A 112818-nucleotide genomic window follows, 5' to 3' on the forward strand; every position below is an offset into this window, starting at 1 on the left:
GGGGTCGCTCTCGCTCAGCCTGGGCACCGGGTGGGCGAAGTCGCTGGCGTTCACCACCGGCCAGTGCCCGGTGATGAAGTACCACCGCGGGCTGATGCAGGCGATCCTCCACGACCGCGTGCAGATCGCGAAGAACGTCAACGCGAAGGCGATCACGCTCGACCAGGCCCCGCAGGGCTACGCCGAGTTCGACGCCGGCGCCGCGACGAAGTACGTCATCAACGCCAACGGCTACCTCGACGGCAAGTGACCTGTCAGGACCAGAGCCATGTCTCCAGGGCTCTGGTCCTGACAGCTCGTCGGTCAGGCGCCGTCGTGCTCCCGGAGGAACCCGTCGACCAGCGGGAGGACCTGGTCGGGGAGCTGCCACAGGACGCCGTGGCCGCCGCCCGGGACCAGCTCGACGCGGGAGTCCCGCACCAGCCTCGTGACGCGGCGGCCCGCGGCGACCGGGTCGCCGAGCCTCGTGTCCGCGCCGAAGAACGCCAGGGTGGGGGCGGTGATCGCGCGGAGCCGGTCGTCGGGCAGGGGGCTCGGCCACGGCGTCCGACGGCGGTAGCGCATCGCCGCGCGGGCGAGGGCGCGGTCCTCGTCGGCGAGCGTCACGCCCGGCGTCAGCCACGCGTCGAGGCGCTCGAGGTTGCGCGCCGTCGGGAGGGCCGCCGCGCGGACCATGCGCGAGACCACCTTCCGGTCGGGCTTCACCAGCGCGGTGATGCCCTCCCCGAGGACGAGCGCCCCCACCTGTCGGGTGGCACCCGCCGTCCCGGACGCCAGCAGCGCGGCGAACCACGCGCCCTCGGAGTAGCCGAGGACGTGCGCGCGTTCCAGGCCGAGGCCCTCGAGGAGCTGGGCGCCCCACGCGGCGTAGTCGTCGGGCGAGGTCAGCGGCGCGGTCTGCTCGCTGCGCCCGGCGGTGCCGACGATGTCGGGCGCGTAGACGACGCGGTCCGCGGCGAGGGTGCGCACGACGCCGTGCCAGCTGAGGCCCGTGCCGTTCAGCCCGTGCAGCAGCACGAGGGGAGTGCGGGTCCCGCTGCCCGAGCGGCGCACGTGCGTGGGGCCGTAGGCCGTGTCGACCCGGAGGTCCTCCGACGGCAGCGGCCAGCGGGCCTCGAGGTCGCGGTACGCCGCCTCGTACGCGGTGCGCGCGGCCTCGCTGGTGAATCGGCCTGTCGTCGGCATCGGACCTCCTGGGGCGCAGTTGATGGTATGACCGTACCATCAACGTGGTACGGACGTATCATCACCACCGACGCCCACGACAGCACCGACGAGAGGAGGGCCCGTGCCGCGACGGGTGGACCACGAGGAACGCCGCCGCCAGATCACCGACGCGTGCCGCCGCGTCGTCGCGCGCGACGGGCTCGAGGCGGCCACGTTCCAGCGGGTCGCCGCCGACGCGGGGGTCTCCGTGCGGCTCGTGCAGTACTACTTCGGGAACAAGCACGGGCTCCTGGTCGCGACCCACCGCGCGGTGATCGAGGGCTCGGCCCGCCGGTTCGGCGGCGACGCGCCCGGCGTGGTCTCGGAGTCCGAGCCGCCCCCGCTGCGCGCCGTCCTGCGCGCCGTGCTCGCCGCGCTGCTGCCGCTCGACGACGCGCGCCGCGCGGACGCCGTCGTCCTCGCGGCGTTCCACGCCGCCGCCCTGACGAACGAGGCGGTCACCCCGGAGGAGCTGCGCGGCGCCCCGCGGGCGCTCGCCGACCTCGTCGCGGCGCAGCTGCGCCGGGCACGGGACGACGATGCGGGTCCAGGGGAGGGCCCAGCGCCGGACGAGGCGGCCCGGCTCGACGCCGAGGTGGTGCTGGCGTCGGCCGCTGGCCTCACCCAGGGGGTCCTCGCCGGGCACGTCACGGGTGAGACGGCGCTCGCCGTCGTGGACCGGCTGCTCGACCACCTTGTCGGCGCCGATGCAGGCGGGAGGGTCAGCGGGACTTCGTGAGCTCCGGCTTCTTGACCATCCCGGACAGCCCGTTCCACGCCAGGTTGGTCAGGTGCGCGGCGACCTCGGCCTTGTCGGGGCTGCGGGCGTCGAGCCAGTACTGCCCGGTGAGGGCGACCATGCCCACGAGCATCTGCGCGTAGAGCGGCGCGGCCTTGCGGTCGAGGCCGTTCGCCTTGAACTGGTCGCCGAGGATGTGCTCCACCAGGGTGGCGACGTCGCCGATGAGGCTCGAGAACGTACCGGTGGCCTGCGCGACGGGGGAGTCGCGCACCAGGATGCGGAAGCCGTCCTCCGACGCCTCGATGTACCCGAGCAGGGCCAGCGCCGTGCGCTCCACGAGCACCTTGGGGTGGCCGCCCTCCTCGAGCGCGCCCGTCAGCGCCGACGTCAGCGCACGCACCTCGCGGTCGACGACGACGGCGTAGATGCCCTCCTTGCCGCCGAAGTGCTCGTAGACCACCGGCTTGGACACCTCGGCGCGTGCGGCGATCTCCTCGACGCTGGTGCCGTCGAAGCCCTTCTCGGCGAACAGGCCGCGGCTGACCTCGAGCAGCTGCTCGCGCCGCTGGCTCGCTGTCATCCGGGCGCGCGGCGGACGCTTGGACGCACGAGAGTCGGTGGGCATGGGGTCATTGTGCCTGGGGGCGACGGCGCGACGCGAGGACGGTGCGCACCCACGGCACCGACGGCACCGCCCACGCACGGGCGGCCGAGGGGAGCGACAGGACGGCGGCGGCCAGCACGACCATCACCGGGTACTGCCACACCAGCAGGTCGGCGAGCCAGTACGACGCGAGGACGACGACGGACGCGGCCGCCGCCGGGACGGCGGCGACGCCGAGCACCAGCGCGACGCCGAGCGCCGTCTCGAGCAGCGGCACCGCCACGCCGAACAGCCCGGGTGCGGCGCCCAGCACCGACTCCGTGAACGCCTGGAAGAACCCGGGAACGCGCGGGTTGCTCGCCGCGCCGTCGACGACGAGACCGATGTCGGCGGCGCCGAACCCGGCCCGGTACTTGACGATCCCCTCGTGCAGCCACAGCACGCCGAGGGCCACGCGGGCCGCCCCGACGAGGGCCGGGGCGACGCGCGCGGTGACGGCGGCCGGCGTGCGGGTCACGACTGTCCGCATCACATGAGGGTCGCCGCGCCGAACACGGCCTTGGCCTTGTCGCAGTGCACGACGACGTCGGTGTAGCCCTCGACGTCGACACCCTCGAGCGAGAACGTCTGCGACGCCTCGTCGAACGCGACGTCACCGATCTCGGTGCCCGCCTCGACGGCCGCCTCGTCGGTGCCCTTCGCGAGGTAGAGGTGCAGGTCGGGACCCTCGTCGGAGGAGAAGCCCTCGAGGGTGAGGGTGTCGCCGTCGATGGTCACCGTGCCCGCGACGGTCTTGTCGTTCAGCCCGGCGAACGTGCCGTGCTGCGCCATGGGCTCGGCGGCCATGTCGTCGGCGCCGTCGCTCTGCATGTCGTCGCTCTGCATGGACTGCTCGGCCGTGGGCGTCATGTCGTCGCCGGAGCCCGCGCCGTCGTCGGCGCTGCACGCGGTGAGGGTGAGGGCCAGGGCGACGAGCCCGGTGGTGGCGAGTGCCTTCGCACGCATGAGGATGTCCTGTTCGTCTCGGGGTTGGAACACCCCGAGGCAAGCACCGCGACGCCGGCCGCGGGTGGGTTCTTTCAGAGGTGTAAGGACCGCCTGCGTGGGCCGCGGGCGTGCGTAGGGTCGGTGCATGGGCAGCGGCAGGGCGCGGGTGATGGTCGTGGAGGACGACGCGGCGGTGCGCACCGTCGTCGGCGACTACCTGCGGGCCGGCGGGTACGACGTCGCGCTGTACAGCGAGGGCGTCAGCGCGCGCGAGGCGCTGCGCGCCGACCTGCCGGACGTGCTGGTCGTGGACCGCATGCTGCCCGGGGTCACGGGCGACGACCTGTGCCGCGAGGTGCGCCGCACCTCCGACCTGCCGGTCATCATGCTCACCGCCCTCGGCGCCGTCGAGCAGCGGATCGCCGGCCTGGAGCGCGGGGCCGACGACTACGTCACCAAGCCGTTCGCGCTCAAGGAGCTGCGGCTGCGGGTGGACGCCCAGCTGCGCCGCCGGGCGCCGGCCGCCCCCGCGGACGCGTTCACCGTCGGCGACTTCCGCATCGACCCCGGCCATCGGCGGGCGTGGCGCGCCGGCGAGGAGATCGCGCTCACCACCCGCGAGTACGAGCTGCTGCTGTACTGCGTGCAGCGCCCCGACCAGGTGCTCGCGCGCGACGACATCCTGGGCGAGGTGTGGGGGTGGAGCTTCGGCGACGCCTCCACGGTGACCGTCCACGTGCGCCGGCTGCGGGAGAAGATCGAGCCCGAGCCCCGCTACCCGGTCTACCTGCGCACCGAGTGGGGCGTCGGCTACCGGTTCACGCCGCGAGGAGACGCCCGGTGACCGTCACGACGACCGCCGCACACGGGGAGCGCTGATGTTCGACGGCATGCTCGGGCTCGCCGACGTCGGGCTGATCGTCCTCACCACCGCGGTGTGCACGGCCCTGGTGACCGCCCTCGCGCTGGTCGTGCTGCGCTGGAACCGGCGCGGGCCGGTCGCGTCCCAGATGGCCGTCGTCGTGGGCGCGGCGGTCGCCTCGATCGTCGCGTCGGTCGTGGCGGTCATGGTGGAGATGTTCATCTCGAGCCACGACCTGGTGGTGCTCAGCACCGTGGTCGTGGTCGCCACCGTGCTGAGCCTGGCCGCCGCATGGCTGACCACGAGCCGCGCCGTGCGCCGGTCGGTGGGGACGCTCACGCGGTCGGCGCAGCGCATCGCGGACGGCGGCGTCGTCGAGCCCGCGGCCGCCGGCTGGCGCGAGTTCGACGACCTGCACGCCCAGCTCGTCGACACCTCCGAGCGGCTGGCGCAGGCCCGCGCCGAGATCGACAAGCTCGACGCCGCCCGCCGCCAGTTCTTCGCCTGGATCTCCCACGACCTGCGCACCCCGCTCGCCGGGATCCGCGCCATGACCGAGGCGCTCGACGACGACGTCGCGCCCGACCGGGACGCGTACGTGCGGGCCATCCGCGGCAAGGTCGACACCGTGACCGCGATGGTCGACGACCTCTTCGAGCTGTCCACCCTGCAGAGCGGCACGCTGCGGCTGCAGCGCGAGCTCGTCGTCCTGCTCGACCTCGTCTCCGACGCCGTCGTCGACGTCCAGGACGCTGCCGCCCGCCGCGGCGTCCGGATCGTCCAGTCCGGCGTCGAGGGGCACCTGCTGTGGGCGGACCCGCGCGAGCTGACGCGGGCGATCGGCAACCTGCTCGCCAACGCCGTGCGGCACGCGCCCGCCGGCAGCGAGATCCTCGTCTCCGCGCACACGCGCGACGACGACCACCTCGTGGTCAGCGTGCTCGACCACGGCAGCGGCGTGGACGCCGCCGACCTGGGCCACCTGTTCGACGTCGGCTGGCGGGCGAACGGCGCTCGCACCACGGGCCTCGACGCGGACGACGGGCTCGCCCCGGGGCACGGCGCCGGGCTCGGCCTCGCGATCGTGCGCGGCATCGTCGAGGCGCACGGCGGGTCGGTCGCCGCGGCGCACGTGCCGGACGGCTTCGAGCTCGCCGTGACGCTGCCGCGCGGCGAGGCGCCCGCGGGCGCCCGCGCCTGACGGCCCAGGGCGCGGGGTGTGGCGCGTGCCACGGCGCCGACGGCCGCCGAGGGGCGGGACGCGTGCCGGGGCGGTGGTGCGGACCTGGCAGACTGAGGACGGACGCCCGACGGTGCCGCGCCTGCTGGGGCGTGAACCCGGCCCGGGGGCCCGATCCGCCTTGGTGTAATCGGCAGCACAGAGGTTTTTGGTGCCTTTGGTCCAGGTTCGAGTCCTGGGGGCGGAGCTCGGCACCATCGACAGAGCACACCCGAGAAGAGACGGAGCACTCGTGGTCTCGACAGGACCGGACGCCGCAGGACACGGTCAGGACGACGTTCAGGACGGCACGGCAGCGAGGCCGGCGGCCGTCGTCGTCCTCGCCGCGGGGCAGGGGACGCGGATGAAGTCCGCGACGCCGAAGGTGCTCCACGCCCTGGGTGGGAGGACCATGCTCGGGCACGCGATGGCGGCGGCGCGCGAGCTCGACCCGCAGCAGGTGGCGGTCGTCGTCCGCCACGAGCGCGACCTCGTGGCGGCCGCGGCGGCGCAGATCGACGCCGCGGCCCTCGTCGTCGACCAGGACGAGATCCCCGGCACCGGCCGCGCCGTGCAGTGCGCGCTCGACGCGCTGGACGCCCGCGCCCACGCCGGGCGGGCCGCGCAGCTGGTGCACGACGACGCCGTCGACGACGAGCTGCACGCCGACCACGCCAACGGCGGCGACCACCCGCTGGGCGACGGCCTCGCCGGCGCCGTCGTCGTCCTCGCCGGCGACATCCCGCTGCTGGACGGCGCCACGCTGAGCCAGCTGCTCGCCGCGCACCACGCGGACGGCAACGCCGTCACGATCCTCACGACCGAGGTCGCGGACGCCACCGGCTACGGCCGCATCGTGCGCGAGCCCGGCACGGGCGACGTGCTGGCGATCGTGGAGCACAAGGACGCGACGCCGCAGCAGCGCGAGATCCGCGAGATCAACAGCTCCGTCTACGTCTTCGACGCCGCGGTGCTGCGCCGCGGGCTCGGCGGCCTGGACCGCGACAACGCGCAGGGCGAGGTCTACCTCACCGACGTCGTCGCCTCCGCGCGGGCCGAGGGGGGCGCCGTGCGCGCCGTGCTCAGCGACGACCCGATGCTCGTCGAGGGCGTCAACGACCGCGTCGCGCTCGCGACCCTGGGCGCCGAGCTCAACCGGCGCGTGCTCACGGAGTGGATGCAGGCCGGCGTCACCGTCGTCGACCCGGCGACCACCTGGGTGGACGTCGACGTCGAGCTCGCCCCCGACGTCACCCTCCTGCCCGGCACGCAGCTGCACGGCGCCACGAAGGTGGAGTCGGGCGCGACGATCGGCCCGGACACCACGCTCACCGACGTCGAGGTGGGACCGGGCGCGACGATCGTGCGCACGCACGGCTCGCTGTCCGTCATCGGCGAGAACGCGACCGTGGGCCCGTTCGCCTACCTGCGCCCGGGCACCGAGCTGGGCACGAAGGGCAAGATCGGCACCTTCGTCGAGACGAAGAACTCGCAGATCGGCGAGGGCTCCAAGGTGCCGCACCTGTCGTACATCGGCGACACGACGATCGGCGAGCACACCAACGTCGGGGCCGCCGCCGTCACCGTGAACTACGACGGCCAGAAGAAGCACCGCACCGTGATCGGCTCGTACGCGAAGACGGGCGCCGACACGATGTTCGTCGCGCCGGTGACCGTGGGCGACGGCGCCTACACGGCCGCCGGCTCGGTGATCGTCAAGGACGTGCCCGCCGGCGCGCTCGGCGTCGCGCGCGCCCAGCAGCGCAACGTCGAGGGCTGGGTGGAGCGCCGCTGGCCCGGCACGCCGGCGGCCGAGGCGGCCGCCCGCGCCCGCACCGAGGGCACGGGCGGGCAGCTCGGTGCCCAGGCGCAGGAGCAGCTCGCCGCGCACAATGCCCTCACCGGCGCCATCCCGGTGGTGCCGCCCGCCGACAGTTCCGACCCGACCTCCGACCCGACCGCCGACCCGACCGAAGGAAGCACGCAGCGATGAACAACTTCATCCCCGGCACCGGTGAGCGCACGCTCGTCCTCGCCACGGGACGGGCGCACCCGGAGCTCGCGGAGGCCGTGGCGAAGGAGCTCGGCATCGAGCTGCTGCCCGTCTCGGCGTACGACTTCGCGAACAGCGAGACGTACGTGCGCTTCAGCGAGTCGGTGCGCGGCTCGGACATCTTCCTGCTCCAGAGCCACACCGCCCCGGTGAACCAGTGGCTCATGGAGCAGCTGCTCATGGTCGACGCGGCCAAGCGCGGCTCCGCGCGCTCCATCACCGCGGTGGCGCCGTTCTACGCGTACGCCCGCCAGGACAAGAAGAGCCGCGGCCGCGAGCCCATCTCGGCCCGCCTCGTCGCCGACATGCTCAGGACGGCGGGCGCCGACCGCATCCTCAGCATCGACCTGCACACCCCGCAGATCCAGGGCTTCTTCGACGGCCCCGTGGACCACCTGTGGGCCATGCCCGTGCTGGTCGACTACGTGCGCACCCGCGTGGACCTGACCAACGCGGCGGTCGTCTCGCCCGACGCCGGCCGCATCCGCGTCGCCGAGCAGTGGGCCGCCAAGCTGGGCGGCTGCCCGCTGGCCTTCGTGCACAAGACGCGCGACGTCACGCGCCCCAACCAGGCCGTCGCCAACCGCGTCGTCGGCGAGGTCGAGGGCCGCGACTGCGTGCTCGTCGACGACCTCATCGACACCGGCGGCACCATCGCCGAGGCCGTCAAGGTGGTCATGGACGCCGGCGCCCGGTCCGTCACGGTCGCCGCCACGCACGGCGTGCTGTCCGACCCGGCCGCGCAGCGCCTGCAGGAGTGCGGCGCCACCGAGGTCGTCGTCACCGACACGCTGCCGATCACGGCCGACAAGCGGTTCGACAAGCTCACCGTGCTGTCCATCGCCCCGCTCGTCGCCCGCGCCATCCGCGAGGTCTTCGACGACGGTTCCGTGACGAGCCTGTTCGACGGCAACGCCTGAGCGACGCCGGGGGCCCGGGGCGTGCGTCGTCCCGGGCCGCGGCGTCCCCCGAGGGGAGGCACGGTGACATGACGGTGGACGTGACGGTCGTGGTCCCCACGTACAACGAGGGGCCCAACGTCGCCGAGCTGGTCCGTCGTCTCGCCGCCGTGCTCGGCCCCGACGGCGAGGGCCACCGCGTCGCGCCCGGCGGCGTCGAGGTGCTGTTCGTCGACGACTCGACGGACGACACCCCCGCCGTCGTCGAACGGGTCGCCGCGACGTCCACCATCCCGGTGCGCATGATCCACCGCGACGTGCCCGACGGCGGGCTCTCGGGCGCCGTCGTCGCCGGCCTGCGCGCCGCGGCCGGCGAGCGCGTCGTCGTCATGGACGGCGACCTGCAGCACCCGCCCGAGATGGTGCCCGTGCTCGTCGCCACCGCGCGCGAGACCGGCGCCGACGTCGTCGTCGCCTCCCGGTACACGGGGAAGGGCGACGCCGGCGGCCTCGACGGCCGCTACCGGCGCTGGGTCTCCAAGGCGTCGGGGCTGCTGGCCCGGTCGATGTTCCCCGTCAAGCTGCGCGACGTCTCCGACCCGATGACCGGGTTCTTCGTCGTCCGCCCCGGCGCCGTCGACCTGGCCGGGCTGCGCCCGCGAGGTTTCAAGATCCTGCTCGAGATCCTCGCGCGGCAGCGGCTCGTCGTCGTCGAGGAGCCGTTCGTCTTCGGCGAGCGGTTCGCGGGCCGGTCCAAGGCCACCGTCGCGAACGGGCTGCGGTACGTGCAGCAGCTCACGCTGCTCCGGTTCGGCCGCCTGTCCCCGTTCGCGCTGATCGGCGCGCTCGGCGCCGTGCTCAACCTCGCCATCCTCGCGGGACTCCAGGGGCTGGGGGTGCACTACCTGCCCGCGGTGATCTGGGCCAACGTGGTGACGATCGTCATCAACTTCCTGCTGCAGGAGCGGTTCGTCTTCGCCGACCTGCGCGACGGCGCGCACGGCTTCTGGGGCCGGTTCGTGCGGTCCTTCGCCTTCAACGGCACCGAGGCCGCCGTCCGCACGCTGCTGCTGTGGTGGATCGTCGAACGCGCCGTGCCGCACCCCGAGCTGGTGCAGGCGGTGCTCATCCTCGTCGCCTTCATCGTGCGGTTCGTCTTCCAGGCGCAGGTCGTCTACCGGCCGCGCGGATCGGCGGGCGACCGGGCGGTCGCGGGCGAGCACGCGCGCCACTGACGGCCCCTCGCCCGCCTGACACGCCCCGCCCCGAGGGGGCTATACTCGTCCGGTTGCCTCGGCGAGGGACGTCTGACGGGCGCCGGTCACCCAGGTCGTACAGGTCCAGCACCTGCGACCCGGCCGCCACCCTCAGCGCAGGATCCGTCGGATTTCCGTGATCGACTGGGCGGCTGTCGGTGCACCGCGCTCTGCGGGTGCCCCCACGGCGCGCTCTCGATCGCGTCCGTCACGTGTCCCACGCCGACGCAACCGCAGTTCGCGGGGACCACCCCCTCGTGGACAGCCGACGGCTCCCTCTGGCCGTCGGCACGCACAGACATCCCAGGAGTGATCCACGTGTCCGACATCAAGCTCGCCGCCGAGGCCCGCACCGAGTTCGGCAAGGGCGCCGCCCGCCGCATCCGTCGCGAGAACAAGATCCCCGCCGTCCTGTACGGGCACGGCACCGACCCGCTGCACATCACGCTGCCGGGCCACGAGACGATGCTCGCCGTGCGCCACTCCAACGCGCTCTTCACCATCGAGCTCGACGCCAAGTCCGAGATGGCCGTCGTCAAGGACATCCAGCGCGACGCCGTCCGCGGCACCATCGAGCACATCGACCTGCTGCTCGTGAAGCGTGGCGAGAAGATCGCCGTCGACGTCACCGTGAACGTCGTGGGCGAGTCGGCCCCCGGCACCATCCACTTCGTCGAGGCCCAGACCCTGTCGGTCGAGGCCGAGGCCACCCACCTGCCCGAGTCGGTCGACGTCTCCATCGACGGCCTCGAGGCCGGCCAGCACGTCACCGCCGGCCAGGTCGAGCTGCCGAAGGGCTCCACGCTGCTCACCGACCCGGAGGCCACGGTCGTCCAGATCGCCGAGCCGCGCGCCGAGGCCGCCGCCGACGACGAGGAGGCCGCCGAGGGCGAGGCCGCCGAGGAGTCCGCCGAGGGCGCCGAGTCCACCGAGGGCTGACACCACCCCACGCCCAGGGCGCCCGGTACCGTTCGGTGCCGGGCGCCCTTCGCGCGTCCGCCCCGGACCAGCGCCCCGGCCGCCGAACCTGGAGAGAGAACGCAGATGACCGACACCCCGTGGCTCGTCGTCGGGCTGGGCAACCCCGGCCCGAAGTACGCGGGCAACCGGCACAACGTCGGGCAGATGGTGCTCGACCTGCTCGCCGAGCGCACCGGCGCGCGGTTCTCCCGGCACGCCCGCGCCCAGGCCGTCGTCGCCGAGACCCGCCTCGGCGTCCTGCCCGGCGGCCGCCCCGGCCCCCGCGTGGTGCTGGCCAAGCCCACCACGTACATGAACACGTCCGGCGGCCCCGTCGCCGGGCTCGCGAAGTACTACGGCGTCGACCCCGCGCAGGTCGTCGTCGTGCACGACGAGGTCGACATCCCGTTCGACACGATCAAGCTCAAGTCCGGCGGCGGCGAGGGCGGGCACAACGGCCTGCGCGACATCACCAAGGCCCTCGGCACCAAGGACTACGTGCGCGTCCGCGTCGGCGTCGGCCGCCCCCCGGGCCGCATGGACACCGCCGACCACGTGCTCAAGGACTTCTCCGCCACCGAGCGCAAGGACCTGCCCATCCTCGTCGACGACGCCGCCGACGCCGTGGAGATGGTGCTCGTCGACGGGCTCCTCGCCGCGCAGGGGAAGTTCCACACCAAGGTGTGATCGGGCCCTGACCGGGCTCTTCACCCGGGTGGAAAGCCGGTCTCGGGGTCCTTTCCGTGCCCCGGTCTCCTTACGCTCGACGGGCGGTCTCGACCGTCCGCACGAGGAGGAACCATGGGCCCGACGGTGGCACTGGCGCACGACTACCTGACGCAGCGCGGCGGCGCCGAGCGGGTGGCGCTGACGATGGCCCGGGCCTTCCCGTCGGCGCCGCTCTACACGACGCTGTACCACCCCGGTGGGACGTTCCCCGAGTTCGCGGACGTCGACGTGCGGCCCTCCCGCCTGGACCGGGTCGGCACCCTGCGGCGCCACCACCGCCTGGCGCTGCCGCTGCTCCGCGGCGCGGTCGAGAGCCAGCCCGTCGACGCCGACGTGCTCCTCGCCAGCTCCAGCGGATGGGCCCACCGCTACCGCGGCGCGCGGCGCACGGTCGTCTACTGCTACGCGCCCGCCCGCTGGCTCTACCAGCGCGACCGGTACCTCTCCGGGGCCTCCGGCCGGACCTGGAAGGACCGCTGGCGCACCGGCGTCGCGGGCGCCACCCTCGACCTCCTGGGACCTGGGCTCCGGGCGTCCGACGCGGCGGCCGCCGCCCGCGCCGACGTGTACCTGGCCGTCTCGACCGTCGCGCGGCGCGCCGTCCGTGAGGCCTACGGCATCGACGCCGAGGTGGTGGCACCCCCGCCCGCGATGGAGCCGGAGGGCCCCGTGACCCCGATGCCGGGGATCGACCCCGGCTACCTGCTCTGCGTGGCCCGGCTGCTGCCGTACAAGAACGTCGACGTCGTTGTCGCGGCCGCGCGGCGGCTCCGCCTGCCCCTCGTCGTGGTCGGGGACGGCCCGGACCGCGAGCGGCTCGAGCGTCTCGCGGACGAGCGGGTGCATCTCGTCGGCAAGGTCGACGACGCGCAGCTGCGCTGGCTGTACGGCCACGCGTCGCTGCTGGTGGCCACGTCGTACGAGGACTACGGGCTCACGCCGCTGGAGGCCGCGGCGTTCGGCGTCCCGGCGGTGACGCTCGGCACGGGCGGCTACCTGGACACCGTCGTCGACGGCGTGACCGGGCTGTACGTGGACCGCCCGGACGCCGACCTGGTCGCCGAGGGGATCGAGGCCGCGCTCGCCCGCTCCTGGGACCCCGAGGCCATCGGCGTGCACGTCAAGGGGTTCTCCCGGGAGGCGTTCGTCGCCCGGCTGCAAGAGGTGGTGGCGCGGGAGGTCGCGACCGTCCGGCCGTCGGCGACGTACGAAGAGGTGGGGGGCCGATGACCGTCCGGGAGTTCCTGCGGGTGATGTGGGAGGGCAAGTACCTCCTGATCGGGTCCGTCGTGCTCGCCCTGGCAGCGGCCTGGGTGTACGCGGACCGCAAGCCCGAGGTGTTCGAGGCGACCGCGACCGTCCAGATCAACGCCGTCGAGCTGGGCGACAGCACGTCGCCGGCGGCCACCACCACGAGCGTCGACACCGACCCTGGGCTGGTCGAGGCGCCAGGTGTGCTCCAGGTGGTCGCCGAGGGCGTGGCCGCGGGAACGGACCCGAAGGCGCTCGCCGCCCAGGTCTCGGGAGCGTTCGACGCCTCCACCCAGGTCATGGCGGTCACCACCACGGCGGGCGCCCCGGGCGACGCGGTCGGGCTGGCGAACGCGGTGGCGTCCGCCTACGTCGACAGCCTGCCCGGAGTCATCGATGACCAGATCGCCGAGATCGATGCCCGCCGCGACGCACTGCGCGGCCAGCTCGACGCGGTCGACGAGCAGGTGAAGGACAAGCCCAAGGACCCCCTGGCGGGCGCGGAGCGCTCCACCATCATCGACCAGTACCAGACCCTGTCGGCCAGCAGGAGCACGCTCGAGTCGATCGTGACGCCCGCCCAGATCCTCACACCCGCCACCGGGTCGTCCGCCGTGGTGGTGGGGCTGCCGCGGGCCAGCATCGTCCTCCTCGGCGCGCTCGCCGGGCTCGCGATCGGGGTCGGTCTCGCCCTTGCCCGACGGGCCCTCGACTCCCGGCTGCGTGGCCGTGCCGACGCCGCGGCCGCGGCCGGCGTACCGGTCCTCGCAGAGCTCTACGGGGTGACCCGGGCCGCCAAGTCCTACCGCCGCACCCCGGTGCTGCCGATCTCGAGCCGGGTCGCCTCCCCGTTCACCGAGTCGATCCGGGAGCTGCGCACCGCGCTGCACGTGGCGATGCAGGACCGCGAGCACGCCGTGGTCGTCGTGACGGCCACCGACCCGCACGCGCCGCGGCCGTTCATCGCCGCCAACCTCGCGGCGTCGTGGGCCATGAGCGGCCGAGCCACCGTCGCGGTGTCGGGCGACCTGCGCCGTCCGGACCTGGAGGACCTGCTGCCTCGGCCGAACGGTCACGGCACCGATCCGGACGGGCTGCGTCCCACCCAGGTGCCCAACCTCCGCTTCCTCGCCCTCCACGACCCGACGATGGACCCCGCGGACTACCTGGCGACGGACCGGGTGCGCACGACCGTCGAGGCGGCACGGGACGCCGGCGAGGTGCTCGTCATCGACGCGCCGCCCGTGCTGGCGGCGGCGGACGCCACGATCCTCGGCGCCTACGCGGACTGCGTCGTCCTCGTCGCGACAGCCGGCCGGACCGCGCGGAGCGTCCTCGCCGAGGCGGCCGAGCGGCTGCGCATCAACGGCGTACCGCTCACCGGAGTCGCGCTGGCCGGTGTGAAGGGCGACAGCCGGATGGTCTACGCGTCGACCTACGGGGAGCCTGCCGAGTCGGACCCGTCCGCGGTGCCCGATCCGGTCGACGACGCGGCGGGGACCTCCGGGGAGAGGCCGGGCACCCCGGGCGGTGGCGCACGCCCCAGCGCGGAGGACGACGCGTCGCGGGGCGCGCCGGCGCGCGACGAGGCGGGCCCTGCCCAGGCCGACACGCCGCCGAAGCCCGCCCGCCCCCCGGCGTTCCCGCCCACGGGGGTCCGGGTCGCGACCGTGGCCGCACCGCCGTCCGCGGCGCAGGAGCCGCCGACGCCCGCGCAGGTCGCGCCCACGATCGGCCGGCTCCTGCGGACCGCGCGCTCGTCGTGACCGTGCCTCGGGGCGGCGCCGGGCGGCCGCTGCGCGTCGTGGTCGTCGACCACACCGCTGCGCTGGGCGGCGGGGAGCTGGCGCTGCTGCGGCTCGCGGCGGAGGTCGACCCTCAGCGCGTCGAGCTCCGCGCGGTGGTGCTGGACGACGGTCCGTTCGTGGACCGGCTCCGGGCGGCGGGCGTGCGGACGGCGGTGCTGCCGGCCGGCTCGCGCACGCGCGGCATGGATCGGCACGCGCTCACGGGCTCCTGGCGGGGGGTGCTCGCCGTGGCCGAGACCGTCAGGCTGGTGGTCCGGTTGACCGCCCTGCTCGGTCGTGCCGACGCCGACGTGGTGCACACCAATTCGCTGCGCGCCGACGTCGTGGGGCTCCTCGCGGCCGGGTGGCGCCGGGTCCCGGTGGTGTGGCACGTGCACGACCGGATCGCCGCCGACTACCTCCCGGGGACGGCCGTCCGGCTGCTGCGCGCGCTGGCCCGCCGGGGGCCGCGCGCCGTCGTCGCGAACTCCCGGGCCACCGCGCGGACGCTGCCGGGCGTGCGCGACCTCACCGTCGTCCACCCCGGCTACGCGCCGGACCAGGCGGTGCCGGCCTACGACGACCGGGTGCCGCCCGTCCGCCCGGTGGTGGGGCTGGTGGGCCGGCTGAGCCCGACCAAGGGACAGCTGGAGCTCGTGCGGGCCGCGCGGACGGTGCTCGATCGCCGCCCCGACGTGCGGTTCCGGCTGGTCGGGGGAGCGCTGTTCGGCGCGGACGCCTACGCGGACGCCGTCGATGCGGAGATCGACCGGCTCGGGCTGCGCGACGCGGTCGACGTGGTCGGGTTCAGCGACGACCCGGCCGGGGAGCTCGACCGGCTGTCGGTGTGCGTGCACGCCTCGCCCGTCCCGGAGCCGTTCGGGCAGGTGGTCGTGGAGGCGATGGTGCGCGGCGTCCCCGTTGTCGCGACCGACGCGGGCGGCGTCCCGGAGATCGTCCGGCCCGCGGGCGAGGACCTCGGCGTGCTCGTGCCGCCGGCCGACGCCGGCGCGCTCGCCACGGGGCTCCTTGCCGTGCTCGACGACCCGAGCGGCGCCGAGCGGCGCGCCCGCGCGGCGTACGACGACGCGACCCGGCGGTTCCCCGCCCGCGCGACCGCGGAGGCCGTCACCGAGGTGTGGGAGCGGGTCGCCGCACCGCGTCGACGACGTCGGCCATGAGCGCCACCTGACGCACCCAGGTGGGGATCGGCTCGGCGTCGGGCTCCGGGCCGAGGCCGGCGCCCGGCTCCAGGGTCGGCCCGCGGGTCGACTCCACGAGGGCGTCCCGGACGGCCGCGGCGAACCCGTCCGCAGGGGCGACCGCGACGCGGGGGTCGGTGGTGTCGCGGAAGCCGGCCACGGGCGTCGAGACGACCGGCCGCCCCACGGCCCGGTACTCGTAGAGCTTGAGCGGGTCGAGGCTGTCCGTGAACTCGTCGACGACGTGCGGGACGACGAGTGCGTCGGCGTGCTGCAGGTACCCGGGCACCTCGTGGAACGGGCGCGCGCCGAGCACCGCGACCCCCGCACGCCGGAGCCGGTCGATGTCGTCGCGGTCCAGCGCGACCGGGCCCACCAGCACCAGCGTGCCGATGCCGTCCAGGGCGCGGGCCGTCTCCTCGCACAGCCCGACGTCGAGCCGGTCGGCGTGCAGCGTGCCGACATAGACGGCGGTCGGCCCCGCCGGCAGGTCCGCCGGGCGGGGCGCCGGGCGCCGGTAGCGCTCGACGTCCACGCCGTTGGTGACCAGCACGACCGAGCGGGCGTCGGCCTTGCGGGCGGCGAGGGCGGGCGAGCACACGGTGACGGCCGCGGCGTTCTCCACCAGGTACCGGTCCGAGTCGGCGACGCGGCGGGACTCGGCGGGGCCGCGTGCGGCCGCCGTCCAGTCGTCGGTGACGTCGTACAGGGTGGGCCAGCCGCTGACACGGGCGAGCGTGGCGCCGTACGGGTCGTTGACCCACAGCACCGGCCGCGCGAGCCCGAGGCGTCGGGCGGCCCCCACGACGACGGCCGCGCGTCGCTCGTCGCCGTGCGGCGCGACCCGCCGCGGCAGCATCTTGGTCGGTTCGAGCAGCCAGAGGCGGCGCGGTCCGACGCCCTCGACCTCCGGGGCGGGCCGCAACCCGCGACCGGGCCGCGGCCGGGCGCCACGGGTCACGGCGTGCACAGGGTCGCTGACCGGCTCGACGAAGAGCACCCGGGCCGACGCCCGCTCGCGCAGGAGACCGGCGACGAGGTACTGGTTGCGCCGCCAGACGTCGTCCCACGGCTCGAGCGACATCACGACGAGGTCGGGGCCGGTGGTCTCGCGGTCCGGTGTCACGACAGCACCTGCCGGTACACGCTCTCGGTAGCGGCCGCCTGTCGTGCGACGGAGAACTCGGCCTGCTGCCGAGCCTGCAGGTCGGCGCCGTAGCGGTCGCGCCGGCGGGGGTCGTCCGCGAGGGCGCGCAGCCGCCGCCCCGCGTCGTCGACGTCCCCTGTGGCGTACAGGCCCGGCTCCCCGGCGGCGCCGAGGGACTCGACGTGCCCGCCGGAGCCGTCGGCCACGACCGGGACGCCGCTCGCCATGGCCTCGAGCACGCTCAGGCCGAAGCCGTCGCCGGGGGTCGGGGCGAGGAAGAGCCCCGCGTCGGCCAGGAGCGCTGGCACGTCGTCGCGGTGGCCGAGGAGATCGACGGCCCCCTCGAGCCCGAGCTCGCTCACGAGCTCCTTGGTCGCCACCTCGAGCGAGCCCGACCCGGCGACCCGCAGGCGCCAGCCGCGGTCGGCCAGCCCCGACGCCGCGAACGCCCGGACGCCGGAGTCGACCCGCTTCTCCGGCTCGAGCCGGGACGCGATCAGCACCACGGGCGACCGGAGCGCGGCGCCGCGCGGGTGCGGCCGCTCCTCGAGGCCTGCGACCACCACCCTGCTCGGACCGTCGATGCGGTCCTGCACGAAGGTGCTGATCGCGATCTGGGCGGCGACGGTGCGACGGATCACAGGCGCGGCGACGCGGCCGGCGGCGCTGCGCCCGCGCACCAGGGCGAAGTGCCGCGTCACGACCAGCGGCACGCGACGCAGGAGCACCCGGGGGACGAGGCACGCCGCGATCTCGCCCGCCGTCATGTGCGCGTGGACGACGTCCGGCCGCGGCCCCCGCACGAGCGAGCGGCGCGCCCGGGCGACCGTCGACCCCGGCCTGAGCTCGACGTCGTCGCCGACGACGGCGCGCATCGGCTCCTCCGCACCGCCCACCACCGCGACGTCGTGGCCCGCCCGCGCCTGCGCTCGGGCGAGGCGCGCGACGTGGGCCTCGACCCCGGCGTACGCGTCCGTCACGACGACGTGGGTGATCCTCATGACCGGCCACCGGGAAGCAGGAGCTCCTCGCGCTGCGCCGGGACCGGCGGCTCCACCGGGTCGAGGGCGGCTCGCGCCGCGCGCCGACGGACGCGGGCCGGCCGGTCGTCGAGGAGGGGCGCTCCGGGCGCCTTCGCGAACCCTTCGGCACCCAGGCAGACCCCCACCAGCAGGAAGGGCAGGGACACGATGATCGCGACCCAGAACTGGTCGAACTGGCTCGCCACGAGGCGCGACGCGAGCAGGGCGACGGCGAGAGTCCCGAAACGGCGGTCCATCCGCCACGCGACCATCAGCGTGCCCAGCATGAGGACCGCGAACCCGGCGAGGCCGACGATCCCGACCGAGGACAGCACCTCCGCGACCGCGTTGGGCGGTTGGAACCCGAGCTCCGGACCCACGGTCCACCAGCGCAGCCCGGCGCCGAACCACAGGTGCTCCCGCCAGACGTCGAACCCACCCTCGATGCCCACGGCGCGGAACGCCGTGGAGTTGAACGGGTCGTCGCCGGAGAGGTCGTCCTGCACCCGGCTCGCGACGAAGATCGCGGCGGGGGCCATGGTGAGCAGCATGAGGATCGGGGTCTGCCGGCGTCCGCGGCCGGCACGCAGCGCGAGGACGATGAGGCCGACGCCCAGGCCGACGATCGCCTGGCGCGACTGCACGGCCATGAGCGCGAGCACGAGCAGGTAGAAGGCCGGGACCCGGAACCAGGCCGGCCACCGCAGCCACGGCTGGCGCACGAAGACGAGCAGCGCGACCGAGGCGAAGATCGGGCCCGCGAGGTTCTTGTGCAGCTCGAACGGCCAGCTCGGGTAGACCGGCGACACGTCGCCCTGCGCGAGCTGCACGGCCGCGGTCGCACAGGCGTCGAGCGCGATCGCGAGCACGAACACGGTCAGGAGCGCCAGCCCGAGCGTCGCGTGCCCGGACCGGCCCACCGCCCAGCCCACCACCAGGGCCCCACCCACCAGCAGCCACGCGTGGAACCACTCGATCGAGTTCTGGGCGAAGGGAGTGGCGACGACGGCGAAGAGCGTCGCGAGCTGGTACACCGCCGACAGCCAGAGCATGGACCGCAGCGCGGGCGTGAACGGGCGCGGCGAGAAGAGGAGGGCGACCCAGAACGTCGCGAACAGGGTCACGTCGCCCAGCGACATGTTCAGGGCGTCCCCGCCCACCCGCTCGGCCACGACGAACGTGGGCATCGCGACCACGGGGACCAGGGAGGGGTCGTAGAGCATCACGCAGGCCAGCACCGCCACGGACGTCATGGCCACCCCGAGGGTGAGATCGTGGGCGAGCACGTAGGTCGCCGCGAGGACGACGACACCGAGGACCGCCGCCCACGTCGCGACGCGCGTCGTGGACCGCAGGCTCGACGCGATGCCGGCACTCACGACGGCACCGTTTCGCGGTCCTCCAGCGACGTCGGCCCGCCGAGGTACGCGCGCAGACGCCGCTGGGCGTGCTCCCGGCGGGGCCCGCGCAGCGCGGCGGAGCGCAGCACCGCGCCCGCGACGAGACCGGCACGGGCGGCGGCCCAGCCGGCCGCACCGTAGTGCTTGCGCAGGTAGCGCTCCTGCGACGCATGGAAGTGCAGCTCGCGCGCCCGGACATCACCTCCCGTCCCCGCGCCCTCGTGCACGACCTCGGTGGTGGGCACGAGGGCGTGCCGCCAGCCCTGCCGGTCGGCCCGGTACGCCCAGTCGGTCTCCTCGGCGTACAGGAAGAACCGCTCGTCGAGCCCGCCGACGTCCCGCAGCGCCGCCGCGCGGATCAGCAGCGCGGAGCCGATGACGAAGGTGCGCTCGCGCGGCAGCCGGAGCCGGCCGAGGCCGGCGGCTTCCAGCCATGCCCGCGCCGGAGACGGGAACGGCCAGACGACGCGTCCCGGCCGGCCCGCGCCGTCCACCTGCGCGGGGCCGACGCTCGCCAGCCCGGGGTCCGCGTGCAGGGCCTCGTGGAGCGTGGCGACGGTCTCAGGCCCGACGACGGCGTCGGGGTTGAGGAGGAACACGTCCGCCCCGGGGTCCTGCCGGTGCGCGAGCGCCACGTTGACGGCCGCCGCGAACCCGAGGTTGCGCCCGGGGTCGTGGTAGGCGGCGCCGAAGACCTGGGCGAGCGCGCGGTGCCGCGGGTCGGACGAGTTGTCGACCACGGTGATCGGAAAGGCTCCCGCCAGAGGCTCGAGCGCGGAGCGCAGCAGGTCGGGGTGGCCGTAGGCGACGACCACCACCTCGACGCGGGGGGACGGCCGATCCGGCGTGCCTTCGCGCGCGGCCGGACCGTGGTCGCGTGCCGGCGCCCCGAGGGCCGCCTCGTAGACCGCGCGGTACCGGCGGGCGACCTCGGGCCACGAGCACTCGCGTGCACGGTCGAGCCCGGCCAGGCGCAGCGTGCGCGCGGTGCGCGGGTGGGTCGCCTGCCGGATCCCGTCCAGCAGGGCCTCGGGTTCGTCCGGCGCGACGAGGACACCGGCGCCGGCGACGAGGTCCGGCACGGAGCCGACACGGGTCGCCACGACCGGGGTGCCGCACGCCATCGCCTCGACCACCACGCGGCCGAACTGCTCGGCCAGGCCCGGGGCGTGCCGCGACGGAACGACCAGGACGTCCAGCCCGCGGTAGAAGGCGGGGAGGTCGTCGGTGTCGAGCGGGCCGAGGAAGTCGACGCGGTCACCCAGCGGGGTGGCGGCGCGCCGCAGCCGTGCCTCCTCCGGACCGGCGCCCGCCACCACCAGGTCCAGCGCCTCGTCCCGGCCGACGGCCGCGAGGAGCACGTCCACCCCCTTCTGGGCGGTGAGGCGCCCGGCGTACCCGACACGCACCCGTCCCGGCGTGCGTGGCCCGGCCGGTTGCTTCCCGAGCTCTGCGTCGTCGACGGGAGAGAACGTGGTCGTGTCGAGCCCGAGCGGGATCCGCTCGACCAGCCCGCGGGCGCCCTTGTAGCGCACGATACGGGCGGCGTCGTGGTTGCAGGTCACGACGGCGGCGGCGCCGCGCAGCGCGGCCGCCTCGAGCGCCCGGAACGGCCACGGGTACCGCTTGAGGAGGTTCTGCGCGGAGTAGAGGAGATACGGCGCGGGGCGGGAGCGGCGCCCGCGCGCCGCGTCGACGAGCCGTCGCGCGGCGCGGACGCCCAGGATCTCGGCGGTCGCGAGCGCGACGGGCTCCTCGTGGATGTCGAGGACGTCCCACCGCTCGCCGAGCACTCGCCACAGGGCCCGCGGGTCGTAGAGGAACAGGGCCGGGTGCCGGCCGATCGTGCGTGCGGTCTCGAGCTCCTCGTCCGGCGCGGGCGAGGGGCGCACGTCGCGGCCGCCCTCGTCCCAGACGGCGGCCGTCAGGACGCGGACATGGTCGCCGCGCCGGCGCAGCTCGGTCTCGCGGCCGCGCCATGCGTCGACCACGGCGCTGTGGGAGATGCGCAGGACCCTCATGGCTCCCGATCCTCGCCGCCGGGGTGCGGGCGGGGAACGTCGCAGGCGCGGAATCACCCGGGTGACGAGGCTTTTCACCCCGGGCAACCCTCACGGTGGGAGGCGGCCGGTGGTTAGCGTCGAGGCGGCTGCGAAGCCACCGGCCGCGGGCTCCCCAGCCCGTCCGGCCGGCCGGACGACGACGGGGGACGGACCATGCGAGTGCTCGTCGATGGTGACCGCGGGTACGTGGGTGCGGTGCTGGTGCCGTTCCTGCAGGCGGCCGGCCACGAGGTGGTGGGCCTGGACGCCGGCTGGTACGACGGCTGCGACTTCGGGCCGCCGGTGACCCGGTACGAGCAGCGCACCGGCGACGTCCGGGACGCGCGGCCCGAGGACCTCGCCGGCTTCGACGCCGTGATCCACCTCGCGGCCATCTCCAACGACCCGCTGGGCCACCTCAACCCGCAGGCCACCTACTCGGTGAACACCGATGGCGCCGTGCGCATGGCGCGCGCGGCGAAGGCGGCCGGGGTGACCCGCTTCCTGTTCTCGTCGTCGTGCTCCCTGTACGGCGCGGCGGGCGACGCGCCCGTCGACGAGGGCGCGGAGTTCCACCCCGTCACCCCGTACGGGGAGTCGAAGATCCAGGCCGAGCGCGGCCTCTCCGCGCTCGCCGACGACGACTTCTCGCCCACGTTCCTGCGCAACGCCACCGCGTACGGCTCCTCGCCGCGGCTGCGCGCCGACATCGTGGTCAACAACCTCACCGGCACCGCGTACACGCGCGGCGAGGTGCGGCTGCAGTCGGACGGCTCGCCGTGGCGGCCCCTCGTGCACGTCGAGGACATCGCGCGGGCCTTCCTCGCCGCGCTCGAGGCGCCCCGCGAGGTGGTGCACGACCGGGCGTTCAACGTGGGCCGGGACGAGGACGTCGTCCAGATCCGCACCGTCGCCGAGCAGGTCAGCGACGTCACCGGCGCCCCGGTGACCTTCGCCGCGGGGGCGGGGGCCGACACCCGCAACTACCGGGTCGACTTCACGCGCATCCGCACCGAGCTCCCCGCCGCCGCCCCGCGGTGGACGGTACGGGACGGGATCCGGCAGATCTGGCAGGACGTGCACCGCTTCGGCCTCACCGCCGACGACTTCGAGGGCCCGCGGTTCGTCCGCCTGCACCGGGTGAGCGAGCTCGCCGCCAGCGGCGTGCTCGACCTCGAGAACCTGCGCACCACGGCGGTGCCGGCATGACCGCCGTGTCGGCGGCGCGGCACGCGGCCACGCCCGAGGGATCCGCCGCGCCCGACGGGTCCGCCGTCCCCGCGCCGTCGTGCCGGCTGTGCGGCGCACCCCTGACCCGCACCTTCGTCGACCTCGGGATGTCGCCGCCGTGCGAGACCTACCCCACCGCCGGGCAGGTCGACGGCCCGGAGGTCTTCTACCCGCTGCACGTGCGCGTGTGCGAGCAGTGCCTGCTGGTGCAGCTGCCCGCGTACGTGCCGGCGGAGGACATCTTCGACGACTACGCCTACTTCTCGTCCTACTCCGCGTCGTGGGTGGAGCACGCCCGGCGCTACGTCGACGGCGCCGTGGAGCGGCTCGGCCTCACCCCCGAGCGGTCGTTCGTCGTCGAGGTGGCGAGCAACGACGGCTACCTGCTGCAGCACGTCGTCGACCGGGGGATCCGCTGCCTCGGCATCGAGCCGTCGGGCAACGTGGCCGCGGCCGCCGTCGAGCGGGGGGTGCCGACGGTGGTCGAGTTCCTGGGCGAGGAGACCGGGCGGCGCGTGCGGGAGGAGCACGGGCCGGCCGACCTCGTCGTCGCCAACAACGTCTTCGCGCACGTGCCGGACATCGTCGACTTCTCGCGCGGGCTGCGGCAGCTCGTCGCCGACGACGGGCGCGTGTCCATCGAGATCCCACACCTGCTGCGCCTCGTCGAGGGCAACGAGTACGACACGATCTACCACGAGCACTACAGCTACCTGTCGCTGCTCACGACGCAGCGCGTGCTGGCCGCCGCCGGGCTCACCGTGGTGGACGTGGACGAGCTGCCCAGCCACGGCGGCTCGCTGCGGACGTGGTCCGTGCCGACGCCCGACGGCGCACCGGCCGGCTCCGCGCCGGAGCCTTCCGCCGCCGTCGCGCGCGTGCTCGCCGCCGAGGCTGCCGCGGGCCTGCACACCGTGGAGGGCCATGCGGGCTTCGCGGAGCAGGTGGCCGCCGTGCGCGACGACGTGCTGCGCTTCCTGCTCACCGCGCGCCGCGAGGGCAAGCGGGTGGTGGCGTACGGGGCACCCGGCAAGGGGAACACGCTGCTCAACCACTGCGGCGTGCGCCCCGACCTCATCGAGTTCGCCGTGGACCGTAACCCGTACAAGCACGGCCGGTTCACGCCCGGCATGCACCTGCCCATCCACGCGCCCGAGGCGCTCGACGCGGCCCGGCCGGACTACGTCGTCGTCATGCCGTGGAACCTGCGGCGGGAGATCTCCGCCCAGCTCGCGCACGTCGCCGACTGGGGCGGCCGGCTGGTGACGTTCCTGCCGCGCCTCGAGGTCTTCGAGCCGGGCACGTGAACGCCGTCGTGCCGGGGTGGCGGTGCCGGTGGTGCCGGTCGGACCGCGCCACCGTGGTGCTCGACCTGGGCTCCCAGCCTGCCGCGGACCTGTTCCCCGAGCCGGAGGCGCCGACGCCCGACCCGGTGCACCCGTTGCGCCTGGTGATGTGCGACCGGTGCCACCTGGCACAGCTCGAGGAGGACCCGACCGGGCCTGAGGAGCCGCGCGGCGTGGAGCCCGCGGCCCTCGTGGCGCAGGCGCGGGCGGGGGTGGCCGACCTCGTCGGGGGCGGGCTGCTGGGACCCGGCACGTGGGTGGAGGAGATGCGCAGCCCGCACGGCGGCTCGTGGCTGGAGCGCGTGCTGGAGCTCGTGCCCGACGCCGTCCTGCTGGACGGTCCCGGCACCGTGCCCGGCCTGGCTGCCGACCTCGTCGTCGACTCCCTCGGCCTCATGCACGAGCCCGACCAGCGCGCGGCCTGGGACCTGCGGATCGACTCCCTCGCACCCGACGGCGTCCTCGCGCTGCACGTGCACCCGCTGTCGGTGATCGTGCGCGACGGGACCTGGAACGCGCTGCGGCACGGGCACTTCGCCTACTACTCGCTGACGGTGCTCGTGGAGATGGCGCGCGGCACCGGCCTCGTCCCCGTCGGGCTGTGGCGGTACCCCCTGTACGGCGGCACACGGCTGCTCGCGCTGGCGCGCGAGGGCTCGCGGCCCGTCCGCGAGCACGCGCGGGCTGCGGGGGACCTCGTCGCACCGGAGCTGGCCGCCGAGGCGGCGGCGGGGGTGACGGACCCGACCGTGGTGGCGGCGCTCCAGCGGCAGGTGGTGCGCTCGGCGGCCGCGCTGCGGGCGTGGCTCGACGAGAACACCGGCAAGGTCGTCGCCTACGGCGCGGCCTCGCGGGCGGTCGCGCTCTTCGCGCTCGCTCGTGTCACCGCAGACGACGTCCTCGCCGTGGTGGACGCGGCGCCCGCCAAACGCGGCCGAGCCATGCCGGGCGGCCCGGGACCGCGCGTGCCCGTGCTCGGGCCGGACATCCTCGCCGAGGTCCGCCCCGACAGGGTCCTGCTGCTCGTGCCCGACCTCCTCGACGAGGTGCGGTTCGCGCACCCCGAGGTGGAGGCGCTCGGGGGCCGCTGGGTGATCGCCGAGCCCGAGCCCGTCGAGGTCGAGCCGCTCAGCCGTGATCGCGGCGGCCGCCGTTGAGCGTCTCGACCAGCGCCACCCACGACCCGGCGGCGGCGTCACGGTCGCTGACGAGCGACACCGGCAGCGGCCACCGGACCCCGAGGTCGGGGTCGAGGTGGTGCACCGCGACGTCCTCGGACGGGTCGTGCTCCGCGTCGATGCGGTAGCAGACGTCGGCGGTGTCCGTAAGTGTCTGATGACCGTGCAGGCAGCCGCGCGGCACGTACAGGACGTGGAAGTCGACGTCGTCGAGCCGGAACGCCTCCCAGCGCCCGAACGTCGGTGAGGCCGGGCGGGCGTCGACGACGACGTCGTGCACGGCACCGTGCGCCACCCGCACCAGCTTGGCCTCGCCGCCGCCGACCCGGCCGTGCAGCCCGCGCACGACGCCGCGCCGTGAGCGGGACTGGCTGTCCTGCACGAACGCCGCCGGGTCGAGGCCCGCGTGCGCCGCGGTGGCGGTGTCGAACGTGCGCGTGAACAGCCCGCGCTCGTCCCGGTGCGGGGTGGGGGCGAGGATCAGCACGCCGTCGAGAGTCGTGGGCAGCACCTGCATGTCCACACGCTACGAAAGCGGGCGGGAGCAGGTCGGGTGAAGTCGGCCGAGGTGCCGGATGAAAAGGCCCCCGGGGCCTTCAACGCCGCCAGGACGCGCCGCAGACTGGCGGCGGGGCCGGCCCCCTGCCGGCCCCACCAGGCTTCACGACCCACCTCCCGACCGCACCCGGGGGCACCATGACACAGCTGGCGCAGCACGCGACGCCGCCCGACCCGACGCAGCCCGGGGAGCCCGTCCGGTCCTTCGACCTGTCGACGGCCGCGCAGGCCCGGCTGCACCGTCTCGTGCCGGGCGGCGCGCACACGTACGCGCGTGGCGCGGACCAGTACCCGGAGCGCATGGCCCCCGTGCTGGCGCGGGGCGCGGGCGCGCACGTGTGGGACGTGGACGGCAACGAGTACGTCGAGTACGGGATGGGGCTGCGCAGCGTCACGCTCGGTCACGGGTTCCGGCCCGTGGTGGACGCCGTGACGTCGGCGGTCGCGGACGGCGTGAGCTTCTCCCGGCCCAGCCGGTGGGAGCTGGAGGCGGCCGAGGCGTTCTGCGCGCAGGTGCCGGGCGCCGACATGGTGAAGTTCGCCAAGAACGGCTCCGACGTCACCACCGCGGCGGTCCGGCTGGCCCGCGCCGCCACGGGCCGCGACCTCGTCGCCGTCTGTGCCGACCACCCGTTCTTCTCCACCGACGACTGGTTCATCGGCACCACCCCGATGGACGCCGGGATCCCGCGGGCGATCAGCGACCTCACGGTCCGCTTCCCGTACGGCGACCTGACCGCCGTGCAGGCGCTGCTCGCGGAGCACGAGGGCCGGATCGCCGCCGTCGTGCTCGAGGCCGCGACGGCGCACGCGAGCCCCCCGCCCGGCTATCTCGAGGGGCTGCGCGCCCTGTGCGACGACACCGGGACGGTGCTCGTGTTCGACGAGATCATCACGGGGATGCGGTGGTCCGCCGGCGGCGCCCAGTCCGTGTACGGCGTCGTGCCGGACCTGTCGACGTGGGGCAAGGCGCTGGGCAACGGGTTCGCCGTGTCGGCGCTCGCGGGCCGGCGCGAGCTCATGGAGCTCGGCGGGCTGGCGACGGACGCGCGGCGCGTCTTCCTGCTCTCGACGACGCACGGCGCGGAGACGGCGGGCCTCGCGGCCTGGCTGGCGGTGCACCGCGAGTACGCCGCGCGCGACGTGCCCGGCGCGATGGCCGCCCAGGGCGAGCGGCTGCGTGCCGGGGTGCAGCAGGTGGTGGACTCCGCCGGGCTGACCGGCTGGGTGACGGTGTCGGGGCACCCGGCGTGCCTGGTCTTCGGCACCCGCGACCACGACGGTGCGCCGTCGCAGGCGTACCGCACCCTGTTCCTCGCCGAGCTGCTGCGCCGCGGCGTGCTGGCGCAGTCGTTCGTGATCTCCGCCGCGCACACCGACGCGGACGTCGACCGGACGGTCGAGGCCGTCGCCGGGGCGCTGCCCGTCTACGCCGCCGCCCTGGACGCGGGCGGCACCGAGGGCTTGCTCGTCGGACGGCCCGTCGCCCCCGCGCTGCGGGAGCGGGCCGCGCCGCGTCGCGTCCGTCACACGCCCGAGCCGGCAGATGCGGACGGGCAGGCCCTGGGAGGGACGTCATGAAGGTCGTGCTGTTCTGCGGCGGGCTGGGGATGCGGATGCGGTCCGGCCCCGACTCGCTGCCCAAGCCGATGATGCCGATCGGGTCGCGGCCCGTCCTGTGGCACATCATGAAGTACTACGCGCACTTCGGGCACACGGAGTTCGTGCTCGCGCTGGGGCACGGCGCGAACGCCGTCAAGGACTACTTCCTGAACTACTCCGAGACGCACTCCAACGACTTCGTCCTCACCAAGGGCGGCGAGCACGTCGAGCTGCTGAGCAGCGACATCAGCGAGTGGCGCATCACGTTCGTCGACACGGGGATCGACACGGCGATCGGCGAGCGGCTGCGGCGCGTGCGCCGGTTCCTCGACGACGACGAGGTGTTCCTCGCCAACTACGGCGACGTGCTCACGGACGCGCCGATGGACCGGATCGTCGACGACTTCCTCGCCACGGACGCCGTCGGGTCGCTCATGGCGGTGGCCCCGCAGGACTCGTTCCACGTGGTGCGTTACGACCCGGACGGCACGATGCGCGACCTGGAGCCCGTGGCCGACATGAGCATGTGCATCAACGGCGGCTACTTCGTGCTGCGGCAGGGCATCTTCGACTACCTGAACGAGGGCGAGGACCTGGTTATGGACGCCTGCGTGCGCGCGGCGCGCGACGGCCGGTTCCGCGTGCACCCGCACACCGGGTTCTGGGCGCCGATGGACACGCTCAAGGAGCGTTCCGCGCTGGAGGAGATGAACCGCGTCGGCGACCGGCCGTGGGCGGTGTGGGACCGCGGCGGGCGCCCCGCGCCCCGGCGCGTGCCCGAGGTCGAGATCGGTGACGTGGTGGGGCGGGCCCGTGCGACGGCGTGAGGGCGCGGTGCGCGTCGGCCTGGTCGGGCAGTTCGGCTACCGGAACTTCGGCAACGAGGCGTCGCTGGACGCCGCGCTCGGCCTCCTTCGTGACCACGGCGGCGCCGACCCCGTCGTCCTCACCGATGCGCCCGACGTCGCCCGGAGGGAGCGCGGCCTCCCGGCGTGGCCGCTGTCGTCGCCGTCCGTGCCCCGCGGCGGCTGGCGCGGCGGCCTCGGCAAGCTCGCCGACGTGCGCCAGGCGTGGCGGGTGGTGGGACGCCTCGACGCCGTCCTGGTTCCTGGTACCGGGATCCTGGAGGGGCACGCGGTGCACCCGTGGGGGCCGCCCTTCACGCTCGCCTGCTACGGGATCGTGGCCCGCCTCCGGCGGCGGCCCTTCGTGCTGCTGTCGGTGGGCGCCGACGGGCTGGGCGGGCCGGTCACGCGGGCGCTGCTCCGGGTCGTGCTCCGGACCGCGACGTCGGTGACGACCCGCGACGAGGGGTCGGCGGACGTCGTCGCCGACGGCGGTGCGCCGCGACCCCGGGTCGTGCCGGACCTCGCGTTCGCGCTGCCTCTGCCCCCGCCGGACGAGGCTGTCTCCGGGCGGCCGCGCGTGGCCGTGGGAGTGGTGCGTTTCGACTGGTGCGCCCCCGCCGAGGGCCGGGACGAGTACCTGTCCCGGACGGTGCGGCTGGTCCGTTCCGTCGTCGCCCAGGGGATGGACGTCGTGCTGGTCGGTGGGGACGGGGCCGACGCGCCGACGGCGCGAGCGGTCGAGGAGGTCGTCGCCGACCCCGCCCACGTCGTGCTCGCCCCGGTGGAGTCCTTCGCCGGCCTGGAGCGGGTGCTACGGGGAACCCGGGCCATGGTCGCGGTGCGCTATCACAACCTGGTGGCCGCGGTCCGCTGCGGGATCCCGGCGGTGTCCCTCGGGTACGGGCCCAAGCAGCGATGGCTGCTGCAGCGGTTCGGGGACCCTGTCCGTGCGCACGCCGTCGACGACTTCGACCCGGAGCTCGTCGCTCGTCAGGTGGTCGCCGTGGCGGCCGCGACCGACGTTCCCGACGAGAGCTCGGGTCGTGCGCTCCAGGAGGCACGGTCCGAGCTCGCCACCCAGGCACGCCAGGTGGCACGACTGCTGGGGCTGAGCCCCGTCCTTCCGGCGACGACGGCCCTTCCGGCGACGACGGCGGAGCCGCTGGGTGGGCGCGTCCTGGGGGAGGTCGTCCGATGATGCCGTTGCTGGCCGGCGACGACGAGCTGCGCGTGGTCGCCCTGGCCGCGCACCCCGACGACGTCGAGATCGCCTGCGGGGGGACGCTGCTCGCCCTCGACGCGCGCGGTGGTGCCAAGGTCTCGTTCCTCACGCTCACGGGGGACGACGAGCGCGAGGCGGAGGCGGTGAGGTCGGCCGAGGCCTTCGTCCCCGGGGTCTCCTCGGACTTCGCACGGCTGCCCGACGGCCGGCTGCCGGAGCACTGGGGCGCCGTGAAGCGTGCTCTCCACGAGCACGCCGAGCGCCTGCCGGACCCCCACGTGGTGATGGCGCCGCGCCCCGACGACGCCCACCAGGACCACCGGCTGGTCGGGGAGCTCGCCCCGACCGTGTGGCGCGACGCCCTCGTCCTCCACTACGAGATCCCGAAGTGGGACGGGGACATGGGGCGGCCCACGACGTACGTCCCCGTCCCGGAGGCGGACGCCCGCCGCAAGGTCGAGCTGCTCCACCGGCACTACGCGTCCCAGCGCGGCCACGACTGGTGGGACGACGAGGTGTTCCTCGGGCTGATGCGGCTGCGCGGCATGGAGTGCCGGGAGCGGTACGCCGAGGCGTTCGTCGTGCGGAAGGCGGTGGTGCGCTGGTGAGCGGCCCGCGGGTGACGATCGGGGTGCCGGTGCGCAACGGGGAAGCCTTCCTCGAGCGCACCCTCCGAGCGCTGCAGGAGCAGGACCTGGACGAGGTGGAGGTCCTCGTCGCCGACAACGCGTCGACGGACGGCACCCGGGCGATCGCCGAGCGCTTCACGGCCGACGACCCGCGTTTCACCTACTTGGGCGCGACCACGAACCGGGGCATCCCGTGGAACTGGAACCGTCTCCTCGACCGGGCCCGTGCGCCGTACTTCATGTGGAACTCGGCGGACGACGTGGTCCGCCCGAACCATCTGGTCGCGTGCGTGGAGGCTCTCGACTCCCACCCCGAGGCCACGATCGCCTTCTCCCGGGTGGAGCTCTCCGACCCGGACGACCGGGTCGTCGGGAGGCTGGACGACGAGGGCCTCGACTTCCTCTCACCCGGACCGGCGGACCGGGTGAGCCTCTTCTTCGAGCGACAAGTGTGGCAGGCGATCGGCTTCGGTGGTGTCTTCCGGACCACCGCACTGCGCGACCGCGGTGGCCTCCCGGACTTCTGGGGCGGCGACTTCGCCCTGGCAGTGGCGATGGCCATGCGGTCCCCGTGGGTCCAGGTGCCGGACGTCGGTTTCGTGTCGCGGCGGCACCCGGGACAGATGTCGAACCTGCAGACCTCCGACCCGGTGCTCCAGACGCAGACCTATCGTCCGGACTTCCGCCGTCCGCTGGCGTTCCCCCAGTGGTACCTGCACGGCCGGGTCCTCGCGGAGGCCCTGCTCGCCCCGGTCCCGGTGGCCGAGCGGGTGCGGGCCGTGGGGGCGGTAGCCCGCCGGTGGACCGCGCCGGGCCTGCGCTCGCTGGGGTACGACGTGAAGCGGAACCTACTCCGTGCCGCACCGGCCGGGGACGCCGATGCGTCGCGCACCTGAGACGCGGCGTCGCGCGCGCGTGCTCGGGGTCGCCGGTGGCGTGCTGGTGCTCGCGCTGGGCGCGGTGGCTGCCCTCCGCGTGCTCGACCTCGGGCCGTTCTCGTCCCCGGACTGGCACGAGCAGCCCCCGGGGGCGGACGCCCCCGTGCGTGCCGTGACACCGTCGTCGCGGGAGCCGGCCCGCGACGGCGACCCCCGATGGATCACCGGGATCTCCGCCGACGGGCGCACCTTCGTGGACCAGGACGGCGCGCCCGTGCTGGTGCGGGGCGACGCGCCGTGGTCGCTGCTCACGGACCTGCGGCCCCCGGAGGCGGAGGAGTACCTGTCCGCCCGCTCGGAGCAGGGCTTCAACGCCGTCCTGGTGTCTCTCGTCGGGGCGGTCGCCAACGGGGCGCCGTCCGACGACGGGGCGACGGTCGACGGGCTGCGACCCTTCGTCGGCGGCGACGTGCTGCGGTGGGACGACGCGTACTTCGACCGCGCGCATGACGTGCTGCGCCGCGCCGGGGAGCTGGGCATCACCACGCTGCTGTACCCGGTGGACTCGTGGACGTTGGAGCACGAGTTCGCCGGGGTGCCGCCGGCGACGTGCCGCGCCTTCGGCGTCCGGGTCGCGCGGTGGGCGAAGGACCTGCCGGTGCTGTGGATGTCGGGCGGCGACTACTCTCCCTCCACCGCGACCGACGCCTGCCTCGGGGCGCTCCGGGACGGCATCCGCTCGACCGGCGACGACCGGCCGTTCTCCGTGCAGCTCTGGTCGGCACCGTCGGCCAGCGACGACCAGCGCTGGAAGGACGAGGTCGACTGGAACTTCGTTTACAGCTACGGGCCGACGTCGCTCGCGGTGCGCGCCGCCTACGACACGCGCCCGCACCGTCCGGCGCTGCTGGGCGAGGCGAACTACGAGGGGGAGAACAACACGGGCGGTCCGACGACCACGACCGAGACGCTCCGCCGCCAGGTCCTCTGGGCGATCACGTCCGGGTCTCCCGGCGAGGTCTTCGGCACGGACGACTGGGAGTTCCTGCCCGGGTGGCAGACCCGCCTGCGCTCCGAGGGGGCCACGCAGGTTTCCCGGATCCGGGACGTGATCGCCTCGTTGCGGTGGTGGACGCTGGCGCCGAGCGACGGCTTCCTCACCGACGGGGTCGGATCCGCGATCGACGGGCAGGACGTGCTCGGCGCCGACCTGGCCACGACGTCGGTCGCCCCGGACGGGAGCCTGGCGCTGGTCTACGTGCCGTCCGGGCGCGCCGTCTCGCTCGACCTGTCGAAGGTGGACTCGGCGGCGTCCGCCGTGTGGGTGGATCCGTCGACGGGGACGGCGACGCCGGTCCCGCTGACCCGCGAGCTGCGCACCCCGGGCGCGAACGCGGCCGGCGCGAGCGACTGGCTGCTCGTGGTCGGCACCGACCTCCCCTTCTGAGGCACGGCCCGGCGCACCACGCTGACGGGGGCGAGCGGGGCGAACCGTGCCGCCCACAGCAACTCCGACGCCGCGTCGCCGTACGCCCCGTCCCGGGCCAGCGACCGTGCAGCCCGCACCGCGCTCCACGCCGCGAACCGGTCGTTCGAGGCGAGGCCCTCCCGGAGCGCGGAGGCGAGGCGGGTGTCGCCGCGCTCCACGGCGGCCCTCCGGTGGGACCGCAGCACGTGCCGGATGCTGTCCGCCAGGACCCGGTGCCGGCGCGTGGCGTTGTGGCCGTGGGTGCGGTAGGAGACGAGGCTCCGGTCGCCCACCATGACGGTGCGGCCCCGCAGGGCGAGCTTCAGTACGAGGTCGAGGTCCTCGGCGCACCGGAGCGTGGGGTCGAAGCCGCCGACCGCGCGGAACGCGTCGGCACGCACGACGAGGTTCCCCAGCAGGATGCCGGTCACCCGTCGGTAGACGTCCTCCGCGTCCCGTACGGGCACCTGGTCGGCGGGGGCGACGAGGGCCCCGTCCGCGTCGATGCTGTCCATCCCCGAGTAGGTGATCGCCACGCCGGGGTCCGTCATGGCTGCGGCGTGGGTGGCGAGCCTCGCCGGGTCCCACACGTCGTCGTCGTCGAGGAAGGCGAGGAGGTCGCCGGAGGTCGCCGCCGCGCCGGTGTTGCGCGCCACCGACGGCCCCGAGGGGCGCGACCGGACGATGCGCGTCGGCGGGAGGCCCGCGGGGAGGTCGTCGACGTCGAGGGGGACCGGGCTGCCGTCGTCGACCACGATGAGCTCCACCGGGGGCAGCGTCTGGGCGGCGAGCGACCGCATGGCCTCGGCGAGGAACGGGTTGTCGGCCCCACGGTTGGTGGCCAGGACGACGGAGACGCTCGGGGTCATCGGTTCACGCCCCGGTGTGCCGCGCCGACGTCACGCGCGGTGATCCCGAGCCGCGCCAGCTCGGTGTCGAACCTGCGTCGTGAGACGGCCCAGTCGTGGGCGACGGCGTGCTCGCGTGCGGCGGCACGGCGCGCGGCGAGCAGCCCGCGGTCGTCGGCGAGCGCGCCGAGCGCGTCGGCGAACGACGGGCCGGTCGGGGGAACGAGGAGCCCCGCGTCTCCCGCGGCCTCGGGGATCCCGCCGACGTCGGCGGCGACCACCGCGGCGCCGGACGCCATCCCTTCGAGCACGGTGAGGGCGAAGGGCTCGTCCCACCGCGACGGGACCACCACGACGTCGGCCGCCCGCAGGATCGCGGCCACCTGCTCCCGTGGCCTGAAGGGGAGCCACGTGACGCGGTCGCCCAGCGGCGCCGCGAGCCGACGGAGCCCCCGCTCGTAGGGCGACAAAGGAGCGTCGGGGGCGAAGTGCGGCGTCCCGACGAGGGTGGCCCGGAGGTCGGCCCGACCCAGCCGGGCGAGCGCGTCCAGGAGGAGGTCGGGCCCCTTCTCGCGCACCATCCGGCCCACGAACACGATGCTGAGGACCTCCCCGGGCTCGTGCCCGTCCGGGCTGAAGAACGTCGTGTCGACGCCGTTGGGCACCGTCGCCACCCGGCCGTGCAGCGTGACTGGGAGGCGCGCGGCGGTGCGCTCCGCGAGGAAGTCGCTCACGCACACGAGGGCGGCTGCGGGGGCGAGGGTGTTCCCCGCCGCGCGGGACGCGTAGGTGCGCAGCAGCTCGTTGTGGAACCACACCACCGAGGCGTGGCGCCGGGTGTCGACCAGCCTCGCCAGCTGCGGCGCGTTGTGCGCGACCACCACCGACGGCGCCCACGACCCCTGGTCGCGGACGGTGGGACGCAGGGACCGGCGCGCCCCGGGCCGCGGGAGACCGAGGACGGCGGCGGCGCCGTCGAGGAGCCTGTCCCCGCGCCTGCCGGGCGCCGCGTCGTAGCCAACCACGTCCGCGGAGGGGTAGTGGTCCCGGTACGTCCCGTGCGCCACCGCGACGCGGGTCCGCGGGTGCCCAGGCGGGGTCGCGGCCGCGAGGCCGTGCACGACCGTCGGGACGGCGCTGCCCGTGTCCGGCGAGAAATGGTCGCCGGGCGTGATCACGTGCAGATGACTGCCCGCCGCGACCGGAACGCTCATGCTGTCGAGACTACGGAGCCGGCCACCGGGCAGGGGGGTGAAACCGGCGGGAGCACCGGCTGAATTCGGTCCCCGGCCCTCGGAAACGACGGGTCCGCGAGGGAACGATGTCCCTGTGACGACAGAGAAGGCGCCGCCGGGCGCTGCCGACCGGCCGACCACGGTCGCGAGCGCGCCCCCGGGCGTGGGCGCGACCGTGGTGCCCGTGCTGGACGACCCGCAGGCACTGTCGCGCGGGGAGCTGCAGGACCGGGCCATCCGAGGAGCGATGTGGACGCTCGTCCACGTCGTCGTCTCCCTGCCGCTGGCCTTCGTCGTCAACATCGTCATCGCCCGGGTGCTGGGCGTCGTGGACTACGGGCGCCTCGCGTACCTGTCGACGGTCCTCGCGCTCGTCGGGTCGGCGGTCGAGTTCGGCGTAGGCACGGGCGTGGTCCAGTTCGGGTCGAAGGCGCACGCCGCCGGGCGGTACGACGAGGTGAAGCGCATGCTCACCGCCGCCCAGGGGTACCGGGTGCTGGTGGGCATCCCCGTGCTGTCGCTCGCCGTGCTGCTGCTCGTCGACGTCGACCCGGTCCTCCTGGCGATCGCGCTCGTGTTCGGCGTCGTGATCCCGTGCGCCTCGGGAGGCCCGTCGGACGCGCTCGCCATCGAGAACAAGACGGCGCAGAGCGCGCAGGCGACCATGATCGTCAACCTGGTCACCCAGGTGATGGTGGTGATCGTCGCGGCCACCGCCGGCACCGCGGACTCGATCTGGGCGGTGCGTCTCGTCGCCGTGGGCCTAGGCGCGATCGCGTACATGTGCTTCGTGGCGCCGATGTACCGCCGCGCGCTGCTGCGCCCCCGTTTCCGCCGGTTCCCCTCGGGCTTCTGGAAGTTCGCCGTGCCCGCCGGCGCCGCCGGGATGCTGGAGGCGTTCGTCTCCTCGCGCAGCGAGGTGATGGTGCTGACGTGGATGTCGGAGCCCGCGGCGGCGGGTGTCTTCGCCCTCGCGTTCGGCCTCGGGGTCCACCTCTTCGCGCCGGCGCAGTCGCTGCTGGGCCCGCTGGTCCCGGCGATCTCAGGGCTCCGCGAGGTCGACGTCGAGGCCGTGGGCCGCGCGCTGGGCCGGACGCTGCGCGCGTCGTCGACCGCCACGGCCGCGGTCGTCGCCGCCGCGACGCCGGCGTTCGCGCTGCTGGTGCCCACCATCTATGGTCCCGAGTTCGCGTCGGTGCCGCCCGTGCTCGTCGTCCTCAGCGTCGCCGGGGGGCTGCTGGTGATGGCTGGCCCGCTGAAGGCGTTCCTCATGGCCCGTCTCAAGGGCACCTGGCTGCTGTGGATGAACCTGACCTGCCTGGTCGTCGACGTCGGGATCACCGTCGCGCTGGTCCGCCCGCTCGGAGTGTGGGCCGCCGTACTCGGGAACGCGACGGCGGCGGTGGCGCTGTTCGCCGGCCTGCTCACCCTCGAAGTGCGGTCGCTGGGTTTGTCCGCGGGGCGCGCCCTCGGCACGGTGCTCCCGTTCCTGCTGGGCGCCGCGGTGTCGGTGGCCACCTGGTGGGGCGTCGACCGCATCGGGGCACCGCCAGTGCCGTCGGCGGCCGTGGCCGCCGTGCTGGGCCTCGGGCTGTTCGTGGGCGCGGTGCGCCTCGCCCGGACCGGGCTCACGCCCGCGGACGCCGAGGCCGTGGCCCGGTCCGTGCCGGCACGGCTGCGGCGGGTCGCCGTGCCGATGCTCCGGGTCGTCTCCGCGAGCCGGGCATGACGTCGAACGAGAGGGGCGAGGGGATGGATGCCAGAGCCGTCGCGTTCTACCTGCCGCAGTTCCACCCGATCCCGGAGAACGACCGGTGGTGGGGCCCGGGGTTCACCGAGTGGACCAACGTGGCGCGGGCGCGCCGTCTGTACCCGGGGCACCGGCAGCCGCTGGTGCCCGCCGACCTCGGCTTCTACGACCTCCGGCTGCCCGAGGTGCGGGCGGCGCAGTCGGAGCTGGCGCGCCAGTACGGCGTCGAGGCGTTCGCGTACTGGCACTACTGGTTCGGCAACGGGCGGCGGATCCTGGAGCGCCCGTTCGCGGAGGTGCTGGCTTCCGGCGCGCCCGACGTGTCGTTCTGCCTGGCGTGGGCGAACCAGACGTGGAGCGGCATCTGGCACGGCGAGGCCGACCGGATCCTGGTGCAGCAGCACTACCCGGGCGTCGAGGACTACGCGGCTCACTTCGAGGCCGTGCTGCCCGCGTTCCGCGACCCTCGCTACCTGCGGGTGGGCGGCCGACCGGTGTTCTACGTCTTCCGGCCCGAGGAGCTGCCGGACGCCGCGGACTTCGTCGACCTCTGGCAGTCGCTCGCGCGCAGGGCGGGCCTCGAGGGCCTGTACCTCGTGGCGGAGATGAGCGACCTGCTGGGCGGCGGACCGCGGTACGACCGGGTCAAGGAGGACGGTTTCGACGGCGGGGTGTACATGCGGATGCCCGCGGGGACGTCGCGGTCGGAGCTGCTGCGGATGCGCGCCTTCCGCAGGCTCGCCGGCGGGCCGGAGGTCTTCCCCTACTCCACCGACTGGGCCGGGCAGAACCGCACCGGCGACCTGGTCCAGCCGTGCGTCTACCCCAACTGGGACAACACGCCGCGCTCCGGCCGCGGGGGCCTGGTGCTGCACGGCGCGACCCCGGAGAAGTTCGGCCAGAACGTGCGGCAGGCGGTGGCGTCGATCGCGCACCGGCCGGCCGAGGAACGGCTGCTGTGGGTCAAGTCGTGGAACGAGTGGGCCGAGGGCAACCACCTGGAGCCCGACCTGCGGCACGGCCGCGGCTGGCTCGAGGCGCTGCGGGACGGCCTGCGATGAGGATCGCGATCATCTCCTACTACCTGCCCAGCACCAGCAAGCAGGGCATCGGGTACCAGGTGCACGAGCTGGCGACCGAGCTCGCGCGGCGCGGCCACGACGTGACGGTCCTCAGCGACTGCCCGCCGGTCGACGGCGCCGTCTACGGGCACCGGCACGTGCGGATGACGGGCTCGCTGCGCACGTTCCGCTTCGCGCTCGCCCTGCGCCGCGTCGACCTCTCGTCCTACGACGTCCTGCATGCGTGGGGAGACGACTACTGGCTGTGGCGGCGGCGCGTGCCCCGGCACGTGCGGACCCTCGCGGGGTCGTGCTTCGAGGAGGCGCGCACCATCAAGGGCGTCAAGGAGAAGGCACGGATGGTGCTCCTCGGGCTGTCCGAGGTGCTCGCGTCCCGCGTCGCCGACCGCACCGTCGTCATCTCGCCCGAGACGCGCCGCTGGTACCCCTGGGTGCGCGACGTCGTGCCCTGTGGCACGGACGTGAGCCGGTTCCGGCCCGACGACGCCCGGCGGGCGGACCACCCGGTGGTCCTGTTCGTCGGGTACTGGCGCGGCCGCAAGCGCGGCGAGGAGCTGGCGCGCCAGTTCCAGGAGACGGTGCTGCCGAAGCATCCCGACGCGGAGCTCTGGATGGTGAGCCAGGACGTGCCCGACGACGTGGGCCCCGGGGTCCGCGCCCTGGGGCGGCTGTCCGACGACGAGCTGGCGCTCGCCTTCCAGCAGGCGTGGGCGTTCTGCCTGCCGAGCGACTACGAGGGCTTCGGCATCCCGTACGCGGAGGCGATGGCGTCCGGGCTGCCCGTGGTCGCGACCCCCAACCCCGGGGCGCGATACGTGACGGACGACGGCCGCACCGCCGTCGTCGTGCCGCTGGAGGACGTCGGCACGGCGCTCGCCGAGCTCCTGGCGGACGACGCGCGGCGGGAGGCGCTCGCGGCCTCGGCACTCGAGCGGGTCCAGGAGTTCACGCTGGAGCGCGTCGTGGACCGGTACGAGGCGCTCTACCGCGCCTGACCCGTACCCTCGGCACGCCCGGCGGTGACGTCCCGGCGGTGACGGTCAGGGCACCGGCTGCGGGGCGCAGTCCGTCAGCGCGACGGTGAACGTGGTGGGCGTGTCCGGCGTCTCGATCATGGCGCCGTCCTCGTCGCCCTCGAGCTCGATCGTGTAGACGTCGCCGGGGGACAGGTACGTGGGCCGCCACGTGTCCGTGCCGCGCCTCCACTCGATCACCAGCACGTCGCCCTCGAGCACCTGGATCCGGCAGCCGTCGGCCCACGACCCCATGTAGGGGTGGATGACCTCGCCGTCGAGGTCGCGCACGGTGCGGGAGTTCGAGCCCTCGCGCGCGTTCGTCGAGTACGCGGCCCACTCCGGCCAGGCGAGCGCGCCGCCCACCCACGGCGTCCAGCCGTCGTCCGCGCACGTCGCGTAGGCGTCGCAGTGCCAGAGCGCGAGCGTCGAGTCCATCACGACGGCGTCCGCGGGGACGGTGGGCGTGGGCGTGGGGGTCGGCGTGGGGGTCGGCTCGGGGTCCGGGGTCGAGCCGTCCCCGGGGGTGTGCACGTAGGTGAACGACGCATCGTCGTTCTGCACGGACAGCACCTGGTCGGACGGCAGGCCGGTCACCGTGTGCTGCTCGCCGGCGGACAGGCGCGCGATGCTGCGGTGCGGCCCCGTGGGCGTGCCCGCGTACAGGGTCGCGGAGCCGGTGACGACGGCCACGGTGTCGCCGTTGGCCGCGGCGGCGGGAAGGTAGACGGCCTCCGACGTCGTGTACCCGTGGCGGGTCGTGATCGCACCGGACGTCTCGGGCCAGGCGATCGCGTGGCCCGACGTCGTCTCTCCCCACGGGCACGGCTCGCCGGTGCAGCGCCACGTGACCGGCAGGGACGCCGCGTCCTGTCCGGGCGTGGGCGTGGGCGTGGGCGTCGGGGTCGGCGTGGGCGTCGGCTCCGGGGTGGTGGCGTCTCCGGCGACGTGGAGGTAGCGGAACGGGCCGTCGTCGTTCTGGACGGACAGCACCTCGCCCACCGGAAGGCCGGCGACGGTCAGCTCGTCGCCCGCCGAGAGCTGGCCGATGCTCCGGTGGGGCCCGGAGGGGGTGCCCGCGTAGAGCCGGGCCGACCCGGAGACGACCGTGATGGTGTCGCCGTTCGCCGTCTCGGCGGGCAGGTAGACGGGCTCGGACGTCACGTAGCCGTGCCGTGCGGTGATCGCCCCGGAGCCCGCCGGCCACGCGACGGCGTGGCCGGACGTCGACGCACCCCAGGGACACGGGTCACCGGTGCAGGTCCAGGTGACGGGGCGCGACGCGACGCCCGCGTCCTCGCTCGGCTCGGGGGTCGGCTCGGAGGACGGCGTGGGCGTCGGTTCAGGGTCGGGCGGGGCCTCGCCCCCGGGCGTGAACGTGTAGGCGAAGCTCGCGCCGTCGTTCTGGAGGGACACCACCTCGCCGTCGGCGAGGTCACCGACCGTGAACGCGTCGCCGGCCGACAGCGCGGCGAGGTGGCGGTGCGGGCCGTCGAGCTGCCCGGCCCACACGCCCGCCGACCCCTCGAGCACGGTGATCGTGGCGTCCTCGGCCGCGTCGTCGGGCAGATAGATGGCGTCCGACGTCGTGTAGCCGTACCGCTCCGACAGCGCGCCCGAGCCCTCGGGCCAGACGGCGGCGTTCCCGGTGGTCGTCTCCCCCCAGGGGCACGGCTCGCCGGTGCAGGTCCAGGTCACCGCCCGGGACTCCGTGCGCGCGGGCGCTTCTCCGTCCTCGGCCGCGGCCGGCGAGATCGAGCCGGCGGCGAGGACGAGGGCGGGGGCCAGGAGCCGTGCAGCGCGGCGGCGTCGCGTGGTCATACGGTGACGCTATGCCGCGCCCCGCGCCCGCAGGGCGGCGGCCTGGGTGAACTTGCCGTCGCCCGGGGGTGAAAGCGCTCCGGGGAACGCGGCGGAGGCCGCCGAGGCGGCGGCCCCGACGAGCAGGAGCGACCCCAGGACGTCGACGGGGCGGTGGGCGAAGGCGACCACGTTGACCACGCAGGCGACCAGCACGGCGGCGACCGCGACCTCGCGCACGACGACGTGCCCGGCCCTGGTACGGCCGGGCCAGAGGACGACGAGCGCGATGGCGAGCGCTGCCGTGGCCGCGACGTGCGTGCTCGGGAACGTGTTGTACGCGTAACCGAGCGCGGCCTCGTGCACGGGGCGCGGCAGGACGGTGCCACGGAGCACGAGGGCGAGGACTGCCGCTGCGGCGAGCACCAGGCAGGCCGCCAGGGCACGCCATCGTCGGTCGCCGGCCGCGCGGACGGCGAGCGCCGCGACGACGACGACGAGCCCCAGCACCAGGACCTCGCGGGTGACGGCTGCGACGGGGTGCAATATCGCGCCCGCCCCGGTCAGGACGCTGAACGCCACCGCGTCGACCCACTGTCCCCACGGCGCGACGACCCCGGCGCCGTACAGCAGGACGAAGCCTGCGGTCAGCGCTGCGGCCCGCGCGGCATGGTCGCGGCGTCCCCGCTCCCGGCGTGACATGCCATCGATGGTTCTCGCTCGCGGGCGGCCCGGTCGAGGGCGCCAACGGATGAAGTTCGGGCGGGCGGGCAGGCGCGCCGGGCGCACTTTCACCCCGGCGCGCGCCCTGTTCACCCGGTGCGGACGGTCTCCACGCCCCTCGTGCTGATTAGCGTGGTGGCGTCCCAGAAGGGGAGTGCCGCCGGGGGACGGCGCTGATTCGGCGCACAGAAACGGTGAGCAAAATGCCTCGAGCACTGATTACCGGGATCACCGGCCAGGACGGTCTGTACCTTTCCGAGCTCTTGCTCTCGAAGGGCTACGAGGTCTGGGGACTGATCCGCGGGCAGAACAACCCGAAGCTCGATCTCGTGCGGCGCACCGTGCCGGGCGTGCGGCTCGTGACCGGCGACCTGACCGACCTGTCGTCCCTGCTGCGGGCACTGGACGCGGCGCGGCCCGACGAGGTCTACAACCTCGGCGCGATCTCCTACGTCGCGTACTCGTGGGAGAACGCGACGCTCACCAGCGAGGTCACCGGCAAGGGCGTGCTCAACATGCTCGAGGCGGTGCGGCTGCACGCGGGCGACGACCCGGGTGCCGTCCGCTTCTACCAGGCGTCGAGCTCGGAGATGTTCGGCAAGGTGCAGGAGGTGCCGCAGCGGGAGTCGACGCTCCTGTGGCCCCGGTCGCCGTACGGCGTCGCGAAGGTGTTCGGGCACTACATGACGATCAACTACCGCGAGTCGTACGGGCTGCACGCTTCCAGCGGCATCCTGTTCAACCACGAGTCCCCCCGGCGCGGGCCGGAGTTCGTCACCCGCAAGGTGTCGCAGGCGGTGGCGCGGATCAAGCTCGGGCTGCAGGACTCGCTCACGCTGGGGAACCTCGACGCCCGCCGCGACTGGGGGTTCGCCGGCGACTACGTCGACGCGATGTGGCGGATGCTCCAGCAGCCCCAGCCGGGCGACTACGTGGTCGCGACCGGGCAGACCCACTCCATCCGCGACCTGCTCGACGCGGCCTTCGGGTGCGTGGGAGTGGAGGACTGGAGCGGCTACGTCGCGCAGGACCCGCGCTTCATGCGGCCTGCGGAGGTCGACCTCCTCATCGGGGACCCGTCGAAGGCTCGCGACGTGCTCGGCTGGGAGCCGCGCGTCGACTTCCAGCGGCTGGTCGCGATGATGGTCGAGAACGATCTGGACGAGCAGGCCGAGCTGGCCGGGATGCGCCCGTGACGGTCGCCCTCGTCACCGGCATCGGGGGGCAGGACGGGTCGTACCTCGCCGAGCGGCTTGCTGCCGAGGGGGCCGAGGTGCACGGACTGGTGCGCGCCGGCGAGCGCCCGGCCGGGATGCCCGCCGGGGTGCGCCTCCACGCGGGCGACCTGCGCGACGCCGAGGGCCTCGCCGAGCTCGTGCGTCGTACCGGGCCGGACGAGATCTACAACCTGGGCGGGATCAGCTCGGTCGCGTACTCGTGGCGGCACCCTGTCGAGACGGGGGCAGTCTCCGGGCTCGGCGCCGTCGCCCTCTACGAGGCGGCATGGCGCCTGCAGGAGGACTCGGGGCGCGCGGTCCGGGTGCTCCAGGCGTCGAGCGCGGAGATCTTCGGCACGCCCGACCGTGCGCCGCAGGACGAGGGCACGGCGGTACGGCCGTCGTCGCCCTACGGCGCCGCCAAGGCGTACGCCCACCAGATGGCCGCGGTGTTCCGGGTGCGCGGGCTCGGCGTCTCCACGTGCGTGCTCTACAACCACGAGTCGCCGCGTCGCCCGAAGACGTTCGTGACCCGCAAGATCACCGCCGGCGCGGCCCGGATCGCGCACCGCGGCTCCGGCACCCTGGCGCTCGGCAACCTCGACGCGCGCCGCGACTGGGGCTGGGCGCCCGACTACGTCGACGCGATGGTGCGGTCGGTCCGGCACCCGGTTGCGGACGACTTCGTCGTGGCGTCCGGGACGACCCGCTCGGTGGCCGACTTCGTGGCCGCCGCGTTCGCCGCGGCCGGTGTCGAGGACTGGGAGCCGCACGTCACGGTCGACCCACGGTTCGTGCGCCCTGCCGACCCGACGGAGCAGGTGGGGGACGCCCACAGGGCCCGGACGGTGCTGGGCTGGGGCGGCACGCTGGCCTTCGAGGAGATCGTCGACCGCATGGTGCGGCACGACCTCGCCCTGCTCACGGCCTGACCGCGCTCACTCCTCGACGAGGAGGCCGCGGTCGCGGAGCGCGTCCACGAACGCCTCGGCGTCGCGCTGCGCGACGTCGGCGGGGATGTCGTACTCGACGGCGAGCGCCTCCGCGAGGTCGCCTGTGGTGCGGTCCTCCTGCAGCAGCTTCGCCGTGAAGGCGCCGGAGCCGTTGGTCGTGAGGTACGTGGACGACGCGAGGTCGAGGATGACCAGCTCGCCGTCGATCTCCTGCCAGGTGACGCCGTCCTCGCGCAGCCTCATCGCCGTGCCTCTCGTCGCGGTTCTCGGGTCGTGCCGCCCTGAGGATAGGCCGCTCCGGGGCCCGGGGTGGGGGTGGGACGGAGGATTCACCCGGTGCCGGGTGAAAGGCGTCCGGGTGCGGGGTGACTTCGGCCCGAAGTCCTTGACCGGTCGTTGCTCGCGGCGCGACGTTGGGCGCGTCCTGCACGAACGAGGAGAGGGGAGTGCTCCGATGTACGAAGCACCGCGCATCACCGAGGTGGGCTCGGTCAGGGACGTCACGCTCGAGCAGCAGTTCGCCTTCGACTACGACGGCGACCTGTTCCACAAGGGCAAGGCGTCCTGAACCCACTCTGGGACAGGGTGCCGGCCGTTCCGACCTCGGAGCGGCCGGCACCTCCAGTGTCCTCCGAGCCCTTCCCCTCAACGTCCCCCGAGCAGCCTGGAACGACGATGGCGTCCTTCTACCGCCCGACGGCCTTCGAGGTCGCGGCGTGCTGGCTGCCCGGGCTGGTGCCGGACGAGGCGCCCACGACGGCCGGTGAGGTCGGAGGAGCGCTGGAGGCGATCAAGACGTCCGTGCGCCGGGTCGCCGGCGGGCGCCCGGTCGCCGTCACCTTCTCGGGCGGGCGCGACTCGTCCGCCGTGCTCGCCGTCGCGACCGCCGTCGCCCGGGAGGACGGGACCCCGGACCCGGTGCCCGTCACGTTCCGCTACCCCGGGGTCGCGGAGGCGGACGAGTCCGCGTGGCAGGAGTCGGTCGTGCGGCACCTCGGGCTCTCCACGTGGCGGCGGATCGACGTCGGCGGCGAGAACGACCTGCTGGGCGTCGCGGCACGGGAGAGCCTGGTTCGCCGCGGGCTGCTCTTCCCCGCCACCATGCACGTGAAGGACGCGATGCTGAGCGAGCTGCGGGGGCACGTGGTGCTGACGGGGGAGGGCGGCGACGAGGTGTTCGGCGACCGCCGATCCCGCGCCCTGCTGAGGGTCACGCGCGGCCGTGGGAGGGCGGGGACCCCCCGTCGGGCCGCCCTGGGCTCGCTGCTGCCCGGGCGACGGTGGCGCGAGCGCACCGCCGCGGCGCGCAGCACGGCGGCGCTCACCTGGCTGGGGCGCGAGACGACGGCCCGGCTCGCCGACGAGATCGCGCGCGACGCCGCGGCCGAGCCGCTCTCGTATGCACGCGGCCTGCGCTGGCTGCGCCGGCGGCGCGCGAGCCGGGTCTTCCTGGACACGTTCGGTCAGGTGGCCGCCGAGCACGACGTCGCGCTCGCCCACCCGCTGCTGGACGACGGCTTCCTCGGGGCGCTCGGCGCGGCGCACCCGTGGGGCTTCCCCGACCGCACCGCGGGCATGCGCGCCGTCTTCGGCACCCTGCTGCCGGACGCTGTGTGCGCCCGGTCCGACAAGGCCTCGTTCAACCGTGCGTACCTGGGCAGCGCGACGCGCGACTTCGCCCGCCGGTGGGGCGGGGACGGCGTCGACGCCGCGCTGGTCGACGTCGACGGCCTCCGCGCCGCGTGGCTGTCGGGCTTCCCGCCCGGTCCGACGAGCCTGCTGCTGCAGCAGGCGTGGCTGGCGTCCGTCGGGGCGGAGCCGGTCCGGTGACCATGGCCGGGGCGTGGCGCCGGGTGAGCGCCGTCCCGCTGGCGCTCCGCCTCCTCGGCGCCCTGCTGCTGCTGGAGCGCCGGCTGCGGCGGTGGGACGTGGCACGCGTCGCCCGACGGTACGACCTCGCCCTGCTGGCGTCCGCCGAGCCTGCGTCCGGAGACCTCGACCCCGGGGCCCTGGACGACACGGAACGACGGCGGCTCCGCGTCCTGCGGCGGGTGCTGCGGCTGCCCGGCGTGAACGGCACCTGCCTGCGCTCGGCGATCCTCGCCGGCCGACTGCTGCGTCACCGCAGTCCCGCGCTGGTGCTGGGCGTCACCAAGGCGGGTGGCGTCGTGCGGGCGCACGCCTGGTTGCGCATCGACGACAAGGACCTCGACCTGGACCGGGGCAAAGGCTTCTTGCCGCTCGCGGTCCCCACCCAGGGAGCGTGACATGGACCGCCAGCTGCTGTACGGCCTGATCGTGGAGGCGCCCTTCGACCTGCACCAGGACCGGGCGGAAGAGGGCGCGGCCCCGGCCGACGTCGTGGTCGCCGCCGGCGCGGGCACGGACCAGCGCACGACCCCCGGCGGGCGGGCGGTCCTGCACCACGAGCTGGCCGGGGACCCCTGGTACACCGCCTGGGACCTGGGCGCCGACGGCTATCTGCTGCGGTTCCACGACGCGTGCGACTTCGAGGTGTCGGCCGACCTGCGCCACGTCGTGCTGCGGGAGGCGGACGGCGTCGACCCCGGGCTGAGCCGGGTGCTCACCACCGGCGGGATGCTCGCGTTCCAGCTGTACCTGCGCGGCGAGGCGGTGCTGCACGCGAGCGCGGTGGAGGACGACGAGGGCGTGGTCGCGTTCGTCGGCTACTCGGGCATGGGCAAGTCGACGATGGCGACGTTGCTGTGTGCGGAGGGGGCCGCCCTCGTCACCGACGACGTGCTGCGGCTGGACCGCGGCGACGACGGCTTCGCGGCGCGGTTGGGGGCCACGGAGGTGCGGCTGCGCAAGGGCGCCGACACGCTGGCCGGGCGGTTCGCCGCGCGGGCGCCCGGGCGCCGCGTGAGCGCCGACGCCCGGCACGTGCTGCAGCTCGGCGCGGGCGCGCGCGACCGGCGCCCGCTGCGCGCGATCGTCGTGCCGCAGCCCGACCGGGACGGCGGGGAGCTCGTCGTGCGCCGACGGGCCGGCACCGCGGCGCTCTTCGAGCTGTTGCACTACCCGCGGCTGCACGGCTGGCTGGACGAGCGTGTGCAGAGCGCCCACCTGCGCCACCTCGCCGACCTCGCCCGCACCGTCCCCGTGCTGGTGGCGGACGTCCCGTGGGGGCCGCCGTTCGCTCCGGGGCTGGGCGCTCAGGTCCTCCGGTCGGTGGGTGAGGCCTCGGCGCGCCCGTTGGTCGGGGCGGACGCGGCGTCCAGGTAGGAGCGAGCCTGGACCGTGAACATCTCCGCGTAGGCGCCGTCGAGGGCCATCAGCTCGTCGTGCGAGCCCTGCTCGACCACTGCGCCGTCGTCGAGCACCACGATGCGGTCCGCCGAGCGCACGGTGGAGAAACGGTGCGACACGAAGAGCGCCGTGCGCCCGTCGAGCGTCGCCCGCAGCGACGAGAACAGGTCGTGCTCCGCGAGCGGGTCCATCGCGGCGGTCGGCTCGTCGAGGATGACGAGCGCCGCGTCCCGGTAGAAGGCGCGGGCGATCGCGACCCGCTGCCACTGGCCGCCGGAGAGCTCCGTGCCGCCCGGGAACATGCGCGACAGCCGCGACTCGTAGCCGTCGGGCAGGCCGGCGAGCGCGGCGTCCACCCCCGCGACCCGCGCCGCGCGCCGCACCCGCTCGTGGTCGACCGGGACGTCGGGCCGGCCGAGGGCGATGTTCCACGTGGCCGTGTACGCGTAGTGGACGAAGTCCTGGAAGATCACCGCCACCTGGGGGCGCACGGCTTCGCCGCGCATCCCGGACAGCGGCCGGTCGCCCCACAGGACCGTGCCCGACGTCGGCTCGTACAGGCCGCCGAGGAGCTTGGCGAGGGTGGTCTTGCCGGAGCCGTTGGCGCCCACGAGGGCCACGACCTCGCCGGGGCGCAGCGCGAGGTCCACGTCGCGCAGCGCCGGTCGCCGCGACCCCGGGTAGGTGAAGGAGACACCACGGGCGAAGACGCCCGGGAAGGCGGCCGGCGGCTCCTCGCTCCCGGTGGCCGCGCGCGCCGCGGCCCGCCCGTCGGTGAGGAACGCGTGCACGTCGTCGAGGAACAGCCCCGACTCGAAGATCTGCTGGACGCCGCCGAAGATGCCCTGGATCTGCCCCTGGAGCATCCGGACCGCGACCACGGCCGCCCCCGCCTCGGAGAACGTCACCTCGCCGCGCGTGATGAGCCAGGCCAGCACCAGCAGCACGCCCGCGAGCACCACGGCCGCGGCGAGGTTGCCCGCGCCGTTCGTCAGCGCCCGGCGGCGCACGTGGCGGGCGAGGTCGGCCAGGTACGTGCCGTACAGCTCGCGGTAGCGCGCCTGCAGCCACGGGGCCGACTGGAACGCACGGATCTCCTTGGCCTCGTCCCGGCTGCTCTGCACGTAGTTGGTGTAGATGCGCTCGCGCTCGTTGGTCGTCTGCGCCACCTTGAACGCGAACTCCAGCCTGCCCTCGCGCCGGCCCGTGACCAGCAGGGGCAGGCCGCCGAGCGCGAGCAGCGGGAGCAGCACCGGGTGCAGCGCGACCAGTGCCGCGCCCACGCCGACCGTGGCGATCGACGACCCCAGGAGGTCGAACATCCCCTGGGTGACCTGGAAGGGCCTCGAGAGCGCGTTGACCCTGACACGCTGCAGCCGGTCGTAGAAGGCAGGCGACTCGAAGTGCTCGAGCGGGACGCTCGTCGCGACCTCCTGCACGTCCTCGGCCATCAGTCGCGCCACGTGCTCGCCGAGCACCCGGCGTGCCGAGGCCTGGAGCCCGCCGGCGACCGAGGCGAGGCCGGTCAGGGCGGCCAGGGCGAGGACCGGTCCGGTGACCGCCGCGACGCCGCTCGCGCCGTCGGCGAGCGCGAGCAGCACGTCGAGCAGCGCGGAGACGACGAGCACCTGGCCTGCCAGCGCCCCCGCGACGAGGACCTGGAGGACCAGCATCGCGACGAACAGGGGCCGGCTCGCGCGCCAGGACACCTGCAACGAACCGCCGAGCAGGCGCAGCAGGCGGCGTCCCCTGCGCTCGTCGCTCTCCGGCGTCCCGCCCACCGCGCTGTCTGCCACCGACCGCTCCGTCCTCCGCCGGGGGCCGGCCCGGCCTCACACACGCTAGCCGCGCCGGGGCGGCAGGAGGACGGTCCGGACGAGAATTCGCCCGCTGCCGACGCCCCACCGTCGCCGAGCGCTCCCTATCCTGCCGGGATGGGGGCACGACCGACGGTGCGCCGCCCGCTGGCGCAGATACTGCTCGACTCCGTCGCGCCCTCCGACCGTCCGTCGCCGGGCTCGACGCCCGTCCCGCTCGACGGCATACGGCTCGAGCTCCTGGCCGACGCCGCCCAGGACCACCGGGTCCTGCCCGCGGTGGCGAAGCACGTCGCGGGCCGCCCGGACTGCCCCGAACCGTGGCGTGCGCCGCTGCGGCGCGCTCGCGACGAGCAGGTGGTGCGCCACCTGGGCGCGCTCGCCGAGCTCGCGGTCCTGGGCGCTGCGCTCGACCGCGCCGGGGTGCCGTGGGTGGTGGCCAAGGGGCCGGCGGCGGCCGCGCTCTGGCCCTCGCCAGACATGCGGGAGTACTACGACCTCGACCTGTACGTGCCGCGGGCAGGGTTCCGGGCGGCGGTCGAGGCGCTGGACGCGGCAGGCTGCACGGGTGTCGACCGCAACTGGCCCCTCATGGCGCGCGAGCGGCGCGCGGAGTACGCGATGCGCGGGCCCCTCGGCGTGCACCTCGACCTGCACTGGGACTTCGCCGTGCCGCACGGGCTGCGGCGCAGCTTCCGCACCGACCCCGAGGCGATGATCGCCCGGCGCCGCACGGTGGCGCTGGGCGGCCGACGGGACGTCCCGACGTTCGACCCCGTCGACTCGGTCCTGGTGCTGGCGTTCCACGCGGCTCAGGCGGGAGCGGGGCGGCTCCTGTGGCTCGTCGACGTCGCCGGCGCCGTCGCGGCGTGCGACGGCGCGCGGCAGGAGGTCGGCCCGCGTGCCCGAGCCATGCGGATCGATGCGCCGGTGGCGCTCGTGCTCGACCGTGCCGCGCGGGCGCTCGGTGGCCAGGGCGGTGAGTCGCTCGGCGGGACGGGGCTGCGGGCACCGAGCGCGCTGCGGACCGTCGCCGCCGCGCTCGACCGCCGCCGCGGCGTCCCCGACCTGCCCGGCGACCCGCACCGCGGCGGCCGGCTCTACGCCGCCGCCCGGCCGCGCGCAGGGGGGACGACGACGGCTCTGGTGGGGCATGCCGTGGCGCAGCGCCGGATCGAGCGCGCACTCCGGCGAGGGCTGCCCGACGCCGGGGAGAAGGCGCTGCGCCTCGACGTCCCGGACGCGCGAGCCCGGGAGGACTATCTCCGGTTCGTCGACTCGGGGATCGGCTGACCGTCACGCGAGCCCGGTCGGCTCGCCAGCACCGCCCACGGCGCGACGACCCCCACCAGCAGCAGGGCTCCCACGACGTCGCTGGGCCGGTGGGCCTGGGTCGCGACGTTGGCCCAGGCAGCCAGGAGCACGGAGGTCCCGACCAGCGCCGCCACCCACCGGCTCGGGCGGCGACCGAGCAGGAGGACCACGGCGACGCACGTCGCCACGAGCGTCGCCGTGTGGGCGCTCGGGAACGTGTTGTGGAGGTAGCCGTGGGCACCCAGGAAGGGCCGCGGCAGGACGACGTCCCGCAGGACGGTCGCGAGGCCGAGGACCACGAGCGGGAGCCCGGCCGCGACGAGGGTGCGCGCGCCCGCTCGGCGCCGCACCGCCACGACGAGGACCGCGACGAGGGCGCCCGCCGCGACGACCGGCAGGAGCGCGCGCACCAGGCGCGCGACGCCGGCGAGGACCGGCTCGGGGCCGGTCAGGAGCGCGAGACCTGCGACGTCCGCGCGTTGCCCCGGCCCGGTCAGCACCGCCAGCGCGAAGAGGGCGGCGAACAGGCCGGCCGACGTGGCGGACACGGCGAGCGCGACCGGGCCGCGGTGTCGCCGGTCGGTCACCCGGTCCGCCGTCCTGGGCGCGTCACCCGATGGCCGCCATGGTCCGGTCCAGCTCGGCCTCGACGTGCCGCGCGATCTCCAGCGACGCGGTGGCGGCGGGGGACGGCGCGTTGATGACGTGCACCTGCCGGGGTGCGGTGCGCACGAGGAAGTCGTCCACGAGCCGCCCGTCGCGGTGCAGCGCCTGCGCGCGCACGCCGGCAGGGGCGGGGTGCAGGTCGTCGGCCGTGGTGCCGGGCAGCAGGCGTGCGACGGACGCGGCGAACAGCGTGCGTGACACGGACCGCGCCACCTCGGCCGCGCCGGGCACGAGGTTGCGCCCGGCGAGGCGCCACAGGCCGGGCCACGACGCGGCGTCGGCGACGTCGCGCCACGCGACGTCGCGGCGGCGGTAGCCCTCGCGGGCGAGGGCGAGGACGGCGTTGGGCCCGGCGTGCACGTCGCCGTGCACGCCCCGCGTGAGGTGCACGCCCAGGAACGGGAACCGGGGGTCCGGCACCGGGTAGACGAGGCCGCGCACGCGGTCGGCGGCGCGCGGCGCGAGGTCGAAGTACTCGCCGCGGAACGGCACGATGCGCGCCCCGGGGTCGACGCCGCACGCCAGCGCCAGCCGGTCGGCGTGCAGGCCGCCGCACACGACGAGGGCGTCGGCGACGAGCTCGTACCCGGCGTGCTCGCCGACCTCCTCGACGTCGGCCCGCACCTGGGTGCCGACGGTGCGGGCGCCGCGCAGCGCGCGGCCCAGCAGCACCACCCCGCCCGCCTCGCGCACCTGGCGCGCGAGCACGGCGCACACGGCGCGGTAGTCGACCACGCCCGTGGTCTCGACCCGCAGGGCGCCGACGCACGCGATCTCGGGCTCGTGCTCGCGCGCCTCGACGGGGTCCAGCTCGCGAACCGGCACCCCGTTGGCGGTGCCGCGCTCGGCGAGCGTGCGCAGCCGGTCGCGCTCGCCGGCGTCGGTCGCGACCACGAGCTTGCCGGTGACGGCGACGGGCACGCCGTGCTCGGAAGCGAACCGCGTCATGGACGCGGCGCCCGCGGTGCCGAGCCGGGCCTTGAGGCTGCCCGGCGCGTAGTACAGGCCGGAGTGGATGACTCCGGAGTTGCGGCCCGTCTGGTGGCAGGACAGCTCGCGCTCCTTCTCCAGCACGGTGACGTCGTCGCCGCGGCGGGCGAGCCGCGCGGCCGTCGCGAGCCCGATGATGCCGCCCCCGACGACGATGACGCGCATGGGTGCCTCCTGCCTCCTCCTGCCGGTGGCGGGCCGGTCCCTGCCCGGCCCGCCGGCTCCAGGATGTCAGTCCGGGCGGCGCACTGGGGCGGGGTGCGGGGGTGAACGCTCGGGTGAACCCGCCTGGGCCGGCGTCCTCCGGCATAGTGGGAGGAGCGGGGGCGGCCGGCCCGGTCGTCGCGCCTCGCCGACGAGGAGGTACGGCCATGAGTCACGACGACGGCACGCAGCCGGGCCCGGACGAACCGCGGCGCGACGCGCCGGGGGAGGGCACGCCGTCGGGCGGTGCGGAACCGCCCGCGCCGCCGGACCCGTATCGGGGGCCGACGGAGCCCGCGCCTCCCGGTGAGACCCCGGCGCCCGCGACTCCGGCGCCCGGCGCCGCGCCTCCGGACCCGTACCAGCCCGGTGCGCAGCAGCCGCCCGGCTCTCCGCAGCAGCCGCCGGGGTACCCGCAGCAGCCGTACCAGCAGCAGCCCGGGGCCGAGCCGTACCCGCAGCCCTACCCTGCGCAGCAGCCGTACCCCCAGCAGCAGCCCTACGCCCAGCCCTACGCCCAGCCGTACGCGCCGTCGGCGGGCACGGACGGCTGGTCGATCGCGGCGCTGATCACGGGCATCCTCGGCCTGGCGGTGGTGCCGATCGTGCTGGGGATCATCGGGCTGTCGCGCATCAACCGGACGGGCCAGCAGGGCAAGGGCCTGGCGATCGCGGGCATCGTGCTGGGCGCGGTCGGGGTGGTGGCGTGGATCGTGTTCTTCGTCTTCGCGGTGGCGCTGGTGTCGCAGCTCGACCCGAGCGATTTCGAGACGTTCGACATGTCGGCGGCGCTCCTCCTGGGGCGGTAAGCGCGGCGGCAGACGGGCGGACGACCAGGCCGCCGACACTTCGTTCAACCATTGCCCCTAATGTCTCCCGGGCTCTACGGTGTCCCCGGTGGCGCGCGGACGCGCCGCCGGCCCCGGGCGTCGGTCGAGCCGCCGCCAGGGCCCACCGATCGCGAGGGAGCGACGATGAGGCAGCGGTTGAGACGGGTGGTCGCGGGAGCGGCGGCCGCAGCGGTGGTGGCGAGCGGCGCGGTGGTGACCGGCGTCGTGGGCGCGAGCACGGCGGCGGCGGACGACTCCGCCGTTCTGGAAAACGATTTCGACACGGCCTACGAGCCGTGGGGTCCGCGCGGCGCGGTCACGCTCGGGATCTCGGACGACGCGCGGACGGGCGCGGGAGCGCTGTCCGTCACCGGGCGGACGGCCGAGTGGAACGGCCCGGCCACCGCCGTCGACGGGCTGTTCGCCGCCGGCGGCGACTACGACGTCGAGGCCTGGGTCAAGCTCCCCGCGGGGACGTCGGGCAGCGCGGCGGTGCACTTCACGGTCCAGGAGACGTCGGCCGTCGGGGACGCCTACACCTGGGTGGGCGAGGCGGTCGACGCGACCGCGGACGGCTGGGTGCGCGTCGGCGGCACGTACACGATGCCGTCCGACCTCACCGCGGCGCAGCTCTACGTCGAGGCGGCGCCGGTCGCCGGCGTGCACCCGTCGTTCCTCGTGGACGACCTCGTCGTCACGGGCGCCGAGCGCACGACCCCGCCGGTGCAGGACCTCACGGGCGTCAAGGACACCGTGGACTTCCCGCTCGGCGTGGCGATCGACCAGCGCGAGACCACGGGCGACGCCTCCGACCTGCTGCTGCGGCACTTCGACCAGATCACGGCCGAGAACGACATGAAGGTCGAGGCCTGGTACGACGCCGAGCACAAGTTCCGGCCGAGCGTCAACGCCGGCACGCTCCTGGACTACGCCGTGGCGCACGACCTGCGGGTGTACGGGCACGTCCTGGCCTGGCACAGCCAGACGCCGGAGTGGTTCTTCCAGGCGGACGACGGCACCCCGCTGACCACGTCCGCGGCGGACCAGGAGGTCCTGCGGGAGCGGCTGCGCACGCACATCTTCTCCGTCGCGCGGTGGATGGCGGACACGTACGGCGAGTTCGGCGGCGGCGAGAACCCGCTCGTCGCGTTCGACGTCGTCAACGAGGTCGTGAACGACGGCGCGACGAGCGACCCGGACGACGGCCTGCGGCGCAGCGAGTGGTACCGGATCCTGGGCGAGGGCTTCATCGACCTCGCGTTCGAGTACGCGGACGAGGCGTTCAACCACACCTACGCGGCCGAGGGCACCGACCGGCCGGTCACGCTCTTCATCAACGACTACAACACCGAGCAGTCGGGCAAGCAGGACCGCTACTACGCGCTCGTCGAGCGGCTGCTGGCCCGCGGCGTGCCGGTCGACGGCGTGGGGCACCAGTTCCACGTGTCGCTGTCGACGCCGGTCGGCGCGCTGACCGGCGCGCTCGACCGGTTCGCCGACCTGGGCGTCACGCAGGCCGTGACCGAGCTCGACGTCGGCATCGGCACCCCCGCGACCGCGGCCAACCTCGTCGAGCAGGGCTACTGGTTCCGCGACGCGTTCCGCGGGTTCCGCGAGCGGGCGGACGACCTGTTCAGCGTCACGGTGTGGGGACTCACGGACGACCGGTCGTGGCGCGACGACGGCGGCCCGCTCCTGTTCGACGGCGACCGGCAGGCCAAGCCCGCCTACCACGGCGCCGTCGACGGCGACATCCCGGCGCGGCTGAAGTCGGCGGGCGTCTTCGCCGGCGACGTGCCGCTCGACGACGACGCCGCGTCGTCGCCCGAGTGGGACCGGCTCCCGCGGCACACGATCACGGCGGACGGCGGCGGCGAGGCCGTGGCCGACTTCCAGCTCCGCTGGGCGGCCGACCACCTCACGGCGCAGGTGCGGGTCACCGACGGCGACGCCGAGGACGCGGACGCCGTGACCTTCGACGTCGAGGGCGCGACCACCACGGTGGGCCGGGACGGCACGGTGACCGGGCCGGACGGCGCGGCGGCCGTGGTCCGACCGTCCGACGACGGCTACGTCGTCGTCGCACACCTGCCGCTGGCGGGCGCGGCGCAGGGCGACGTCGTCGGGCTCGACGTCCAGGTCGCGGACGGCGCGACGACGTCCGGCTGGAACACCCCCGGATCGCTCGGCACGCTCACCCTCCTGGAGGAGCTGAGCTACCTCGAGGTGGCCGAGGCGACGACGGCGCCGCAGGTCGACGGCGCGGTGGACGACGTGTGGGCCGACGCCTCCGCGGTCACCACCGACCGGCAGATCGAGGGCGACGGCGGTGCCACGGCGACCGTGCGCACCCTCTGGTCCGGCGACACGCTGTACGTGCTCGCGGAGGTCGCCGACCCGACCGTGGACGTCAGCGGCTCCGACCCGTGGGTGCAGGACTCGGTCGAGATCTTCCTCGACGCCGGCAACGCCAAGAACGGCGCCTACCGCGACGTCGACACGCAGATCCGCATCAGCGCCGAGAACGTCACGTCGTTCGGCACCGGCGACGAGGCCGCGCAGGCAGCCCGCCTGACGTCGGCGACCGCGGCCGTGGACGGCGGGTACGTCGTCGAGGCGGCGGTCGGCCTGCTCGGCACCGGCGGCGCGGGCACCTTCCACGGCCTGGACTTCCAGGTCAACGACGGCACCGCCGGCGCGCGCACCGCCGTGCGCGACTGGGCCGACCCCACGGGCACGGGCTACCAGTCCACCGCCCGGTGGGGCGTCGGGAGGCTCGTGGCCGCTCCGGAGCCCGAGGGGATCGTCAACGTGGTCGCGCCGGTCGTCGTCCCCGACGACCGGAAGGGGACGGGCCCCGGCGCGCTCCTCGTCGCCGACCCCGGCGAGTGGACCGCGCCCGACGGCGGGCCCGTGCGGTACACGTACCGGTGGCTGCGCGACGGCGAGCCCGTGCGTCGTCCCGGCGACGCCGCGTCGTTCCGGGTGCGCGGCACCGACGTCGGGCACGAGGTGAGCGTCGAGGTGACGGCGCACGCCCGCGGGCTGGCCGACGTCACGGCCGTCTCGGCACCGGTCGCCCTCGCGCGGCGGTAGCCGGACCGACGGATCGCGCCCCGGCCGGCGGCCCCGCCCTCGCAGGTGGGGCCGCCGGCTGCCGGTCCTGTGGGGGTCCGGCGAAGACGCCGGTCAGGACGGCCGCCGGGCCGTGGCGGGTGGGTAGCATCGCGGACCGTCCGACGAACGATCCGACAGACGTGCCGACCAGGAGGACCATGAGCCAGCCGCGCGGGTACGACGCCCCCGACGCCCCGCACACCCAGGTGATCCCGCCGCACGTGCACGACACGGGCGGGCTGCCCCCCACGCAGGCTCTCGGCGGGTACGCCGACGGCACCCAGGTGCTGCCGACGCAGGCGCCGGGTGGCCACGACGAGGGGACGACGGTGCTGCCCTCCGCGCAGGAGTTCGGCGGGTACGTCGACGGCACGGCCGTCCTGCCGCGGGCGCAGTCGTCCGGCGGGTACGCCGACGGCACCCAGGTGCTGCCGGCCGCGCCGGGCGGGCTCGGCGAGGGCACGCAGGTGCTGCCGTCCGCGCCGTCGTCCGGCGGGTACGCGGACGGGACGCAGGTGCTCCCGAACGCCGCCCCGCCGCGGCGCACCTCCTCCCGCCCGGTCGGGTCGCTGTCGGCGCCGGCCGCGACGCCCGCCCCGCACGCGCCGGTGGCTCGCGCGGCGGCGCCCGTGCCCGCCGCGCCGGCGCCCCAGCCCGCCCCGCAGCCCACACCGCAGCCCACGTCGCGGCCCGCCGCCGCGGCGCCGTGGGACGCTGCCCCTGCCGCCGCACCCGGGCGCGGGCCGGCGTCGGGCCCCGGCAGGGAGCCGGAGCCCGCCCGGCGCGGCACGGAGCCGACCGCGGTCGCGGCGCTGGTCACCGGCATCCTCGGCTTCGTCGTGCCGCTGCTCGGCGTGCTCGCGATCATCCTGGGCGGGATCGCTCTGGACCGGACGCGCCGCCGCCGCTCGGGCGGGCGGGGCATGGCCAAGACCGGCATCGCGTTCGGGTCCATCCAGGTGGTGTTCACGGCGATCGTGGTCATCGCCGGGCTGTTCCTCTGGAACACCTACGGCGACGACATCCAGCAGGCCCTGGACGAGGCGGAGCAGTTCACGCAGACCGACCTGTCCATCCCCGACATGCTGCTCGGCGGCCTCACCGGCGACCTGTCCTTCGGCGACCTGCAGGACCTCGCCGGCACCCTCGGCGACGCCGACCAGCTCCAGGAGCTCGGCGGCCAGTGCCAGGCGGGCGACCCGGTCTCCTGCGAGGACCTGCTGGACCGCCTGCCCGACGGCATCCGCGACCAGCTCCCCGAGGACCTCACCAGCCGCCTCCCGGGCAGCTGACCGTCCTGCCGGACAGGCGGTCGACACCGACGAGCGCGCGCGAGAGCCGCGACAACGGCATCAACCGCCTGTTCGGCACCGGGGGAGCGCGCGTCGAGAGCGGCGTCGGAGGGTCGGCGTAGTCTGGTGCGGCACGCCCGGCACCCCGCCGGTCGCACGGTTCCCGGTCACGACGCCGGACGACGGCGCCACCTCGGCGGCTCGTCGCGCGACTCACCCGCCCCCGGAACCCCGTGCGTCCCGGGGAGAGCTGGGCCTGTCGTCGTGCCCGCACACCGAGCCAACCCCAGGGCACGTCGCGATCGCGCCGTAGACCTCGCCCGAAGGACCCGCATGAACCTCACCGGCATCGTCCCCGCACTCCTCGCCGACCCCGGCGCCGCCGCCGCGCTCGAGCACGTGCCGGCGCGCGGGTTCGCGGACGTCGTCGGGCCGGTCGGCGTGCGCGCGCCGCTGCTGGCGGCGGCGGCCGAGCGGCGGCCGCTCGTCGTCGTCACCGCCACGGGGCGCGAGGCCGACGAGCTCGCCGCGTCCGTCCGGGCGTACCTGCCCGACGACCGGGCCGACGACGTCGCGGTGCTGCCCGCGTGGGAGACGCTGCCGCACGAGCGGCTGTCGCCCCGCGCGGACACGGTGGCCAAGCGGCTCGCGGTGTTCCGGCGCCTCGCGCACCCGGCGCCCGAGCCGGGGCTCACCGGCCCGATCCGGCTGCTCGTCATGCCGGCCCGCGCGCTGCTGCAGCCGGTGGTCGAGGGCCTGGGCGAGCTCGAGCCGGTCGAGCTGCACACCGGCGGCACGGCGGACCTCACGGACGTGGCCGACCGCCTCGTCGCCGCCGCGTACACGCGCGTGGACATGGTGGAGCGCCGCGGCGAGTTCGCCGTCCGCGGCGGCATCCTCGACGTCTTCCCGCCGACGGAGGACCACCCGCTGCGCCTCGAGTTCTGGGGCGACGAGGTGACGGAGATCCGCTGGTTCGCCGTCGCCGACCAGCGCTCCCTCGAGATCGCCGAGCAGGGCCTGTGGGCGCCGCCGTGCCGCGAGATCCTGCTCACCGACAAGGTCCGGGAGCGCGCCGCCGGCCTCGTGGAGCGCCTGCCCGGCGCGATCGAGATGCTCGACAAGCTCGCCGCGGGCGTCGCCGTCGAGGGCATGGAGTCGCTCGCCCCCGTGCTCGTGGACCGCATGGTGCCGGTGCTCGAGCTGGTGCCCGACGACGCGCTGCTCGTCATCGACGAGCCCGAGCGGGTCCGCCGTCGCGCGCACGACCTCGTCGCGACCACCGAGGAGTTCCTCGCCGCCGCCTGGACGGGCGCCGTCGCCGGCGGGGCCGCGCCGATCGACCTGTCCGCGGCGTCGTTCGAGACGTTCGCGGAGGTGCGCGACGTCGCCGCCCGCCGCGGGCTGGGCTGGTGGACGCTCTCGTCGTTCGCGCTCGACGCGGGCGGCGACGAGGGCACCGAGCCCGAGGCCGAGGTGGACGGCGTCACGACGTTCACCGTCGGCGCGCGCGACGTCGAGTCCTACCGCGGCGACCTGCAGCGCGCGCTGGACGACGTCCAGACGCTGCAGCGCGCGGGCTGGCGGCTGCTGCTCACCACGGAGGGGCACGGCCCGGCCAAGCGCATGGTCGAGCAGCTGGCCGCGCAGGACACGGCGGCGCGCATGGTCGCCGAGCTGGGGGAGGAGCCCGAGGGCGGCGTCGTCCTCGTCGCGCCGGCGCTGGTCGGCAAGGGCTTCGTCGCCCCGGACCTGAAGCTCGCGGTCTTCAGCGAGTCCGACCTCACGGGCCGCCAGGGCTCCACGACGCGCGACATGCGCAAGATGCCGAGCCGGCGGCGCAACGTCGTCGACCCGCTGCAGCTGCGCGGCGGCGACTACGTGGTGCACGAGCAGCACGGCGTGGGCCGGTTCGTCGAGATGGTGCAGCGCACGCTCGGGGCGGGCGCGAACGCGGCGACGCGGGAGTACCTGGTCATCGAGTACGCGTCGTCCAAGCGGGGCCAGCCGGGCGACCGGCTGTTCGTGCCGATGGACCAGCTCGACCAGGTCACCAAGTACACGGGCGGCGAGGCGCCGTCGCTGTCCAAGATGGGCGGCGCGGACTGGAAGAACACCAAGGCGCGCGCCCGCAAGCACGTCAAGGAGATCGCGGGCGAGCTGATCCGCCTCTACTCGGCGCGCATGGCCACCCAGGGGCACGCGTTCGGCCCGGACACGCCGTGGCAGCGCGAGCTGGAGGACGCGTTCGCGTACGTCGAGACGCCCGACCAGCTCGTGACGATCGACGAGGTCAAGGCCGACATGGAGAAGGCCGTGCCGATGGACCGTCTCGTGTGCGGCGACGTCGGCTACGGCAAGACGGAGATCGCGATCCGTGCCGCGTTCAAGGCGGTGCAGGACGGCAAGCAGGTGGCCGTGCTGGTGCCGACGACGCTGCTGGTGCAGCAGCACTTCGACACGTTCTCCGAGCGGTACGCCGGGTTCCCCGTCACGGTGCGGGCGCTGTCGCGCTTCCAGACGGAGAAGGAGTCGGCCGAGACGGTCGAGGGTCTGGCGAAGGGGACGGTGGACATCGTCATCGGCACCCACCGGCTGCTCACCGGGTCGGTGCGGTTCAAGGACCTCGGCCTCGTGATCGTCGACGAGGAGCAGCGGTTCGGCGTGGAGCACAAGGAGACGCTGAAGCAGCTGCGCACCAACGTGGACGTGCTGGCGATGTCCGCGACGCCGATCCCGCGCACCCTCGAGATGGCGGTGACCGGAATCCGCGAGATGTCGACCCTCGCCACCCCGCCCGAGGAGCGCCACCCCGTCCTCACCTACGTGGGCGCGTACGAGGAGAAGCAGATCGCCGCCGCGATCCGGCGCGAGCTGCTGCGCGAGGGCCAGGTCTTCTACGTGCACAACAAGGTGGAGACCATCCAGAAGACGGCGACGCGTCTCGCGGAGCTCGTGCCCGAGGCCCGCATCGGCGTGGCCCACGGCAAGATGAGCGAGCACCAGCTCGACCAGGTGATCCGCGCCTTCTGGGAGAAGGAGCTGGACGTGCTGGTCTGCACCACGATCATCGAGACCGGCCTGGACATCTCCAACGCCAACACGCTGATCCTGGAGCGCGCGGACGTGCTCGGCCTGTCCCAGCTGCACCAGCTGCGCGGCCGCGTGGGCCGCGGTCGGGAGCGCGCGTACGCGTACTTCCTGTACCCGCCGGAGCGGCCCCTCACCGACACCGCGCACGACCGGCTGTCCACGATGGCCGCGCACACCGACCTCGGCGCCGGCATGCAGATCGCCATGAAGGACCTGGAGATCCGCGGCGCCGGCAACCTGCTCGGCGGCGAGCAGTCCGGCCACATCGCGGGCGTCGGCTTCGACCTGTACGTGCGCATGGTGGGCGAGGCCGTGGCCGCGTTCCGCGGCGAGCGCGAGGAGGAACAGCCCGAGGTCACCATCGAGCTGCCCGTGGACGCGCACCTGCCCGAGTCGTACATCGCCACCGAGCGGCTGCGCCTCGAGGCGTACAAGAAGATCGCCGCCGCGCAGGACGCGACCGAGCTCGCGGAGGTGCGCGCCGAGCTGGTGGACCGCTACGGCAAGCTCCCCGACGTCGCGTCCGCGCTGTTCGACGTCGCGGACTTCCGCAACCACGCCCGTCGCGCGGGCCTCACGGACGTCACCGCGCAGGGCAAGTTCGTGCGGTTCGCGCCGGTGGACCTCGCCGAGTCCGCGCAGCTGCGCCTCAAGCGGCTCTACCCTGGCACGATCCTCAAGCCGGCGATCCGTGCCTTCCTCGTGCCGTTCCCGACGACGGCGCGCATCGGCGGTCGCCCCCTGCGGGGCGCCGAGGTGCTGACGTGGGCACGCCAGCTCATCGACGCCGTGGTGCTGGGCGAGGTGTCCGCCGCGGCGAGCGTGGGGACGTCGCGCTGACGGCGCGGGCCGCGACGGACGGTCGGGTCAGCCGAACGACTGCGCCGTCGCGCGCTCGACAGCCACCAGGTAGGCGATGCGCTCCTCGCCGCGCGGGTAGTCGGCGCCCGTGTAGGCGCGGGCGATCCGGTCGACGACGGCCCACCCGGTGTCGCCCAGCAGGACGCGCTCCACGCGGCCGCGCAGCAGAGCCATCTCCCAGGGCCGTTCCGTGTGCGTCACGGAGACGGCCACGCGGGGGTCGCGGTCCACGTTGCGCGCCTTCTGCGAGCGGGGCCCGGTGAGGAACGCGAGGCGGTCGCCCTCCCACGCCACCCACAGCGGCACGCTGTGCGGCGAGCCGTCGGGCAGCAGCGTCGCCAGGTGCGCCACGTGCGGCTCGGCGACGAGGCGGCGGGCGGTCTCGGGCAGGTGGGCGGGGCCGGGCAGCGGGCCGGGTCCGGGTGCGGTCGTCATGACGGGGTCGACCGGCGGGAGCGCCCGGACTGATCGCTCCGGTCGCACTCGGGGTGGATTTGCCGTCTCGCCAGGTGGCGAGGGGATTCCGTTCCTAGCATGGGGAGCGGACGGCGCGGCGCGGGGGCTGGCCGCGGTGTCCGCACCGGCCCGCGGTCGCGGGCGGCGAGGGCGGCGGACGGAGACCCGATGAGCGGCACCATCGACGACGGCGGGCACGGCGGGCACGGCGGCGCGGGGGCGCCCGACGACGCCGCGGCGCGGCTGGCCGCGCTCGAGCGGGAGAACGCGGAGCTGCGCGCGCGGCTGGCGGCCGGCGCCGGCGCGCCGGTCGTCGCCGCGGCACCGCCCACGCCCCGCGAGCCGCGCCACCGCGGCAGGGCGGCTGCCGCCGTCGTGCTCGTCGTCCTCGGCGCCCTGCTCGCCCCCGTCGCCGTGGTCGCGGCCTGGGCGGAGCGCACCCTCACCGACACGGACCGGTACGTCGACACCGTCGGTCCGCTCGCCGCCGACCCCGCGATCCAGGGCGCCGTCGCCGGCCGGCTCACCGACGTCGTGATGGAGCAGATCGACGTCCAGGCGATCCTCGGGACGGTGGTCGACGGGCTGGAGCAGCAGGGCGTCGGGCCGCGCGCCACGGACGCGCTGACGCAGCTCGAGGGGCCGCTGACCAGCGGCGTCGAGTCCTTCGTGCGTCGGGCCGCGGACAACGTGGTGAGCAGCGACGCGTTCGAGGACGCCTGGGTGCAGGCCAACCGGGTGGCGCACCAGCAGCTCGTCGCGACGATGCGTGGCGAGGGCGGCGAGCTGCTGCAGATCGGGCAGGACGGGCAGCTCACCATCCAGCTCTCCGGCATGATCGACCTGCTCAAGCAGCGGCTCGTCGACCGGGGCCTGGGGATCGCGGCGCGGATCCCGGAGGTGAACGCGACGTTCACGCTCATGCAGACGTCGCAGCTGGTGCAGGTGCAGAACCGGTACGCCCAGGTCGTGGCGCTGGGGACGTGGCTGCCGTGGATCTCGCTCGGCCTGCTGGCCGCGGGCGTGCTCGTCGCGCGGCACAAGTCGCGCACGCTGGTCGTGGCCGGGCTGGCGCTCGCGGCCGGGATGGTGCTGCTCGCCGTCGGCCTCGCGATCGGGAGGGGGATCTACCTCGACGCCCTCAAGGACGTGGTGCTGCGGCTGGACGCGGCCGAGGTGCTGTTCGACCAGGTCGTGTCCTTCCTGCGGGTCACGCTGCGGACGGTGGGCGTGCTCGGCCTCGTGGTCGCGCTCGTCGCCTACCTCGGCGGGAGCAGCGCGTCCGCGCGGTCCCTGCGCGCGGGCGCCGGCCGCGGGTTCGCGTGGGTGCGGGACTACGGCGAGGGCCGCGGGGTGACGACCGGGCCGGTCGGCGAGTGGCTCGGCCGGTACCGCACCCTGGTCCGCGTCGCGATCATCGCCGTCGCCGCCCTGGTGCTGCTGCTCGCCGGCAGCCCCACGCCGGGCCTCGTCATCGGCACCGCGCTGGTGGCCGGCGTCCTCATCGCCGTGCTCGAGCTCGTGGCCCGCCCGCCCCGGCCCGACGACGACGCCGCGGACGGGAGCACCGGCCCGCCCGACCTGCCCGCCGCGGCCCGGCCCACCCGCTGAACCCCTGCTCGACGGGCGGTGCGTGCCGACGTCGTGACGATCCGGTGCGGGGTCGTGACGCGACGCCGACGAGACGGCGCACGCCGCTAGCGTGGCGCGACGTGACCACCACCGACGTCGAGATCACCGCCGACCTCGTCCGTGACCTGCTGCGGGAGCAGCACCCGGACCTCGCCCACCTCCCCGTGCGCCTGGGCGCGCACGGCTGGGACAACCAGCTCTGGCGCCTCGGCGACGACCTCGCCGTCCGGCTCCCGTGGGCGACGGGCGACGCTGACGCCCTGCTGCGCAACGAGCACGCGTGGCTGCCCGGCCTCGCGTCGCGGCTGCCGCTGCCGGTGCCGGTGCCGCAGCGGCTCGGGGAGCCGGGCGCGCTGTTCGGGCGGCCGTGGGTCGTCACGACGTGGGTGCCCGGCGAGCCCGCGGACCGCGCACCCGTCACGCGGCCGGAGTCGGCCGACGTCCTCGCGGCGTTCCTCTCCGCGCTGCACCGCCCGGCCCCCGACGGCGCGCCCGCCGGCCGCGGGGACCGGGGCGGCCCGCTCGCCGACCACACCGCCGGCGTCGAGCACGGGATCGCGGAGGTGGTCGAGCGTGGGCTCGTCACCGACGCCGACGCCCTCCGCGCCGTCTGGCACGACGCCGCCGACGCCCCCGCGTGGGACGGGCCGGCGGTGTGGCTGCACGCCGACCTGCACCCGGCCAACGTCGTCACCGCCGACGGCGCCCTGAGCGGCGTGATCGACTTCGGAGACCTGTGCGCGGGCGACCCCGCCTACGACCTGGCCGGCGCCTGGCGGCTGCTGCCCGTCGGCACGGAGGAAGCCTTCCACGCCGCCTACCGCGGCCCGGACGGCCGGCCCGCCGACGACACGACGCGCCGTCGCGCCCGCGGGTGGGCCGTGGTCACCGCCCTGGGCGGCCTGCTGATCGGGCACGCGGGCGACGAGGGCCGCCCGGGCGGCAAGCCCACGTGGGGCCCGCCCGCCCGCGACGCCCTGGCCCGCCTCGTCGCGACGGCGTGACCGCGGGCCCCGTCGCGGTCAGGGGAGCGGGCGGAGGGGGCCGAGGTCGAGCAGGTGCCGGGCCCGGAAGCCGAGCAGCCGCTCGGCGGGCCCGAGGTCCACGGGCACGGCACGACCGGGCAGGCCGGAGCGCACCTCGGCGTCCGGGTGGTACCTCGCCAGGAGGTCGCCGGTGACGTACGGGACGAGGGTCTCGGGCGCCGCGACGTCGACGACGTGCGCGCCTGGCTCGTCGACGTCGAGCGCGAGCGCCGCGGCCACCGCGGCGTCCCGGACGTCCAGGTAGGCCCACAGGTCGGACGCGCCCTGCGCCGGGTCGACCGCCCGCGCCGCGGCGAACGCGGCGAGCCGGTCCGCGTCGCCCACGAGCGGGTACCGCAGCACGACGACCGTGCCGCCGTGCCGCCGGGCCGCGGCGGCGGCCGTCTGCTCGTCGACCACCTTGGACAGGGCGTACGGGTCGGCCGCCTGCGTGGGGGAGCCGAGGTCCGCGGGCACGTACGCGGGGTGCGCCGGCCGCGGCGCGAAGGGCAGCCCGCTGCGGGCCTGGGAGCCCGCCACGACCGCGCGGCGCACGCCCGCCCGTCCCGCCTGCTCCAGCACGGTGAACGTGGCGAGCGTGTTGGTGCGGAAGACGACCTCGGGCGGGTCGTGCAGCGGCGACGGGATCGCCGCGAGGTGCACGACGCCGTCGGCGCCGTCCAGCGCGCGGGCGACGACGCCGGGGTCGGCGGCGTCGCCCGCCAGCACGCGGTCGGCCCCGGCGGGGGCGTCGTCGGCGTCGAGCACGAGCGCCGTCACGGACATACCCCTCGCGACCAGCTCGGCGACGACGGCGGTGCCGATCCGCCCACCCGCCCCGGTGACCAGGACCCGGCGCGCGGCGCTCACGCGACGCCACCCCGGACGGGACCGCGCACGCGACCGCGCGCGAGACCGGGCGCCGCCACCTCGACGCCCGGCGCGTAGGCACGCACGGCGACGAGGTGGGCGGACGGCGCGCCGTGCGTGGCGGTGACGACCACCCGCAGCCGGTCGGTCGTGACGGGCTCGTCGAGCCGGTGCACCAGCCGGCGACGCCGGTTGTCGTGCCCCGACGCCACGGTGCGCCACGTGCCGCCGACGAGCGCCTGCACCTCGTGGTCGCGCAGCAGCACGGGCGGCACGCGGTGCGGGCTGTCGTGCCGGTGCAGGTTGATGAGGTCCTCCTCGACGTCGTCGTCGCCGACCAGGTCGACGGTCCCGAGGGTCACCGGCTCCGGCCAGCGCAGCTCCAGCCAGGCGGGTCCGGCGGCGTCGAGCGGCGCCGAGACCCAGGTCCGGGGCCCGGCGAACGGGCGCAGCCACCCGTCCACGGCCTTGTCCGCGGCGTACGCCTCGGTGCGCACGCCGCGCACGCAGTAGGTGCGCCGTCCGACGTCGTTGGAGCTCCACGCGCGGACCGGCTGGGGCCGCTCGTCCTGCGGGCGGAGGGCCCGGCGCACGAGGGAGAGCACCCCGGGGCGGCGGCCCTCGGCCACGTACAGCGCGGCGTCGGCGTTGGCGGCCACGCGCAGGAACCCGTTGCGGGGGGTCCCGGGCTCCCACGCGAGCGGGAGGCGCACCCACTGCTTCTCGCCGGCGGGCACGTCCACGACGGCGGTCGCCACCACCTCCCCGGGCACGTAGTTCTGCCCCTTGCCCGGGTCGGACAGCTCCACCTCGAGCCGCGTCGCGGCACGGGCGTCGACCAACAGCTCGAGCCCGTCGAGCGACGGGTCGACGGGCAGCACCAGGCCGGCGTCGTCGTCGAGCGGCCACCGCTCGACGGGGTCGGAGACGTCGATCTCGCGCAGGGCGCCCGACGCCGTCGCCCCGGCCCGCAGGGCGAGGTCGTCGGGGTCGCTGCTGCGCAGGCCGACGATCGCCGCGTCCTGGCGCAGCAGCGTGCGCTGCAGCGCGGGCACGTCCAGCTCGTGGGGCGCCACGCCCTGCCGCACGCACAGCGCGGCGGCGGTGCCGGCGGCCTCGCCCATCACGGCGCAGGTCGCCATGACGCGCGTCGTGCCGAAGGCGACGTGCGACGCGGAGGCGTCCCGCCCGGCGAACAGGAGGTTCGGCAGCGCGCGGGAGTGCAGCATGCCGAACGGCAGGTGGTAGACACCGTCCGCGTACCGCTGCCGCGCCCCCTCCTCGGTGGCGTACATGCCGCCGGGCGGGTGCAGGTCGATCGACCACCCGCCGTAGCCGATGCGGTCGTCGAACTCCCGCTGGGCGAGGACGTCGAGCTGCGTCAGCGTCCGCTCGCCCACGAAGCGGCGGTACTCGCGCCGCCCCGGCACCGAGCCCACCCACTCCAGGGTGAGGTTCTCGGCGTCGTACTCGCCGGAGTTCTTGATGTGGTCCCAGATGCCGTGCACCACCGACCACAGCTCGTCGCGGATCCGGCCGTTGTCGTGCACCACGTCCAGCTCGCCGCCGAACTCGATCCACCAGTACGCGCACCCGGAGTCCTCGGCGCGGATCACCCGGCGCGACGGGATCGACGTGGTCGTGATGTCCTTCGCGAAGTCCGGCGCCACGTACCGCACGGGCCGGCCGGCGTCCTTGGAGTAGAAGAGCAGCGACGAGCCGAGCGTGATCGCGTCCGCCTCCTCGGGCGCCCACGGCTCGCCGAGCTCGGCGCGGGACTCGCGGCCCAGCCGCGACGCCGCCCCGGCCAGGTGCCCGACGAAGCCGTCGCCGGTGCAGTCCAGGAACACACCCCCCGTGAAGCGCGTCCGGGTCTCGCTGCCCGGGCTCCACGCCGTCACGGACACCACCCGACGTGCGGTCGCGGGCCCCTCGGCCTCCACCTCGCGCACGTCCGCGTCGAGGAAGAGGTCGAGCGAGGGCTCGGCGCGGACGGCGTCGAGGACGACGGCGTCCCACAGGTAGGGGTTGCCCTCGGGGTTGCGGTACTGGTTCTCGACGAACAGCTCGCCCATGATCCCGGTCTCGCGGGCGAAGTGGTTGCGGCCGTGGGCGGTGGCGCCCACCACCCAGACCCGGATCTCGCTGGACGAGTTGCCGCCCAGCACGGTCCGGTTCGTCACCAGCGCCACGCGGGCGCCGAGGCGGGCGGCGGCGATCGCGGCGCACACGCCGGCCAGCCCGCCGCCCACCACGACGACGTCGTACGTCAGGTCCTGCTCACGCATCGTGCTCCGATCTAGCTCTCGTCGGTGGCGCCGGCGCGACGGCACGCGGCGACGTTCTGCTCGGGCCGGGCCGACAGCCCGAGGTACACGCGGGGCGCGCCGTCGAGCCGCACCGTGACCGTGCCGCCCGACCCGGTGATCGTGCGACGCCGGCCGATGCAGTCGACCTCCACCACCTCGCGGGACCCCTGGAAGGAGACGTCGGTCTTCGTGGGCCAGCCGTCCTCCCACGCCTCGGGGTGCGGGTGGTAGGCGTCGGCGCCGTGGTCCGCGTTGAGCAGGTACCCGTCGGCGCGCGACCACAGCACCGACATCGGGCCCTCGGGGGTGTCGAAGAGCAGGCCACGCAGGTCCGGGTCCTGCGCTGACAGGTCGAGCCAGCGGACGAACGTCGCGCCCTCGAGCAGGCGCGTCGCGGTGGCGAACGCCAGCAGCGACGGCTTGGCGCTCGCGTCCCGGTTCATGAGGCCGAAGTGGTACTCCGCGTTCGCGGGCATCGCCTGCTGCGGCCGGTGGATGATCGAGTCGTGGAGCTGGTACCAGTTCACGCCGTCCACCCCCTCCGACATCGCGAGCGCGAGCTGGAGCAGCGTGTTCTCCGCCGCCTGCCGCATCGTGTCGTTCCACCAGCGGTTCGGCCGCGTGCAGGCGTACGCCTCCGTGAGCCACAGCTCCTTGTCCCCGCCGTACAGGTCCACCCGGCGCCGGGCCTCCCGCAGCGCGCCGAGGAAGTTCCAGTACGAGCCGGTGTCGCCCGTGACCCACTCGTCGGGGGTGGGGGCGTAGTCGGGCACGAAGTTGCCGCGCCCGGGGTGGAACGCGAACGCGTCGATGAGGTCCCAGCCGCCCGCCGCGTGGAAGCCGTCCACCCAGTTCACGTCCATGCCGCCGAGCCCGCAGTTCATCACCTTCGCGGTGCCGCCCACCTCGCGCAGCCGCTCGACGGCGGGCCGCAGCCCGTCGCGCACGTACTCCAGCGTGTAGCGGCCCGACATCCAGGGCTGGTTGCGCTCGTTGTCGACCTCGAAGTACCGGGCCCGCGCCCCGACGACGATGTCGACCAGGTCGGCGGCCCACTGCTGCGCCTCCTCCGGCGTGGCGCCGAAGACCACGTCGCCGTGCTGGATGTTCGGCATGATGCCCATCGCCTCCAGCTCGGCGGGCGGGATGCCGGGCGCGCCCTCGTAGGCGATCCGCACCGACGCGACGCCCAGCAGGGTGAGCAGCTCCGCGACGTCCTGCTTCGACGGCTCCAGCAGCCAGGGGTAGTTGGCGATGCCGATGCGGCCGGTGCCCGCGTAGTCGTGCCGCGGCAGCACGGTGAGCGTGGTGCGGGCGAAGTCCTCGCCGCCGGCGCTCGTGGCGCGGACCTCGACGAACACGATGCCGTGCTCGGGCGCGGGCACCTCGACCGCCTCCTGCCAGGAGGTACCGGGCTCCAGCGTGCGGGTCCCGGTGCCGCGCGCGACGACGGCGCCGTCGAAGTCGCGGGCCTCCCACGCGAGGGTCACGGGTCCTGCCGCCGGCGCGCCCTGCACCGCGTGCGCGTGCACCACCAGCGGCGCGGACGCGTCCGTGGACAGGCCGAAGGCGCGGTCGTGGACGAGCTCGACGCCGACCGGCCGCCCCGTGGCGACCGTCCCCGCGGCGGTGGGGGACAGGTCGCCGAGCACGAGGTCGCCCTCGTGCACCAGGACGCCGTCGTCGCCGAGCACGCCCTCGACGTGCAGCCACGTGGCGCTCGACCAGGCAGGGTTGGTGGTGCCGAACCGGAAGTGCGCCGCCGTGCCGACGAGGGGCTCGGTGTACACGATGCCGTCGTTGGTCTCGAACGGGACGCCGCCGCCGGCGTCGCGCTGCCAGCGCACCAGCGCGGTGGTCGTGTACGGGCCGGCCGACCCGGCGGGCACGCGCGCGAGCTGGGAGTTGAGGCTCAGCCCGCGCGGGCTGGTCGCGTCCCAGCGCAGGTGCGCGCGGTGCGGCGAGACGTCGAAGACGCCGCGCACAGTGATGCCGTCGGCCGCCGCGGTGAGCCGGTACTCGACCTGGATCGCGGGCCGGCCGTCGGGCAGCGTGACGGCGCTCGGCGTGCCGCCGTACGTGCGCTGCTGGCCCACCACCATGTCCTTCACCATGAAGTGGGTGAGGCGCACCCGCTCGGTGCCGGCGTCGTCGCGCACGACGATCGTGCCGTCGGCCAGCGCGTCGAGGCGGATGCCGGGGGCGCTGAGGGAGGGGAGGGCGGACGCGTGCGCGGTGCCGGGCGGTGCGGCGACGGTCGCCACGGCGGCGCCGGTCGTGGCGAGGGCGCCGGCGACGAACGTCCGGCGGGTCACGGGGGCGGGGAGCTCGCGAGCGGTCATGGTGGGTCCTTCGTCGACGGTGACGGGGGGCACGTACGGGACGAGCGGGGAGGAGCGGGGTGGCGGGTCAGCCCTTGACGCCGGTGAAGCCGAGCCCGTCGACCATGTAGCGCTGGAAGACGAGGAAGAGCAGGACGGGCGGGAGGAGGGCGAGGAAGCAGGCGGCGATGAGCTGGTCCTGGGGTGCCTGCTTCGCCAGCACGGACAGCGCCACGGCGATCGGCTGCTTGGCCGGGTCGGTGATCGCGACGAGCGGCCAGATGAAGTCCTTCCAGGCGTGCATCACCGCGAGCAGCGAGATCACGGCGAGGATGGGGCGGCTCATCGGCATGACGATGCGCACCATGACCTGCCACACGTTGGCGCCGTCCACCTTCGCGGCGTCGAAGAGCTCGTGCGGCAGGGCGTCGAAGAACCGCTTGGCGATGAGCACGTTGAACGCGTTGGCGCCGGCGGGCAGCCAGATCGCCCAGTAGGTGTTCGCCAGGTTCAGGTGGATCAGCGGCACGTCGATGATCGTGAGGAACAAGGACACCATCGACACCGTGTACGGCACGAACATGGTGGCGAGGATCGCCGCGTACACCGCGGGGCCGAAGCGCGGGCGCAGCACCGACAGGGCGTAGCCCGCCGTGACCGCGACGAACAGCTGCACGGCCCACGACCCGGCCACCACCCACAGCGAGTTCAGCAGGTAGTGGCCGATGTCCAGGCGGGTCCACACCAGGGCGAAGTTCTCCCAGCGCGGGTCCGCCGGCCACAGGGCGAGCGGGTCGGTGACCAGCTCCGTGGGGGAGGAGATCGCGCCCTTGAAGGCCCAGTAGAGGGGGCCGACGCCGGCGATGACGAGGAGCGCGAGGGCGATCCCCGTGACGGTGAGCAGCGCGGCGCGGCCGGCCGGACGGCGCCGGGCGGCGACCGAGACGAAGGTGCTCATGACTGGCTCCAGCGCCGGGTGGCGCGCAGGTAGACGAACGACAGGGCGGCGAGGGCGAGGGCCAGGAGGAACGCGAGGGCCGCGGCCTGCCCGTACTGCCCCTGCTGGAAGCCCTTGCGGAAGATCAGCAGCAGCACCGTGACGGTGGCGTTCTTGGGCCCGCCGCCGGTGAAGACGTACGGCTCCGTGAACACCTGGACCGTGGTGATGAGCTGCCACAGGAGCAGCAGGCCGATGGTGGGGCGCAGGTGCGGCAGCATGACGTGCCCGATACGGCGCCACAGCCCCGCGCCGTCGAGCTCCGCGGCCTCGTACAGCTCCTGCGGGACGCCGGTGATGGCGGCCAGGTAGATGAGCACCGACCCGCCCATGCCGGCCCACGTGGACTCCAGGACGAGGGAGAGCATCGCCGTGTCCGGGGACTCCAGCCACGGGTAGGGCCCGAGCCCGACCTGCGCCAGGAGCGAGTTGAACAGGCCGGGGCCCGGGTCGTAGAACCACTTCCACAGCAGTACGGACACGACGGGCGGGACGACGACGGGCAGGTAGACCAGCACGCGGTACACGCCGCCGTAGCGCCGCACCGTCGACATCACCGCCGCCATGATGATCGGCAGCGGGAAGCCGATGAGCAGGCCCAGGCCCACGAACTGCAGGGTGTTCAGCACCGCCGTCCCGAGCAGCGGGTCGGCGAGCAGCGCGCGGAAGTTGTCCAGGCCCACCCACACCGCGGGCGTCACCAGGTTGGTCTTCTGGAAGCTCAGCAGCAGCCCCTGGACCATGGGCCACCACGCGAAGAGGCCGAAGATCAGCAGGGCGGGCAGCAGCAGCGCCGCGGCCACCAGGTCGGTGCGCAGGGCGCGCCGCCGGGTCGGCCGGGGCGCCGGTGGCGCGTCCTCGTCGGGACGCGCCACCGGGACGGTCGTCGTCATCGTCGCCACGGTGGTCCTCAGCTCGACGCCAGCTGGGCCTCGGCCTGTGCCTGGGCCTCGGCGAGGAGCGCGTCGACGTCGGCGTCCTCCTCGGTGAGCACGGCCTGCACCACCGTGTCGAGCACCGCGTAGATCGCCTGCGCGCCGGCGGTGGGCTCCGGCTGCAGCGTGAGCTGCGGGGTGCCCTCGGTGTAGTGCGTGAAGTGCTCGAGCTCGACGTTGACCCACGGCTCGATCGCCGCGTCGATCTTCGCCTGGTGCTCCGCGTCGAACATGGGCAGGGTCGGGACGCCGACGGCGGCCGTCGGGTCCTTCGCGAGGGTCTCGGCCTGCGACGCCGCGACCTCGGGGTCGTACTGCGGCTGGGCGTAGGCGAAGAGCATCCACTTCACGGCGGCGGCCTGCTTCGCGGCGTCGACGTTGGCCGGCACCATGAACACCTCGCCGCCGGACATCGTCGCGTCGCCGCCCGCCCGGGGCATGGCGGCCATCCCGAAGTTCTCGGTGTCCTTCATGCCGAAGTTCTGCTTGGCGAGCTTGTACGTGCCCGGCGTGCCCATGAACATGCCGACCTGGCCCGCGGCGAAGTCACGGACCACGTCGTCCTGGTTGAGCAGCTGCTGGCTGCCCATCGAGTCGTCGGTCCACCGCATCTCGTGCAGCTGGTCCAGGGCGGCCTTGATCTCGGGCGTCTGGAGGGTGGGCGTCACCGTGTCGCCGTCCCGCGACTCGAGCGCGCCGCCGAACGCGTACGTCAGCATGGTCAGCTGCCAGCCGCCCTGGTTGTCCTTCGACTCGTGCACGAAGCCCGCCGCGTCGGTCTTCTCGGCGATCGCCTTCGCCGCCGCGCGGACCTCGTCCCAGGTCTCCGGCGGATCGTCCGGGTCCAGCCCGGCCTTCTCGAACAGCGCCCGGTTGTAGGCCAGGCCCATCGCGAACGGGGAGCGCGGGACGCCGTACACGTTCCCCGCGTCGTCCGACAGGGGCTCGAGCACCTGCGGGTTGAGCTCCTCGTAGTGCGGCCACGCGGCGAGGTGCTCGGTGAGGTCCGCGACCTGCGCGCGCTGGATGAGACCCTGCGGCTCGGTCAGCGGCACGCGGATGACGTCCTCGATGCTGCCGCCCGCGAGCTGGGCGGAGAACGTCAGCGGGTCGTACTCGTTGGTCGTGGCCTCGATCGTGATGTCGGGGTTCGCGGCCTCGAACTCGTCGACCGTCGCCTGGAAGGCCTCCTGCCCCGCGGCGTCCGTCGCCGGGGGCATGCCCTGCACCCGCAGGGTGACGGGCCCGGCGGTGGCGCCGGGGTCGTCGTCGGAGCCGCCGCACGCCGAGAGCGTGGCGGCCAGGCCGAGTGCGGTGACGGCGGCGGTCGCGCGCGCGGCGCGCCGCCGGGTCGGGTGGTGAGTCATCGTCGTCCCTCCACAGGAGCGGTGGGTCGTCCCGCGCCGATCAGTCCCGGGGAGCCGGGCCGGTCGAGCGTCGGGGGACCAGGTGGGTGCCGACCTCGACGAGGGCGGCGGGTCGGTCGTGGTCGTGCACGAGGTCGGTCAGGGTGTCGAGCGCGCGGGCGGCGAGCTCGTCGGCCGGGATCGCGATCGTCGTCAGGGACGGCGTCGCGACCCGGGACAGGAGCGTGTCGTCGATGCCGACGACGGACACGTCGCGCGGGACGTCGACGCCCAGCGCGTGGAACTGGTGGAGCACGCCCATGGCCACGAGGTCGTTGTGGGCGATGACGGCCGTCGCGCCGTGGGCCGTGACGAGCGGTGCGGCGTGCAGGCCGGTCTCGAACTGCGGCTTGTAGGGGCCGAGCTCGACGAGCGTGAGGCCGACGTCGTCGAAGGCCTCGTGGATGGACTTGCCGCGCTGCAGCTCCGGGCGGGCGCAGTTGATGAACGCGCAGCGTTCGTGGCCCAGGGCGCGCAGGTGCTCGGCCGCCTGGTGCAGGCCGCCGCCGAGGGCGATCCGCACCTCCGCGACGCCCGGCACCTCGCGGTTGACGAGCACGAGCGGGATCTCGGCGGCGAGGCTGGCCAGCGCGTCGTCGGACAGCGTGGACGCCCACAGGATCAGGCCGTCGACCTGCTTCGACAGGGTGCCGATGGTCTCGGCCTCGTCGGCCTCGTGCTCGTCCGAGTCGGCCACGAGCAGGGTGTACCCCTGGCGGCGGACCCGGGCCTGCATGGCCTTGAGGATCGGCGGGAAGAACGGGTTGGCCATGTCGGTGACGACGAGCCCCAGCGAGCCGGTGCGGCGGTCCCGCAGCGAGCGGGCGGCGGGGCTGGCCGTGTAGCCGAGGGCGTTCGCGGCCTCGAGGACCCGTCGCCGGGTCTCGTCGCTGACGAGGTCCGGGCTGTTGATCGCCCGGGAGACCGTCGACGCGGACACCTGGGCCCGTCGTGCGACCTCCGTGATCGTGGCTGCCACGGGAATCACCTCCTTCGGTGGTGCCACGGATCATGACAAACGGTTGTGGAACACGTCAAGAGTTGTGGAACAGATCTGGTCCCGAAGCGTGACTGTGGCTAGGATCGCCGCAATTCGTGCTGGAAACGATGGTGGAAGTTTCACCGAGGAGTGTTCGATGAAGATCACTGGCGTAGAGGTGCTCACCCTCCCGGACCACGGCGACTCGATGATGCTGGTCGTCGTCGACACCGACGAGGGCCTGCACGGCATCGGCGAGGTCGGCATCCGCTCCCGTCAGCGCGCCGTCGCCGGTGCCGTCGAGCACCTGACCGACCTGGTCCTGGGCGAGGACGCCATGGCCGTCGAGCATCTGTGGCAGGTGATGGCCCGGCGCGGCTTCTTCCCGGCCGACCGGGTCGTCGGCGCCGCGATCGGCGCGATCGACACCGCCCTGTGGGACCTCCGGGGCAAGGCGCTCGGGGTGCCGGTCCACACGCTCCTCGGCGGCCCGGTGCGCGACCGCGTGGCCTGCTACGTGCACCTCGGCGACGACTACGAGGACCGCGAGGCGTTCTACGACCGGGCCCGCGGCCTGGCCGCCGACGGGTGGCGGCACCTGCGGTTCGCGCTGCCGCACCCGCCCGGCGTCCTGGACCAGCGGCAGAGCATGCGGGACGGCATCGAGCTCTTCCACCGCATGCGCGAGGCCGTGGGGGACGACGTCGAGCTGATCCTCGACGTGCACACCCGCCTCGACCCGCCCGAGGCCGTCACCCTGTGCCGGGAGGTCGAGAGCGCCCGGCCGTACTTCGTCGAGGACCCGCTGCGCTGCGAGAACCTCGACTCGTACGCGCGGCTGCGGGCCGCCACGGGCGTCCCCCTCGCCGCGGGCGAGCAGTTCGCGTCCAAGTGGGACTTCGCGCGCCTCGTCGAGCGCGACCTGATCGACTACGCGCGCGTCGACGTCGCCGTGGCCGGCGGCCTCACCGAGGCGCGCAAGATCGCCGCCCTGTGCGAGGTGCACCACGTCAAGCTCGCCACCCACAACCCGCTCGGCCCCGTCACAGCGGCCGCGTCGCTGCACCTCAACCTCGCCAGCCCGGCGGTCGGCGTCCAGGAGCACCAGACCGAGCCCGAGCCGGCCGTGGCCGCGCTGTTCTCCGCGCGCCCCGCCATCGTCCCCGGCTGGGTGGAGACGGACGACACGCCCGGCCTCGGCGTCGACCTGGACCGGGACGCCGCGCGCCGGATGCACGCCACCGCCGACGAGCGGCCCGCCCTGCGCGCGCTCGACGGGTCGTTCACCAACTGGTGACCCGCGCCGGGGGGCGGGCGGGCGCGGGCGCGGCACGGACGCCGCACGGGAGGAGCGGTACCGCACCGACCTCGAACGGCACGACCGCATCGACACGGGGGACGCGGTGGGCCGGACGGCGCCGCGCGTCGTCGGCGTCGGCCTGCCGTGCACGCCTCCCTCGACCGCAGGGCGACGCGCTCTCGGCGCCGGTGCGCCGCGAGGCGGGGCAGAAGCTGCCCGCCGTCCCGTGACCCGGGTTCAGGCGCCGCCCTCGCCGGCGGCTCGGCCGAGCTGGCCGGCGATGCGACGTTCGAGGGCGTCGGTGGCGGCGTCCGGCAGGGCGAGGATGCCCTCCAGCTCCTTCGTGGCGCGCCGGTAGGCCGACTGCCGCTCCGCCTGCGAGGAGCCCTCGTCGTCGGCCAGGGCGAGGAGCTTCTTAGCGCGGTCGAGCGCCTGGCGCTCCGCCGGGGAGAAGTCCGACGCCCGCCGCCGTCGGGCCTCCCGCTCGGCGACGTCGAACCGCACCTGCATCTCGCGGACCGCGTCGCGGTACCGGTCGAGGCGGCGCCGGTCGCGCAGCGCGTCCAGGTTCTCGGGGCGCAGGTCCTCCGCCTCGCGCCGGGCGCGGTGGAAGTCGACCGTGACCTGCTCCCGCATGTCGGACATCAGGGGGTACTCGACCGCCTTCACGGCGTCGAGCTCGTACTCCAGCCAGCGGTGCTGGGTCTCGTCGTGCGCGGCCACGGTGCGCTCGATCTCGCGGGTCAGCGCCTCGTCGTCCGCCCGGGCCGCCTGCTCGCCGGCGTGCTTGATCCGGTACATCTCGATCTTGTCGCGCCGCCGCCGCTCGTCCCACACCTGCGCACCGCGGATCCACCCGCCGACGATGCCGCTCAGAGGGAAGACGAGCCACCAGTAGGAACCGAGGAAGTCCCACATGCCGTGCACCCTCCCACGCTAGCGGGGGTGACCGCTCCGTGGTCGGGGGCGCCCGGGGCCAGGCGCCGGTCTAGGCTGGGGGCGTCAACCCAGCACCGTCGCGGGCGTCAGCGGCCCCGGGCACCTCCGCCTGGGCCTTGCCGCGCGGTCGCCCGCGGTCCCCGTCTGAAGGAGCACCCGTGGCAAGCATCGAAGCCGTTGGAGCACGCGAGATCCTCGACTCGCGCGGCAACCCCACCGTCGAGGTGGAGATCGCGCTGGACGACGGCACCTTCGCCCGCGCGGCGGTCCCGTCGGGCGCCTCGACCGGCGCGTTCGAGGCCGTCGAGCGTCGTGACGGCGACAAGGGGCGCTACCTGGGCAAGGGCGTCGAGGGTGCGGTCAATGCCGTCATCGACGACATCGCCCCCGAGCTCATCGGCTACGACGCCGAGGAGCAGCGCATCATCGACCAGACCCTCATCGAGCTGGACGGCACCCCGAACAAGGGCAAGCTGGGCGCCAACGCGATCCTCGGCGTCTCGCTCGCCGTCGCGAAGGCCGCCGCGAAGTCGGCCGGCCTCGACCTGTTCCGCTACGTCGGCGGCCCGAACGCGCACGTGCTGCCCGTGCCGATGATGAACATCATCAACGGCGGGTCGCACGCCGACTCGACGGTGGACTTCCAGGAGTTCATGATCGCGCCGATCGGTGCGCCGACCTTCAAGGAGGCCCTGCGCACGGGCACGGAGGTCTACCACGCCCTCAAGAGCGTGCTGAAGGGCAAGGGCTTCTCCACCGGCCTCGGCGACGAGGGCGGCTTCGCCCCCGACCTGCCGTCGAACTCCGCCGCCCTGGACCTCATCGTCGAGGCGATCGAGAAGGCCGGCTTCACGCCGGGCTCCGACGTCGCCATCGCGATGGACGTCGCCGCGACCGAGTTCTTCAAGGACGGGGCGTACCACTTCAAGAACGGCGAGGTGCACTCGACCGAGGACATGATCAAGCTCTACGAGGGCCTGATCTCGAGCTACCCGATCGTCTCCATCGAGGACCCGCTGTCCGAGGACGAATGGGGCGCCTGGTCGCAGTTCGTCTCCGAGGTCGGCGACAAGGTGCAGGTCGTCGGCGACGACCTGTTCGTCACCAACCCCGAGCGCCTCGCCCGCGGCATCGAGGAGAAGGCCGCCAACTCGCTGCTGGTCAAGCTCAACCAGATCGGCACGCTCACCGAGACGCTCGACGCGGTCACGCTCGCGCAGCGCAACGGCTTCACGACGATGACCTCGCACCGCTCCGGCGAGACCGAGGACACCACCATCGCCGACCTGTCCGTCGCGACGAACGCCGGCCAGATCAAGACCGGCGCCACCGCGCGCGGCGAGCGCATCAACAAGTACAACCAGCTCCTGCGCATCGAGGAGGCGCTGGACGACGCCGGTCGCTACGCCGGCCGTTCGGCCTTCCCGCGCTTCCAGGGCTGACACCCCGGAGGCTCGCAGGTCCTGACCGACGGCCGGTCGCCCCGCACGGGGCGGCCGGCCGTCGTCGTCCCCGGTGTGCCTCCGTCCGCATCGAGCGTGCTGAGTTGCTCCTCAAGCTCGCGTCTCGAGGAGCAACTCGGCACGCTCGATGCCGGACCTGGCGGGCGCGCCGACGACGGTCCCCGCTGCGGGCGGTGCGGCTCGGCAGAATCGGGGCGTGCCTGCCCGTCGCCCGACCTCACCCGCCGCCCGCCGTCCGGCGTCGCGGCCCTCGGGGGCGCGCGGCGGCTCCGCCCGGCCCACGACGACGGCGAACGCGTCGGTGGGGACGACGTCCAAGGCGCCGGCGAAGGGCAAGAGCGCGGCCAAGGGCGCCGCGAAGGGTGCCGGCACGTCCACCGGCAAGTCCACCGGCAAGAGCTCCGGCAAGGGCGCGGCGAGCACGCGGCGCGGGTCGCGACGTCCGGCGGGGCCGGCGCGCGAGGAGCGCCGCCGCAGCCGTTACGGGCTGGTGCTGCCGGAGGTGCTCACCGTCCGGCTCATCGTGCTGTCGGTGGTGGTGCTGCTCGCGGTGGTGCTGCTGCTGCCGACGGTGCGCGCCGCCGTCCAGCAGGCGCACGAGCTGGACCGGCTGCGCACCGAGCTGGCGGAGAACCGGGCGGAGCGCGACCGCCTGGAGGTGGAGCTCGGTCGCTGGGACGACCGGTCGTACGTCGAGGAGCAGGCGCGGTCGCGGCTGAGCTTCGTCATGCCGGCGGACAAGGTGTGGCGCGTGGTGGACCCGGACGCGGCCGGGGACGACGACGTCGACCCCGTGACGGGGGAGGCCGTCGGCTCCGGGCCGGTAGGGACGACGACCGGGCCGAGCGTGCCCTGGTACCAGTCGGTCTGGGAGTCGGTGCAGGTCGCCGACGGTCCGGCCGCCGCGGACGCCGACGATCCCGAGCCCGGGAGCTCGCCCCAGCCCTCGTCGGGAGCCGGCTGACCCCTGTCTCCCGGCTCAGCCCCGCCCGGCTCAGCGCCCGCCCGACCGGTGGCCGAGGCCGGCCGCGATGGTCGCGGCGGCGTCGAGCACCACGGGCACGAGCGCCTCGACGCGCGCGGGAGGCATGTACGGGCGGGTCGCGGAGACGCTGACGGCGGCGACGATCGCGCCGGACGCGTCGCGCACGGGCGCGGCGACGCAGAGGATGCCGGGCTCGTTCTCCTCCAGGTCGAACGCGACGCCTCGGCGGGCGGACGTCTCCATGACGGCGACGAACTCGTCGGGCGTGAGCACGTCCGCCGCGGGGTCGTCCGGGGTGTCCCCGCCCACGCGACGCTCGGCGACGAACAGGTCGCGCCACCGCTCCGGCTGGTCGAGCAGCAACGCCTTGCCCACGCCGGTGCGCGTGAGGGGCATCCGGTGCCCGACGCGGGAGCGCATCTCCGCGCCCCGGGTGCCGGGGATCTTGTCGAGGTAGAGCACCTGGCCGCGGTCCTCGACGGCGAGGTGCACGGTGTCGGAGACGCGGGCCGCGAGCTCCCGCAGCGGCCCGCCCGCGACGTCGGCGACGGGGTTCTCCTGCAACGCCTGGTAGCCGAGCTCGATGAGCGCCGGGCCGAGCGCGTACCGGCCGTCGTCGAGCCGGCGGACGTACCCGGTCGCGAGGAGCAGCTGGAGCAGGCGGTGGGTGGTGCTGCGGCCGATGCCGGTCTCGGCGGCGATGTCGCGCAGGCGGCCGTGCCCGCGGGCGACCGCGTCGACGACGGCGATCCCGCGGGCCAGGGTCTGCGTGCCCGGGGGCGCGGTCGTGGCGCGGGTGGCGGGCCGGGTCGCGGGGGAGTCCGGGGGGACGTCGTGGCTCACGGCGACGAGGGTATCCCGATAATAGGGACGGGGTTCTCATCATCGGGACGGGCGCCTAGCGTTCCCGACCATGGCCGATGACGCACCCCGCAGCGACGCCGCGCTCGTCGCCCTCGACTGGGGCACCACCAGCTTCCGGGGCTGGCTGCTGGGCGCGGACGGCGAGGTCGTGGACGAGGTCCGCACGGACGACGGCACCCTCCGCTGCTCCGCGGGCGTCGGTTCCGCCCCCGAGCGCGCCACCGCCTTCGAGCGGGCGTTGGTGCGCCTGTGCGGACCGTGGCTCGACCGTCACCCGGGCCTGCCGGTGCTGGCGGCGGGGATGGTCGGCTCCAACCACGGCTGGGCCGACGCGGGCTACCTCGACGTGCCCGCGTCCCTGACGCTGCTCGCCGAACACCTCACCCCGGTGCCGCTCGAGCTGCCGGCCGAGGTGCCGGCCGAGGTGCCGGCCGCAGGGGCCGTCGTGCACCTGGTGCCCGGCCTGCGGGTCACGGGCCCAGACCCGGACGTCCTGCGCGGGGAGGAGGTGCAGCTGCTCGGCGCGCTGGACGCCGTCCGCGACGAGGGTGGAGTCCCGCTCGCCAGGGCGGTGCTGCCCGGCACGCACTCGAAGTGGGTGCGCGTGGACGGCGACGTCGTCACGGGCTTCGGCACGGTGATGACCGGCGAGCTGTACGGGCTCCTGCTGCGCGACAGCATCCTGGCCCGCCTCGCCGACGGCGGCCCCGACGGCGGCGCGACGCCCCCCGACCCGGAGGCGTTCGACCGCGGGCTCGACGCCGAGGCGCGGCGCGGCGACGAGCAGGGCCTGGCGGCGCTGCTCTTCACGGCCCGCACCCTCGTCATGGCCGGCACGCTCCGGCCCGCGCAGGTGGCGGACTACGTCTCCGGCCTCCTCGTCGGGTCCGAGGTGCGGCACGCGCTGCGCGCGGACCCCGCCCGGCTCGTCACCGTGTGCGCGTCGCGGGCGACCGCGCGGCGCTACCAGCGGGCGCTCGAGCACCACGGCGCGGCGGCGCACGTCGTCGGGGAGGACGTCGCGGCGCGCGGCCTGTGGCGCGTCGCGCGGGACGCCGGGCTCGTCACCCCCGAACGCGCCGGCACCCGGTCCGGCACCCGGTCCGGCACCCGGTCCGGCACCCGGTCCAGCACGGAGGAAGGAACCTCATGACGCACCGACCCACCGGCCTCGTCGCCATCCTGCGGGGCGTCACGCCCGCCGAGTCCGTCGACGTGGCGTCCGCCGTCCTCGAGGCCGGGTTCGACGCCGTCGAGGTGCCGCTCAACTCTCCCGACCCGTGGGAGTCGGTCCGCCGCGTCCGCGACGCGGCCGGCCCCGGCGCGCGCGTCGGGGCGGGCACCGTGCTCACCCCCGACGACGTGCGCCGCGCCGCCGACGCCGGAGCCTCGCTCGTCGTGTCGCCGAACACGCGGCCCGACGTCGTCGCCGAGACGGTGCGGCTGGGCCTGGAGAGCTACCCGGGGGCGGCCACGCCCACCGAGGCGTTCGCCGCCCTCGACGCCGGGGCCACGGCCGTCAAGCTCTTCCCGGCCACGGCGGTCGGCGTCTCCGGCATGCGCGCCTGGGCGAGCGTGCTGCCCGCCGGCACGGCGCTCGTCCCGGTGGGCGGCGTCGACGCCACGAACCTCGGGGAGTGGGCGCGCGCGGGCGCGGCGGGCGCCGGGCTCGGCACCTCGCTGTACCGCCCGGGCGACACGGCCGAGACGGTCGGCGCCCGCGCCGTCGAGCTCGTCCGCGTCTGGGCCGAGCACGCGCGCTGACGACCCACACCCGCACGACGCACGCACGAGCAACGACGCTGAAAGGGATCCCGTGAAGATCACGTCGCTGACGACATTCGTCGTCCCGCCCCGCTGGCTCTTCCTCAAGATCGAGACCGACGAGGGGATCGTCGGCTGGGGAGAGCCCGTCCTGGAGGGCCGCGCCGCCACCGTCGCGGCCGCCGTCGAGGAGCTGGCCGACTACCTGGTGGGCAGGGACCCCCGGCAGGTCGAGGACCACTGGACCGTGCTGTACCGCTCCGGCTTCTACCGGGGCGGCGGCGTCCACATGAGCGCGCTGGCCGGCATCGACCAGGCGCTGTGGGACATCAAGGGCAAGGCGCTCGGGGTGCCGGTGCACGAGCTCCTGGGCGGGCGCGTGCGCGACCGCATCAAGGTGTACTCGTGGATCGGCGGCGACCGCCCGGCCGAGACGGCCGCGGCCGCGCGGGAGGCCGTCGGGCGCGGCTTCTCCGCCGTGAAGATGAACGGCCCCGAGGAGCTGCAGTACCTCGACACGCGCGACAAGGTGGAGAAGGTCGTCGCCAACGTCTCCGCCGTCCGCGAGGCCGTGGGGCCCGACGTCGGCATCGGCGTCGACTTCCACGGGCGCGTGCACCGCCCGATGGCTCGCGTGCTCCTCGACGCGCTGGAGCCGTACCACCTGATGTTCGTCGAGGAGCCGGTGCTGTCCGAGCACGTCGACGGCGTCGCGGACGTGCTGCGCGCGTCGAGCACGCCGATCGCCCTGGGGGAGCGGCTGTACTCGCGCTGGGACTTCCGGCACGTGCTCGAGTCCGGTGTCGTCGACGTGATCCAGCCCGACCTCTCCCACGCGGGCGGCATCACCGAGGTGCGCAAGATCGCCGCGATGGCGGAGGCGTACGACGTCGCCGTCGCCCCGCACTGCCCGCTCGGGCCGATCGCGCTCGCCGCGTGCCTCCAGCTCGACGCCGTCGCGTACAACGCGGTGATCCAGGAGCAGAGCCTCGGCATCCACTACAACACCGCCAACGACCTGCTCGACTACGTCGTCGACCCGTCCGTCTTCGCCTACTCCGACGGGATGGTCGACATCCCGCGCGGGCCCGGCCTCGGCATCGAGGTGGACGAGGAGTACGTCCGCGAGCGGGCCGCCGTCGGGCACCGGTGGCGCAACCCCGTGTGGCGGCACGCCGACGGCTCGTTCGCGGAGTGGTGAGGCCGCGCCGCGGCAGCGGTGCGACCGGGGGGACGTCCGGGGGAGAATGAGGGCTGCCCCGCCCGCGAAGCACCCGAGGACCTCTCCGTGACCGACCAGCCCCCCGCCCCCGTCGACGCCGGCGACCCGACCGCCGTCACCGACCGCGACCTCGAGGTGCTCGCCGAGCAGCTCGGCCGCGAGCCGCGCGGCGTCGTCGGCATCGCCGCCCGCTGCGTGTGCGGCCGCCCGCTCGTCGTGCGCACCGCGCCGCGGCTGCCCGACGGCACGCCGTTCCCGACCACGTACTACCTCACGCACCCCGGCGCCGTCGCCGCCGCGTCGCGGCTGGAGGCGGACGGAGTGATGAAGGAGATGACGGAGCGGCTCGGCGAGGACGAGGAGCTCGCGGCGGCCTACCGCCGGGCGCACGAGCACTACCTCGCGAAGCGCGCGGAGCTCGGGCAGGTCGACGAGATCGACGGCATCTCCGCCGGGGGGATGCCCACGCGGGTCAAGTGCCTCCACGTCCTCATGGGGCACGCGCTGGCCGCCGGGCCCGGCGTGAACCCGCTGGGCGACGAGGCGCTCGCGCGGGTGCGCGACCAGTGGCGGCCCGACCGCTGCACCTGCTGACGGCCGGCAGGCGAGCCGTCGGTGGTGGATGAGAGAGTGTCGGCCGTGACCGAACGCCCCACGCCCACCGCATCGTCCGTGACGCGGGTCGCCGCCATCGACTGCGGCACCAACTCCATCCGCCTCCTCGTCGCCGACGTCGCTCCCGACGGCACGCTCACCGAGGTCGACCGGCAGCTGCGCATCGTGCGCCTGGGGCAGGGCGTGGACCGGACGGGCGAGCTCGCCCCGGAGGCGCTGGCTCGCACGCTCGAGGCGTCGCGGGACTACGCGACGGTGATCGCTGAGGCGGGCGCCACCCGCGTGCGGTTCGTCGCGACGTCGGCCACGCGCGACGCGCGCAACCGCCGGGAGTTCTTCGACGGCGTCCGCGCGGCCGTGGGCGTCGACGCCGAGGTGGTCTCGGGCCGCGAGGAGGCGGAGCTGTCGTTCCGCGGCGCGACCGCGGGCGTGGCCGCGCAGCACCCGGGGCCGTACCTGGTGGTGGACCTCGGCGGCGGCTCGACCGAGCTGGTGCTCGGCACGACGACGCCTGAGGCCGCGCTCTCGCTCGACATCGGGTCGGTCCGGATGACGGAGCGTCACCTGCACTCCGACCCGCCCGCCCCGGCCGAGGTGGAGGCCGCGCGCGTGGACGTCCGGGCCGCGCTCGACGACGCCGCCCGGACCGTCCCGTTCGGGCGCACCACCACGCTCGTCGGGCTCGCCGGGTCGGTGACGTCGGTGACCGCGCACGCCCTGGGGCTGACCGAGTACCGGCGCGACGCCGTGCACGGCGCCGTCCTCGGCGTCGACCGGGTGCTCGCCGCGTGCGACGACCTGCTGCACCGCAGCCGCGAGCAGCGCCTCGCCCTCGGGTTCATGCATCCCGGCCGGGCGGACGTCATCGGCGCGGGCGCGCTGGTCTGGGCGGAGGTCGTGCGCCGCGTGCGCGACGACGTCGCCGCCGCGGGCGGCACGCTGACCGACGTCGTGACCAGCGAGAGCGACATCCTCGACGGCATCGCCCTCTCCCTCGTGTGATCCCTGTGGCCTGACCTGCGCGAAAGGCGCCGGGGGTCACGGGCTGGACGGCTCGACTGCGTGCCCCCGGCACGGTCGTAGAATGGGGTCCATGCCTCAGAACGTTCTGTCGTCGGACACCTCTGTCCAGGACGCGCCCGCCGTGGCCCCGCGGCCCCGCAAGGTGCCCCGCATCGTCGTCCTCGGCGGTGGTTCCGTCGGCCTCTACGCGGCGCGCCGTCTGCGCCGCAAGCTCGGCAAGCAGGACGCGGCGATCGTCGTCGTCGACCCGCGGCCGTACATGACCTACGCGCCGTTCCTGCCGGAGGCCGGCGCGGGCTCGATCGATGCCCGCGACGTCGTCGCCCCGCACCGCAAGGCGCTCAAGGGCATCGACGTGCTGCAGGGCCTGGTCAACCACATCGACCACGCCGCGCACAAGGTCACCATCCACCCCGAGGAGGGGCCGGACTACGAGGTCTCCTACGACCAGCTCGTCGTCGGCCTCGGCTCGGTGTCCCGCACGCTGCCCATCCCGGGCCTCGCGGACAACGCGATCGGCTTCAAGAACGTGGAGGAGGCCATCGCGGTCCGCAACCACGTGCTCAACCGCATGGACGTCGCGTCGTCCACGTGGGACGCGGAGGCGCGCAAGCGCATGCTGACGTTCACGTTCGTGGGCGGCGGCTTCGCCGGCATCGAGGCGCTCGCCGAGATCGAGGACATGGCGCGGTACGCCACGCGCAACTACCCGACGATCGACGTCGAGGACCTGCGCTTCGTCATGATCGAGGGCTCGGGCCGCATCCTGCCCGAGGTCTCCGAGCCCATGGGTCTGTGGGCGCTCGACGAGATGAAGAAGCGCGGCATCGAGTTCCACCTCAACACGTTCCTGTCGTCCTGCGTGGACGGCCACGTCGTCACGTCGACGGGCGTCGAGTTCGACACCGAGACGATCGTCTGGACCGCGGGCGTCAAGGCGAACCCGGTCATCAAGGAGGAGTCGGACCTCCCGTTCGACCGGATGGGCCGCGTCATCGTCAAGCCCACCCTGCAGGTCGCGACGGAGGACGGCGAGATCGTCCCCGACGCGTGGGCCGCGGGCGACTGCGCCGCCGTGCCGGACGTGCTCAACCCGGGCCAGTTCTGCCCGCCGAACGCGCAGCACGCGATCCGCGAGGCCACGAAGCTCGCCGACAACCTCGTCGCGGTCCTCAAGGGCCAGCAGCCCGAGGACTACGCGCACAAGAGCGTCGGCGTCGTCGCGTCCCTCGGCCTGTACAAGGGCGTCGCGGAGCTGTTCGGCTTCCTCAAGCTGCGCGGCCCGCTGGCCTGGCTCGCGCACCGCGGCTACCACGTCATGGCGATGCCGACCGGCAACCGCAAGGTGCGCATCCTCATCGGCTGGATCGGCCAGTTCCTCATGGGCCGCGAGATCGTGTCCCTCGGCTCCCTGCACGACCCGCGCGACGAGTTCCGCAAGGCGTCCGTGCCGCCGAAGCAGCCCGGCGAGAAGGTGGAGCAGAAGGCCGAGTCGTCGGCCGCGCGCGCCGAGAAGGGCTGACCTCCCCCGGTACCGTGAGCGGGCGTCGGTGATCTCCCTCGAGAGGTCGCCGGCGCCCGCTCCGTCGTCCCGCCCCCGTAGCCCAACTGGCAGAGGCAGCCGGCTTAAACCCGGTCCAGTCCCGGTTCGAACCCGGGCGGGGGCACCTCTGCGGTGTCGTCAGCCGTCGGCGGCGCCCGTCATCTCCACCTCGACGTCGGCGCCCGCGCGGCGGAACGCGTCGACGACGCGGCGGACGGCGAGCCGCTCGGCCCGGTCGGGGCGCAGGACGGCGGAGACGTGCCGCGCGATGGCGACGTCGGCCAGCTCGCGCAGCACGAGGCGGTCGCCGGTGGGCGTGGTGAAGCGCGGCAGGACGGCGACCTGGTCGCCGGCGGCGACGAGCGCCTCGATGAGGCGGTTGTCGCGCAGCCGCTGGACGACGCGCAGCTCGGCGCCCGTCGCCTGCTCGACGGCGAGGCGCACGGAGTCGAACGGGTATCCGAGGGGCACGCCGATCCAGTCCTGGTCGACGAGGTCGCGCGGCCGCACGTGCGGCAGGCGCGCGAGCGGGTGGTTTGCGGCCATCGCGATGTCGAGCGGCTCGCGGGCGAGCGGCACCACCTTGAGCCCCTCGGCCCCGGCGGGCCGCACGCTGGTGAGGGAGTGCGCGACGACGACGTCGTGGTCGGCGGTGAGCGGGCCGTACTCGGCCTCCGCGATGTCGACGTCGGCGCAGCGCAGCGTGATGGCCGTGCCCGCGAGGTCGGCCATGACGCGGGGGAGCAGGAACGTGGCGGCGCTGGCCAAGGCCGCCACCGTGACCGTCCCCGAGGGCTCGCCCTGGAACTCGTCCCACCGGGCCTGCACCTGGGCCAGTGCGGCGGCGACGCTCGCCCCACCCTCGGCCAGCAGCTTTCCGGCCTCGGTGAGCCGCAGCCCGCGGCCGGACGGCTCGACGAGCGGCGTGCGCAGCTCGCGCTGGGCCGTGCGCAGCTGCTGGGACACGGCCGACGGCGTGCGGTGGGTGGCCCGCGCGACGGCGGTGACGCTGCCCCGGTCGGCGAGCTCGCGGAGCAGCTCCAGGTGCCGGACATCCATGAAGTCAGCCTACAGACAGCGTGAAGCAACTTTCGCTTGTCCTTCAACGTCGGCCGGGTGAGGCTGGGCGCATGCCCGCCCGCCACCGGCTGCTCGCCGTCCTCGTCGCCCTCCTGTGGGGGCTGAACTTCATCGCCATCGACGCCTCGCTGCAGCACTTCCCGCCGATGTTCCTCGTCGCGCTGCGGTTCGCGCTCATCGCGCTGCCCACCGTGTTCCTGGTGCCGTGGCCGGACGTCCCGGTGCGCTGGGTGGTCGGGTACGGGCTCGGCTTCGGCGCCCTGCAGTTCCTCTTCCTGTACTGGGGCATGGCGGCCGGGATGCCCGCCGGCCTCGCGTCCCTGGTGCTCCAGATGTCGGGCCCGTTCACCGTGCTGCTCGGCGCCACCTTCCTGCGCGAGCGTGTGAGCGGGCGGCAGGTGCTCGGCATCCTCGTGGCGGTCGGCGGCCTCACCCTGGTCGCCTGGCAGCAGGCCGCGACCGCCACCGTCGTGCCCTTCCTCCTCACGCTGGCCGGCGCGTTCGGCTGGGCGATCGGCAACATCTGCAACCGGCAGGCGAAGCCGGCCAGCCCGCTGCGCCTCACCCTGTGGATGTCCGTGGTGCCGCCGCTGCCGATGCTCGCCCTGTCCCTCCTGGTCGAAGGGCCTGGCGAGATCGGCCGCTCGCTCACCACCTGGGACGGCCCGGCGGCCGTCGGCGCCGTCGTCGGCCTCCTGTACACGGTGGTGGTCGCGACGGTGCTCGGCTCCGGCATCTGGACCTGGCTCATGACCCAGCACCCGGCGGGCGTGGTCGCCCCGTTCTCCATGCTCGTGCCCGTGATCGGCATGTCGGCGGCCTGGCTGCTGCTCGGTGAGCGGGTCACCCCGCTCGAGGGCGTGGGCGCCGCGTTCGTCGTCGGCGGGGTGCTCTACGGCAGCAGCCGCGCCGCGCGCCGCCTTCTGCCGTCAGCAGAACGGGCGCCCGTCGCGCCCCTGGCGGAGCCCACCGGCGCCGGTCGCGGGTAGCGTCGTGCGCATGACAGCGGACACCCGGGTCGACACCTTGGTCCACGGCACGATCGGCGGTGCGGCCGAGGTGGAGCACGTGCGCGAGCCGCTGCTGCGGCACCTGGTCGGGGCGATCCTGCGCCGGGCGCGCCTGGCGCAGGGGCGCACGCTGCAGGAGGTCTCCGGCGCGGCGCGCATGTCCACCGCGTACCTGTCGGAGGTGGAGCGCGGCCGCAAGGAGGCGTCGTCCGAGGTGCTCGCCGCGGTGTGCGCGGCGCTCGGCATCCGCCTCGTCGACCTCGTCGCCGAGGCTCACGACGCGCTCGCCGCGAACGCCGAGCAGCAGCACCGTGTCCGGGTGCTCACGTCCCTGCGCGACCGCTCCCCGTCGTCGTCCCGCCACGTGCGCTCCGCTGCCGTGCGCTCGACGACGTCGGACGTCGTCGCCCTCGCCGCCTGAGCGGACGACCCAGGGCGATCGGAGCGGGCGTCCGGGGCGTGGCATGGTGAGCCGGTGACCGAGCCGCCGCGACACTACCTGCCCGACGACCTCGGGACACGCCTGCTGGACGAGTGGGAGCGCGGGACCGAGGTCGCCGAGCGCGACGAGCGCTCCGCCCTGACGATCTGGCTCTCCTGCTGGGCCGAGCTGCCGGACGCCGAGGTCCCCTGGTTCGAGCGGGAGTACGACTTTCCGATCGCCGCCGTGCTGTGCCAGACCCTCGCCGAGGCGTACCTCCGCCAGGGTGCCCCCGACGCGGCGCTGGAGCATGCCCGGCGGCTCTCCCGCCTCAGCACCAACCCGGTGGACACCTCGCCGCACGTCGTCCTGGGGATGGCCGCACGCGACGCGGGACGGGACGACGAGGCGCTGCGCTCGTTCACCACGGCTCACGAGATCGGCGGCCCTCGCGCCTTCCGGGGGTATCCGAGCCGGTACTGGCAGTTCTTCCGGGACAGCCGGAGGGGGTGAGCGTCCGCGACGCGAGCCGGCCGGCGGGGCTACCGTCGGGCGGCATGGAGTTCTTCTGCTACCACCGCGACCGTGCCGGTTCGCGCGCGCTGCGCGAGGCGCTCAACGAGGAGCACCTGGCCTACATGGACAGGTTCGCGGGCGCGATGATCGCGCGTGGCCCGACGACGACGGACGGCGGTGAGACGCTGACCGGCAGCGTGCACGTGCTCGACCTGCCCGGGCCCGAGGCCGCCCGGGCGTTCGCGTTCGACGAGCCGAACTATCAGGCCGGCGCCTACCGGGACGTGCTGCTGCGCCGGTGGCGCAACGTCCTCGGGCGCACGATGTGGGACTACCCCGGCGGGCCGGAGGACGCCCCTCGGTTCCTGGTCCTCGGGCTCGGGTGGCGGGGGAGCGGCGAGCCGCTCGTCACCGCCCCCGGCGTGCGCGGCGGCCTGGTCGCGGCGGGGCCGCTCCTGTCCGACGACGGCGCCGCCGTCCTCGGGGCGGCCGCTCTGGTCGAGGCGCCCGGGCCCGCCGACGCCCGCCGCGTGCTGGTCGCGGACGACTACGCGGAGGTCGAGGTCCACGACTGGCACGTCGGCGGGCGCCCGGTGGTGCGCGACGACGGCTAGGCCGCGGCGCGGCCCGACAGCTTCCGCGACGTGACGACGGCGTCGGCGACGCCGTACTCGACGGCCTCGTGCGCCGACAGGATGAGGTCGCGGTCGGTGTCGGTGCGCAGCCGTTCGACGGTCTGCCCGGTGTGCCGGGCCAGGAGCTGCTCGGTCTCGGCGCGCAGCCGCAGCACCTCGCGGGCCTGGATCGCGAGGTCGGAGACGGTGCCCTGCCCCTGGGTGGACGGCTGGTGCAGCAGCACCCGCGAGTGCTCCAGCACCGTGCGCTTGCCGGGCGTGCCCGCGGCGAGCAGCACCGCGGCGGCGGACGCCGCCTGGCCCATGCAGGTGGTGGCGATGTCGCTGCGCACGTACTGCATCGTGTCGTAGATGGCGGTCATCGCCGTGGCGGAGCCGCCGGGGGAGTTGATGTACAGCCCGATCTCCTGCTCGGGCGCCTCGGACTCCAGGTGCAGCAGCTGCGCCATGACGACGTTCGCCACGCCGTCGTCGATCTCCGTGCCGAGGAAGATGATGCGGTCGCGCAGCAGGCGGCTGAAGACGTCGGAGTAGCGCTCTCCCAGCGGGGTGCGCTCCACGACGTTCGGGATCGTGTAGCTCATCTTCTCGTCCATCCTCGCGGTCATCACAGCCCCGCCCTCCGGCCGGCGGCGGACGGCCGCACGTCCTCGACGCTCTCGACGATCCGGTCGACCATGCCGTACTCGACCGCCTCGGTGGCGGTGAACCAGCGGTCGCGGTCGCTGTCGGCGGCGATCTGCTCCACCGTGCGGCCGGTGTGCTGCGCGGTGAGCTCGTGCATCACGCGCTTGGTGTGCTCCAGGTTCTCCGCCTGGATGGCGATGTCGACGGCGGTGCCCCCGATGCCGGCCGACGGCTGGTGCATCATCACTCGCGTGTGCGGCAGCGCGTACCGCTTGCCCTTGGTGCCGGTGGTGAGGAGGAACTGGCCCATGCTGGCGGCGAAGCCGAACCCGACCGTCACCACGTCGTTCGGCAGCAGCCGCATGGTGTCGTAGATGCCGAGCCCCGCGGTCACGGAGCCGCCGGGGGAGTTGACGTACAGCGCGACGTCGGACCGCGGGTCCTCCGCCGACAGGAGCAGGAGCTGCGCGACGACGCGGTTCGCGACCGCGTCGTCGATCTCGGTGCCGATCACCACGATGCGCTGGTGCAGCAGCCGCGCGGTGAGCTGGTCGTCGAAGGCGGGTGGAGTGGGCGGTGCGGGGGTGCTCAGTGTCGGTGTGCTCATGCCCCCACCGTCCGACGGCGGCGGCCGCCGCGGGAGGGTTCTCTGCCGGCAGCGCATCTGCTCAGGGCAGAGAGCGCCCTCCCGCGGTGGTCAGGACCGCGGGAACCAGCGGCGACGCAGCAGCACCAGGCCCAGGCCGACGAGCAGCAGCACCAGCGCGGCGGGCGCCAGCCAGGCGTCGCCGAAGCCCGTGGTGGGCAGGCTGCCCGGCAGCGGGGCGGCCTCGGGAGCCGGTGCGTCCGCGCGCGGCGGCTGAGGCTGCCGGTCGGCACGGCCGGCGTCGTCGCCCCGGCCTGCGTCGTCGCCCCGGCCCGGGTCGGTGGCGCCGCCACCGCCGTCACCATCGTCGTCGCCGTCGCCGCCGTCCTCGCCGGGCGGGGTGGTCGGGTCGGGGTCTGGTGGATCGGTCGGGTCCGGGTCCGGCGGGTCCGTCGGATCGGGGTCGGGGTCCTCGGCCTGCTGCACGGTGCCGCCGCCGAGCCAGGCGGTGCTCTCCGCGCCCTCGGCCAGCGTGCCGACGTCGCCCTCCTGCGCCTCGACGGGAAGGCTGGCGGCCTCGAGCCGGGACGAGCGCACCGTGCCCGGCAGCCGCGGGTGCTCCCGCTCGAACGTCTCGGCGTCCATGGGGTCGCGCGGGGCGTCGGGGAACTCGACGCCTCCCGTGATCTCCAGCCAGTACTCCATGTCGCCGTGCTCGTACTCGTAGCGGTACAGCGGGGTCTGCAGACGCTCCAGGTACTGGTCGTAGACCTCGCGCGGGTCCCACTCCGTCCTCGCGGGCCAGGCGGAGACGTCGCCCGTGCCGATGACGTCGTGGAAGGCGCCCGGGCGCTCGGCGTCGCGCTCCTTGATCCACTCCGACGCGACCCGGGCGGTGTAGACGCGGCGCAGGTCGGCGTACACGGGGTCGGTGTTGACGGCCTGCTCGAGGTACGGCGCGTACGTGTCGACGATCCGCTGGTTGTTGCGCTCGACGACGTCCTCCGGGGCGTCGGCACACATGTCCTCGCCCGGCATCTCCCAGTCCACCTCGACCGGCTCGATCTGGGCGCGCAGCGGGGCGTCGAGGATGTACAGCTCGCCGTCGTCCTGGCGGACGGTCGCGGGCTTGGGGTCCACCCAGAAGCGGTACCAGTCGTAGCAGATGACGCCCTCGTCGGTGCGCTCCAGCGAGTCCCAGAAGGCCTTGCCGAGCTCGGTGTCCGGGTTCATGCCGTCGGCGATGGTGCGCTTGAACTCCAGGTCGGCCTCGAGCAGCACCCGTCCGGCGTCCGTGCTGGCGAACTGCTCGTCGATGACCGTCTCGGGGGTGTCGGGGTTGAGGTTGACCCAGAACTGGCTCGGGTCGAGCGCGAGCCAGGTGAACAGGGCGTCCGACGACAGGTCGAGCGCGGCCTCACCGCCGAAGCCGGGCTCCGCCTCGCCGTCGTCGGGGAGCTCGTCGGCGGAGAAGGCGTACCCGTAGTCCTCCTTCTTCGGGTCGTCGGTGACGTACTTGAGCTCGAGCGAGCGCCAGTCGATGCCGCCGGGGCGCCGCGCGCCGAATCCGGGGCGGCGGCTGTCCTGCCCCAGGTCGTTGCGGATCCGCTGCCCCTCGCGGGCCTCGGCCGCGTTGCGCCCGGACCCGCCCGCGAGCTGCTTGGCGGGTCCGGCGGTCGTGCGGCAGGCGAGGGTCGAGGCCTGCGCCGTCGTCGCGCACCGCGGGTCCATCGCGGTGCTCCCGGGCGGCGACGGGTTCCTCGGCACGGCCGTCGAGCGCAGGTTCGTGTGCTCGATGCCGTGCTGCTGCAGCAGGCGGACCTGGCCGGGGCGGGGCTCCTTGCTGAAGATGTAGACGACGCGCCAGCCCTTGGCGCGCAGCGCCTGGTCCGCGCGCAGCTGCTCCAGCTTGAGCGGCGAGTCCCCGGACTTGAGCTCGTACGCGATCTTGAGCTTGCGGTTCACGGAGTCGTAGCGCCGCTTCGAGCTGAGCTTCTCCTCCTCCCAGAGCTTGTTGTCCTCGCACATCCAGTCGGCGCCGCCGAGCTTGAGCCGCTTCGCGACGTTCCGGTGGTAGCCGTCGCCGCGGTAGTCGTTCGAGACCGCGGGGATGTAGGTGTTGCGCCAGCGGTCCCACTCCCAGTCGCCCTCGTACGCCTTCCAGCGGCGCAGCATGTGCTCCTCGGTGCCCGGCGTGTAGTCCTCGTAGCTGCCGGTGAGGGCTTTGAGCTCGGCCTCGGTGGGCTCCTGGCGGGGCCGCAGCTTCTCCGCCGGGTTGTCGTACTCGTAGTCGTCGATCGTCTCGGTGTGGGCGTCGGGCAGGCCGCCGCCGGGCAGGTCGGCCACGTCGGCGATGCCCTCGATGCCCTCGATGAGCTCGTCGCACCGGACGTTGAACTTCGGGGCGGACTCGCTCTCCGGCCCCGGGACGAGAACCAGCGAGACGGCGAGCGCGAGCGCCGTCGCGACGGCCGCCGCGACCGCACGCCGGACTCGCCGTCGCCGTCGCTCGTGGGGGGTCGGGTCTGCGGTGGCCTGGGTGCTCACGCCGATCTCCTCTGATCCGGTACGTGGGGCGGGCAGGTCGGTGGGCGCGCGGAGTCGCCGCGGGCACCGACGTCGACGCTAACCAGGAGGAGCGGGTCGCGCGACCGGGACAACCGTCGGCCGGGGAAACAGTCGGGGAGCCCGGGTCAGGCCGGGGGCGTGTCCCGCTTGTAGGCGTCGAGGTCGGCGTTGAGGCGCTCGACGAGCTCCGCGAGCCGGGTGCGGTCGGCGGGGCTCCAGTCCGCGAGCACGGTCGCGTACGTGGCGCTGCGACGGCGCCGCTGCGCACGCAGGGCGTCCCGGCCGCCGGCGGTCGCGGAGACGAGCACGGCGCGGCCGTCGTGCGGGTCGCGGGACCGCTGCACGTGGCCCGCCCGCTCGAGCGCGACGACCTGGCGGGTCACGGTGGAGGCGTCGATCCCGAGCCGTTCGGCGAGCGCCTGCACGCGCTGGGGGCCGCCCTCGCGCAGGGCGTGCAGCAGCAGGTAGCCCGAGCGGTCGAGGTCGTGGCCCCCGGTCCGGACGGTGGTCGCGGCGGTGGTGCGCTCGGCGCGCCGCAGCAGCTGGGCGAGGCCGAGCTCGACGCGGGCGACGATCTCCGGACCCGCCGCGCCGGCGTCGTCGCCCTGGCCAGGGCGCTTCTTCTCCACACTGTTTCCCCGGGAAGCGGTCATAGGTGTATTCTACAGGTAATTGCCTGCATGATGCAGGTATCTCGGCGCCCTCCGAGGCGCCGGCCGGCGACGACGACGGCCAGCAACCAGCAGCAGACGACGCCCGCGGCCGATCGTGGGGCAGGAGTGAGGAGTCCGTGGCAGGCACACGCAACGAACCGAACAAGACCGCGATCTACGCGACCGCGCTGACCGCGTTCTTCGCGATCGCGGGCATCGCCGTCGTCGACCCGATCCTCCCGGTGATCGGGGAGGCCATCGGCGCCACGACCTGGCAGATCGAGCTCCTGTTCACCGCGTACATCGCGGTCATGGCCGTCGGCATGATCCCGGCCGTCCTCGCCACGGGGAAGTTCGGCTACAAGAAGATCCTCGGCACCGGCGTCACGATCGTCGCGATCGCCGCGATCCTCGCCGCGCTGAGCACGTCGATCGGCCAGCTCGCCGCGCTGCGCGGCCTGTGGGGCCTCGGCAACGCGATGTTCTTCGCCACCGCGATGGTGCTGCTCGTCTCGCTCGCCAACGACCGCGAGTGGGTGGTCGGCATCTTCGAGACCTGCGTCGGCCTCGGGTTCGCCGTCGGCCCCCTCATCGGCGGGCTGCTCGGCAGCATCAGCTGGCGCGTGCCGTTCTTCGCGTGCGGCCTGTTCATGATCGTCGCCCTCGCGATGTCGATCACCAAGCTCAAGGACCCGGCCGAGAAGCCGGCGCCGCTGCACGTGGGCCAGGTCTTCGGGCTCTTCCGCAAGCCCGCGTTCCTCGCGCTCGCCGTCGTGACCGCCACGTACAACTTCGTCTTCTTCATCATCCTCGGCTACACGCCGATCTTCCTCGGGCTCGACGTCGTCCCCCTCGGCCTCGTGTTCACCGCCTGGGGCCTCGGCCTCGCGTTCGGCATCCTCGTCGTCGGCCACAAGCTCGCGCACACGATCGGCGCCGTGCAGACGCTGGGCGTCGCGGTCGCCGGCGTGCTCGTCATGACGCTGCTGCTCGCCCTCGGCCTCCCGACGGCGGCCTCGATCGTCGTGCTCGTCGTCGCCGGCGTGTTCATGGGCATCGCCAACGCGATCCTCACCGACCTGTCGCTCGCGCTCGGCGACCCCGACCGCCGCGTCACCACCGGTGCCTTCAACCTCGTGCGCTGGGGCTTCGCCGCCCCCGCCCCGGTGATCGCCGGGCTGCTGCACCCGGTCGGCGCCTCGGCGCCCTACTGGGTCGGCGTCGGCGTGCTCGCCGTGGGCGTGATCGTCTTCCTGCTCACCGCGCACACGATGGCCGGCCGGCTCGGTGAGAAGGTGCTGTGGTCGCGGTGGAACAAGGCGGCCGCCGCCGTCGAGGGCACGCCCGAGGAGGCCATGTCCGAGCTGTGACGGCTCGCCCCGGCCGTCGGGCCGGGCGGGGTGACCCGTATTTCGGGGTCGGGCGTCCGACTTTCGGAGGATGTCCGGGGGAACTCGGGCGGCGTATCGTCCGTTCAGCCCAAGCGTCACGACAGCGGAGTCGTGCCCCCCTGCCGACCGCCCGTCTGGAGTGAGCGTGTTCCGACTTGCCCGCCTGTCCCTGGCGAACCGCGCCGTCGTCGCCCTGGCGACGATCGCGATCTTCGTCTTCGGGGCGATGAGCCTCGGCTCCCTCAAGCAGGAGCTCATCCCGTCCCTGGAGCTCCCGGCGGGCGCGGTCGTCGCGACCTACCCGGGCGCGTCGCCGGAGGTGGTCGAGCAGCGCGTCACCGAGCCGCTCGAGGCCGCCGCGCAGTCCGTCGAGGGCATCGAGTCCATCGGCTCGACGGCGTCCACCGGCAGCTCCGTGACCACCGTGCAGTTCGAGTACGGCACGGACATGGACGCGGCGACGCAGCGGCTCCAGACCGCCGTCACCCGCATCCAGTCGCAGCTCCCGGAGGACGTCGAGCCGCAGGTCGTCACCGGGTCGCTCGACGACCTGCCCGTCATCCAGCTCGCCGCGGCCGCCGACGAGGACACGGGGGAGGACGTGGACGCCGCGGCGCTCGCGGACACCGTCGACACCGTCGTCGTGCCCGCGCTCGAGGACCTGGACGGCGTGCGCTCCGTCGCCGTCACCGGCGGCGAGACCGACCAGGTGCTGGTCGACGTGAACACCAAGAAGCTCGCCGCGGCGGGCCTCACCACGCAGGACGTCGCCGACGTGCTCCAGGACAACGGCGTCGTGCTCCCGGCCGGCACCATCACCGACGACGACGTCACCTACTCCGTGCAGGCCGGCTCCAGCATCGGCAGTGTCAAGGAGCTCAAGGCGCTGCCGCTCGTGCCGGACCCCGCCGCGGCGGCGGGCGCGACCACCGGCGCCGGCGACGCGACCGGCGGCACCACCGGCGAGGTCGGTGACGGCACGGGCGCCCCGCCGGCCGACGGCGCCACCATCCCGCAGGCCCCCGCCGCCCCCGAGCCCGTGACGCTCGCCGACGTGGCCACCGTGAAGGTCGTGCCGGTCGAGGCGACGTCGCACTCCCGGCTCGACGGCGAGTCCTCGCTGGGCATCGCCATCACCAAGACCCCCGACGGCAACACCGTCGACGTCTCCCACGCCGTCCAGGACGCGATGGACGACCTGAGGCCCGAGCTCGAGGACGCCGGGGTCACCACCGCCGTCGTGTTCGACCAGGCGCCGTTCATCGAGGAGTCCATCGAGGGGCTCGCGACCGAGGGCGGGCTCGGCCTGCTGTTCGCGGTGATCGTCATCCTCGTGTTCCTGGTCTCCCTGCGCTCGACCCTCGTGTCGGCGGTGTCGATCCCGCTGTCCCTGGCCGTGACCTTCGTGGTCATGAACGCCACCGGGTACACGCTCAACATCCTCACCCTCGGCGCCCTGACCATCTCGATCGGTCGCGTCGTCGACGACGCCATCGTGGTCATCGAGAACATCAAGAGGCACCTGTCGTACGGCGAGGACAAGAAGGCCGCCATCCTCACCGCCGTGCGCGAGGTGGGCGGCGCCATCACCGCGTCGACCATCAGCACGGTCGCCGTCTTCCTCCCGATCGCGCTGGTCGGCGGCATGGTGGGCGAGCTGTTCCGGCCCTTCGCGATGACGGTCGCGATCGCGATGCTCGCCTCCCTGGTCGTGGCCCTGACGATCGTGCCCGTGCTGGCGTACTGGTTCGTCAAGGCGCCGACGGTGGCCGCCGACCCCGCCGAGGCGGAGCGCGTCCGCGAGGCCGCCGAGGCCAAGGAGCGCCGCGGCCTGTGGCAGCGCGCGTACGTGCCGAGCCTCGGCGCCGCGCTGCGCCACCCGTGGGTCACGCTCGTGGTCGCGGTCGCCGTCCTCGGCGGCACGCTCGCGCTGGTGCCGCGCCTGGAGACCAACTTCATCGGCGACTCCGGCCAGGACACCGTCACCGTGACCCAGACGTTCGAGACCGGCGCGTCGCTCGAGGCGCAGGACGCCGCGGCCACGGAGGTCGAGGACGCCCTGGCCGACGTCGACGCCGTCGAGAGCGTGCAGACCACGGTCGGCTCCGGCGACGCCGCGATGGCCGCGTTCATGGGCGGCGGCTCCGCGCCGCAGGCCACCTTCGCGATCACCCTCGACCCCGACGCCGACGGCGTCGAGGCGCAGACCGAGATCCGCGACGCCGTCGAGCCGCTGGCCGGCACGGGCGTCACCTCCGAGGTCAGCGTCTCCGGCGGTGACTCCGGTTTCGGCTCCAGCACCGTGGACCTCGTCGTGCAGTCGCACGACAGCGACGACCTCGAGGCCGCCGCCCAGCAGGTCACCGACGCGGTGGCCGACCTGGACGGCGTGGCCGAGGTGACCAACGACCTCTCCGCCGCGCAGCAGGTGGTGCAGGTGTCGGTCGACCGCGAGAAGGCCGCCGAGGCGGGCCTGACCGAGACCCAGGTGTCCGGCATCGTGTCGGGCGCGATGGACCCGGAGCAGACCGCCGGCGAGGTGGACCTCGGCGACGGCCCGATCGACGTCGTCGTGAAGACCGGCGACGCCCCGGCGACCCAGGCCGAGATCGAGGACCTCGAGATCCCGACCGCCGCGGGCACGGTGCCGCTCACCGATGTCGCGACGGTCGAGAAGGTGGACGTCCCGACGTCGATCTCCCGCACCGACGGGCAGCGGTCCGCGACCGTGTCCGTGACGCCCGAGACGCAGGACGTCGGCACGCTCAGCGCCGACATCACGGCTGCGACGGACGACCTCGACCTGCCCGCGGGCGCGACCGTCGAGATCGGCGGCGTCGCGTCCGACCAGGCGGACGCGTTCGCCGACCTGGGGCTGGCCCTCGTGGCCGCGATCGCCATCGTCTACCTGGTGATGGTCGCGACCTTCGGGTCGCTGGTGCAGCCGCTGATCCTGCTGGTGTCGGTGCCGTTCTCGGCCACCGGCGCGCTGCTGGCGCTGCTCGCCACCGACACCCCGCTGGGCGTCCCGGCGCTCATCGGCGTGCTGATGCTCGTCGGCATCGTGGTGTCGAACGCGATCGTGCTCATCGACCTCATCAACCAGTACCGCGAGCGGGGTCGCGGTCTCGAGGACGCGGTGCGCGAGGGCGCCCGCAAGCGTCTGCGCCCCATCGTCATGACGGCGCTGGCGACGATCTTCGCGCTGACCCCGATGGCGATCGGGCTCACCGGCGGCGGGTCGTTCATCAGCCAGCCCCTGGCGCTGGTGGTCATCGGCGGGCTCATCTCCTCGACGCTGCTCACGCTGTTCGTGGTGCCGGTGCTCTACGAGCTCATCGAGCGCCGCAAGGAGCGCCGCCGCTCCAAGCGCGACTCGCGCGCCGTGCGCAAGGCCGAGAAGGCGGAGCGGGCCGCGGCACGGGCCGCGGAGAAGGCGGAGGCGGCCGAGGAGGCCGCCGCCGTCGCCCGCCGTCAGGCAGGCACCGACCCCGCCTGACGAGGCCGGTCGAGAGTTGTGAGCGGGCGTTTGGCCCTGTTTCGTCGCGAGACAGGGCCAAACGCCCGCTCACAGCGTCTTCAGGACGAGGTCAGGCGTCGCGGCGCTTGAGCGTGATCGCCGCGGCGACGAGCAGCACCACGGTGTACCCGACGAGGACGGCGTAGCCGACCCACGGGTCGAGCAGGGTATCCGTCTCGATGCCGCGGGAGATGATCCGCTCGCCGGCGACGCTGGGCAGCAGCTTGTTCACCCAGTCGGTCCACGCGGCGTCGGTCGCCTGGACCACGATGTTGAAGATCAGCGGCACGACGAAGAAGATCGCCACGATCGTGAAGATGGCCCCCGCGCTGTGCCGCATGAGGGTGCCGACGGCGAGCGCGAACGCCGCCACCGTCGCGAGGTAGAGCACGCAGCCGACGAGCGCGCGGACCTGCTCGCCGTCGGACAGGTCGACGCTCAGGCCCGCGGTGTCGAGCATGGGCGCCGTGACGACGTACGCGATCGCGAGCGCGACGGCGACCACCACCGCGGTGGTGAGCACGATGACGACCAGCTTGGCCCACAGGACGGGCAGCCGCCGCGGCACGGCGGCGAACGTGGAGCGCACGGTGCCGGTGGAGTACTCGCTGGTCACGATGAGCGACGCCAGCACGCCGATCGCGAGCGCGCCGAACGAGTAGCCGAACGTCACGATCGTCGTGCCGGTGAGGCCGATCGCCTGGAGCCCGGGGTCCTGCGACATGCCCTCGGACATCTCCGGGGTGTCGGCGGCCACGCGCATGATCGCGGCCATCATGAGCGCCAGCCCCACCATGACGACGGCCGTGATCACCACGGTCCACACCGTGGAGCGCAGGGTGCGGAACTTGATCCACTCGCCGCGCAGCACCCGGCCGAACGTCACGCGGTGCACGACGACGGCGGGTGCGGCCTCCCGGGCGGGTGCGGTGGCGGTCATCGGGGCGCTCCGTCCGTCGCGGGGGCGTCGAGGGACTCGGTCTGGTACTCGACCGCGTCGGCGGTGAGCTCGAGGTAGGCCTCCTCGAGGGTGGAGGACACGGGGGTCAGCTCGTGCAGGACGACGCCGCCCGCGGCGGCGAGCTCGCCCACCCGGGCCGCCTCGACGCCCGTGACCTCGAGGGCGCCGTCGTCGGCCGGGGCGACGTCGCCGCCCTCGCGCCGCAGCGCGTCGGCGAGGTCCGTGGCCTGCGGCGAGCGCACCCGCACCATGTGCCGGGAGGCGCCGTCCACGAGCTGCTGCACCGGCATGTCCGCGAGGATCCGCCCGCGCCCGATGACGATCACGTGGTCGGCGGTGAGCGCGACCTCGCTCATGAGGTGGCTGGACAGGAACACCGTGCGGCCCTCGCTCGCCAGGAAGCGGGCGAGGTTGCGCACCCACAGCACGCCCTCGGGGTCGAGGCCGTTGACCGGCTCGTCGAGGATGAGGGTGCGCGGGTCGCCCAGCAGCGCGACCGCGATGCCGAGCCGCTGGCCCATGCCGAGGGAGAAGCCGCCCACCCGCTTGCGGGCCACCGCCGTCAGGCCGGTGAGCTCGACCACCTCGTCCACCCGTGCCGGCGCGATCCCGTGGGTCGCGGCGAGCGCCTGCAGGTGCTGGCGCGCCGTCCGCCCGGGGTGCACGGCCTTGGCCTCCAGCAGCGCGCCCACCTCGGCCAGCGGCCGGGCGTGCTGCGCGTACGGGCTGCCGTTCACCGTGACCCGGCCCGCCGACGGGCGGTCGAGGCCCATGATCATCCGCATCGTGGTGGACTTGCCGGCGCCGTTCGGGCCGAGGAAGCCCGTGACCGTGCCGGGCCGCACGGTGAACGTCACGTCGTCCACCGCGAGCTTGGGTCCGTAGCGCTTGGTCAGGCCGTGTGCCTCGATCATGTCGCCCCTGGAGGTGTCATCGCGGGTGCCGTCGTCATGCCGTCGTCACGGGTGCACAGGTCCTTCCCGAGCCTACGTGCTGGTCATCGTCGCGTCATGGGCAGGGACCGGGTGATCTCCGTCGACGGGGCATGCTGCGGCCATGGATGCTCGTGACCGGCCCGGTGACCTCGACCTCGCCCTGGCGGCAGCGCTCGCCGGCGCCGACCTGGGGCTGCGGTACTTCGCGCGCGTGCAGGGGCTCGCGCGCGACCACAAGCTCGACGGCTCGGTGGTGACGGAGGCCGACCTCGCGGTCGAGGAACGGGTGCGCGAGGTGCTGCGCGCCGCTCGGCCCGACGACGCGTTCCTCGGCGAGGAGACCGGCGAGCTCGGCGCGGGGCTCAGGCGATGGGTCCTCGACGGCATCGACGGGACGCTCGTGTTCGTCGAGGGCGACGACCGGTGGCAGACCCTCGTCGCGCTCGAGGAGGACGGCGAGGTGACCGTCGGCGTCGCGATCGTGCCCGCGCAGGGGCAGGTCTGGTACGCCGCCCGCGGGCGCGGGGCGTGGGTCGCCGACGTCGACGAGGGGCGCGTGACCGGCGCGCGGCGGCTGCGCGTCGGGCCGCCGCCGGGGTCGCTCCGGTCCGCCCGGACGGCCGTGCTGCCCCCGGTGGCCATGCTGCCCGAGCGGTACCGGGGCGAGGTCGACCGGCTCGTCGCCGCCATCGAGGTGGCCGACTGGCGCGCGCACGGCGCCCTGCTGGTCGCGGCCGGCGAGCTCGACCTTGCGGTGCAGGTGGGCGGCCGGGTGTGGGACTACGCGCCGCTGTCCCTCATCGTCACCGAGGCGGGCGGCGTCTTCGGCGGCGACGACGGGCAGCCGCACCCCGTGACCGGGACCGGCGTGTTCGCCGTCGACGGGACGACGGCGGAGGCCGCGCGCGGCGTCCTCGGAAAGAGTCGCCGACCGGGGAACGTCTGAGGAACATCGCGCGTTCACTACGATGGAACGCACGGCCAGCGACCCGGCACTGCGCGCGCGACGACCCGTCGTCGCGCACCCGGAAGCCGCGACCAGGAGGAGTACATGACCAACCCCGTCTTCTCGAGCAGCGACGTCTTCGGCGAGCCGCGCCGTACCGGGGCGCGCCGCGGCGGCACCGCCACGGCCCAGCCGCAGTACGGGCAGGTCGCCTACGGCGCGGGCACCGCCGGTGCCCAGACCGCCGACGCCGCGAGCCTCGACGCCATGTACCAGGCGCCGTCCGCCACCACGGCCGACACCAAGCGCCTCACCTACGACGACGTCATCATCAAGACCGGCGGCCTGCTCGCGCTGCTGGTCGTGGTGGCGGCCGCGACGTGGAACTTCGCACCGAACCTGTGGCCGATCGGCATGATCGCCGGCCTGGTGCTGGGCCTGGTGAACGCCTTCAAGAAGAAGCCCAGCCCCGCGCTGATCATCGCGTACACGGTGGCCGAGGGCGTGTTCCTCGGCGGCATCTCGATCGCGTTCGCGTCGATCGCCGTCGGCAGCTCCGGCGTCCCGCTCTCCGGGATCGTGCTGCAGGCCGTCGTGGCGACGCTGGCGACGTTCGCCGCCGCGCTGTTCCTGTTCAAGTCCGGCAAGGTGCGCGTCACGCCGAAGTTCACGCGCTGGCTGCTCATCGCCATGGTGGGCTACCTCGTCTTCTCGCTCGTCAACGTCGTCCTGACCTGGACGGGCGTGCTCGAGGGCTGGGGCATGCGGGGCGGCGCGCTCGGCATCATCGTCGGCCTCGTCGCGGTCGGCCTGGCCGCCGCGTCGCTCATCGTCGACTTCGACTCGATCAAGCGCGGCGTGGAGCAGGGTGTCCCGGCGCAGTTCGCCTGGACGGCGGCCTTCGGGCTGATCGTCACCCTGGTGTGGCTGTACCTGGAGTTCCTGCGCCTGCTGGCGATCTTCCAGAGCGGCGACTGACGCTCCGGCGCGTCACCGGCACGCACGGCCCGACGGCCGGTCACCCCGCGGGGTGGCCGGCCGTCGTCGTGTCCGGGACGGGCGCGCGCCATACCGCCCACGCGACCAGCAGCAGGCCGGCGGCGACCAGGACGCCGTGGCCGACGCGGACCGCCGGGGTGCCGAAGAACTGCGGCAGGTAGAGCAGCAGGCCGACCGCCAGCGGGACGCCGACCCAGCGCGGTCGGCCGGCACGCCACAGCGCGACCGCCGCCAGCAGGCCCGCCGCGGCGACCAGCGCGAGGCCCAGGCCGAAGAGGGTCATGGCGGCCGGCTGCTCGCGAAGCACGTCGACGTCGGAGAGCAGCGCCGGGTCCTGCGCGCGCAGCGCGGCCTGCGCGATCGTCCGGATGCCGAAGATCTCGGCGCCGAAGTAGAGGGCGCAGAGCGCGGCCCCGACCCAGGCGGTCACGACGGCCGCGGTGGCGGCGCGGCCGCCCGGGGCGGCGGCGCCCGGGGCCGCGCCGCCGCGCAGCAGCGCCCGCAGGCCGAGGAACGTCGGCGCCAGCAGGCCGAGCCCCGCGATGCCGCACAGGTGCGCCAGCACCCACCGGTCGGAGGCGAACGCCTCGGCCAGCGCGAGGCTCGGCACGGACTCGTCGGGCCACGGTCGGAGCACGGGGAAGAGCAGCAGGAGCACGGCGGCGGAGACGGCGCCGGTCGCGGTCAGGGCGACCGTGCCTCGGGCGGGGGCGGAGGCACGGGTGTCGGGCGTGGGGCGGGTCATCATGGCTGCTCCTGAGGTGTGGACGACGACGGCGCGTCGGCGAGGGCGGTGACGCCGGCGACGAGCATGTCGACCAGGGCGTCGAAGCTGCGGTCGAGGTCCTCGGGCAGGCGGAACCCGCCGCCCAGCTCGAGGACGACGAAGCCGTGCACGCCGGCGCGCACCACGCGGACGGCGTCGATCGTGCGGTCGTCGGGGAGGCCGAATCCGTGGAGCACCGCGCCGACGAGCGCGACCACCCGGGCCCCGGCGGCGCGGTGCTCGCCGTCCTCGGGGGCATCGGGGTCGGGGGCGAGCTGGACGGCGGCGTACCGGCCGGGGTGCGCGCGGGCGTAGTCGCGCCACGCGTGGGCGAGGGCGCGCAGTGCGTCGGGGCCCGCCCGGCCGACGGCCGCCGCGGCGCTCGCCGTCGTGAGCTCGTCGAGCGCGACCAGCGCGACCTCCCGGCGCAGCGCCGCGAGCGAGCCCACGTGCTTGTAGAGGCTCGGGGTGGCGACCCCGGCGGACGCGGCGACCTTCGCGAGGGTGAGGTCGGCGAGTCCGGTGGGCCCGCCCGCGTCGACCTGCTCGAGGGCGATCCGCACGACGGCGTCCCGCGACAGGCCCGCCCTAGGCACGGGCGCCCCGCTCGTCGGCGCCGTTCTCCTGGGAGGCAGGGTGATCGGCGGGGAGTGCGGCGAGGAAGTCGAGGACGGCGGGGGTGACGACGTCCGGCGCCTGGTGCTGCGGGTAGTGGCCGACGCCGGGCACCAGCAGCTCCTGGCCGCCGAGCGCCTCCCGCATCCGGGCGAGCTCGGCGCCGGCGTCCTGGTAGTCGGGGTCGAGCTCGCCGACGACGACGAGCGACGGCGCCTGCACCCCCGCGACGAGCGGTTCGATGACGGAGTGGTCGAGGGCGACCGCGAGGTCGCGGAAGGAGCGCAGGTGCGCCGGGTCGGCCATGCTGCGCCGGATCCGCGCGACGTGCTCCGCGTGCCGGGGGCCCTTGCGCCCCTTGGCGAACATCGAGGTGTAGAGCGACGCCCACGCCGCCGCGCCCCACGGGCGGGCGAACAGCGCGCGGTACAGCAGGCGGGAGGTCCGCGCCTGGGCGGGGGAGGCGGTCTCGCGAAGGTGCGGGGCGAGCAGCACCAGCCCGCGCACGAGGTCGGGGCGCTCGGCGGCGGCCCACACGGCGGCGGACCCGCCCATGGAGCTGCCGACCAGCACGGCGGGGCCGGCGTCGAGATGCTCGACGAGGGCGACCAGGTCGGTGCCGGTGGCCACGTCGCCGTGGGTGATGAAGGTGGTGTCGGAGTCGCCGTGGCCGCGCAGGTCCGCGACGACGACCCGGTGGCCGGCGGCGACGAGCGCGGGGACGACGTCGTCGTAGGTGGAGCGCAGGTCGCCCATCCCGGGGACGGCGACGACGAGCGGGCCGCTGCCCGCGTCGGTGTAGGCGAGCCGCCCCTCGGGGCGGGCGAGGTACCGGAGCTCCGGTGTCGTGGTCATGTCCATAGCCATCAAGCTAATACCGTTAGCCAGAGGTGGCAAGAGGTTCCTCGAAAAAACTTCCGGGGCGATGTCGATCCCGCGGTTCCCCGTTCGACCTGGGGGTGAGAAGGTCACCACGAGGGTGATCGCGATCACGACAGGGAGCAGACCGATGGCCAAGTACATGCTGATCATGCGCGGGACCGACGAGGGCCAGGCTCAGTACGAGCAGCTGGACTTCACCGAGGTGATCGCCGCGATGGGCCGCTACAACGAGTCGATGATGAACGCGGGCGTGCTCGCCGCGGGCGAGGGGCTGTCCGACGCGTCCGAGGGCGCCGTCGTCGACTTCTCCACCGACACGCCCGTCGTCACCGACGGCCCCTACGGCGAGACCAAGGAGCTGTTCAACGGCTTCTGGATCGTCGACGTCGCCACCAAGGAGGAGGCGATCGAGTGGGCCAAGCGGGCGCCGCTGTCCGGGCCCGGGACCAAGCTCGAGGTGCGCCGCGTGACCGGCCCGGAGGACTTCCCGCAGGACAACGAGTGGGTGCAGAAGGAGCAGGGATGGCGCGAGGAGCAGGCCCAGCGGGCCCAGCAGGCGTGACCCCTGACGTGCCCGACGGGGGCCGCGCCGACGACGGCGCGGCCTCCCGGCGCGTCGTCGAGGCGGTGTGGCGCATCGAGTCCAGCCGCATCGTCGGCGCGCTCGCCCGGTACACGAACGACTTCGCGCTCGCGGAGGACGTCGCGTCGGAGGCGCTGGCGGAGGCGCTGGTCGCCTGGCCGCGCGACGGCGTCCCCCGGGACCCGGTGGCGTGGCTGCTCGCGACCGGGCGGCGTCGCGCGATCGACGCGTTCCGGCGCCGGTCCGGGCGGGACGACCGGTACGCGGCGCTGGCGCGCGACCTCGGCGAGGGCGGCGCGGTCACCGGCGGCCCGGGATCCGTCCCCGAGCCGGCCGACGACCTGCTGTGGGACCCGGACAAGATCGAGGACGACCGGCTCGCGCTGCTGTTCGTCGCGTGCCACCCGGTGCTGTCCAAGGAGGCCCGGGTCGCGCTGACCCTGCGCGTGGTGGCCGGCCTGAGCAGCGAGGAGATCGCGCGCGCCTTCCTCGTGCCCGTGCCCACCGTGCAGGCGCGCATCACCCGGGCGAAGAAGACGCTGACGGCCGCCCGGGTGCCGTTCGAGGTGCCGGCCGCCGAGGACCGCGCGGAGCGGCTCGGCTCCGTGCTCAACGTCGTCTACCTCATCTTCTCGGAGGGGTCGACGGCGTCGGGCGGCGACGACTGGATGCGCCCTGACCTCGCGTACGAGGCCGTCCGCCTCGCCCGCGTGCTCACACGGCTCGCGCCCGAGCCGGAGACGTTCGGGCTGCTCGCCCTGCTCGAGCTCACCGCCGCGCGGTTCCCCGCGCGCACCGGGCCGGACGGCGAGCCCGTGCTGCTGGAGGACCAGGACCGGCGCCGCTGGGACCGGTCCGCGATCCGGCGCGGGCGGGACGCGCTCGCCCGGGCCGTCGCCGTCGGGCGCGGGCTCGGGCCGTACGGGCTGCAGGCCGCCATCGCGGAGCAGCACGACGTCGCGCGGTCGGTGCCCGAGACCGACTGGGACCGGATCGTGGTGCTCTACGAGGCCCTGCACCGCGTGGCGCCGTCGCCCGTCGTCGAGCTCAACGGGGCGGTCGCGGTGGCGATGGCGTCCGGCCCGGCCGCCGGCCTCGCCGTCGTCGACGACCTCGTCGCGCGCGAGGTGCTGTCCGGGTCGTACCTGCTGCCGTCCGTGCGCGGCGAGCTGCTCGCCCGCCTCGGGCGGAACGACGAGGCGCGCGCGGAGCTCGAGCTCGCGGCCCGCCTGTGCGGCAACGCCCGCGAGCGCGGCGTGCTGGAGGCGAAGGCCGCGGCCCTCTGACCCGCGACCTGTCAGGGCCATGCGCAGGTTCTGACGGTCGTGGCCCTGACAAGTCGCTGGTCCGCAGAGTTGTCAGGGCCACGCTCATGATGGCGTGGTCCTGGCCCTGACAGGTCGGCGGGGGAGGGTCGCGACGGCGACGCCGGCCAGGGCCAGCACGCCGCCGAGCAGGACGACGGGGGCGGGCACCTCGTCGAGCAGCGCCCAGGACATCAGCACGACGAGCGGCGGGACGGCGTACGTCGACGCCGCCGCACGACCGGCGCTCACGCGCGCCAGGGCGTACCCCCAGGTGGTGAAGGCGATCGCGGTCGGGAACACCCCCAGGTAGACGACGCCGAGCAGGGACGACGACGGCGCGGCGGACGCCTGCGCCACGAGCGCGGGCAGGAACGGCAGAGCCGCGACGGTGCCCGCGAGGCAGCCGAGCCAGGTCATGGTGAGCGCGTCGGCATGGGGGAGCAGGCGCTTCTGCAGGGTGGCAGCGCCGGCGTAGAGCACGGCGGAGGCGAGGCCGAGCGCCACGCCGACGACGTCGAACCGGCCCGTCGTCGTGGCGACCGCGATGACGACGACGCCCGTGAACGCGACGGCGATACCCGCGAGCAGGCGGCGCGGGAAGCCCTCGCGCAGCAGGATCCCGGCGAGGACGGCCACCAGCATCGGCGCGATGTTGACCAGCAGCGCGGTGGTGCCGGCGTCGAGGTGCTGCTCCGCGGCGTTGAGGGTGAGGTTGTACGCGCCGAACCAGGCCACGCCCCAGGCGAGGACGAGCAGCAGGACCCGGCCGCGGGGGAGCCGCACGGGGGTGCGACGGCGGGCGCGGGCGACGAGCAGGATCGCCGTCAGCGCCGCGGAGCCGACGGCGACCCGGCCGAGGGTGAGCGCACCGGCGTCGAGGTCGTGCCCGACGGCGCGGACCCCGACGAACGCGGATGCCCACAGCACGACGGTGACGGCCATGGCGGCCGCCGTGAGGGCGCCGGCGCGTCGGGAGGGGCTCCTCGGGTCCGCGGTCGGTGCGGGCGGCGCGGTGCGCGCGGTGGTCTCGGCCATGGGTCGATCGTCGCCGACCTGTCCCGTGAGCACCAGTTCAGATATCTACCGAATGCTTCAGTGGCGCTGTATCGTCGCGACCATGCTCGACGTCCACCGCCTCCGCGTCTTCCGGTCCGTCGTCGCCAGCGGCTCCGTCGCCGCCGCGGCCGCCAACCTCGGGTACACGCCATCCGCCGTGAGCCAGCACGTCGCCGCCCTGCAGCGCGAGACCGGGCTGCGGCTGCTCGACCGGCACGGCCGGGGCGTCCGGCCGACGGCGGCGGGGCTGGCGCTCGCCGCCGAGGCGGACGTCGTGCTGGCCCGGCTCGGCGAGGCCGAGACGTTCGTGGCCGACCTGCGGGCCGGCCGCACCGGCACGCTGTCGATCGCCTACTTCGCGTCCGTCGGGGCGGCGTGGCTGCCGTCGGTGGTGCGCACGCTCACCACCGAGTACCCGGGCGTGCGCCTGGAGCTCGAGCTGCGCGAGGACGTCGCGACGGACGCGGCGCGGCGGCCGGACCTGCAGCTCGTCGTCGCCGAGTGGGGCGACACCCCGTCCGCGCCGCGGTTCACCTCCCACCACCTGCTCGACGACCCGTACGTCGCCGTCGTGCCGCACGACCACCCGCTCGCCGGGCGCGACGAGATCGAGCTCGCCGAGCTGGCCGGCGACCGATGGATCGACAACGACTTCGCCCGCGGCTGGTGCCGCCGCAACCTCCTGGAGGCCTGCCGCGCTGCCGGGTTCAGCCCGACGTTCGCCGTCGAGGCGCACGACTACCCGACGGCGCTCGCGTTCGTGGGCGCGGGCATCGGCATCACGGTGCTGCCCGTGCTCGGCGCGGCGCACCTGCCGCCGGAGACCGTCGCGGTGCCGACCGTGCGGCCCACGCCCACGCGGTCCATCCATGCCGTCGTCCGCGACGCCGCCGCCGACACCCCGCCCGTGCGGGCGGCGCTGTCGGCGCTGCGCGACGTCGCCGGGTGCCCGATCCCGTCCGCCGCGTAGGCTGGACGGCGCATCTCCGCGCGGGCTGGAGCCCGGCGGACCTTCCGGACGACGACGAAGACGAGGTACCCCTGTGACCACGCTCCCCACCGCCACCGGCGGCTTCGGCGACAAGCCCCAGATCACGTTCCCCGAGGGTGACGCCCCCGCCGGCCTGCAGGTGCAGGTCCTCGAGGAGGGCACCGGCCCGGTGGTCGACGCCGGCCGCACCATCGTCGTCAACTACCTGGGCCAGACCTGGGGCGGCGGCGTGTTCGACAACTCGTACGACCGCGGCCAGACCATCGACTTCCCGATCGGCGTCGGCGCCGTCATCGGCGGCTGGGACAAGGGCCTGGTCGGCCGCAACGTGGGCGACCGCGTGCTGCTGTCCATCCCGTCCGAGCACGGCTACGGCCAGCGCGGCGTGCCGCAGGCCGGCATCCCCGGTGGCGCCACGCTCGTCTTCGTCGTCGACGTCGTCGGCGTGCGCTGAGCCTTCGGCGAGTAGTCCAGAAAGTCGCGAGGTAGTTTCCCAGCGGTCAGGTCGTACGGGCCTGGACCCGGGGAGCTACCTCGCGGCTTTCTGAGCCACCTCGTCGTGCTTCAGCGGCGGCGGGACCTCGTGACCGTGAACTTGGGGTTCTGCGCGATGTGCACGGTCGGGCCGACGGCGCGGGTCAGGGCCTGCCGGTAGTGCAGCGCCGTGTTGAAGACGCACCACAGCTCGCCGCCCTGGCGCAGCGCGCGCCCGGCCGCGCGGAACATCCGGTGGGCGGCGTCGGTGCGCACGGCGGCGCGGTCGTGGAACGGCGGGTTGAGCAGGATCAGGTCGACGCTCGCCGGCTCCAGGTCCTCGCCCGCGTCCCCGCGCAGCGCGACGACGCGGGCGCCGATGCCGTTGGCCGCCGCCGTCGCCCGGGTCGACGCGACGGCCGCGGCGGAGCGGTCCGTCCCGACCACCCGCGCGTCGGGATACCGGAGCGCGAGGACGGTGGCGAGCAGGCCGCTGCCGCTGCCCAGGTCGACGGCGTCGCGCACGCGGTCGGCGGCGGGCCACCGGTCCGCGGTCGTGAGCAGGAAGCGGGTGCCGAGGTCGAGCGAGGTCCCCGCGAACACGCCGCCGTGCGCGACGACGTCGACATGCTCGGGCGCCGTTCCTCCGGCCGGCGTCGCGGCGGTCAGCAGCTCCGCGTCGCGCAGGACGGCGCGAGCGGGGAGGGTCGGAGCGGCGTCGCGCGCCTCCGGCCGGACGCCCGTCGCGACCAGCACGCGCGACTTCTGCCGAGCCAGCGTGGCGCGCACGTCGCCGAACGACGACGCCAGGACGTCGTTCATCGCGCGCGTCATGTGCTTGACCCGCCCACCGGCCAGCACGACGACGTCGTCCGCGGCGTGGCGGGCGATCGCCTCCGCGATCTCGGTGAGCTCGGCGAGCGACGGCGGGAGCTGCAGCAGCACGAGCCGGGCGCCGTCGAGCAGCCCGGGCTCCAGGTGCTCGAAGTCCTTGACGCCGACCTCGCGCCGATCGCCCCGGACCGCGGCCATGAGCGGCTCCCGGACGTGGTGCTGGAGCGCGGCCTCCGCGGTGGCGGTGTCGGTGGACGTGCGCACCTCGGACGGGCCGAGCGTCAGCGCGCCGAGGGTGAGCGCGCCGAAGCGGTCGCCGATGACGACGACGTCGCCCGGGCCGGCGTCGGCGAGCAGAGGAGCGGCCTCGTCGAGCAGCAGCCGGTCGGTGGCGTCGACGGCGACCGGGCCGTCCGGGCGCGAGCCGTCCTCCGGCCACGGGACGAGCGCGGCGAGGAGGTCGGCCAGTCGTGCGGTCGGGTCGAGGGGTGCGGCGGAAGCGGGGGAGTCGGGCTCGGAGGCGTGGGGCACGTGACCAGTCTCCCCGACCCGGCCGGATGCGCCCGACCGTGCTGTCCTCCGCGCCCTACCCTGGCGCCATGAGCGAAGCGCCCGCCGTGCCGGAGCCGACGTCGTCCGCGCGCGTGTCGATCACCTACTGCACGCAGTGCCGGTGGTTGATGCGCGCGGCGTGGGTGGCGCAGGAGCTGCTCCAGACGTTCCGCACCCGGCTCGGCGAGGTCGCGCTGGTGCCGGGCACGGGCGGCGTCTTCCGGGTGGAGCTCGACCCGGGCGACGGGCGCCCCAGGGTGCTGCTGTGGGACCGCGCCGCCGAGGGCGGCTTCCCGGAGATCCCGCCGCTCAAGCGCGCCGTCCGCGACGCCGTGGCGCCCGACCTGTCGCTCGGTCACACGGACCGGGCCGCGTCCGGCGCCTGAGCCGGCTCAGGAGGGCTCGGCCAGCCCCGCGGTGAGCCGCGCCATCGTGCCGACGACCAGGTCCGACGGCGAGCCGGGGCCCTCCGTCGCGTCGGTCGGGCCGGCCGCCCAGGCCTCGACCGCCACGCGGCTCGCCGTCGACGCCGCGGCGGCCCAGAGGCGGACGGTCAGGTCGTCGGGGTCGGGCGAGCCGAGCCGGGTCCGCAGCACGGGCACGAGCCGGTGCTCGAAGTCGAGGACGAGCCGGTGCCAGATCGCGCGCAGCGCGGCGTCGTCGTCGGCCGCGCGCAGCAGGCCGCGGGTCCAGGTCATGTTCTCGGCGATGGTCGGGTCCGGCGGCGTGAGCGAGTCCACGGCCGCGGAGGTGAGGGCCTCCGCGAGCGGCACGTCGGCGGGCGTCTCGGCGAGGAGCGTCAGCCAGCGCTCGGCCCCCGCGGCCATCATCGGCTCGACGGCGTCCTCCTTGGTGCGGAAGTACCGGTAGAAGGTGCGCAGCGAGACCCCCGAGCCCGCGGCGATCTCCTCGGCCGTCACCGCGCCGGGCCCGCGCTCGGCGAAGAGGTGTGCCGCCGTCCGGGCGATCTCCGTGCGCGTGGCGGCCTTGCGGCGCTGCGTGAGCGAGTCCGTCATGCCCTCAGCGTAGGCGCCGCGTGACATGGTGGCACGACGTGCCATATCGGCGTAACGTGACGCGCAAGGGACATGCGACGGCGCCCGCCGGGTGCCGCGACCCACCGACGGGCCCGTCGAGCGCGGGCCGTCCGAGGAGGAATCATGGGACAGCTGGACGGGCGGACGGTCGTCATCACGGGCGGCGCGCGCGGCCTCGGGGCCGAGGCGGCGCGTCAGGTCGTCGGCGCCGGCGGGAACGCCGTCGTCACCGACGTGCTCGAGGAGGAGGGTCGCGCGACCGCCGCGGAGCTGGGCGAGAAGGCGATGTTCGTGCGCCACGACGTCACGTCGGCCGAGGGATGGGCCGAGGTCGTGCGGGCGGCCACCGAGCGGTTCGGCGGCGTGGACGGGCTGGTCAACAACGCGGGCGTCTCCACGGGAGCGCCGATCATGGACGAGCCCGTGGACCACTTCCGCCGCGTGCTCGAGATCAACCTGACCGGGGTGTTCCTCGGCATGCAGGCCGTGGTCCCCGCGATGCGCGAGCGCGGACGGGGGTCGATCGTCAACATCTCGTCGGCGGCCGGCCTCATGGGTCTGGCGCTCACCGCCGGGTACGGCGCGTCGAAGTGGGGCGTGCGCGGCCTGACGAAGGTCGCGGCGGTCGAGCTCGGCACCGAGAAGATCCGCGTCAACTCGGTGCACCCGGGCATGACGTACACGCCGATGACGGCCGAGGTCGGCATCCAGCGCGGCGACGGGAACTACCCCAACACGCCCATGGGGCGGGTCGGCGAGGCGCCGGAGATCGCGGCGGCCGTGGTGTTCCTGCTCTCTGACGCCGCGTCGTACATGACGGGCGCGGAGCTCGCCGTCGACGGCGGCTGGACCGCCGGCCCGACGGTCAAGTACGTCATGGGGCAGTAGGCCCCGCCGTCACGAGGGCGCCGGGCCCGTCAGCGCGCGCGGCGGGCCTGGCGCTCGGCCTGCTCGGCCGCCTTGGCCTTGACCCGGTCCTCCTCCTCGCGCACCTTGGCGGCGGTCTCGCGCTCGGCGAGGAGCCATGCGGGCGGGTCGTCGCGCAGCTCGTCGATCTGCTCGGTGGTGAGCGGCTCGGTGACGCCGCCGCGCGCGAGGCCGGCGATGGAGATGCCGAGACGACCCGCGACCACCGGACGCGGGTGCGGCCCGTGGCGGCGCAGCTCGTCGAGCCACTGCGGCGGATTCTTCTCGAGCTCCTCGAGCTCGGCGCGCGTGATGCCGTGCTCCTGGAACTCGGGCGGGGTCGCGGGCAGGTACACCCCGAGCTTCTTCGCCGCGTTCGTCGGCTTGAGGACCTGCTGGGAGAAGGGGGTTCCGGCCATGGGCACCAGGGTAGTCGCGGCGGACGGCGCGGCACGCCCACGTAGCCTGGTGCCGTGACCGACCAGCCGGGCGAGGACCTCGACGACGCCTTCGACGACGCGATCGTCGACGTGACCGAGGATGCGCCCGACGACGGACGCCCCACCTTCCGCCTCGGGTACGTGCCGGGCGCGACGCCGGGCCGCTGGGCGCGCACGTGGCGCGAGCGGCTCCCCGACGTCCGGCTCGACCTGGTCCAGGTCGACGCCGCCGACGCGCCCGACGCGCTCGCCGGGCGCCGGGTGGACGCGGCGATCCTGCGCCTCCCGGTCGACGGCGACCTGCTGCACGCCATCCCGCTCTACACCGAGCTGCCCGTGGTGGCCGTCTCGCGCGACCACCTGCTCGCGGCGACCACCGAGGACGAGGTCGTCACCGCCGACGACGTGGCGGACGACGTGGTGTGGCTGGCCAAGGACGACGTGCTCTTCGCCGACGGTGGGCCGGTGCCCGGCCTG

100 protein-coding genes, 2 tRNA genes and 2 pseudogenes (2 of these 104 only partly in view) are annotated in these 112818 nt (G+C 74.7%); 63 read left to right on the forward strand and 41 right to left on the reverse strand.

What is annotated here, in order from left to right:
• Positions 1 to 250 carry the 3' portion of a formaldehyde dehydrogenase, glutathione-independent gene (gene fdhA, locus ACQP60_RS12705; protein WP_429733023.1) on the forward strand. It extends 974 nt beyond the left edge of the window, so the window shows 250 of its 1224 coding nt (coding positions 975–1224); its start codon lies off the left edge, out of view; it ends in the stop codon at positions 248 to 250.
• 53 nt (positions 251 to 303) lie between these two features.
• Here the strand turns inward: fdhA and ACQP60_RS12710 are convergent, their stop codons facing one another.
• Positions 304 to 1185 carry an alpha/beta fold hydrolase gene (locus ACQP60_RS12710; protein ID WP_429733026.1) on the reverse strand — a complete coding sequence of 294 codons (882 nt, stop codon included), beginning with the start codon at positions 1183 to 1185 and terminating at the stop codon, positions 304 to 306.
• A gap of 103 nt (positions 1186 to 1288) precedes the next feature.
• Between ACQP60_RS12710 and ACQP60_RS12715 the strand changes: the two genes are divergently transcribed.
• Positions 1289 to 1945 (forward strand): TetR/AcrR family transcriptional regulator, encoded by a 657-nt coding sequence (locus ACQP60_RS12715; RefSeq protein ID WP_429733029.1) that lies wholly within the window; start codon positions 1289 to 1291, stop codon positions 1943 to 1945.
• On the opposite strand, the gene ACQP60_RS12720 is transcribed toward ACQP60_RS12715, so the two are convergent.
• From ACQP60_RS12720 to ACQP60_RS12730, 3 genes are read right to left on the reverse strand one after another with little or no spacing between them, the layout of a single operon-like run.
• Entirely contained in the window at positions 1929 to 2528 is a 600-nt protein-coding gene (locus ACQP60_RS12720; RefSeq protein ID WP_429733608.1) for a TetR/AcrR family transcriptional regulator, read from the reverse strand. The two genes, ACQP60_RS12715 and ACQP60_RS12720, sit on opposite strands and share 17 nt — an antisense overlap.
• Positions 2529 to 2577: 49 nt before the next feature.
• Complete coding sequence (locus ACQP60_RS12725) at positions 2578 to 3081, reverse strand: hypothetical protein (protein ID WP_429733032.1); 504 nt, start codon at positions 3079 to 3081, stop codon at positions 2578 to 2580.
• On the reverse strand, positions 3081 to 3557 hold the full coding sequence (locus ACQP60_RS12730; RefSeq protein ID WP_429733035.1) for a DM13 domain-containing protein: 477 nt from the start codon (positions 3555 to 3557) through the stop codon (positions 3081 to 3083). Before ACQP60_RS12730 ends, ACQP60_RS12725 begins: the two co-directional genes overlap by 1 nt.
• Before the next feature lie 127 nt (positions 3558 to 3684).
• On the opposite strand from ACQP60_RS12730, the gene ACQP60_RS12735 reads away from it, so the two are divergent.
• From ACQP60_RS12735 to ACQP60_RS12785, 11 genes are all read left to right on the forward strand, one after another.
• Positions 3685 to 4383 (forward strand): response regulator transcription factor, encoded by a 699-nt coding sequence (locus tag ACQP60_RS12735; protein ID WP_429733038.1) that lies wholly within the window; start codon positions 3685 to 3687, stop codon positions 4381 to 4383.
• A gap of 34 nt (positions 4384 to 4417) precedes the next feature.
• Positions 4418 to 5602 (forward strand): sensor histidine kinase, encoded by a 1185-nt coding sequence (locus ACQP60_RS12740; RefSeq protein WP_429733041.1) that lies wholly within the window; start codon positions 4418 to 4420, stop codon positions 5600 to 5602.
• 154 nt (positions 5603 to 5756) lie between these two features.
• Positions 5757 to 5828: transfer RNA gene (locus tag ACQP60_RS12745), tRNA-Gln, on the forward strand.
• Between the two features lie 156 nt (positions 5829 to 5984).
• Positions 5985 to 7613, forward strand: a complete 1629-nt coding sequence (glmU, locus tag ACQP60_RS12750; RefSeq protein ID WP_429733043.1) for a bifunctional UDP-N-acetylglucosamine diphosphorylase/glucosamine-1-phosphate N-acetyltransferase GlmU — start codon at positions 5985 to 5987, stop codon at positions 7611 to 7613.
• The gene (locus tag ACQP60_RS12755; protein ID WP_429733046.1) at positions 7610 to 8593 is read left to right on the forward strand and encodes a ribose-phosphate diphosphokinase; all 984 of its coding nucleotides are present in this window, start codon (positions 7610 to 7612) and stop codon (positions 8591 to 8593) included. The genes glmU and ACQP60_RS12755 overlap by 4 nt, the downstream gene beginning before the upstream one ends.
• A gap of 68 nt (positions 8594 to 8661) precedes the next feature.
• Complete coding sequence (locus ACQP60_RS12760) at positions 8662 to 9807, forward strand: glycosyltransferase (RefSeq protein ID WP_429733049.1); 1146 nt, start codon at positions 8662 to 8664, stop codon at positions 9805 to 9807.
• A gap of 339 nt (positions 9808 to 10146) precedes the next feature.
• A complete protein-coding gene (locus ACQP60_RS12765) occupies positions 10147 to 10767 on the forward strand; it encodes a 50S ribosomal protein L25/general stress protein Ctc (protein ID WP_429733052.1) in 621 nt (206 codons plus the stop codon).
• 105 nt (positions 10768 to 10872) lie between these two features.
• Positions 10873 to 11475 (forward strand): aminoacyl-tRNA hydrolase, encoded by a 603-nt coding sequence (pth, locus tag ACQP60_RS12770; RefSeq protein ID WP_429733055.1) that lies wholly within the window; start codon positions 10873 to 10875, stop codon positions 11473 to 11475.
• 114 nt (positions 11476 to 11589) lie between these two features.
• On the forward strand, positions 11590 to 12747 hold the full coding sequence (locus ACQP60_RS12775) for a glycosyltransferase (RefSeq protein WP_429733057.1): 1158 nt from the start codon (positions 11590 to 11592) through the stop codon (positions 12745 to 12747).
• The gene (locus tag ACQP60_RS12780) at positions 12744 to 14534 is read left to right on the forward strand and encodes a polysaccharide biosynthesis tyrosine autokinase (RefSeq protein ID WP_429733059.1); all 1791 of its coding nucleotides are present in this window, start codon (positions 12744 to 12746) and stop codon (positions 14532 to 14534) included. The genes ACQP60_RS12775 and ACQP60_RS12780 overlap by 4 nt, the downstream gene beginning before the upstream one ends.
• On the forward strand, positions 14531 to 15736 hold the full coding sequence (locus tag ACQP60_RS12785) for a glycosyltransferase (RefSeq protein WP_429733062.1): 1206 nt from the start codon (positions 14531 to 14533) through the stop codon (positions 15734 to 15736). Before ACQP60_RS12780 ends, ACQP60_RS12785 begins: the two co-directional genes overlap by 4 nt.
• Here the strand turns inward: ACQP60_RS12785 and ACQP60_RS12790 are convergent.
• Genes ACQP60_RS12790 through ACQP60_RS12805 form a run of 4 tightly spaced genes read right to left on the reverse strand, consistent with a single transcriptional unit; the run spans position 15684 to position 21347 of the window.
• Positions 15684 to 16883: a glycosyltransferase gene (locus ACQP60_RS12790; RefSeq protein ID WP_429733065.1), complete on the reverse strand. Its 1200-nt coding sequence runs from the start codon at positions 16881 to 16883 to the stop codon at positions 15684 to 15686. The genes ACQP60_RS12785 and ACQP60_RS12790 overlap by 53 nt on opposite strands.
• On the reverse strand, positions 16880 to 17905 hold the full coding sequence (locus ACQP60_RS12795; protein ID WP_429733068.1) for a glycosyltransferase family 4 protein: 1026 nt from the start codon (positions 17903 to 17905) through the stop codon (positions 16880 to 16882). Before ACQP60_RS12795 ends, ACQP60_RS12790 begins: the two co-directional genes overlap by 4 nt.
• On the reverse strand, positions 17902 to 19305 hold the full coding sequence (locus ACQP60_RS12800; RefSeq protein ID WP_429733071.1) for an O-antigen ligase family protein: 1404 nt from the start codon (positions 19303 to 19305) through the stop codon (positions 17902 to 17904). Before ACQP60_RS12800 ends, ACQP60_RS12795 begins: the two co-directional genes overlap by 4 nt.
• Positions 19302 to 21347 (reverse strand): glycosyltransferase, encoded by a 2046-nt coding sequence (locus tag ACQP60_RS12805; protein WP_429733074.1) that lies wholly within the window; start codon positions 21345 to 21347, stop codon positions 19302 to 19304. Before ACQP60_RS12805 ends, ACQP60_RS12800 begins: the two co-directional genes overlap by 4 nt.
• A gap of 195 nt (positions 21348 to 21542) precedes the next feature.
• Here ACQP60_RS12805 and ACQP60_RS12810 point away from each other — a divergent pair, with 195 nt between their 5' ends.
• Genes ACQP60_RS12810 through ACQP60_RS12820 form a run of 3 tightly spaced genes read left to right on the forward strand, consistent with a single transcriptional unit; the run spans position 21543 to position 25101 of the window.
• Complete coding sequence (locus tag ACQP60_RS12810; protein WP_429733077.1) at positions 21543 to 22577, forward strand: NAD-dependent epimerase/dehydratase family protein; 1035 nt, start codon at positions 21543 to 21545, stop codon at positions 22575 to 22577.
• On the forward strand, positions 22574 to 23905 hold the full coding sequence (locus ACQP60_RS12815; protein ID WP_429733080.1) for a methyltransferase domain-containing protein: 1332 nt from the start codon (positions 22574 to 22576) through the stop codon (positions 23903 to 23905). The genes ACQP60_RS12810 and ACQP60_RS12815 overlap by 4 nt, the downstream gene beginning before the upstream one ends.
• Positions 23902 to 25101 (forward strand): class I SAM-dependent methyltransferase, encoded by a 1200-nt coding sequence (locus ACQP60_RS12820; RefSeq protein ID WP_429733083.1) that lies wholly within the window; start codon positions 23902 to 23904, stop codon positions 25099 to 25101. The genes ACQP60_RS12815 and ACQP60_RS12820 overlap by 4 nt, the downstream gene beginning before the upstream one ends.
• On the opposite strand, the gene ACQP60_RS12825 is transcribed toward ACQP60_RS12820, so the two are convergent.
• Positions 25073 to 25639 carry a dTDP-4-dehydrorhamnose 3,5-epimerase family protein gene (locus ACQP60_RS12825; protein ID WP_429733087.1) on the reverse strand — a complete coding sequence of 189 codons (567 nt, stop codon included), beginning with the start codon at positions 25637 to 25639 and terminating at the stop codon, positions 25073 to 25075. The genes ACQP60_RS12820 and ACQP60_RS12825 overlap by 29 nt on opposite strands.
• A 179-nt stretch (positions 25640 to 25818) precedes the next feature.
• Between ACQP60_RS12825 and ACQP60_RS12830 the strand changes: the two genes are divergently transcribed.
• The 6 genes from ACQP60_RS12830 to ACQP60_RS12855 are packed head-to-tail and all read left to right on the forward strand — an operon-like array spanning position 25819 to position 32306.
• Positions 25819 to 27261, forward strand: a complete 1443-nt coding sequence (locus ACQP60_RS12830; RefSeq protein ID WP_429733089.1) for a glutamate-1-semialdehyde 2,1-aminomutase — start codon at positions 25819 to 25821, stop codon at positions 27259 to 27261.
• Positions 27258 to 28109, forward strand: coding sequence for a sugar phosphate nucleotidyltransferase (locus tag ACQP60_RS12835; protein WP_429733092.1), 852 nt, complete (start codon positions 27258 to 27260; stop codon positions 28107 to 28109). Before ACQP60_RS12830 ends, ACQP60_RS12835 begins: the two co-directional genes overlap by 4 nt.
• A complete protein-coding gene (locus ACQP60_RS12840) occupies positions 28096 to 29328 on the forward strand; it encodes a polysaccharide pyruvyl transferase family protein (RefSeq protein WP_429733095.1) in 1233 nt (410 codons plus the stop codon). The genes ACQP60_RS12835 and ACQP60_RS12840 overlap by 14 nt, the downstream gene beginning before the upstream one ends.
• On the forward strand, positions 29325 to 29960 hold the full coding sequence (locus ACQP60_RS12845; RefSeq protein ID WP_429733097.1) for a PIG-L deacetylase family protein: 636 nt from the start codon (positions 29325 to 29327) through the stop codon (positions 29958 to 29960). Before ACQP60_RS12840 ends, ACQP60_RS12845 begins: the two co-directional genes overlap by 4 nt.
• A complete protein-coding gene (locus tag ACQP60_RS12850; RefSeq protein ID WP_429733100.1) occupies positions 29957 to 30877 on the forward strand; it encodes a glycosyltransferase family 2 protein in 921 nt (306 codons plus the stop codon). The genes ACQP60_RS12845 and ACQP60_RS12850 overlap by 4 nt, the downstream gene beginning before the upstream one ends.
• Positions 30861 to 32306 carry an apiosidase-like domain-containing protein gene (locus ACQP60_RS12855; RefSeq protein ID WP_429733102.1) on the forward strand — a complete coding sequence of 482 codons (1446 nt, stop codon included), beginning with the start codon at positions 30861 to 30863 and terminating at the stop codon, positions 32304 to 32306. Before ACQP60_RS12850 ends, ACQP60_RS12855 begins: the two co-directional genes overlap by 17 nt.
• Positions 32307 to 32593: 287 nt before the next feature.
• On the opposite strand, the pseudogene ACQP60_RS12860 reads toward ACQP60_RS12855, so the two are convergent.
• Positions 32594 to 33196 (reverse strand): annotated as a pseudogene (locus ACQP60_RS12860) (glycosyltransferase family 2 protein); the annotation flags it as partial.
• The gene (locus tag ACQP60_RS12865) at positions 33193 to 34389 is read right to left on the reverse strand and encodes a glycosyltransferase family 4 protein (protein WP_429733105.1); all 1197 of its coding nucleotides are present in this window, start codon (positions 34387 to 34389) and stop codon (positions 33193 to 33195) included. The pseudogene ACQP60_RS12860 and the gene ACQP60_RS12865, both read right to left, overlap by 4 nt.
• Before the next feature lie 115 nt (positions 34390 to 34504).
• On the opposite strand from ACQP60_RS12865, the gene ACQP60_RS12870 reads away from it, so the two are divergent.
• The 3 genes from ACQP60_RS12870 to ACQP60_RS12880 are packed head-to-tail and all read left to right on the forward strand — an operon-like array spanning position 34505 to position 38237.
• The gene (locus tag ACQP60_RS12870; protein WP_429733108.1) at positions 34505 to 36139 is read left to right on the forward strand and encodes a lipopolysaccharide biosynthesis protein; all 1635 of its coding nucleotides are present in this window, start codon (positions 34505 to 34507) and stop codon (positions 36137 to 36139) included.
• Positions 36140 to 36162: 23 nt separating this feature from the next.
• Positions 36163 to 37221 (forward strand): glycosyltransferase WbsX family protein, encoded by a 1059-nt coding sequence (locus ACQP60_RS12875; RefSeq protein ID WP_429733111.1) that lies wholly within the window; start codon positions 36163 to 36165, stop codon positions 37219 to 37221.
• Positions 37218 to 38237 (forward strand): glycosyltransferase family 4 protein, encoded by a 1020-nt coding sequence (locus ACQP60_RS12880; protein ID WP_429733114.1) that lies wholly within the window; start codon positions 37218 to 37220, stop codon positions 38235 to 38237. The genes ACQP60_RS12875 and ACQP60_RS12880 overlap by 4 nt, the downstream gene beginning before the upstream one ends.
• A gap of 45 nt (positions 38238 to 38282) precedes the next feature.
• Here the strand turns inward: ACQP60_RS12880 and ACQP60_RS12885 are convergent, their stop codons facing one another.
• Both ACQP60_RS12885 and ACQP60_RS12890 read right to left on the reverse strand, forming a co-directional pair.
• The gene (locus tag ACQP60_RS12885; RefSeq protein WP_429733117.1) at positions 38283 to 40076 is read right to left on the reverse strand and encodes a hypothetical protein; all 1794 of its coding nucleotides are present in this window, start codon (positions 40074 to 40076) and stop codon (positions 38283 to 38285) included.
• Between the two features lie 9 nt (positions 40077 to 40085).
• Positions 40086 to 40757: a hypothetical protein gene (locus ACQP60_RS12890; protein WP_429733120.1), complete on the reverse strand. Its 672-nt coding sequence runs from the start codon at positions 40755 to 40757 to the stop codon at positions 40086 to 40088.
• 224 nt (positions 40758 to 40981) lie between these two features.
• On the opposite strand from ACQP60_RS12890, the gene ACQP60_RS12895 reads away from it, so the two are divergent.
• Together ACQP60_RS12895 and ACQP60_RS12900 are read left to right on the forward strand one after the other, a co-directional pair.
• On the forward strand, positions 40982 to 41974 hold the full coding sequence (locus ACQP60_RS12895) for a GDP-mannose 4,6-dehydratase (protein ID WP_429733122.1): 993 nt from the start codon (positions 40982 to 40984) through the stop codon (positions 41972 to 41974).
• Positions 41971 to 42927, forward strand: coding sequence for a GDP-mannose 4,6-dehydratase (locus tag ACQP60_RS12900; protein ID WP_429733124.1), 957 nt, complete (start codon positions 41971 to 41973; stop codon positions 42925 to 42927). The genes ACQP60_RS12895 and ACQP60_RS12900 overlap by 4 nt, the downstream gene beginning before the upstream one ends.
• Positions 42928 to 42933: 6 nt before the next feature.
• Here ACQP60_RS12900 and ACQP60_RS12905 read toward each other — a convergent pair whose 3' ends face one another.
• Positions 42934 to 43191: a PqqD family protein gene (locus ACQP60_RS12905; RefSeq protein ID WP_429733126.1), complete on the reverse strand. Its 258-nt coding sequence runs from the start codon at positions 43189 to 43191 to the stop codon at positions 42934 to 42936.
• A gap of 211 nt (positions 43192 to 43402) precedes the next feature.
• On the opposite strand from ACQP60_RS12905, the gene ACQP60_RS12910 reads away from it, so the two are divergent.
• The 4 genes from ACQP60_RS12910 to ACQP60_RS12925 all read left to right on the forward strand — a co-directional run bounded on the left by ACQP60_RS12910 (position 43403) and on the right by ACQP60_RS12925 (position 46194).
• Positions 43403 to 43516 carry a lasso RiPP family leader peptide-containing protein gene (locus tag ACQP60_RS12910; RefSeq protein WP_429733129.1) on the forward strand — a complete coding sequence of 38 codons (114 nt, stop codon included), beginning with the start codon at positions 43403 to 43405 and terminating at the stop codon, positions 43514 to 43516.
• Positions 43517 to 43623: 107 nt separating this feature from the next.
• Positions 43624 to 44778, forward strand: a complete 1155-nt coding sequence (locus ACQP60_RS12915) for an asparagine synthase-related protein (RefSeq protein ID WP_429733132.1) — start codon at positions 43624 to 43626, stop codon at positions 44776 to 44778.
• A 2-nt stretch (positions 44779 to 44780) separates the two neighbouring features.
• The gene (locus tag ACQP60_RS12920) at positions 44781 to 45215 is read left to right on the forward strand and encodes a lasso peptide biosynthesis B2 protein (RefSeq protein WP_429733612.1); all 435 of its coding nucleotides are present in this window, start codon (positions 44781 to 44783) and stop codon (positions 45213 to 45215) included.
• Between the two features lies 1 nt (position 45216).
• Entirely contained in the window at positions 45217 to 46194 is a 978-nt protein-coding gene (locus ACQP60_RS12925) for a phosphoenolpyruvate carboxykinase (ATP) (protein WP_429733135.1), read from the forward strand.
• Here ACQP60_RS12925 and ACQP60_RS12930 read toward each other — a convergent pair.
• A complete protein-coding gene (locus tag ACQP60_RS12930) occupies positions 46125 to 48014 on the reverse strand; it encodes an ABC transporter ATP-binding protein (RefSeq protein ID WP_429733138.1) in 1890 nt (629 codons plus the stop codon). The genes ACQP60_RS12925 and ACQP60_RS12930 overlap by 70 nt on opposite strands.
• A gap of 138 nt (positions 48015 to 48152) precedes the next feature.
• On the opposite strand from ACQP60_RS12930, the gene ACQP60_RS12935 reads away from it, so the two are divergent.
• Entirely contained in the window at positions 48153 to 49328 is a 1176-nt protein-coding gene (locus ACQP60_RS12935) for a nucleotidyltransferase domain-containing protein (RefSeq protein ID WP_429733141.1), read from the forward strand.
• Here ACQP60_RS12935 and ACQP60_RS12940 read toward each other — a convergent pair.
• Positions 49295 to 49936: a phosphatase PAP2 family protein gene (locus ACQP60_RS12940; RefSeq protein WP_429733144.1), complete on the reverse strand. Its 642-nt coding sequence runs from the start codon at positions 49934 to 49936 to the stop codon at positions 49295 to 49297. The two genes, ACQP60_RS12935 and ACQP60_RS12940, sit on opposite strands and share 34 nt — an antisense overlap.
• 22 nt (positions 49937 to 49958) lie before the next feature.
• Positions 49959 to 51176 (reverse strand): annotated as a pseudogene (gene lhgO, locus ACQP60_RS12945) (L-2-hydroxyglutarate oxidase); the annotation flags it as partial.
• A gap of 200 nt (positions 51177 to 51376) precedes the next feature.
• Between lhgO and ACQP60_RS12950 the strand changes: the two are divergent.
• The 4 genes from ACQP60_RS12950 (at position 51377) to mfd (ending at position 60381) form a co-directional block, all read left to right on the forward strand.
• On the forward strand, positions 51377 to 52018 hold the full coding sequence (locus ACQP60_RS12950) for a DUF4190 domain-containing protein (RefSeq protein WP_429733147.1): 642 nt from the start codon (positions 51377 to 51379) through the stop codon (positions 52016 to 52018).
• A 186-nt stretch (positions 52019 to 52204) separates the two neighbouring features.
• On the forward strand, positions 52205 to 55135 hold the full coding sequence (locus ACQP60_RS12955; RefSeq protein ID WP_429733615.1) for an endo-1,4-beta-xylanase: 2931 nt from the start codon (positions 52205 to 52207) through the stop codon (positions 55133 to 55135).
• Positions 55136 to 55314: 179 nt separating this feature from the next.
• Positions 55315 to 56448, forward strand: coding sequence for a DUF4190 domain-containing protein (locus ACQP60_RS12960; RefSeq protein WP_429733150.1), 1134 nt, complete (start codon positions 55315 to 55317; stop codon positions 56446 to 56448).
• 333 nt (positions 56449 to 56781) lie between these two features.
• Positions 56782 to 60381 carry a transcription-repair coupling factor gene (mfd, locus tag ACQP60_RS12965; protein ID WP_429733153.1) on the forward strand — a complete coding sequence of 1200 codons (3600 nt, stop codon included), beginning with the start codon at positions 56782 to 56784 and terminating at the stop codon, positions 60379 to 60381.
• A gap of 27 nt (positions 60382 to 60408) precedes the next feature.
• Here the strand turns inward: mfd and ACQP60_RS12970 are convergent, their stop codons facing one another.
• Complete coding sequence (locus ACQP60_RS12970) at positions 60409 to 60837, reverse strand: TIGR03618 family F420-dependent PPOX class oxidoreductase (RefSeq protein ID WP_429733155.1); 429 nt, start codon at positions 60835 to 60837, stop codon at positions 60409 to 60411.
• 189 nt (positions 60838 to 61026) lie between these two features.
• Between ACQP60_RS12970 and ACQP60_RS12975 the strand changes: the two genes are divergently transcribed.
• Both ACQP60_RS12975 and ACQP60_RS12980 read left to right on the forward strand, forming a co-directional pair.
• Positions 61027 to 62469 (forward strand): hypothetical protein, encoded by a 1443-nt coding sequence (locus ACQP60_RS12975; RefSeq protein WP_429733158.1) that lies wholly within the window; start codon positions 61027 to 61029, stop codon positions 62467 to 62469.
• Between the two features lie 101 nt (positions 62470 to 62570).
• Positions 62571 to 63494 carry an aminoglycoside phosphotransferase family protein gene (locus ACQP60_RS12980; RefSeq protein ID WP_429733161.1) on the forward strand — a complete coding sequence of 308 codons (924 nt, stop codon included), beginning with the start codon at positions 62571 to 62573 and terminating at the stop codon, positions 63492 to 63494.
• A gap of 18 nt (positions 63495 to 63512) precedes the next feature.
• Here the strand turns inward: ACQP60_RS12980 and ACQP60_RS12985 are convergent, their stop codons facing one another.
• The 7 genes from ACQP60_RS12985 to ACQP60_RS13015 all read right to left on the reverse strand — a co-directional run bounded on the left by ACQP60_RS12985 (position 63513) and on the right by ACQP60_RS13015 (position 73332).
• A complete protein-coding gene (locus ACQP60_RS12985; protein ID WP_429733164.1) occupies positions 63513 to 64385 on the reverse strand; it encodes an NAD-dependent epimerase/dehydratase family protein in 873 nt (290 codons plus the stop codon).
• Positions 64382 to 66673 (reverse strand): FAD-dependent oxidoreductase, encoded by a 2292-nt coding sequence (locus ACQP60_RS12990; RefSeq protein ID WP_429733167.1) that lies wholly within the window; start codon positions 66671 to 66673, stop codon positions 64382 to 64384. The genes ACQP60_RS12985 and ACQP60_RS12990 overlap by 4 nt, the downstream gene beginning before the upstream one ends.
• Before the next feature lie 11 nt (positions 66674 to 66684).
• Positions 66685 to 69036 (reverse strand): hypothetical protein, encoded by a 2352-nt coding sequence (locus ACQP60_RS12995; protein ID WP_429733170.1) that lies wholly within the window; start codon positions 69034 to 69036, stop codon positions 66685 to 66687.
• A 67-nt stretch (positions 69037 to 69103) separates the two neighbouring features.
• Complete coding sequence (locus ACQP60_RS13000; protein ID WP_429733173.1) at positions 69104 to 69973, reverse strand: carbohydrate ABC transporter permease; 870 nt, start codon at positions 69971 to 69973, stop codon at positions 69104 to 69106.
• A complete protein-coding gene (locus ACQP60_RS13005; protein ID WP_429733176.1) occupies positions 69970 to 70905 on the reverse strand; it encodes a carbohydrate ABC transporter permease in 936 nt (311 codons plus the stop codon). The genes ACQP60_RS13000 and ACQP60_RS13005 overlap by 4 nt, the downstream gene beginning before the upstream one ends.
• A 17-nt stretch (positions 70906 to 70922) precedes the next feature.
• Entirely contained in the window at positions 70923 to 72314 is a 1392-nt protein-coding gene (locus ACQP60_RS13010) for an ABC transporter substrate-binding protein (protein ID WP_429733179.1), read from the reverse strand.
• A gap of 40 nt (positions 72315 to 72354) precedes the next feature.
• A complete protein-coding gene (locus ACQP60_RS13015) occupies positions 72355 to 73332 on the reverse strand; it encodes a LacI family DNA-binding transcriptional regulator (RefSeq protein WP_429733182.1) in 978 nt (325 codons plus the stop codon).
• Between the two features lie 157 nt (positions 73333 to 73489).
• On the opposite strand from ACQP60_RS13015, the gene ACQP60_RS13020 reads away from it, so the two are divergent.
• The gene (locus ACQP60_RS13020) at positions 73490 to 74629 is read left to right on the forward strand and encodes a mandelate racemase/muconate lactonizing enzyme family protein (RefSeq protein WP_429733185.1); all 1140 of its coding nucleotides are present in this window, start codon (positions 73490 to 73492) and stop codon (positions 74627 to 74629) included.
• 240 nt (positions 74630 to 74869) lie between these two features.
• Here ACQP60_RS13020 and ACQP60_RS13025 read toward each other — a convergent pair whose 3' ends face one another.
• Positions 74870 to 75550 carry a hypothetical protein gene (locus tag ACQP60_RS13025; protein WP_429733618.1) on the reverse strand — a complete coding sequence of 227 codons (681 nt, stop codon included), beginning with the start codon at positions 75548 to 75550 and terminating at the stop codon, positions 74870 to 74872.
• Positions 75551 to 75729: 179 nt separating this feature from the next.
• Between ACQP60_RS13025 and eno the strand changes: the two genes are divergently transcribed.
• A complete protein-coding gene (gene eno, locus ACQP60_RS13030; RefSeq protein WP_429733187.1) occupies positions 75730 to 77013 on the forward strand; it encodes a phosphopyruvate hydratase in 1284 nt (427 codons plus the stop codon).
• A 217-nt stretch (positions 77014 to 77230) separates the two neighbouring features.
• A complete protein-coding gene (locus ACQP60_RS13035; protein ID WP_429733190.1) occupies positions 77231 to 77998 on the forward strand; it encodes an FtsB family cell division protein in 768 nt (255 codons plus the stop codon).
• Between the two features lie 30 nt (positions 77999 to 78028).
• On the opposite strand, the gene ACQP60_RS13040 is transcribed toward ACQP60_RS13035, so the two are convergent.
• Positions 78029 to 78862 (reverse strand): IclR family transcriptional regulator, encoded by an 834-nt coding sequence (locus ACQP60_RS13040; RefSeq protein WP_429733193.1) that lies wholly within the window; start codon positions 78860 to 78862, stop codon positions 78029 to 78031.
• 70 nt (positions 78863 to 78932) lie between these two features.
• On the opposite strand from ACQP60_RS13040, the gene ACQP60_RS13045 reads away from it, so the two are divergent.
• From ACQP60_RS13045 to ACQP60_RS13075, 7 genes are all read left to right on the forward strand, one after another.
• Entirely contained in the window at positions 78933 to 80036 is a 1104-nt protein-coding gene (locus ACQP60_RS13045; protein ID WP_429733196.1) for a 2-dehydro-3-deoxygalactonokinase, read from the forward strand.
• A complete protein-coding gene (locus tag ACQP60_RS13050; RefSeq protein WP_429733199.1) occupies positions 80033 to 80647 on the forward strand; it encodes a 2-dehydro-3-deoxy-6-phosphogalactonate aldolase in 615 nt (204 codons plus the stop codon). Before ACQP60_RS13045 ends, ACQP60_RS13050 begins: the two co-directional genes overlap by 4 nt.
• A 52-nt stretch (positions 80648 to 80699) precedes the next feature.
• Positions 80700 to 81848 (forward strand): galactonate dehydratase, encoded by a 1149-nt coding sequence (dgoD, locus tag ACQP60_RS13055; protein WP_429733202.1) that lies wholly within the window; start codon positions 80700 to 80702, stop codon positions 81846 to 81848.
• Between the two features lie 87 nt (positions 81849 to 81935).
• The gene (locus ACQP60_RS13060) at positions 81936 to 82463 is read left to right on the forward strand and encodes a DUF501 domain-containing protein (RefSeq protein WP_429733205.1); all 528 of its coding nucleotides are present in this window, start codon (positions 81936 to 81938) and stop codon (positions 82461 to 82463) included.
• 36 nt (positions 82464 to 82499) lie between these two features.
• Positions 82500 to 83486, forward strand: a complete 987-nt coding sequence (locus ACQP60_RS13065) for a Ppx/GppA phosphatase family protein (RefSeq protein WP_429733208.1) — start codon at positions 82500 to 82502, stop codon at positions 83484 to 83486.
• 91 nt (positions 83487 to 83577) lie between these two features.
• Positions 83578 to 85029, forward strand: a complete 1452-nt coding sequence (locus ACQP60_RS13070) for an NAD(P)/FAD-dependent oxidoreductase (RefSeq protein ID WP_429733211.1) — start codon at positions 83578 to 83580, stop codon at positions 85027 to 85029.
• Between the two features lie 71 nt (positions 85030 to 85100).
• Positions 85101 to 85174, forward strand: a tRNA-Leu gene (locus tag ACQP60_RS13075).
• A 14-nt stretch (positions 85175 to 85188) separates the two neighbouring features.
• Here ACQP60_RS13075 and ACQP60_RS13080 read toward each other — a convergent pair.
• Positions 85189 to 86109, reverse strand: coding sequence for a LysR family transcriptional regulator (locus ACQP60_RS13080; protein ID WP_429733214.1), 921 nt, complete (start codon positions 86107 to 86109; stop codon positions 85189 to 85191).
• 71 nt (positions 86110 to 86180) lie between these two features.
• Here ACQP60_RS13080 and ACQP60_RS13085 point away from each other — a divergent pair, with 71 nt between their 5' ends.
• From ACQP60_RS13085 to ACQP60_RS13100, 4 genes are read left to right on the forward strand one after another with little or no spacing between them, the layout of a single operon-like run.
• Positions 86181 to 87119: an EamA family transporter gene (locus ACQP60_RS13085; protein WP_429733217.1), complete on the forward strand. Its 939-nt coding sequence runs from the start codon at positions 86181 to 86183 to the stop codon at positions 87117 to 87119.
• A gap of 10 nt (positions 87120 to 87129) precedes the next feature.
• Positions 87130 to 87561, forward strand: coding sequence for a helix-turn-helix domain-containing protein (locus ACQP60_RS13090; protein ID WP_429733219.1), 432 nt, complete (start codon positions 87130 to 87132; stop codon positions 87559 to 87561).
• Positions 87562 to 87615: 54 nt separating this feature from the next.
• Entirely contained in the window at positions 87616 to 88074 is a 459-nt protein-coding gene (locus tag ACQP60_RS13095) for a hypothetical protein (protein ID WP_429733222.1), read from the forward strand.
• A 44-nt stretch (positions 88075 to 88118) separates the two neighbouring features.
• The gene (locus ACQP60_RS13100) at positions 88119 to 88691 is read left to right on the forward strand and encodes a YciI family protein (protein WP_429733224.1); all 573 of its coding nucleotides are present in this window, start codon (positions 88119 to 88121) and stop codon (positions 88689 to 88691) included.
• On the opposite strand, the gene ACQP60_RS13105 is transcribed toward ACQP60_RS13100, so the two are convergent.
• The 4 genes from ACQP60_RS13105 to ACQP60_RS13120 form a co-directional block, all read right to left on the reverse strand.
• Positions 88688 to 89320, reverse strand: a complete 633-nt coding sequence (locus tag ACQP60_RS13105; RefSeq protein ID WP_429733226.1) for a ClpP family protease — start codon at positions 89318 to 89320, stop codon at positions 88688 to 88690. The two genes, ACQP60_RS13100 and ACQP60_RS13105, sit on opposite strands and share 4 nt — an antisense overlap.
• The gene (locus tag ACQP60_RS13110) at positions 89320 to 89946 is read right to left on the reverse strand and encodes a ClpP family protease (protein WP_429733229.1); all 627 of its coding nucleotides are present in this window, start codon (positions 89944 to 89946) and stop codon (positions 89320 to 89322) included. The genes ACQP60_RS13105 and ACQP60_RS13110 overlap by 1 nt, the downstream gene beginning before the upstream one ends.
• Before the next feature lie 90 nt (positions 89947 to 90036).
• Positions 90037 to 92472: an LPXTG cell wall anchor domain-containing protein gene (locus tag ACQP60_RS13115; protein WP_429733232.1), complete on the reverse strand. Its 2436-nt coding sequence runs from the start codon at positions 92470 to 92472 to the stop codon at positions 90037 to 90039.
• 146 nt (positions 92473 to 92618) lie between these two features.
• Entirely contained in the window at positions 92619 to 93146 is a 528-nt protein-coding gene (locus ACQP60_RS13120) for a MarR family winged helix-turn-helix transcriptional regulator (protein ID WP_429733235.1), read from the reverse strand.
• Positions 93147 to 93283: 137 nt separating this feature from the next.
• Between ACQP60_RS13120 and ACQP60_RS13125 the strand changes: the two genes are divergently transcribed.
• A complete protein-coding gene (locus ACQP60_RS13125; protein WP_429733238.1) occupies positions 93284 to 94516 on the forward strand; it encodes an MFS transporter in 1233 nt (410 codons plus the stop codon).
• A 166-nt stretch (positions 94517 to 94682) separates the two neighbouring features.
• Positions 94683 to 98036 carry an efflux RND transporter permease subunit gene (locus ACQP60_RS13130; protein ID WP_429733241.1) on the forward strand — a complete coding sequence of 1118 codons (3354 nt, stop codon included), beginning with the start codon at positions 94683 to 94685 and terminating at the stop codon, positions 98034 to 98036.
• 91 nt (positions 98037 to 98127) lie between these two features.
• Here ACQP60_RS13130 and ACQP60_RS13135 read toward each other — a convergent pair whose 3' ends face one another.
• Both ACQP60_RS13135 and ACQP60_RS13140 read right to left on the reverse strand, forming a co-directional pair.
• Positions 98128 to 98997, reverse strand: a complete 870-nt coding sequence (locus ACQP60_RS13135; RefSeq protein WP_429733244.1) for an ABC transporter permease — start codon at positions 98995 to 98997, stop codon at positions 98128 to 98130.
• Positions 98994 to 99932, reverse strand: coding sequence for an ABC transporter ATP-binding protein (locus ACQP60_RS13140; protein ID WP_429733248.1), 939 nt, complete (start codon positions 99930 to 99932; stop codon positions 98994 to 98996). The genes ACQP60_RS13135 and ACQP60_RS13140 overlap by 4 nt, the downstream gene beginning before the upstream one ends.
• 142 nt (positions 99933 to 100074) lie before the next feature.
• Here ACQP60_RS13140 and ACQP60_RS13145 point away from each other — a divergent pair, with 142 nt between their 5' ends.
• The gene (locus tag ACQP60_RS13145; protein WP_429733251.1) at positions 100075 to 100899 is read left to right on the forward strand and encodes an inositol monophosphatase family protein; all 825 of its coding nucleotides are present in this window, start codon (positions 100075 to 100077) and stop codon (positions 100897 to 100899) included.
• Positions 100900 to 101004: 105 nt separating this feature from the next.
• Positions 101005 to 101877: a Bax inhibitor-1/YccA family protein gene (locus ACQP60_RS13150; RefSeq protein WP_429733254.1), complete on the forward strand. Its 873-nt coding sequence runs from the start codon at positions 101005 to 101007 to the stop codon at positions 101875 to 101877.
• A gap of 40 nt (positions 101878 to 101917) precedes the next feature.
• Here the strand turns inward: ACQP60_RS13150 and ACQP60_RS13155 are convergent, their stop codons facing one another.
• From ACQP60_RS13155 to ACQP60_RS13165, 3 genes are read right to left on the reverse strand one after another with little or no spacing between them, the layout of a single operon-like run.
• The gene (locus ACQP60_RS13155) at positions 101918 to 102643 is read right to left on the reverse strand and encodes a hypothetical protein (protein WP_429733257.1); all 726 of its coding nucleotides are present in this window, start codon (positions 102641 to 102643) and stop codon (positions 101918 to 101920) included.
• A complete protein-coding gene (locus ACQP60_RS13160; RefSeq protein WP_429733260.1) occupies positions 102643 to 103260 on the reverse strand; it encodes a TetR/AcrR family transcriptional regulator in 618 nt (205 codons plus the stop codon). The genes ACQP60_RS13155 and ACQP60_RS13160 overlap by 1 nt, the downstream gene beginning before the upstream one ends.
• Entirely contained in the window at positions 103253 to 104134 is an 882-nt protein-coding gene (locus ACQP60_RS13165) for an alpha/beta fold hydrolase (RefSeq protein ID WP_429733262.1), read from the reverse strand. Before ACQP60_RS13165 ends, ACQP60_RS13160 begins: the two co-directional genes overlap by 8 nt.
• 154 nt (positions 104135 to 104288) lie before the next feature.
• Here ACQP60_RS13165 and ACQP60_RS13170 point away from each other — a divergent pair, with 154 nt between their 5' ends.
• Complete coding sequence (locus ACQP60_RS13170; protein ID WP_429733265.1) at positions 104289 to 104723, forward strand: YciI family protein; 435 nt, start codon at positions 104289 to 104291, stop codon at positions 104721 to 104723.
• Positions 104720 to 106030, forward strand: coding sequence for an RNA polymerase sigma factor (locus ACQP60_RS13175; protein ID WP_429733268.1), 1311 nt, complete (start codon positions 104720 to 104722; stop codon positions 106028 to 106030). Before ACQP60_RS13170 ends, ACQP60_RS13175 begins: the two co-directional genes overlap by 4 nt.
• Positions 106031 to 106114: 84 nt before the next feature.
• Here the strand turns inward: ACQP60_RS13175 and ACQP60_RS13180 are convergent, their stop codons facing one another.
• Complete coding sequence (locus tag ACQP60_RS13180) at positions 106115 to 107086, reverse strand: DMT family transporter (RefSeq protein WP_429733271.1); 972 nt, start codon at positions 107084 to 107086, stop codon at positions 106115 to 106117.
• Positions 107087 to 107168: 82 nt separating this feature from the next.
• On the opposite strand from ACQP60_RS13180, the gene ACQP60_RS13185 reads away from it, so the two are divergent.
• Both ACQP60_RS13185 and ACQP60_RS13190 read left to right on the forward strand, forming a co-directional pair.
• Positions 107169 to 108077, forward strand: coding sequence for a LysR family transcriptional regulator (locus ACQP60_RS13185; protein ID WP_429733274.1), 909 nt, complete (start codon positions 107169 to 107171; stop codon positions 108075 to 108077).
• Between the two features lie 73 nt (positions 108078 to 108150).
• Entirely contained in the window at positions 108151 to 108552 is a 402-nt protein-coding gene (locus ACQP60_RS13190; protein WP_429733276.1) for an FKBP-type peptidyl-prolyl cis-trans isomerase, read from the forward strand.
• A gap of 110 nt (positions 108553 to 108662) precedes the next feature.
• Here the strand turns inward: ACQP60_RS13190 and ACQP60_RS13195 are convergent, their stop codons facing one another.
• The gene (locus tag ACQP60_RS13195; protein ID WP_429733620.1) at positions 108663 to 109874 is read right to left on the reverse strand and encodes a class I SAM-dependent methyltransferase; all 1212 of its coding nucleotides are present in this window, start codon (positions 109872 to 109874) and stop codon (positions 108663 to 108665) included.
• A 131-nt stretch (positions 109875 to 110005) separates the two neighbouring features.
• Between ACQP60_RS13195 and ACQP60_RS13200 the strand changes: the two genes are divergently transcribed.
• Positions 110006 to 110344 carry an Rdx family protein gene (locus tag ACQP60_RS13200; protein WP_429733279.1) on the forward strand — a complete coding sequence of 113 codons (339 nt, stop codon included), beginning with the start codon at positions 110006 to 110008 and terminating at the stop codon, positions 110342 to 110344.
• A 6-nt stretch (positions 110345 to 110350) separates the two neighbouring features.
• Here ACQP60_RS13200 and ACQP60_RS13205 read toward each other — a convergent pair whose 3' ends face one another.
• Positions 110351 to 110974: a TetR family transcriptional regulator gene (locus tag ACQP60_RS13205; RefSeq protein WP_429733282.1), complete on the reverse strand. Its 624-nt coding sequence runs from the start codon at positions 110972 to 110974 to the stop codon at positions 110351 to 110353.
• A gap of 144 nt (positions 110975 to 111118) precedes the next feature.
• Between ACQP60_RS13205 and ACQP60_RS13210 the strand changes: the two genes are divergently transcribed.
• A complete protein-coding gene (locus ACQP60_RS13210) occupies positions 111119 to 111883 on the forward strand; it encodes a glucose 1-dehydrogenase (RefSeq protein WP_429733284.1) in 765 nt (254 codons plus the stop codon).
• 29 nt (positions 111884 to 111912) lie between these two features.
• Here the strand turns inward: ACQP60_RS13210 and ACQP60_RS13215 are convergent, their stop codons facing one another.
• Positions 111913 to 112320, reverse strand: a complete 408-nt coding sequence (locus tag ACQP60_RS13215) for a DUF5997 family protein (protein WP_429733287.1) — start codon at positions 112318 to 112320, stop codon at positions 111913 to 111915.
• 54 nt (positions 112321 to 112374) lie between these two features.
• On the opposite strand from ACQP60_RS13215, the gene ACQP60_RS13220 reads away from it, so the two are divergent.
• On the forward strand, positions 112375 to 112818 hold the 5' portion of the coding sequence (locus ACQP60_RS13220; protein WP_429733290.1) for a LysR family substrate-binding domain-containing protein. The gene runs 495 nt beyond the window's last position; 444 of the gene's 939 nt are visible here — the first part of the coding sequence; its start codon is at positions 112375 to 112377; its stop codon lies off the right edge, out of view.

The organism is Isoptericola variabilis, assembly GCF_050311655.1.
Taxonomy (GTDB): domain Bacteria; phylum Actinomycetota; class Actinomycetes; order Actinomycetales; family Cellulomonadaceae; genus Isoptericola; species Isoptericola variabilis.

Coding starts and splice junctions, on each gene's coding strand:
- ACQP60_RS12710 (WP_429733026.1), bottom strand. CDS start 1,185: ATGCCGACGACAGGCCGATTCACCAGCGAGGCCGCGCGCACCGCGTAC.
- ACQP60_RS12720 (WP_429733608.1), bottom strand. CDS start 2,528: ATGACAGCGAGCCAGCGGCGCGAGCAGCTGCTCGAGGTCAGCCGCGGC.
- ACQP60_RS12725 (WP_429733032.1), bottom strand. CDS start 3,081: ATGCGGACAGTCGTGACCCGCACGCCGGCCGCCGTCACCGCGCGCGTC.
- ACQP60_RS12730 (WP_429733035.1), bottom strand. CDS start 3,557: ATGCGTGCGAAGGCACTCGCCACCACCGGGCTCGTCGCCCTGGCCCTC.
- ACQP60_RS12735 (WP_429733038.1), top strand. CDS start 3,685: ATGGGCAGCGGCAGGGCGCGGGTGATGGTCGTGGAGGACGACGCGGCG.
- ACQP60_RS12740 (WP_429733041.1), top strand. CDS start 4,418: ATGTTCGACGGCATGCTCGGGCTCGCCGACGTCGGGCTGATCGTCCTC.
- glmU (WP_429733043.1), top strand. CDS start 5,985: ATGAAGTCCGCGACGCCGAAGGTGCTCCACGCCCTGGGTGGGAGGACC.
- ACQP60_RS12755 (WP_429733046.1), top strand. CDS start 7,610: ATGAACAACTTCATCCCCGGCACCGGTGAGCGCACGCTCGTCCTCGCC.
- ACQP60_RS12760 (WP_429733049.1), top strand. CDS start 8,662: ATGACGGTGGACGTGACGGTCGTGGTCCCCACGTACAACGAGGGGCCC.
- pth (WP_429733055.1), top strand. CDS start 10,873: ATGACCGACACCCCGTGGCTCGTCGTCGGGCTGGGCAACCCCGGCCCG.
- ACQP60_RS12775 (WP_429733057.1), top strand. CDS start 11,590: ATGGGCCCGACGGTGGCACTGGCGCACGACTACCTGACGCAGCGCGGC.
- ACQP60_RS12780 (WP_429733059.1), top strand. CDS start 12,744: ATGACCGTCCGGGAGTTCCTGCGGGTGATGTGGGAGGGCAAGTACCTC.
- ACQP60_RS12795 (WP_429733068.1), bottom strand. CDS start 17,905: ATGAGGATCACCCACGTCGTCGTGACGGACGCGTACGCCGGGGTCGAG.
- ACQP60_RS12805 (WP_429733074.1), bottom strand. CDS start 21,347: ATGAGGGTCCTGCGCATCTCCCACAGCGCCGTGGTCGACGCATGGCGC.
- ACQP60_RS12810 (WP_429733077.1), top strand. CDS start 21,543: ATGCGAGTGCTCGTCGATGGTGACCGCGGGTACGTGGGTGCGGTGCTG.
- ACQP60_RS12815 (WP_429733080.1), top strand. CDS start 22,574: ATGACCGCCGTGTCGGCGGCGCGGCACGCGGCCACGCCCGAGGGATCC.
- ACQP60_RS12825 (WP_429733087.1), bottom strand. CDS start 25,639: ATGCAGGTGCTGCCCACGACTCTCGACGGCGTGCTGATCCTCGCCCCC.
- ACQP60_RS12830 (WP_429733089.1), top strand. CDS start 25,819: ATGACACAGCTGGCGCAGCACGCGACGCCGCCCGACCCGACGCAGCCC.
- ACQP60_RS12835 (WP_429733092.1), top strand. CDS start 27,258: ATGAAGGTCGTGCTGTTCTGCGGCGGGCTGGGGATGCGGATGCGGTCC.
- ACQP60_RS12845 (WP_429733097.1), top strand. CDS start 29,325: ATGATGCCGTTGCTGGCCGGCGACGACGAGCTGCGCGTGGTCGCCCTG.
- ACQP60_RS12855 (WP_429733102.1), top strand. CDS start 30,861: ATGCGTCGCGCACCTGAGACGCGGCGTCGCGCGCGCGTGCTCGGGGTC.
- ACQP60_RS12865 (WP_429733105.1), bottom strand. CDS start 34,389: ATGAGCGTTCCGGTCGCGGCGGGCAGTCATCTGCACGTGATCACGCCC.
- ACQP60_RS12875 (WP_429733111.1), top strand. CDS start 36,163: ATGGATGCCAGAGCCGTCGCGTTCTACCTGCCGCAGTTCCACCCGATC.
- ACQP60_RS12880 (WP_429733114.1), top strand. CDS start 37,218: ATGAGGATCGCGATCATCTCCTACTACCTGCCCAGCACCAGCAAGCAG.
- ACQP60_RS12885 (WP_429733117.1), bottom strand. CDS start 40,076: ATGACCACGCGACGCCGCCGCGCTGCACGGCTCCTGGCCCCCGCCCTC.
- ACQP60_RS12890 (WP_429733120.1), bottom strand. CDS start 40,757: ATGTCACGCCGGGAGCGGGGACGCCGCGACCATGCCGCGCGGGCCGCA.
- ACQP60_RS12895 (WP_429733122.1), top strand. CDS start 40,982: ATGCCTCGAGCACTGATTACCGGGATCACCGGCCAGGACGGTCTGTAC.
- ACQP60_RS12905 (WP_429733126.1), bottom strand. CDS start 43,191: ATGAGGCTGCGCGAGGACGGCGTCACCTGGCAGGAGATCGACGGCGAG.
- ACQP60_RS12910 (WP_429733129.1), top strand. CDS start 43,403: ATGTACGAAGCACCGCGCATCACCGAGGTGGGCTCGGTCAGGGACGTC.
- ACQP60_RS12915 (WP_429733132.1), top strand. CDS start 43,624: ATGGCGTCCTTCTACCGCCCGACGGCCTTCGAGGTCGCGGCGTGCTGG.
- ACQP60_RS12920 (WP_429733612.1), top strand. CDS start 44,781: ATGGCCGGGGCGTGGCGCCGGGTGAGCGCCGTCCCGCTGGCGCTCCGC.
- ACQP60_RS12925 (WP_429733135.1), top strand. CDS start 45,217: ATGGACCGCCAGCTGCTGTACGGCCTGATCGTGGAGGCGCCCTTCGAC.
- ACQP60_RS12935 (WP_429733141.1), top strand. CDS start 48,153: ATGGGGGCACGACCGACGGTGCGCCGCCCGCTGGCGCAGATACTGCTC.
- ACQP60_RS12950 (WP_429733147.1), top strand. CDS start 51,377: ATGAGTCACGACGACGGCACGCAGCCGGGCCCGGACGAACCGCGGCGC.
- ACQP60_RS12960 (WP_429733150.1), top strand. CDS start 55,315: ATGAGCCAGCCGCGCGGGTACGACGCCCCCGACGCCCCGCACACCCAG.
- mfd (WP_429733153.1), top strand. CDS start 56,782: ATGAACCTCACCGGCATCGTCCCCGCACTCCTCGCCGACCCCGGCGCC.
- ACQP60_RS12970 (WP_429733155.1), bottom strand. CDS start 60,837: ATGACGACCGCACCCGGACCCGGCCCGCTGCCCGGCCCCGCCCACCTG.
- ACQP60_RS12975 (WP_429733158.1), top strand. CDS start 61,027: ATGAGCGGCACCATCGACGACGGCGGGCACGGCGGGCACGGCGGCGCG.
- ACQP60_RS12990 (WP_429733167.1), bottom strand. CDS start 66,673: ATGCGTGAGCAGGACCTGACGTACGACGTCGTCGTGGTGGGCGGCGGG.
- ACQP60_RS12995 (WP_429733170.1), bottom strand. CDS start 69,036: ATGACCGCTCGCGAGCTCCCCGCCCCCGTGACCCGCCGGACGTTCGTC.
- ACQP60_RS13000 (WP_429733173.1), bottom strand. CDS start 69,973: ATGAGCACCTTCGTCTCGGTCGCCGCCCGGCGCCGTCCGGCCGGCCGC.
- ACQP60_RS13005 (WP_429733176.1), bottom strand. CDS start 70,905: ATGACGACGACCGTCCCGGTGGCGCGTCCCGACGAGGACGCGCCACCG.
- ACQP60_RS13010 (WP_429733179.1), bottom strand. CDS start 72,314: ATGACTCACCACCCGACCCGGCGGCGCGCCGCGCGCGCGACCGCCGCC.
- ACQP60_RS13020 (WP_429733185.1), top strand. CDS start 73,490: ATGAAGATCACTGGCGTAGAGGTGCTCACCCTCCCGGACCACGGCGAC.
- ACQP60_RS13025 (WP_429733618.1), bottom strand. CDS start 75,550: ATGTGGGACTTCCTCGGTTCCTACTGGTGGCTCGTCTTCCCTCTGAGC.
- ACQP60_RS13045 (WP_429733196.1), top strand. CDS start 78,933: ATGGCCGATGACGCACCCCGCAGCGACGCCGCGCTCGTCGCCCTCGAC.
- ACQP60_RS13050 (WP_429733199.1), top strand. CDS start 80,033: ATGACGCACCGACCCACCGGCCTCGTCGCCATCCTGCGGGGCGTCACG.
- ACQP60_RS13070 (WP_429733211.1), top strand. CDS start 83,578: ATGCCTCAGAACGTTCTGTCGTCGGACACCTCTGTCCAGGACGCGCCC.
- ACQP60_RS13080 (WP_429733214.1), bottom strand. CDS start 86,109: ATGGATGTCCGGCACCTGGAGCTGCTCCGCGAGCTCGCCGACCGGGGC.
- ACQP60_RS13085 (WP_429733217.1), top strand. CDS start 86,181: ATGCCCGCCCGCCACCGGCTGCTCGCCGTCCTCGTCGCCCTCCTGTGG.
- ACQP60_RS13090 (WP_429733219.1), top strand. CDS start 87,130: ATGACAGCGGACACCCGGGTCGACACCTTGGTCCACGGCACGATCGGC.
- ACQP60_RS13100 (WP_429733224.1), top strand. CDS start 88,119: ATGGAGTTCTTCTGCTACCACCGCGACCGTGCCGGTTCGCGCGCGCTG.
- ACQP60_RS13105 (WP_429733226.1), bottom strand. CDS start 89,320: ATGACCGCGAGGATGGACGAGAAGATGAGCTACACGATCCCGAACGTC.
- ACQP60_RS13110 (WP_429733229.1), bottom strand. CDS start 89,946: ATGAGCACACCGACACTGAGCACCCCCGCACCGCCCACTCCACCCGCC.
- ACQP60_RS13120 (WP_429733235.1), bottom strand. CDS start 93,146: ATGACCGCTTCCCGGGGAAACAGTGTGGAGAAGAAGCGCCCTGGCCAG.
- ACQP60_RS13135 (WP_429733244.1), bottom strand. CDS start 98,997: ATGACCGCCACCGCACCCGCCCGGGAGGCCGCACCCGCCGTCGTCGTG.
- ACQP60_RS13140 (WP_429733248.1), bottom strand. CDS start 99,932: ATGATCGAGGCACACGGCCTGACCAAGCGCTACGGACCCAAGCTCGCG.
- ACQP60_RS13145 (WP_429733251.1), top strand. CDS start 100,075: ATGGATGCTCGTGACCGGCCCGGTGACCTCGACCTCGCCCTGGCGGCA.
- ACQP60_RS13150 (WP_429733254.1), top strand. CDS start 101,005: ATGACCAACCCCGTCTTCTCGAGCAGCGACGTCTTCGGCGAGCCGCGC.
- ACQP60_RS13155 (WP_429733257.1), bottom strand. CDS start 102,643: ATGACCCGCCCCACGCCCGACACCCGTGCCTCCGCCCCCGCCCGAGGC.
- ACQP60_RS13165 (WP_429733262.1), bottom strand. CDS start 104,134: ATGACCACGACACCGGAGCTCCGGTACCTCGCCCGCCCCGAGGGGCGG.
- ACQP60_RS13170 (WP_429733265.1), top strand. CDS start 104,289: ATGGCCAAGTACATGCTGATCATGCGCGGGACCGACGAGGGCCAGGCT.
- ACQP60_RS13180 (WP_429733271.1), bottom strand. CDS start 107,086: ATGGCCGAGACCACCGCGCGCACCGCGCCGCCCGCACCGACCGCGGAC.
- ACQP60_RS13185 (WP_429733274.1), top strand. CDS start 107,169: ATGCTCGACGTCCACCGCCTCCGCGTCTTCCGGTCCGTCGTCGCCAGC.
- ACQP60_RS13200 (WP_429733279.1), top strand. CDS start 110,006: ATGAGCGAAGCGCCCGCCGTGCCGGAGCCGACGTCGTCCGCGCGCGTG.
- ACQP60_RS13205 (WP_429733282.1), bottom strand. CDS start 110,974: ATGACGGACTCGCTCACGCAGCGCCGCAAGGCCGCCACGCGCACGGAG.
- ACQP60_RS13210 (WP_429733284.1), top strand. CDS start 111,119: ATGGGACAGCTGGACGGGCGGACGGTCGTCATCACGGGCGGCGCGCGC.
- ACQP60_RS13215 (WP_429733287.1), bottom strand. CDS start 112,320: ATGGCCGGAACCCCCTTCTCCCAGCAGGTCCTCAAGCCGACGAACGCG.